Consider the following 115,343-nt stretch of genomic DNA (forward strand, 5'->3'; position numbering starts at 1 on the left):
TCGGACTCGAGCGGTTACGTGGTGGACAGCAATGGCATCGACCTCGAGCTGCTCAAGCAGGTCAAGGAGGTTGAGCGGGCCCGGATCAGCGAGTACGCCGAACGGCGCGGCTCGAGCGCCCGATTCGTCTCCGACGGTTCGGTGTGGGACGTCCCCGGCACGGTCGCGCTGCCGTGTGCCACGCAGAACGAGCTCAACGGCCGTCAGGCCAAGACCCTGCTCGAGAACGGGATCTTGGCCGTCGCCGAGGGTGCCAACATGCCGTGCACCACCGAGGCCGTGCGTCGGTTCCAGGAATCGGACGTGCTGTTCGCGCCGGGTAAGGCCGCCAACGCCGGCGGTGTGGCCACGTCCGCGCTCGAGATGCAGCAGAACGCGTCCCGCGACTCGTGGAGCTTCGACTACACGCAGCAACGCCTGCGGGAGATCATGCGCGGGATCCACGATCGCTGCGCGGAGACCGCCGAGGAGTTCGGGATGCCGGGCAACTACGTGGCCGGTGCGAACATCGCGGGGTTCCTCAAGGTCGCCCGGGCCATGGTGGCCCAGGGCATCATCTGAGCACGGCCGCGTCCGGAGAGCGGCGCGCCAGGCGCCCGACCGTGCCATACGGCGGTCGGGCGCCGTACGACGTTTAGGGTGGGATATATGGCAACGCATCGAGAGGTTCTGCAATGGCTCGAGAACGAGCTGTTCGACGCAAACCTGGTGCTGGGTCAACGACTGCCCACCGACAAGGACCTGGCCGCGATCTTCCGGGTGTCCCGCAACTCCATGCGTGAGACCCTCAAGATCCTGGAGGCCCAGGGCATCGTCAAACTCTTCGAGGGCCCGCACCGCAGCATTCTCCCCATCCTGGTGCGCGAACCGGCCGCGTCCGCGGGTCCCGCACTGCAGTTGCACATAGCGACATCGCAGCACCCGTTGCGTGACATCGTCCAGACTCGCGTGATGCTCGAGACCTCGGCCCTCGAGAACGCCGAGAAGCACAGCATCCCGCGCGAGGAACTGCACGCGATCATGGCGCAGATGGACGAGGACCTGGGGCTCAAGCAGTTCCACCACCTCTACGTGAGCTTCCACATCGCGCTGGTCAAGGCGGGCGGCAACGCGGTGAACGCGGCATTGTTCACCGCCCTGCGGGACTCGATCTACGAGTACACCCTGGCACTCGTGGGTCATGTGCCGCTGTGGAGCACCACGTCCAGCCGCATCCGCGCCGAACACCGGGCCATCGTGGGCGCCCTCGAAGCGGGGGACCACAACCTGGCCGCCCGCCTCGTGGCCGAACACATCACCTACCAGTACGAGGAAGCCGGCGTGGACCCGGACGACTCCCGCGCCTCGGTCGCGGAACCACGCTCGCTGGACCGTGTGGCGTCGTCCCGGGACAAGCGCACGGCCACGCCGCGGGGGCGTTCCGTCACGGAGCAGGACGGGCGGCCAGAGCAGGACGAGGAACTCGACGCCGATCGCCGCGCGAGCGCCTGAGTGCCCGTTTTCGGGCCCGGCGGGGTCGCACGGTAAGGTAGGCCAGTAGTTTGCCGTTAAACGTATGTTGCCCCCGCGCTAGCAGGGGCGGGGCGGTGTTCACCCGCGGCCTCCAGCAAATACCACTGTCCAGAGAACTGTGAGGGATCCTATGGGTTCGGTCATCAAGAAGCGCCGCAAGCGCATGTCCAAGAAGAAGCACCGCAAGCTGCTTCGCAAGACTCGTCACCAGCGCCGTAACAAGAAGTAAGCGCGCCCGTGATAGGCCCCGTTCCCGCTACGGGAACGGGGCCTTCATCGTGTGCGCAGTGTCCGCGTGCGTAGCATGGGCCGCATGACGCAGCAGCCCGTGAGCCCCGACCGTCTCGATCCCGCCCGTCCGGCCGAACCGGGCCCCGCCGTGCAGGCGGAACCCGCAGCGGCGACGACGCGCGGGACGACGATGGCTCCCGCAACGGCGACGGCGCGTGGAACCGGCGCGGGCGCCGGTGCCGCGGGGCGGCAGGACGGGCGCGAGCGACGTCGTACGCCCCTGCTCTCCGGCGCGGACTGGACCCGCCCGCGCCCGGCGCACACAGTGACGCTACTGACCAAACCGGGATGCCATCTGTGCGAGGACGCGCGCGAGGTCGTGACCGGGGTGTGCGAGCAGACGGGCAGCGAGTACCGCGAGCGGGACATCACGGGCGATCCGCAGCTGCTGCGCGACTACGCCGAGTACATCCCCGTGGTCTTCGTGGACGGAGCCCCGTGGGACCGGTTGCGCATCGACGCCGCCCGGTTGCGCGCCGTGCTGTCCTGACGCGCAGTGCTGTCCTGACGGGGTCAGTTCCGTGCCGACGGGACCGATTGGGGGCTGACAGCGGGGTTTGAGACACTGGGGGCATGCCTTCAGCAACCGTTCACCTCCTGCGCCACGGCGAGGTCCACAACCCCGCGCACGTGGTCTACGGGCGGCTCCCGGACTACCACCTGTCCGAGAAGGGCGCTCGGATGGCCGAGGCCGCCGCGGCGGACCTGGCCCGGCGGGTCCAGGATGGCGATCGGATCGTTCTGCTGGCGTGCTCGCCGCTGACCCGCACGCGGGAGACTGCCGCACCCGTGGCCCGCGAGCTGGGGCTCGAGGTACGCACGGACGAGCGGTTGATCGAACCGGCCAACCACTTCCAGGGTCTGCACGTGACCGGGCGTGAGCTCGCCAAGCCCAAGCACTGGCCCTACATGCTCAACCCCTTGCGGCCCTCGTGGGGTGAGCCCTACAAGGCGCAGGTCGAGCGCATGGCACAGGCCGTGCGGGAACTCGCCCGGGACGCGGTGCGCCGCGGTGGCGACGGCGCCCAGGCCGTAGCCGTGTCCCACCAGTTGCCGATCTGGCTCACGCGGTTGTCCGCGCAGGGCCGTCCGTTGCCGCACGACCCGCGGCGGCGTGAGTGCAACCTCGCCTCCCTGACGTCCTTAACGTTCGAGGACGTGGACGCCGCGCAGGTCCCGGAGGTCTCCTACCGGGAACCCGCCGCCCACCTCTATCCAGGCGTCAATCAGCTTCCCGGCTCATAATTGATCTCTCACCCCACGACCTCTTCCCAGGTGTTCTCCCCGTGACTTCTCCGCGTTGTTCATCCGCCCGTTCCCTGCCTGCCCGTGCCCGAGTGCGCACGGGAGCGGTCGCCGTGGTGGTGTGTCTTGGGCTCGCGCTCGCGGGGTGCTCGTCCTCGGGCAACGACAGCCTCGCCCAGCAGGCCAACGCCGGCGGCGATAAGGGCTACGTGGCCGGTGACGGTTCCGTGAGCGAGTACGCGCCGGAGCAGCGCGGGGAGCCCGTGCAGTTCGAGGCCGAGATGTTCGACGGCAGCACCGTGAGCGCCGAGAGCCTGCGCGGCAAGCCCGCCGTCGTGAACTTCTGGTACGCAGGGTGCGCGCCGTGCCGCGCGGAGGCCCCGGACCTCGTGGCCCTGCACCACGAGTACCAGGACCGCGCGCAGTTCCTGGGCGTGAACCTGCGCGACCAGCAGCCCACCGCGGAGGCGTTCGAACGCAACTACGGGGTGGACTACCCCTCCGCGTCCGATCTCAACGGGGCCGTGCTGCTCGCACTGAGCGACTACGTCCCGCCGCAGGCCGTCCCCACGACCCTCGTTCTGGACGAGCAGGGTCGCGTGGCCGCCCGCGTGCTGGGCAAAGCGGACAAATCCACCCTGGACGCCCTGATCAAGGACACGGTGGCTGAGTCCGCATGAACGGCAATCCCTTCGCCGAGGTCGTCCTCGACGGTTCACTGATTGCCGCGCTGCCCGTGGCGCTGCTCGCGGGATTCGTCTCCTTCGCCTCACCGTGCGTGCTGCCCCTAGTGCCCGGGTACCTGGGCTACATCACCGGGCTCACCGGGGTGGACCTGCGGGAACAACGGCGCGGGCGCATCCTCACGGGCGTGGTGCTGTTCGTCCTGGGGTTCTCCGTAGTGTTCGTGCTGATGTCCGTGGTGCTCGCGCAGCTCGGCGCGTTCGCCTGGTTGTTGGGCCAGCAGTGGATCATGGTGGTGCTCGGGATTCTGGTGATGCTCATGGGCGTGGTCTTCATGGGTGGTTTCTCGTGGTTCCAGCGTGACCGCAAGATCGAGCGCCGCCCGCCCCCGGGGCTGTGGGGTGCGCCCCTCCTGGGGATGGCCTTCGGTCTGGGGTGGGCCCCGTGCATCGGCCCGACTTTCGCCGCGGTGCAGGCGCTCGTCTACGTGGACGGCGCGTCCACCGGCAAGGCCGTGGTGCTCACCACCGCCTACTGCCTGGGACTGGGCGTCCCGTTCGTGCTGATCGCTCTGGCGTTGCGCCGGGGCATGGGGGCCATGTCCTTCTTCCGCAGGCACCGTCTCACGCTGCAGCGCGTGGGCGGTGCCGTGCTCGTGCTCATCGGGGCCGCCATGGCCACGGGCGTGTGGTCCGCACTGGTCTCGTGGGTCCAGTCCGAATTCGTAACCGATTGGGTGATGCCGATATGACCGAGACGCGCACGCCACGCCCGAAGAAGGCGCAGCGTTCCGACGTGGAGGTCCCCTCACTGGGTCCCCTCGGCATGGCCCGGTGGGCCTGGCGGCAACTGACCAAGATGTCCACGGCCCTCGTGCTGTTGTTGTTGCTCGCGATCGCCGCGGTCCCGGGATCCCTGTTCCCCCAGCGGGTCCAGGACCCGGACGCGGTGACCAGCTACATCGAGGCGAACCCCACCATGGGTCCGTGGCTGGACCGCCTGCAGCTGTTCGACGTCTTCTCCTCCTACTGGTTCTCCGCGATCTACCTCCTGCTCTTCATCTCGCTCGTGGGCTGCGTGCTCCCGCGCGCCGTCCAGCACTTCAAAGCGTGGCGTTCCAAGCCGCCGCGCACCCCGCGCCGGATCTCCCGGTTGCCGCAGTACCGCAAGGTCATGCTGGGCGGGCGCGACGGCGCTGCCGCACCTTCCCCGGACGACGCCGTCGAGCAGGCCGCCGCCGCCCTGAAGAAGCGCGGCTACCGGGTGCAGACACAGGACCTGGGCTCCGCGGCGCCGTCGGTCGCGGCCGAGCGCGGGATGCTCAAGGAAGTGGGCAACATCCTCTTCCACGTAGCGCTGCTGGGCGTGTTGGTCTCCGTGGCGATCGGTGCCCTGTTCGGGTACAAGGGGCAGAAGATCATCGTGGAGGGGGAGTCCTTCGTGAACACCCTCGTGGACTACGACTCCTTCAACCCAGGGACCAATTTCGACCCGGACTGGCTCAACCCCTTCTCGGTGCGGCTCAACAACTTCCAGGCCACGTTCAACCGGGACACCTCGGATCCCCGGCACTACGGTCAGCCCACCGACTTCAACGCGGACCTGACCGTCACAGACGAACCCGGGGCCACACCCCAGGACGTGAACCTCGCGGTCAACAAGCCCCTCAACGTCAACGGCACCAAGGTGTACCTGGTAGGCAACGGTTACGCGCCCGTGATCCGCGTGACGGACGGGGAGGGCAACGTGGCCTACGAGGGCCCCGTGGTCACGGTCCCCTCGGACTCCGTGTACACGTCCTCGCTGACCCTCAAGGTCCCGGACGCCCGCCCCGATCAGCTCGGGTTCGCGGGGTTGTTGTTGCCCACGGCCGTCTCGGAGCCGGGGGAGATCCCGCGCTCCGCGGACCCCGCGCTGAACAACCCCGCGCTGATCCTGTCCTCGTTCTACGGGGACCTGGGCCTGGACAGCGGGCAACCGCAGAACGTGTACGTGCTCAACACCGAGAACCTCACGGAACTGAACTCCATGACTTCGGCCAACGGCCCGATCCTGCTGGACGGTCAACACCGCGAGGTGCAGTTGCCCAACGGCAAGGGCAGCGTGGAATTCCTGGACGTGAAGCGCTACGTGGGTCTGGACGTGCACAGCGACCCCGGGCGGATCCCCGCGTTCATCTCCTTCGTGCTCGCGTTCATCGGGCTCATCATGAGCCTGTTCATCGCGCGACGGAGGGCGTGGGTGCGGGCCACCACCACGGAGGACGCCAACGGGGTGCGGTGTACTGTTCTGGAGTACGGACTGTTGGCGCGTGGCGAGGACCACCGCTTGGGCGCGGAAGCGGAAAAACTGACAGCTCTGTGGACGTCATTGTGGGAGGACCGCGGCGTGCGGGAGTTCCACCTGAATTCGAAGGCGTGAACTAATGGGTAGCAACATCAACGTGACCTTGGGCAACTGGAGCGAATGGTTCATGCTCCTGGCCGCCATGACCTACCTAGTGGTGTTCGTGGCCTTCGTGTGGGACATGGCCTCCCACTCCAAGACCCTCGGCCTGACTGAACGTGCCCGGCGTGACACCGCCGAGGGCGAGGCCAAGGAACTCGTGGGCGCCACGGCCGCGCATTCCGGGGCCCGGGCGGCGGGTTCCGCCACGGTCGGTTCCACGGTGTCGCGTTCCGCGTTCACTCGCTCTTCCGCCGGGGGTGCGTCCGGCGACGGCGCGGGGACCGGTGAGTCCGTCGCGGATGAGTTCCGGACCTCGGCGGACGGCGCCAAAGGCGTGAACGAGTTCGAGGCGCTGGACTACCAGCACAACAGCCGCCGCCCGGCTGCCCGCGTGGCCGTGACCCTCATGGTCATCGCGTTCCTGCTGCACGCGTTCGCGGTGGTCTCCCGCGGTGTCGCCGCGGACCGTGTGCCGTGGGCCAACATGTACGAGTTCTGCACCACGGGCGCCCTGGTGGTGGCCGGCGTGTACCTCGTGACGCTGTTCTTCAAGGACCTGCGCTTCGTGGGACCCATGGTCTCCGGCCTCGTGCTCATCATGCTGTGTCTGGCCACGATCGCGTTCCCGACCCCCGTGTCCCCCTTGCAGCCCGCACTGCAGTCCTACTGGCTCATCATCCACGTGTCCATCGCGGTCGCGGCCTCCGGGATCTTCACCATCACGTTCGCGATGGCCGTGCTGCAGTTGCTGCAGTCCCGCCGCGAGAAGAAGCTGGCCGCCGGCGAGGACGCCCGTCTGGGCTTCCTGCGGGCCGTGCCCACGTCCGTGACCCTCGAGAACTTCTCGTTCCGGCTCAACTCCGTGGGATTCGTGTTCTGGACCTTCACCCTGGCCGCCGGTGCCATCTGGGCGGATCAGGCCTGGGGTCGGTTCTGGGGCTGGGACACCAAGGAGGTCTGGACCTTCGTGGTGTGGACCGTCTACGCCGCCTACATGCACGCGCGCGTGACCCGCGGCTGGAACGGCAATCGTTCCGCGTGGCTGTCGATCGCGGGCTACCTGTGCGTGGTGTTCAACTTCACGGTGGTCAACACGCTGTTCCCGGGCCTGCACTCGTACTCGGGCCTGTGAGTCCTCCGCGGGCATGAGCCCGTGACATGAGTTCGCGAAACAGGTGAGCCCCGTCCCTCATGGGGCGGGGCTCACGTCATGTTCAGTGGGTATCTCGGGCTCGTTAGCGGGGAGTGGAACCACCGGGACGCGAGTCGTCGCCGCGCGGATCGTCGGGGTCCAGGCCGTCCGCGTCGGGATCGTCCCGGGGGGCGTCTGAGTCTTCCGAGTGGGAGCCGCTGCGGGGGGCGGCGTCGTCCGGGTCGTTCGCGCGGACATCATCCGCCGGGTGGTCGGGGGAGGGAGCAGCGAGGCGCGGGTCGGAGGGATCCAACACCGGTTCCTCGGCGTCGGGGCGTTCGCCCGGGGCGCGACCGGTGCGCTTGAGTTCGTTCTCCCATTCCTGGAGCTTGCGAGCGCGTTCCTGTTGCTTGCGCCGCTCCTCGAGGTTGCGCAGGAACTGGGGGTCGTCGTCCGGGCCGCGGCCGCGCTGGGGTTCGCGGGCGGCGTCGTCCTTGCGGGGGCGGCCGAAGAAGAGCCACAGCACCGCCCCGACCACCGGCAACAGCAGGATCACCAACAGCCAACCCCACTTGGGAATGGCCCGCACGGCGTACTTGTCCGACTGCGCGCACTCGATGAGCGCGTAAATGATGACGCCCACAGCGAGGGCGCCTGCTCCGATGATCAGGATCGCTCTGCCCATGCGGATCATCCTAGGGGAGTGGACTGGGCAGTTCCTCTTCGGGTCAACCTCGCGGGTGCGGGAGCACGTCCCGTCTGGATCGAGCCCGGGCAGGAAGGCGCCCTGACCAGGGCCGGGGCCTTGAGCGGGGAGGGCGTCCGAGGCAGATGCCCCGCACGGGCAACGTCCTGTCCAGATCGGGGCTTCTCGCAGGCAACCACGGTGCCCGGGAAGCACCCAGGGCGGGCCCGTAGAATGGTCGGGTGAACTTCGTGAAGTATTCCCTGCTGCGCCTGGGCATCCTGGTGGTGCTCCTCCTGCTGTGCATGTACCTGGGGCTGGGGTTGGTCTTCTCCGGGATCGCGGCTGTGGTGGCGGCCTTCGCGATCTGCTACATCTTCTTCCCCAAGCTGCATTACGCCGCGGGCCAGGACTTCCACCGATGGATCTCGCGCACCCCCAAGCCCACCAACCGGGTGGCCCTGGAGGACCAGGAGATCGAGGACTCCTACACGGACCGCGAGGCTCGCAAGGACGTCTGAGCGTCCGCTCGCGGGGTTCTGGCCCGGGGCACTTCAGCGGTCGCGATGGCGCACACCCGGAGCGCGACGCCATGATTCAAGCGGTGGGGAGTGTCAGCCCAGGTACTGGTGCACCAGCACTGCGATCGCGTAGAGCACGGTCACGCCCAGGTTGATGAAACCGCACTGCTTGAGCACGGGGATCAGCTCGCGCCGGTCGGTGGTCCTGAGCACGGTCACGGCCGCGCCGATGGCCAGTGGCGTCACGGCATAAATCAGGAGCACCCACGGGTTGTGGGGCACGAGCAGCAACGGCAGGACCATCCCCACGAACAGCTCCGTGGTGAACGTGAGCCGGGCCTTCGGATCGCCCAGACGCACGGCCAGGGTCTTCTTGCCCACGGCGCGGTCCCCGGGGATGTCCCGGACATTGTTGGCCATGAGCAGCGCGCACGCGAACAGCCCGGTGGAGATCGCCAGGACCCACGACTCCAGGTTGAGCCGCCCGGCCTGGGTGATCGTAGTACCCAGGGTGGCCACGAGGCCGAAGAAGATGAACACGAAGAGATCGCCGAGTCCCATGTACCCGTAGGGCTTCTTGCCACCCGTGTAGCCCCATGCCGCGAGGATCGCCAGGACACCCACCGCGGCGAGCCACCACTGGTGGGAGACCACCACGAGCGCGATGCCCGCGAGCGCGGCCAGCCCGAAGCACACGAACGCCGCGGTCTTGACCTCGCGGGGGGATGCCGCACCGGAGCCGGTCAGACGCAACGGGCCCACGCGATCGTCGTCCGTCCCGCGCACGCCGTCCGAGTAGTCGTTGGCGTAGTTCACCCCGATCTGCAGGAACAGCGCGACCAGCAGCGCGAGGACCGCGGGGCCCAACCGTGCGGCAGCCATCCACTGGGCGGCGGCGGTGCCGGCGATCACGGGGGCCGCGGCCATGGGAAGCGTACGCAGACGTGCTCCCTCGACCCACTGAGCTGGTGTGGCCACGGTGCAACCTTTCGAGAACGGGGACGGGTTCGTGTCATTGTTTCACGCGCTGTGCACGTGCACACGTTCCGGGGACACGATGAGCCCAGGCGGTCTCAGCGGCCCGGCCGTGGAGGCGGTCGCGGATTCCGGTCGGGCGCTGGGGCGCCTGAGTGCGTCAGACATGCGCGGTCTCGCCGAGCCCAAGGGATGACGACGGCGCGAACGCGGTAAGCCGCCCGGTCCGGTTCAGCCCACCACCATGGCGGTGACGCGCTGGTCGGGATCCCACCGTCGCAAGCCCGTGATCTCGACCGCGCGCGGTGCGGGCACGTCTGCGAGTACTTCCAAGGCCTTACCCACCTGAGACGCGGTGAGTCGCTTACCCAGGGTCAGGTGCGGAACCCACGGGCGCGCCGGGGGTCGGGACTCCGCCGCGATCCGTTCCAGCTCGCGGACGGCCTCCGTGACCCCGGGTGGCACAATCACCGACTCCGCGAGCACGAACGGCCCGTGCCCCACAGCGAGCAACCCAGGGATGTCCACGGAACACGGCAACAATGCGGAGAACACCTCCCGTGCTCGGGCCAGGACGTGTTCGGGCATCGAGGGCGCGGACAGTGCGGTGATGTGCGGGGCGTTGGACGCACCGCGATGCGTGGCGAGGCTCGGTAGACCGGCCCCGTGCAGTGCCGCCCACCGCGAGCGGATCAGATCATCTGAGGCGGGGGAGAGCACCAGGTCGAGGGAGTGCGCGGGCATGATGTCACCTCGTCCCGTCCGTGGGGTCGTCGCGAAGGACCGCCCGGCCTGTCGCGGTCGGCAGCCACACCCCGGCCCCGTGGAACGCCGGCGCGCTATACATCGGGGCTCGCGAACAACGCTTCGGCGGAACGGCGGTCGGGTTTCCCCGTGGCCAGCATGGGCAGTTGCGCCACGTGACGCCACAGCTTGGGCACCGCGGGGGCTCCGAGCCCGTCCCGGATCGCCGAGGACAGTTCATGCTCCACGGCCTTGAGGTCCGAGCCCTCCCGCAGCGCGATCAACGCCGCGACCGCCTGCCCCCACTCCGGGTGCGGCACAGCGAGCACGAGTGCCTGGCGGACCCGCTCATCACGCTGCAGTTCGGCCGCGACCAGTCCCGCGGAGACCTTCACACCGCCGGTGTTGATGACGTCGTCCGTGCGGCCCAGCACCCTGAGCGTCCCGTCCTCCCGCAGCACACCGAGGTCGTCCGTGCGGTACCAGCGCACGCCGCCGATCACACGGAAGTGGTCCGCGGTCTGGGCGGGATCGTCCAGGTAGCCGTCGGCCACGGCCGCCCCGCCCAGCCAGATCCGGCCCTCCCGGCGCTCGTTCGGGTCGGGTACGGCGCTGGATGGTGCACCGTCGGGGACGATCCCGGCGGTGACGGCGTCGAGCGCGGCGTCGTCGTACACGCAGCCCCCGCACGTCTCCGACATCCCGTATGTGCGCACCACGTGCACGCCCTCGTCCGCGGCGCGCGCGGCGAGGTCGGGGTACAGCGCGGAGCCGCCCACGAGGACGGCATCGAAGCGGGCGAGGGCGGCGACGGCGCGCGGGTCGGGTGCGCCGTCGCGCGGGTCCAGAATGCGCTGCAGCTGCGTAGGCACCACCGAGACGTAGCGCACCGGATGGGTGAGCCGCTGCGCGGCGTCCGCGAACGCGGCGGGGGTGAAATGCTCGGTGGGCATCGCGACCGGGCGCGTGCCCGCAAGCACCGAGCGCGCCAGCACCTGGATGCCCGCGACGTAGTGCGCCGGTAGGCACAGCAACCATTGACCGGGGCCTGCCGTGGCACGCTCGGTGGCGCGACCGGAGGCCGTGAGAGCTTGCGTGCTCAGCACGGTCTTCTTGGGGCGCCCGGTGGAGCCGGACGTCGCCACGACCACCGCAGGGCCCGGTCGGGACAGGGCTGCGGTCAGGCGCGGTACGAGCTCGAGTGGGTCCCCGGGGACGGGCCCGTCCAGGGTGACGACGTCGCTCGGCAGCGCACGCGCCTCGGGTGCCGGCACGGGCTCACCCGGCAACGCGGGATCATTCGGATAATCCGACATGCCGTGATGCTCAGAAGTAGTAGGGGAACGCGGACCAGTCGGGGTCGCGCTTCTGGAGGAAGGCGTCCCGGCCCTCGACGGCCTCGTCGGTCATGTAGCCCATGCGGGTGGCCTCGCCCGCGAAGACCTGCTGGCCCACCATGCCGTCGTCCGGGAGATTGAACGCGTACTTGAGCATCCGCACGGCCTGCGGGGACTGAGCGGTGATCTTACGGGCCCACTCGACGCTCGTCGTCTCGAGGTCCGCGTGCGGGACCACCCGGTTGACCGCGCCCATCAGGTGCATGTCTTCGGCGGAATATTCATCCGCGAGAAAGAAGATCTCTCGTGCGAACTTCTGGCCCACCTGGCGGGCCAGCAAGGCGGAACCGTAGCCGGCGTCGAACGAACCCACGGTCGCGTCCGTCTGCTTGAACTTGCCGTGCTCGCTCGACGCGATGGTGAGGTCGCACACCACGTGCAGCGAGTGGCCGCCGCCAGCGGCCCAACCGGAGACCGCGGCGATCACGACTTTGGGCATCGTGCGGATCAGGCGCTGGACCTCCAGGATGTGCAGGCGTCCGGCGCGGGCCGGGTCGATGGAGTCCGCGGTCTCACCCTCGGCGTAGTGGTAGCCGTCCCGGCCGCGGATGCGCTGATCGCCGCCCGAGCAGAACGCCCACCCGCCGTCCTTGGCGGAGGGGCCGTTGCCCGTGAGGATCACGGCGCCAACATCCGAGGACATCCGGGCGTGATCCAGGCTGCGGTACAGCTCGTCCACGGTCCCGGGACGGAATGCGTTGCGCACCTCGGGCCGGTCGAACGCGATCCGCACCCACGGCAGATCCCTGACCACGTCCCCGTCCCGTTCCACCCCGCGGTGGTAGGTGATGTCCTGCAGGTCCTCGAAGCCCTGCACCGGACGCCACTGCTGCGGGTCGAAGATCTCGGATACCTGCTCGGGAAGCTGCGCGTTGGTCATGGGTACCACTCTAGGCAGGTGGCCGGGGCGGTGCGTTGACGAGCGGGTTGGAACGACCAGGTAGCTCGCAGGGGGAATTTCTCCTAAAGGCCCTATTGACGACTGTCAATATGTACTTACAATGAGACAAACGAATCCGGGTTGCAGTGGGAGAGTCATGTCGTTTCCATCCACCATTTCCATCGATCGGAGCTCGCCCGTCCCTCTGTATCACCAGCTGGTACACGGGATCGAATCCGCCATCACGGAAGGTGAACTGCCGCCGGGGACGATGCTCGAGAACGAGTTGTCACTGGCGAAGAACCTGCATTTGTCGCGTCCTACTGTTCGTAAAGCAATGGACGAATTGGTCCGTTCCGGGCTCCTCGTACGTAAACGGGGCGTAGGCACACAGGTCGTTGCCTCTGAAGTGCGCCGGCCTGTGCGGCTTACTTCTCTCTATGACGATCTCGCTCAGGACGCGTCTCACCCCACTACCTCAGTGCTCTATTTGGAGGAGGTTCCCTCTCCAGCTGAAATTGCCCGAGCACTGAGCATTGATGTGTCAGCACCCGTTTATCGCTTGCGACGTCTCCGACATCGCAACGGCAAGCCGCTCGCGATCATGGAGAACTGGGTGCCTCCGGCGATTGCCACACTGGAACGCGAAGAACTCGAGCGGATGGGGCTGTACGAGATCCTGCGCCGTCAGGGTGTGAATTTCCGTGTGGCCACGCAGAAGATAGGCGCCGCCGTGGCCTCCGCCGAACAGGCCGGTCTACTGGGAACATCCGCGGGCGCTGCCCTTGTGACGATGTCCCGCACGGCCACGGATGACATCGGTCGTCGCGTTGAAACAGGCCGTCACCTCTATCGGGGCGACTCGTACTCGTTCGAATTGACTCTCTCGGCTTGACGCGGGCAGGCGTGCCTCGGCGTCTCTGTCAACCGCTGGCCGTGTTGCCCGTGATGCCTGCAGCACCAACTGAACTATGCCCGCCAAATGCAGTACTGATGAAGGTCCCCGCGATGAGGACCGCAGCAACGGAAGGAATGACCGATGACTGAATGGGTCTATCCCGCAGGGAGTGCGGCTCAGGCGCCGTGGGATCTTTCGATCGGCGGGCACGATTCGCAGCTGGTGATCGAGGGATGGGAACACACCGGGCTTCGAACTTTGACAGCCAGCGAGGTTCCTGTCCATCTGGAAGCTGCGGCCGAGGAACGCATCGTGATCCCTCTGACGGGGGATGTCACGGTGCTCGCGGATGGTGAGATGTACAACCTCAACGGCCGTGACTCGGTGTTTCACGGGCCCACGGATGTGCTGTACACCGGCGTGGGTAAGTCCGTGGAGCTGCGTGCTGAGCCCGGTACGCGCGTGGCGGTGGCGAGCGCGCCCGCCCGAAACGAATACCCCACACGACTGATCCGCAAGAACGAAGCACCACTCGAATTGCGAGGGGCGGGCAATTGCTCCCGCGAGGTTCGCAACTTCGGGACCCCTGCAACCCTCGAGGCGGACCGGTTCATCGTGTGCGAAGTCCTCACCCCTTCCGGTAACTGGTCCTCCTACCCTCCCCACAAGCACGACGAGGAGAAGGAAGGGCGGGAGACTAGACTCGAGGAGATCTACTACTTCGAGACCCGTGTGTCTCCCGAGGCCCCGGCGGAGGCGACTGATGCCGTTGGCTACCAGCGCGTTTACGCGTCTGACGAGCGGCCTATCGATATCACCGCCGAGGTGCGCACGGGTGATGTCGTCCTGGTGCCTTACGGCTGGCACGGCCCCGCAATGGCCCCTCCCGGCTACGACATGTATTACCTCAATGTGATGGCCGGCCCGGGTCCCGTGCGGGAGTGGCTGATCAGCGATGATCCCCATCACGGCTGGGTTCGGCAGCAATGGGACAAGGCCGAGGTGGACTCGCGGCTGCCTTTCGACGAATGATTCCCAGGTGCTTCCCGACCTGACGTGGCTCGCCTGGGTTGGGCTGTTGTGCGGCGCCTTTCTCGTAGGTTTTTCCAAAACGGCAATGCCCGGTATCAACACCCTGGCGGTGGCGCTGTTTGCTGCGACTCTCCCGGCCAGGGCTTCCACGGGGGTGCTGCTCGTGCTGCTGCTCGTGGGGGACTGTTTCGCCCTGTGGAGCTACCGACGATACGCGCACTGGCCCACTCTGGTCCGGATGATGCCGGCGGTGATCGTGGGGCTTGCGCTCGGCGGAGCATTCCTGGCGGTCGCGGGTGACTCTGCCGTGCGGTGCTCCATCGGTTTTCTCCTACTCGTGCTCATGGGGATCACTCTGTGGCAACGTCGCGGGCGCAAGAAAGAGGTGAGCGCTCCCAGTGGTGAAGAATCCCATGCCGCGACGAAGGTTGTGGCGGCGAGCTACGGCACACTGGGCGGGTTCACCACGATGGTTGCGAATGTGGGGGGTCCGGTTATGACTATGTACTTCTTGGCCGCCCGGTTTCCCAAGCGCGCTTTTCTGGGAACTGCGGCCTGGTTCTTCGTGACGATGAACGTTTTGAAGGTGCCTATCTCCGTGTGTCTGGGGCTCCTGACGGCCCATGCTTTGGCAATGGATGCCGTCCTCGTGCCAGGGGTGGTGCTCGGCGCATTGGTGGGGAAATGGGCCTTCGCACGAATCGCGCAGCACGCCTTTGACCGGGCGGTAGTTGCCGTCACCGTACTCGGGGCGTTGTACCTGATTCTTTGATAACCGAAGCGAGCATGTGCTGTCCCGCAGGCGGTGCCTTCGTGGGGGGGTGGTCATCCTCCTGCAACCAGTCCCACATCAGTTACGGTACGACATCCGCATTCCCCGGAGTCTTGACGTTGTCCACGCCAGCCAGGAAAATTGTTCGGACATACTGACAATACGATCAGCTAGAGAGGGAATCATGGGAACAGAAGAACTGTCCGTTGCGGTCATCGGGGCGGGTATGGCCGGCCGGGCCCATGCCTACGGGTATCGACAGGCGGGCAGTGTCTATGACGCCACATTCCCGCGCATCCGACTGGCCGCAATCGCCGACGCAAATGTCCCGCTCGGTGAGGACGCTACGCGTCGTTATGGATTCGAGAAGACTTACTCGGATTGGCGTCAGGTTGCGGAGGACCCGAGCATCGACGCCGTGAGCATCGTGGTGGGCAACGCCCTGCACCGTGAGATCGCCCAGGGGCTGCTGGAGTCCGGCAAGCACGTGCTGTGCGAGAAGCCGCTGGCGGGCAACCTCGAGGATGCGCAGGCCATGGTGGAGCTCGAACGCCAGTACGGTGCGAGCACGGACTCCTCCGGGCGTCCCCTCGTAACCGCCACGGGGTACACAGTGCGCCGAACGCCCGCGCTGAACGCCATCCGGGAACGGCTGGAGAGCGGGGACTTCGGCCCGGTGAGCAACTTCATCGCCACCTACCTGTGCGACTACTCGTGCGACCCCCGCGCACCCATGTCTTGGCGCTACAAGGGAGCACCCGGCTCGGGCGCGCTCGGAGATCTCGGTTCGCACGTGATCGACACGGGCGAGTTCCTCAACGGCCCGATCACTACGGTGCGGGGGGCATTCATGGACACGATCCACAAGGAGCGTCCCTTGCCCGTGGGCAACGTGGTGGGACATGCACACACGGAGGTTTCGGACGAGGTCGAGCCGGTGGAGAACGAAGACTTCTTGACCTTCACATGCACCTTCGCCAACGGTGCGATCGGAACTTACACGATCTCCCGCGTAGCGTTCGGATCCCCGAATGGTCAGAGCTACCAAGTGATCGGCCCTTGGGCCCAAGCAGCTTGGCGCATCGACAGGCCGGCGGAGTTCGAGTACGACGACGCGCAGGCCGGATACACGACGCGTGGCCCGAGGCGTGTGCTCATCAACCCGCAAACCCCGCTGTTCGCGAACTCCTGCGCGATGGACGCTCCCGGCAACGGATGGAACTACAACGAGAACTTCGTGATCCAGGCTCGTGCGTTCCTCGGCCAGGTGCTCGGGGACACTGGTGGGTTGCTGCCGTGCGCGTCCTTCGCGGACGGGCTGCACACGCTCGAGATCATCCAGGCTGTCGCGGCCTCTGCGGCGCAGGACGGCAGGGAAGTATCCATCGGCCGCTGATGCCCGCGTCCCATGGCAGAACGCCCGGCCCGCTGACAGCGGGCCGGGCGTTCTTCTGTGCTGGGGAGGGCGTTACTTCTTGTGGACGGTGAAGATCGCGCCCGTGGTGACGTCCTCCTCGACCGCCTCCAGCGTGCGTCCACGGGTCTCGGGAAGGAACTTCCACATCACCACGGCAGCCACGGCGTTGACAACGGCGAAGCTGAAGAACGAGCCGTTGATGCCGATGCCCGCGATCAGGGACGGGAACACCCAGCTCAGGGCGGCGTTGGCCATCCAGAGGCAGAAGACCGTGAAGCCCATGCCCACCGCGCGCATGTGCAGCGGGAAGATCTCCGAGAGCAGCACCCACGTGGCCACGTTCAGGAACGTCTGCATGGAACCCACGAAGCACACGATCAGCACCAGGATCACGAACGGACGGGCCGCGTTGCCCTCCGGGAAAAAAACCGCGGACAGCCCGATCAGCAGGTGGAAGATGGTCACCAGGACGTAGCCGGTGATGATCGTGGCGCGACGGTTGATCCGCTCCATCATCCAGAGGGCGATGAACCCGCCGACCACGGCGATCACGCCCGGTGCGATGTTGGCGATCAGGGCGGCGTCCGCGCCGAAGCCGGCATCGCGCAGGATGATCTGGCCGTAGTACATCACCGAGTTGATGCCGGTGAGCTGCTGGAAGACGGCCAGGGCCACGCCCACGAGCAAGATGCGCAGCAGCCACTTGTTCTTGAGTACCGAGGAGATGCCGGTCTCGTGCTTCTTGGCCTCGAGCTCGCTGACGCGCTCCACCTCGCCCATCTCTGCCTCCGCGCGTTCCTCCGAGCGGACGGTCTTGAGCACCTCGAGGGCCTCGTCGTAGCGGCCCTTGGAGATTAGCCAGCGGGGGGACTCCGGCATGCGCAGCATGCCGAAGAACAGGAAGATCGCAGGAATGGCGCACACTGCGAGCATGATGCGCCACACGCCGTCGAGGTGACCCAGCGTATTGCCGAGGATGGCGTTGACGGTGAACGCCGCGAGCTGACCGATGACGATCATCAGCTCGTTGCGACCCGAGAGGGATCCCCGGATTTCGTATGGGGCGAGCTCGGCCAGGAAGACCGGAACCACGGTGGAGGCGCCGCCCACGGCCAGACCCAGGAGGAAGCGACCCACCAGCAGCACGGCCAGGCCGGGGGCGAACACGCAGGCCAGCGTGCCGAGGAAGAACAGGACGGCCAGTAGCAGGATCGTCTTGCGGCGGCCCCAGCCGTCCGAAAAACGCCCGATCGACACGGCGCCGATTGCGGCGCCGACGAGCAGCGTGCTCGTCACCGTGCCCTCGGTCTTCTCATCCAGGCCCAGTTCCTCCGACATCGGCAGCAGCGCGCCGTTGATCACGCCGGTGTCGTAGCCAAAGAGCAGCCCGCCGAAGGTGGCCACGAGGGCCACCATGCCGAGACGTCTGGTGTGCGGGCCCTCTGTCAGAGGGGGAAGTTCCTTGGTCCCGGGTCTGTCGGCCGTGTGGCCTGCGGGTGGGTGCGACATGGTGGCTCCTTTGCCTGTCAGCCGGTCAGCGCTCGCTGGTGGCCTGGTTGATCTTCTTTTGCATGGTCTCCAACTGGTAGCGGGAGACCTCGGGGGCGTTCTCGTTCTCGGCGAAGACGCTGGAGACCATGACCGTGTCCGGGTTGTCCAGGAACCCGATCTCCGCGAGACCCGAGAAGAACTCGTCCCAGTTCACGTCCCCGTCACCGATCTTCAGGTGCTGGTGGACGCGCACGGGGTTGCCGGGAGGATTGGTGATGTAGCGCAACCCGTGGGAGCGGTGGTGATCCATGGTGTCCGCCACGTGAACCACGCGCAGCCGCGAGCCGACCGCCCGCATGATCTCCAGTGGGTCGTCCGCCATGTGGAAGGTGTGGCACGCCACGTACGTGAGGCCGATGTTCGGGGAGTTCAGGCCCCGGATCACCCGCCACGCGTCCAGTCCGCGCTCCACGAAGTCGTCCGGGTGCGGGTCGATCGCCACATTGAGACCCTCGCGTTCGATGATCGGCATCAGCTCCTCCATGGAGCGGTAGAAGCTGTTCTCCGACTCCTCGTAGAGTTCGGGTCGCCCTGAGAACTCGGTGTTCAGCTGCGTGACGCCCAGGTCCACGGCGATCTGGATCACGCGTTTCCACTTACGCACGGCTGCCTCGCGCTCCTCCTCCACAGGGGAGGACCAGCGCAGCACCGGGAGGATGGAGGCGATCTGCACGTCCGCTCCCTTGAGAGCCCGCGAGAAGTCTGCGAGCAGCTGGTCATCCGCCTTTGGGTGGGTGAAGAACGGAATGAAATCCTGGTGCGGGGTCATCTGCAGGTAGTCGTAGCCCAGGTCTTTGACCACGCGGGGGAACTCCAGCAGTGAGTGCGTGGAGTGGAACGGGGTGGGGTCGAGCGCGATTTTCACGATGGTCTCCTCAGTGCCAGTGCCAGTGCCAGTGCCAGTGCCAGTCTCGGTGTTGGTTCGGACCGCTCAGCGGTACAGCTCCGGCTTCTGCTTGAGCTCCACGGCCACGGTGGTCCCGGGTTCCGCGACCGCTCGAAGGCCGGCCTCGCAGCACGCCGCCGCGGCGTAGCCGTCCCAGGCGTCCGGACCCGCCACCTCGCCGCGTAGGCAGCCGTCGATCCAGTCCTGGACCTCGGTGTCGTACGCGTCCGCGAACCTCTCCTCGAAACCGGGGTGCACCTGGTCCACACCCTCGTTCAGGTGGGTCTCCTCAAAGGAAGCGCGAGTGGTCACGGCATAGCCGTACTGCGCGGTGACGTGGGTGTTCACCGAGATGCGCACCCCGGAGTCGGTGTCCATGAGGATCTGAGCGGGATCCTGCAGCCCCTCGGTGGTCGCGTGGCAAGAGTTTTTGCCCGTGCGCACCTGCACGGAGGCGATCTCCTCGCCGGTGAGGAAGCGCACTCCGTCGAACTCATGGACCACGGTGTCGTCGATGAGGTTGCTGCCCGTGTAGCCGGCGGGGACGTCCGGGTTGATGTGCTCGCAGTCCAAGGCGAGCAGCTCGCCATGCTCCCCGGAGGCCACGGCCTGCTGGATGCGCTGGTAGCCGGCGTCGAAGCGGCGCATGAACCCCACCTGGATGAGCTTGCGTCCGATCGCGGACTCGGCCTGCACCACGCGCCACGCGGAGGCGGAGTCCGGGGTCAAGGGCTTCTCGCACAGGATCGGCAGCCCCTGGGCCAGGGTGGGCAGCAGCACGTCCTCGTGCAGGAAGCCGGGGGTCGCCACGAGCACCGCGTCCACCTCGCCGGAGGTGATGGCCCTGGTGAAGTCGGTGTACACGCGGGCGCCGTCGATGCCGTCGATGGCGGCCTCGGCCCTGGTCTCGTCGATGTCCACGATGGCGGTGATCCGGGCGCGCTCCATGCGGTGGTGGATGCGCTCGATGTGGTCCGAGCCCATGCGGCCGGCTCCGACGACGGCGATTCTCAGGTCCTCGCTCATTGCTGCGGTGCTCCGTTCTGTCGAGAGTTTCTGGTGCGGCGACGTGGTGCCGCTCGCGGTCTGGTGCTGCGAGAGCAACTGGTGCGGCAACGTCGTGCCGCGGGAGGGGTGCGCGGGGCTCAGGCCACCGTGGTGCGCGAGCCGCACGAGAGCAGGTAGTTACACGTGCGGGATGCAATAGGTAGGGGGTCGTCGAAGTTGGCCACGGGGTACATGTCCTGCTCCACGATCCCGAACAGCGGCCGCCCGAGGTGCTCGGCATGCTCGATCACCTCGCGCAGGTCCGGCAATCCCTGCGGTGGCTCGCACATCACGCCCGCGGCTGTGGCGTCCTTGAAGGTCATGTCCTCGGCCCGGACCCGGGCGAGGACGTCAGGGTGGACCTGCTTCAGGTGCAGGTAGCCGATGCGCTCGGGGTGGTTGCGGATCAGCTCCACGGAGGAGGCCCCGCCGTACTCGGCGTGGCCGGTATCGAGGCACAGCGTGACCAGGGAGGGGTCCGTCATCGCTAGGAACTTCTCGATCTGGGGCATGGACTCCACGTGGGAGTCGGCATGGGAGTGGAACTGCTGGAACAGTCCGAACTCCTCCTGCAGCGTGCGGCCCAGGCGGTCGTGGCCCGCAGTGAGGTCCTCCCACTGCCGCTCGTTGAGGGTGCGGTCCTCCACGGCCTCACCGGTCTTGTCGTCCCGCCACAGGGCGGGGATCACGACGACGTGCTTCGCGTCCATCGCGGCCGTCAACTCGGCGACGCGGCGGGCGGGCTCCCAGGCCTCGTCCCACGTGCCCGCGCCGCGGTGGAACGCCGTGAAGACGGTGCCCGCACTGATCTTCAGGTCCCGGGCCTTCAGCTCCCGCGCGAGGGTCTCGGGATCGGTGGGCAGGTAGCCGTAGGGGCCCAGCTCGATCCACGAGTAGCCGGCCTCCGCGACCTCATCGAGGAAGCGCTGCCACGGCGTTTGCTTCTCGTCCTCCGGGAACCACACACCCCAGGAGTCTGGGGCGGTGCCAATGATCAGCTCGTTCTCGCTCATGCTGGAACCACGCTTTCGTCGTCGTCGATCGTGGGCCCTCGGTGCCCGGGACCGCTATTCATCCGTATGTTAGGACATAATATCAATCATTGGTGTGATGTGCGACACCCGGGGGAAGTTCTCTCCCGTGTGACTCACGGCCCCGGCCAGGGGAGGCCGAGGTGAGTCTCACGGCGGATGAAAAGGTGCCCCGGTGCCCCCCGCCGTGGCGGAGGGCACCGGGGCACCGTGCTTCAGGGGAGCGGACCGGTCAGTGGTCCCCGCTCGTGGGCATGCTGAAGGACGCCCCGGAGATGCTCTCGGGCTCGGGGAAGCGCTGCGTGACCACCTTGCCGCGCGTGTAGAAGCGGATTCCGTCCGGACCGTAGACGTGCAGGTCCCCGAACAGCGAGTTCTTCCAGCCGCCGAAGGAGTGCCACGCGACCGGCACGGGGATCGGCACGTTCACGCCGATCATCCCCACCGTGACCTTGCGCTGGAACGTGCGGGCGGCCGCACCGTTCTGCGTGAAGATCGCGGTGCCGTTGCCGTACGGGTTCGCGTTGATGACCTTGATGGCCTCCTCGAGGGAGTCCACCCGCAGCACCACGAGCACCGGACCGAAGATCTCCTCCTCGTACGCGGACATCTCGTGGCGGACCTTGTCGATGATCGTGGGCCCCATGAAGAAGCCCTCTTCGTGGCCGGGGACCACGAGATCGCGCCCGTCCAGGACGAGAGCCGCGCCGTCCTGCTCCGCCTCGGTGATGATGCGCGTGATGCGCTCCTTGGCCTGCGGGGTGATGACGGGGCCCATGTCCGAGCCCTTCTCCATGCCGTTGCCCACAGTGACGCCCTCGCCCAGGGCCTTGACCTTGGCAATCACCTGGTCAGCGGCGTTGCCGACCGCCACGGCCACGGAGATGGCCATGCAGCGCTCGCCCGCGGAGCCGAACGCGGCCGCGTTGAGGTGCTCGGCGGCGCTGTCCATGTCAGCGTCCGGCATGATGACCGCGTGGTTCTTGGCGCCGCCCAGGGCCTGCACGCGCTTGCCGTTCTGCGTACCGGTCTCGTAGACGTACTTGGCGATCGGGGTGGAGCCCACGAACGAGATCGCGTCCACGTCCTCGTGGGTCAGCAGGCCGTCCACCATCTCCTTGCCACCGTGCAGCACGTTGAACACGCCGTCCGGCAGTCCGGCCTCCTTCCACAGTCGCGCCATAAAAAGGGCGGCGGAGGGGTCACGCTCGGAGGGCTTGAGGATGAAGGTGTTGCCTGCGGCGATCGCGACGGGAGCCATCCACAGGGGGACCATCACCGGAAAGTTGAACGGCGTGATCCCCGCGACCACGCCGAGCGGCTGGCGGAACGAGTAGACGTCGATGCCCGTGGAGGCCTGCTCGGAGAACTCGCCCTTGAGGTGCTCGGAGATGCCGCACGCGAACTCCACGACCTCCAGGCCGCGGCCCACCTCTCCCTTGGCGTCCGAGAAGACCTTGCCGTGCTCGGAGGTGATGATCTCCGCGAGCTCGTCCGTGTGCGCGTGGATCAGCTCGCGGAACGCGAAGAGCACGGCCGTGCGCTTGGCGATCGAAACGTCGTTCCAGGACTCGGCGGCCTTCCGCGCGGACGCGACGGCGGCCTTCAACTCGTCCTGCTCGCCGATGTGCAGGCTGCCGGTTACCTTCCCGGTGGCGGGGTTGTAGACGTCCTGGCGGGCGCCGCCGGCGCTGGGGACCTCGCGGCCGTCGATGAAGTGCAGGATCTCAGTGGTCATGTGCTTCTCCTAACCGAGCAGCGGACGCTGCGTGGACTTCTGGGCTTGGTACGTCTGGTAGGCCTCCTGGGTGGAGGCGAGTTCGGAGACTCCCGTGACGGGGACGTCCCACCAGGACTCGGAGGACGGCGCGTCCGCCTCCAGGAGGGTGTCCACGTGGATCAGCACGGGACCGGAGCCCTCGGGCAGGGTCTTGGCTCGGGCCACGGCCTCGGAGAGGTCCGTCCCCACGTTCTCCCCGGGGTTCACGCGGATAACGCGCACGCCCAGGGACTCGGCGTTGGTCGCGAGGTCGATGGGCAGGGTGTCCCCGTGGTCGAAGCTGTGCTCCGCCTCGTCCAGGTAGCGGTACTTGGTGCCGAAGCGCTGCGAGCCCAGGGACTCGGACAGCGCGCCGATCGAGGCGTAGCCGTGGTTCTGCAGCAGCACCACGATGAGCTTGAGGCCCTCGGCCACCGCGGTGACCAGTTCCGTGTGCATCATCAGGTACGAACCGTCGCCTACGGTCACGACGACGTCGCGATCCTCGCCGTGGTCGAGCACGGCGCGCTTGACGCCCAGCCCGCCGGGGATCTCGTATCCCATGCAGGAGTACGCGTACTCCACGTGGTAACCGTACGGGTCCTTGACGCGCCACAGCTTGTGCAGGTCACCGGGAAGCGAGCCGGCCGCGCAGATCACGACGTCGCGCTCGTCCATGGCCTTGTTGACCCGGCCGATGACCTCGTTCTGGGACATCACGGGCCGGAAGCGCTCGGCGAAGGCCTCGTCCGCGATCCCGTCCCAGCGCTGCTTCTCGCGGGCGACCTCGGCGCTCAGCGCCTTGCTCACGCGGATGCCCTCCGTGGCGGAGTTCAGCGCGACGAGCGCCTTGCGGCCGTCCGCCACCATCGGCACGGTTGAGCCGTGCTTGAATGCGTCGAAGCTCGCCACGTTGATGTTCACGAAGGAGACGTCCGGGTTCTGGAACGCGGTGCGCGAGGCAGTCGTGAAGTCCTCGTAGCGCGTGCCGATGCCGATCACGAGGTCCGCGTCCCGCACGATCGCGTTCGCCGCGGTGGACCCGGTGGAGCCCACGGCTCCCAGGCACAGCGGGTGGTCCCAGTCCATGACGCCCACACCGGCCTGCGTGTATGCCACCGGGATGCCCGTGGCCTCGGCGAAGCGACGCAGCTCGTCCTGCGCGAACGCGTAGGCCACACCGCCGCCCGCGATGACCACGGGCTGGCGGGCGGCACGGATGCGCTCGACGGCGGCGCGCACGTCCACGTCCTCGGGCTCCGGGCGGCGGATGCGCCACTCGCGCGGCGCCAGGAACTCGTCCGGGACCTCCACGGCCTCAGCCTGCACGTCCTGCGGAAGCGAGATCACCACGGCACCCGTCTCCACGGGGTCCGTCAGCACGCGCATGCCGTTGAGCAGCGCGGAGAACACCTGCTCGGGGCGCCACACACGGTCGAAGTAGCGGCTGACCGGGCGGAATGAGTCGTTGACCGTGACGTCGTACGCGTCCGGGCGCTCCAGCTGCTGCAGCACGGGGTCCGTGGCGCGGGTCGCGAACACGTCCGAGGGCAGCAGCAGCGCGGGCAGCCGGTTGGTGGTCGCGAGCGCCGCGCCGGTGACCATGTTCGTGGAACCCGGCCCGACCGACGTCGTCACCGCGAAGGTCTGACGACGCCGCGTGTGCCGCGCGTAGCCCACGGCCTGGTGCACCTGGGCCTGCTCGTTACGGCCCTGGTAGTAGGGCATCAGCTCCGGCTCGAGCTCCTGGAATTGGCGCAGCGCCTGCCCCACACCGGCCACATTGCCGTGCCCGAAGATGCCGAACGTGCCCGGGATCGTGCGCTCGCAGAACCGCTCGCCCGCGATCTCGTCCACCGTGTACTGGTTGCCCAGGAACTTCACCACGGCCTGGGCGACCGAGAGCTTCTGTGTCATGTGTCGACTCGTTTCCTTCACTTGCGTAGCAGGGAGGCCGCGGTGGCCACGGCGCCGGCGACGTCGCCGTCCTCCGGGTAGAGCAGGGTGCGGCCCACGGTGAGGCCCTGGACGCCAGGCAGTGCGAGGGCCTCGGACCAGGTCTGGAAGATTTCCTCCGGGGCGCCGCTGGGGTCACCGCCCAGCAGCACGGTGGGCAGGGTGGTCGAGGCGAGGACGCGCTCCATCTCCGGGACCACGGGCAGCTTCATCCACGTGTGCGCGCTCGTGGCACCGAGGCTGGACGCGATCGCCGCGGAGGTGATGACGGCGTCGGGGGAGAGGTCGTTGCGGATCTTTCCATCGACGGTCTCCGAGATGAACGGCTCGACCATCGCGTAGAGCCCCTGCTCGGCGAGCGCGTCCACGGCGTGGGCGGTGCTCTCCAGGGCCTGCGCGGTGGCGGTGTCCCCGTAGTGGATGCGGGTGAGCATCTTCCCCCCGTCCGCGCCCAGGCGCTTGAGGTGACGGGCGGTGTGGCCCGTGAAGCGGTCGTCGATCTCGTTGACCAGCCCTGCGAGCCCGCCGCGGTTCATGGAGCCGAAGACCAGCTTGCCCTCGAGGGCGCCCAGCAGCAGGAGGTCGTCAAGGATGTCCGGGGAGGCCAGCACGCCGTCGACGTCCGGGTTCGCCAGGGCGGTGCGCAACCGGTCCAGCAGGTCCCGGCGGTCGGCCATGGCACCGGGCACACCGCGCACCGACAGCGCGCCGCGTGCCGGGTGGTCCGCGGCGACGATGAAGTTCTGCGTGCCATAGACAGGGCGGGCGTGGCGCACGCGGGCATCCGCAGTGCGCTGCACCGCGTCGGGGTCCTCGAGGCGGATCCGAGTGAGGTCTGCGTAGCGTGCGGGATCCGTGGAGCCGAGCTCCGGCGGGGTCACGGGCGCGGAGGTGGTGGGCGGGGTGCTCATGCCTGGAACCCCCGACCGCGCTCGTCGAGTAGCGCCATGACGTCCTGCTCGAGCGGCATGTCCTCGGAGCATGCGATCCGCGAGGCCACGATGGCGCCGGCCGCGTTCGCGAAGTCCAGCACGTTCTGCAGCGGCCACCCGGAGAGCAGTCCGTGCACGAACGCCCCGCCGAAGGAGTCTCCGGCGCCCAGGCCGTTCACGGTTTCCACGGGCATGGGTGCGGAGACCACGGTCTCGGTGGCGGTCCGGGCCATCACGCCTTGTGCCCCCATCTTCACGACGGCGGTGCTTACGCCGGCTTCCAGCAGCCGGTCCGCCTGCTCCTCGGGGGAGCCGTCACCCACGGCGACGGCGCACTCCTCGCGGTTGCCGATGGCGATGCTCGCGTACGCCAGGTTCTTGCGGACCTGCTCGGTGGCCTCGGTCGCGGAGTCCCAGAACATGGGGCGGTAGTCCAGGTCCAGGACGGTGTACTGGCCCTTGTCGAGCTCATCCCGGGGCCGGGCGGCGTGGGCGTGCAGCTGGGCCTCGCGGGCGGGGGACTGGGCGAGGCCCGTGACTGTGGACCAGAAGACGGCGGCGTCCCGCACGGCGGCGGTGTCGATCTCCTCGGGGGTGATCTTCCAGTCCGGTGCAGTGGGGAAGCGGCCGTAGAAGTAGAGGGGGAAGTCCTCCGGCGGCATGATCGCGCAGAACGTGGCCGGCGTCTGCAACCCGGCCACGGGGGAGACCATCGAGTCGTCCACGCCGTAGCGGCGCAGCTCGGTGTGCAGGTACTCCCCGAACGGGTCGTCACCGGTGCGGGTGAGCACGGCGGTGCGGCGGCCGTACTTCGCGGCGGCCACCGCCACGTTGGACGGTGAGCCGCCCAGGTACTTCCCGAACGAGGTCACCTCCGACAGTGGCACCCCGATGTCGTTGGGGTAGATGTCCACGCTGATGCGCCCCATGGTCAGCAGGTCATGGCTCACGGGCCGGTCCTTCCGTCGAATGGTGCGGGGTGATCCGCGGTGTGTGACCAGTCTGACCCGAGGGCATATGTCCTGTCAAACTTTTGTACAGACAAAGTGCGAAAAGTGTTCTAGCCTGGACCGCACTGGCCACGACCGTCCCGGTCGCGCCGGCACCCGTACGAGCCCCGGACGGCGCCACGGCGCCATTTTTGGGCCGAGAGGAGCACAGCCGTGAAGTTCGGTGTCTACAACGCGATCCTGCACCACCTTTCCCTCGACGACGCCCTGGACCAGGTGGCCGCTCTCGGCCTGGACGGCATGGAAGTCAATTCCGGGGGCTTCCTGCCGCCCGTTCATCTTCCCGTGGACGAGATCCTGCGCAGCGACGCCGCCGCGGACGCCTACCGTCGGCGCTTCGAGGACCGCGGGCTGGAGATCCTGGGGTTGAACTGCAACGGCAACCCGCTGAACCCGGATCCCGCGATCGGCTCGGAGGACGCCGAGGACATCAAGCGGTCCATCCGTGCAGCGGCCGCCCTCGGGCAGACCCGCGTGGTGACCATGTCCGGGCTGCCCGCCTCGGACCCCGGTGGGAAGTACCCGGCGTGGAACGTGAACACATGGGGCTCCCACGCCCTGGACTCGCTGGAGTGGCAGTGGGACCGGCTCGCGGAGTTCTGGGAGCCGGTGGACGCCCTGGCTCGCGAGAACGGCGTGAAGGTGGCTCTTGAGCTGCACCCGCAGAACCTCGTGTTCAACCCGCCCACGATCAAGCGCCTAGTGGACCGCATCGGTGCCACGAACATCGGCGTGGAGCTGGACGCCTCCCACCTGTTCTGGCAGCTCATGGACCCGGTGGCGTGCGTACGCTGGCTCGGGGGACTCACGTTCCACGCCGCCGCCAAGGATATCCGCATTAACCGGGAGAACTGCGAGATCGCGGGCGTGCTGGACGAGCGCTTTCGCCGTCTCTCCCCGGAGGAGAAGCGCACGAACATGGGCGGGGACGAGTACGTCAACGAGTGGCCGCAGGACTCCTCGTGGGACTTTGTCACCGTCGGCGTGGGGCACGGCGCCAGCTACTGGGCCGAGTTCCTCCGCGCACTTTCCGAGGTGGAGTGCTCCACGGGCGAGACCTTGTGCGTAAACATCGAGCACGAGGACACGTCCATGTCCGTGCAGGATGGGCTGCGCCTGGCCACCAACACCCTGCACGAGGCTGCGGAGCTGGCCGGGCTGCGCTGAGCTGAACGCGTCGGGGCCCTCCGTGATACTGGGACCATGCCCTTCTTCAACCTGGACCGAATCGGCAGGGACCTGCCCTTTGCGCGGGCCGCCCCGCGGTTGCGCGAAGCCTTGCGCGGCGGCGTGGCCGTGGTCCAGGCCCCGCCGGGCACGGGCAAGACCACTGTGGTGCCGCCCGTCTTGGTGAACCTCGTTCTCGGGGGGAGCGTCTTCACGGAACCGCCCCCGGACACGGGGGCCGCCGGTCGATCGCGCACTTCTATGGACACGGCCGGCCCCGCGCTCGATCCCGTCACCGGCCGCGTCGTCGTCGTCCAGCCCCGCCGGGTGGCCGCTCGGGCCGCCGCGCGCCGGCTGGCCGCGCTCACGATGACGGAGCCGGGCGGCGTCATCGGCTGGAGCGTGCGGGGCGAGCGCAGGACGTCGAAGGCCACTCGGGTGGAGTTCGTGACCCCCGGCATCCTGCTGCGCCGACTGCTGCAGAACCCGGAACTGGCCGGGACCGCGGCCGTGGTGCTGGACGAGGTGCACGAGCGGGGCGTGGAGTCGGACCTGCTCGTGGGGATGCTCGCGGAGCTGCGGCAGCTGCGGGAGGACCTCGTGCTCGTGGCCATGTCCGCCACGGTGGAGGCGAAACGGTTTGCAGCCCTGCTGGGAGGGGACGCGCCCGCTCCGGTGGTGGACTGCCCGTCCGCGCTGCATCCGCTCACAGTGGAGTGGGCGCCGGGCCCGCAGCGCCTCGACGAACGGGGTGTCACCCCCGCGTTCCTGGCTCATGTGGCCCGCACCGCCGCGGCGGCTCATGCCCGCGCCGTGGCCACCGACCCGACCGTGGACGCCCTCGTGTTTCTCCCCGGCGCCCGGGAGGTCTCCCGTGTGGCGGCCCAGCTGCGGGGCCTTACCGACGCCGAGGTCTTGGAACTGCACGGTCAGCTCAGCCCGCGCGAGCAGGACCGCGCCGTCGCGGGCCGCGCGCCGGGGGAGCGCCCGCGCATCGTGGTCACCACGTCCCTCGCAGAGTCCTCGCTCACCGTCAACGGCGTGCGCCTCGTGATGGACTCTGGTCTGGCCCGCCAGCCCCGCCGGGACGCCGGGCGCGGGATCTCCGGGCTCGTCACGGTCTCGGCGTCCAAGGCGTCGGCCGAGCAGCGCGCCGGCCGCGCCGCTCGCCAGGGCCCGGGCACGGTGGTGCGCTGCTACGACGACGCCGCCTGGGGCGCCATGCCCGCCCACTCCGTTCCCGAGGTGCGCACAGCGGACCTCACCGCCGCGTGCCTCGCGCTCGCCGTGTGGGGCTCACCGGGAGGTGAGGGGATGGCCCTGCCGGACCCGCTGCCGCCCCGTGCCCGCGCGGACGCCGAAGCCAAGCTGACGCGCCTTGGCGCGGTAGCCGAGGACGGCCGCGCCACCGGCCTCGGACGCCTGCTGGTCTCCCTGCCGGTGGAACCCCGCTGGGGTCGCGCCCTGTTGGACGGAGCGGACCTCGTGGGTGCTAGAACGGCGGCGGAGGTCATCGCCGCCGTCTCCGACGGCGTCCGCGTGCCCGCCGCGGACGTCCCCGCGCTGGTGCGCGGGCTGCGTTCCTCCCGCGGTGGCGAGTCCGCTCGGTGGCGCCGCGAGGCGCAGCGGTTGGAACGGATGGCGGCGCACCCCGCGCTGGCGGGCGACGGTGCGGCGGAGGGAGCCGAGGAGAACACGGAAGCGCCGCCCCGCGGGCCGGAATCGGACGTGCCCGCCGACGTCCGGGAGGGTGTCGTCGTGGCCCTGGCGCGGCCCGAGTGGATTGCCCGGCGGATGGACGCCCACGGGGACCAGTGGCTGCTCGCCTCCGGAACACGCGCGGGGCTGGAGACCAGGAGCCCGCTGCGTCACCACGAGTGGTTGGCCGTCGCCGAACTGACGCGCGCCGCGGGCAGGGTTGCCGCGGGCACCGGCGCGGTGATCCGTGCGGCGGCACCCCTGGACCTGGCGCACGCGCAGCTCGCCGCCGGTCCGCTTGCCCGCACTGAGACGCGCGCGAGCTTCTCGAACGGTCGCGTGAGCACCCGCGAGGTGCGTGCGGTGGGCGCGATCGAGCTCTCCGCCACGCCCGTCCGCGCGGATCCGGACACGGCCGTGCCCGCTATCCGCGCCGCGCTCGCCGCCGAGGGCCTGGACCTGCTGCCGTGGGACGACGCCGCCCGCGGCCTGCGCGCCCGGCTTGCGCTGCTGCGTCGTCACCTGGGGGAGCCGTGGCCCGCGGTCGACGACGCCGCCCTGGTCGAGCGCGTGACCGAATGGCTCGCCCCCGAACTGCGGGACGTGGCGCGTGGCGGGTCGCTGCGGTCGATCCGCGTGGTCGATGCGCTGCGCAGGCTGCTGCCCTGGCCGGAGGCGGCGCGCTTGGAAGAGCTGGTCCCCCAGCGGCTCATGGTTCCCAGCGGGAACACCGCCCGGATCGACTACCCGGCGGTCTTCTCGGAGGACGAACCCGCCCGTCCGGCGGTGGTCGCGGTGAAACTGCAGGAGTGCTTCGGGTGGGCGCAGACGCCGCGCGTCGTGGACGGGCGTGTGCCCGTGCAGTTCCACCTGCTCTCCCCGGGGCGGGCCACGCTGGCCATCACGGAGGACCTCGCGTCCTTCTGGTCGGGGCCCTACGCCCAGGTGCGCGCGGAGATGCGTGGCCGCTACCCCAAACACCCCTGGCCCGAGGACCCGTGGAACGCGGTGGCCACAGCCAAGACCTCCCGCGCGCTGCGGCGGGACGGCTGAGCGGGGGCCCGTGCGCGGGCGGACAGCGCGGGCCCGGTGTGCGAGCGCGGCCCGGGCGGTGGGGTCTGGACGGTTGCGCCGGGCCGGGCCGGGGCGGTGCAGGTGGGTGGAGGCTGCTGAAGCCTGACCACGGAGGTGGTGCGGTGCGGACGGGACGGCCGTGGACACCCCGTTTGAGATCCGCTGTGAGCTGCGTTACGGTGAAGTTTCGCCCCACCCCGGAGTGCATCACCACGTGCGCCCTGGGTCCGACCGTTCACCTCACGGCGCGGAAGCACCGGGCAGCACGACTGGCAGACGACCCGCACCGGCCCCTCATCGTCCAGGCCGGTCCGTGTGATCGGCTTGCCCGCGCTACCCCACCTCACCCGTCACGCCGCACGGGAGGGCCGGAGAGCACCCGCGCAGCCGCGGCTCACCGCCCGCACGTGCCCGGACACCGAGGTCAGAGGGGGCGTGTCCGTTCTCAGACACAGATCGCGAAGTGACTCTCATGACCACCACCACTGCGGAAACCACCATGACCATCGATCCCACCGAGACCCCCGCCGTGGGCCCGGAGCTGGCCCGTTCGTGGCTGCTTGTCAACGGCTCTCACACGTCCCGTTTCGACCAGGCCGCGCAGAGTGCCGCGGACGCCGTGGTGCTGGACGTCGAGGACTCCGTGGCACCCGCGGACAAGGCCCAGGCCCGCGAGAACGTGATCGCGTGGCTCGGCTCCCGCAACCAGGAGGGTCAGGTCAACCGCGCGTGGGTGCGCGTCAACGGCTTCGGCACCGCCTGGTGGGAGGACGACCTCCTGGCGCTGAGGGACGTCCCCGGCCTGGACGGCGTGATGCTGGCCATGACCGAGTCCCCCGAGCACGTGACCCGCACCGCAGAGATACTGCGCGGCACCCGCATCGTGGCCCTGGTGGAGACCGCCCGCGGGGTGCAGAACCTGCAGGACATCGCCACCGCGCGCTCCACGTATCGCTTGGCGTTCGGGATCGGCGATTACCGCCGTGACACGGGCTTCGGCGAGAACCCAATGGCGCTGGCGTACACGCGCTCGCAGTTCACCATCGCCTCCCGCGCCGCGAACCTCCCGGGTCCCATCGACGGCCCGGCGGTGGGCGCGCTGGGTGCCAAGCTCGCCGAGGCCACCGGCGTCACGGACGAGTTCGGCATGACCGGCAAGCTGTGCCTCATGCCCGAGCAGACCGCCACTGTCAACGAGGGCCTGTCCCCGTCCCTGAGCGAGCTGTCCTGGGCCACCGAGTTCCTGGGGGAGTTCGAGGCCGAGGGCGGTCAGATCCGCAACGGTTCCGACCTGCCCCGACTGGCCCGGGCCCGCAAGGTGTTGGGGCTGGCGTCGGCATTCGGGATGCGCTTGCCGGAGGGCTACGACATGCACTTCGAGGCCCCCACCGACACCTACCACTGCTGACCTGGGCAGGGCGTGTGGCCCGGACCCGGGAGCGCCTTCAAACGTGGCCGTGGCTTGGGAGTGTCTGGAAAGTCGGCCGTGGCCTCCGCGTTGAAGCACACTCGAAGAGCGCAGCCCACAACGGCGCGGGACACCACCGCCCCGACGTGGGCTGCTCATTGCCAGGCATTGCCGTCGTGGCCGAAAATGGGGTGGGGACCGCGCGGTGCCCACCGCGCGGGACGCCACCGAACGGCGTCGCCGTCCCCGTCAGCCGATCCGGGTTCGCGGGTCCCCCGCGGGCGCGGTCGGACCGAGCGCGTCGAATGGAGAATGAGCCGTGAGCCCGTCAAACGAAACTACCGTGCGCCGCACCAAGATCGGGATCGTGGGGGCAGGATCCGTGGGGACATCCCTGGCCTACGCCGCGATGATCCGGGGCACGGCCACGGACATCGCCCTTTACGACCTGCAGACCGCCAAGGTGGAGGCCGAGGCACTTGACCTCTCCCACGGCCAGATGTTCGCCCCGGGCGTCCGGGTGGAGGGCTCGGACGACGTCGCCGTGCTCAAGGACGCGGACATCGTCTTCGTGACCGCCGGCGCCAAGCAGCGCCCCGGGCAGACCCGCCTGGATTTGGCCGGTGCGAACACCGCGATCCTCAAGTCGCTCATGCCGCAACTGGTGGAGCAGGCGCCGCAGGCGGTCTTCGTGCTGGTGACCAACCCGTGCGACGTGCTCACCGTGGTGGCCCAGCAGATCACCGGGCTTCCCCACCAGCGGATCATGAGCTCCGGCACCGTGCTGGACACCTCCCGGCTGCGCTGGTTGATCGGCAGCGAGGCGCAGGTGAACACCAGCAGCGTGCACGCCTACATCATCGGTGAGCACGGGGACAGCGAGTTCCCCGTGTGGTCCTCCGCGAGCATCGGTCAGGTGCCGCTCAGCGAGTGGGAGGTGGACGGGCGCCGGCCCTTCACCACCGAGCGCCTGGACGAGCTCAAGGACCAGGTGGTCAACGCCGCCTACCGCGTGATCGAGGGCAAGGGCGCCACCAACTACGCGATCGGCCTGGCCGGGGTGCGTATCGCGGAGGCCGTGCTCAAGGACCAGCAGTCGGTGCTGTCCGTGTCCACCGTGCTGGAGGACTACTACGGCGTGAGCGGCGTGGCCCTGTCCGTGCCATCCGTGGTGGGGGGCGCCGGTGTGGGCCAGCAGCTGCGCATTCCCATGGGCGAGCCCGAGAAGCAGCAGCTGCGCGCGTCAGCGGGGACCATGCGGTCCTCGCTGCACGACCTCGGCTTCTGAGCCCGCGCGCCCCGGCGGAACGGGTTTCGCAGGAATGAACGACGCCCTCGCACCGTGCGGTGCGAGGGCGTCGTCCGTCTGCGCCGCGGCGCAGGCCGTGGAACTCAGACGGTCCCGGGGGTGGTGCCACCGGCGGCCGCCTTGGCCGCGGCGGTGGGATCGGCTTGCTCGGGGTGGTGGACCAGGCGGAGAGTCTCGTCGAACTCGCGCTGGATCTCGGGGTTCTCCCGGTGGGTGGCCAGCGAGACGATGATGCCCACCAGACCACCCAGGATGAAGCCCGGGATGATCTCGTAGAGGTCACTCCACGGGGTGTACTGCCACAGGAACACGGTCGCGGCACCCACGACCATGGCGCTGATGGCGCCCGCGTTGGTGAGCTTGCGCCAGAACAGGCTCATGAGCACCACGGGGCCGAAGGCGGCACCGAAGCCGGCCCACGCGAAGCCCACGAGGTCCAGGATGGTGGAGTTCTGTTCCCACGCGAGAGCGGCCGCCACGAGGGCCACGAGCAGCACGCCACCGCGGCCCAGCCACACCTGCGCCCTGGGGGACGGGGTGCGCTTGGCGGCCAGGTTGTAGAGGTCCTCAACCAGCGCGGAGGAGGAGACGATCAGCTGCGAGGAGATCGTGGACATCACGGCCGCCAGGACGGCGGCGAGCACGAGGCCCGCGATCAGCGGGTGGAAGAGCACCTGGGACATGTCCAGGAAGATGGCCTCCGGGTCCGTGGGCTCCTGGCCCGGGCGGTTGCCGTAGTAGGCCATGCCCACCAGGGCGGTGCCGATGGCACCCAGCACCGTGAGGATCATCCAGCCGATGCCGATCCGGCGCCCGGACTTGGCGTCCGCGGGGGTGCGCAGCGCCATGAAGCGCACGATGATGTGGGGCTGGCCGAAGTAACCCAGGCCCCACGCGAGCGAGGAAATGATGCCCACCGCAGTGCCGCCCGCGAACAGGGACAGCGCGTCGGGGTTCACGTTCTCGATCCGGGTGGCCATCTCACCGGGCCCGCCCACCAGGAAGATGCCCACGATCGGCACGAGCAGCAGCGCGCCCAGCATCAGCAGACCCTGGAACAGGTCCGTGTAGGACGCCCCCAGGAAGCCTCCGAAGAATGTGTAGAGCACGGTCACCCCGGCCACCAGGAGCATGCCCGTGAGGTAGCTGGTGCCGAACGAGGACTGGAAGAACACACCGCCGGCCACCATGCCGGAGGAGACGTAGAACGTGAAGAACACCAGGATGATCACACCGGAGATCACGCGCAGGATCCGGGTGTTGCCCTTGAGGCGGTTGTCCAGGAAGGACGGGATGGTGATCGAGTTGTGGGAGACCTCGGTGTAGGCCCTCAACCGGGGAGCCACGATCTTCCAGTTGATCCACGCACCGATGGTCAGCCCGATCGCGAGCCACGCCTCCACGAGACCCGAGAGGTACACGGCACCGGGCAGACCCATGAGCAGCCATCCGGACATGTCCGACGCGCCGGCCGACAGCGCAGCCACGCCGGGCTTGAGGTTGCGCCCGCCCAGCATGTAGTCGTCGAGGTTCTTGGTCTTGCTGTTGGCCCACAGGCCAATGCAGATCATGGCGATGAAATACGCCAGGATTGCCATGAGTTGGTACGCCTGATCGGACATACTCGTGCCTTCCGGTACGGGGTCGTTGGACTGCGCCCACTGTATAGGGGAGGTGACGCAGATCCCATGTGAGCCGTGTGAGACGGTTCACAACCCTACCGCTCCGGAGGCCCTACGGACGCGTCACCGGCCACGGTGTGAAGGTCGCGGGTTCGCGCCGCCATGAGCTCGGGTCCCAGGAGTCCAGCACGTCCGCGGCGGTGCGCACGGGGTGGACGATCCCCAGAGAGCCGGCGAGCCACGCGAGCACGTCCTGCGCCGTGTACCCGATGTCCTCGAGCTCCCCGAGCGTGACGGCGCCGTCCCGCTTGGCGAGCCGCGCCCCGGCGGGACCGAGCACCAGCGGCACGTGGGCGTACTCGGGAACCCGGTGCCCCAGCAGCCCCGCGAGATACGCCTGTCGCGGAGCGGACGGCAATAGGTCGTCCCCGCGCACCACCTGGTCCACACCCTGTTCGGCGTCGTCCACGACCACGGCCAGGTTGTACGCCGGCGTCCCGTCGTTGCGCACGAGCACCATGTCGTCCACGGCTCCCGTGTACTCGCCCACGAAGTGGTCGTGCACCGTGAACTCCCGCGTCTGCGCCCTCAGCCGGATGGCGGGGGGTCGCTGGGTACGACGTCGCGCGCGCTCGGCCGCGCTCAGGTTCCGGCACGTTCCGGGGTACGCGCCCGGGATGCCGTGGGGAGCGGAGGCCGCCGCGTGGATCTCTTTGCGCGTGCAGAAGCACTCGTACGTGAGGCCCGCCTCGGTGAGGTCCTGTACGCGGTCCAGGAATCGGGGAATGCGTTCGGACTGGTGGTCCACGGGGCCGTCCCAGTCGAGGCCGATCGCCCGCAGATCCGCCACGTTGCGCTGTGCTGCCCCCTTCTTGACCCGGTCCAGGTCCTCCACGCGCAACAGGAAGCGGCGCCCCGTGGCCCGCGCGAATCCCCACGCGGCCAGGGCCGTGCGCAGGTTTCCCAGGTGCAGGTCCCCCGACGGCGACGGCGCGAAGCGGCCCGCCGGGGTCACGGGGGTGTCGGGGTTGGTCGAAAACACGCGGCACACAGTAGCACCGCCCCGCCGCGGGTTCCCGTCGCGCGGGGCGGCCGGAGCGGCGTCGTGCCCCATGCCCCGGTGGCTTGCGGCGATACGTAGAGGGTGCGGGGTTGCCGATAGAGTGAGCCCCATGGCACGCACCCAGGAGTTGCGCCCCGGCGTCTATGTGATCGGCACCGAGAACTGGAGATTGAACTCCGGTCTGGTGCTGGGCACTCAGCGCGCCCTGGTGATCGACACGGGTGCGGGGCCTCGCCAGGGCCGGGAGATCCTGACCGCGGTGCGTGAGCTCACGGAGCTGCCGCTCACCGTGGTGAACACGCACGCGCACTACGACCACTACATGGGTAACGCGGTGTTCACGCGCGCCGGGGCCACCGAGTTCTGGGCGCACAAGGCGTGCGCGGCCGCGATGGCGGAGGTCGGCGAGTACCAGCGCAGTTTCGTGAGCACGCAGGAACCCGAGATGGGTGAGGGCCAGGGCATGGACACCCAGCTCGTCATGCCCACCAACACTCTTCCGGGGGACGGTCGCAGGCCTTCCCTGACCCGGATCGACCTGGGGGAACGCCCCGTCACCCTGTTCTTCCTGGGCCCCGGTCACACGGACAACGACGTGTGCGTGGGCGTGGACGACGTCGTCTTCTGCGGTGATCTCGTGGAGGAGGGGGCGGACCCCAACTTCGAGGACGCCTACCCCCAGCGCTGGGTGGAGTCCTTGCGCGCGCTCGCGACTCTGGAACGCTACCGGGTGTTCGTGCCGGGCCACGGCTCGCCCGTGACCGGCAACTTCGTGTCCCAGCAGGCGGACACCATGGAGCTGGCCATCCGGCGCGCTCGGGACGTGGGCCTCTCCGGTGAGGGCCCGTCCACCGCCTCGATGTACCGCTTGCCGTACCAGGCCGGCGTGGCCAGGGTTTTCCTGGACCGATTGGCGGCGATCTAGCCGGTCGTCACTCCCGGACGTCCGATAGCAGTTGCGTTCGTAGTCACCGGGCCGCCGTCACCGGGTCGTGTCGCGCACTCGCCGCGCCACGAGCGACCACCCCAGGGCCGCGGCCGCCGCGATGCCCACGTACCCCGCGGTGAGCGTGACCCGCCCGGCGAGCGTGCCCGCCACGGTCGGGGAGGGCCACCAGATTGCTGCCGCGAGCAATGCCGCGGCCAACACGGTCAGGGTGATCGCGGTGCCCAACCGGGGTCGCGCGGGGAATCGCGGGCGGTACACGGGCGCTCCGTAGGGGGCGGGCTGCGACCACGTCGGCTGGGGCTGCTGGTGCCCGTACTGCGCGTGCGGGTACCCCTGCTGAGCCTGCGGGTACGATGCCGCCCGCTCCTGCTCACCACGCTGCTGTTCCGCGAACTGCCGCTCGGCGCGCTCGTGGGCCGGCGGAAGATAGGCACTCTCGCCCCGGTCCTCGCTCCATTCGATGTCCTGGCGTCTACGCGAACGGTTCTTCCGGAACTGCCGGTAGAACTGGAGCGATGCCGCTCCGGGGTGGGCGTCGGTACGGGAGAGAGCGGCGTCGACGGCGCGTGCCACGAGGGTTGCCACGACGCCCCACCCGCCCACGATGAGCAGCGCGGCCGCGGCGTCCGTGGGACGGTGCCAACCGTTGAGGATGGTGAGCATGCCAGTGACCGCCGCTATCAGAGCTCCCCAGCGCCCCGCCCTGGCCCGCAGGTGGGGAGGCGCCACGAGCAGCACGGCCATGAGCGCGGAGGCCGCCGCGGTCGTGTGACCGGACGGGAACGAGTTGGACGCGATCTGCTGGATCCCCAAATCGGGTTTGTCGAGCACCCCGTGCTTGAGGAACTGGGTGGTCACGTTTGCAGCGAACGCCGCCCCCGCGGCACATACGGCGGCCGTCCAACGGCGGTAGCGCACGGCCCACACGAGCGCGAGGACGCCGGCGGCCACCGCCCCGAGCTCCGGGACGTACTGCGCGAGGACGAGGGCCGCGCCGGGGAAGTAGACATTGCGGTCGGCCTTGGCCTGGGCCAGGGCGACCTCGTCGAGTGCCTGACCCGTGACCGTGTGCAGACTGCCGTACGCGATGAGCATGACCAGACCCCACAGCACCGCGAGCGCCAGGAAGGCACCGACCACGGTCCGGGTGGTCACCGAGCGGGCGGAGGTCCCGGCCGGTGGGCCGGCGAACTGCGGGTAGGGGGCCTCGGGGCCGCGGGGGGAGGGGGCGTGGGACACGGAAGACTTACCTCACCGATAGAAGGACGGGTGGGCCCACCCGGGTGTGGCGGGCCCGTCCCCATGGTGACACGTTCCGCCCGGACGGTGCTGTGAGTTCCGGGGTGGGCCGCCCGGGCCGAGGGCGCCACCAGGGTGGTCCTCAGTGAGCGAACGAGTTCTGGGGCGACATCCGGACCTAGCGTGCTCATTGGGGCGAGTTCCGACGGCGAGATCTGCCAGATATCAAAAGCGTTCGGTAACTAATCAATATGGATTTCGTCCGAGTGGTCGAATTGCGTAGTCCTACCCTTACGACAACGCCAATTTCATGCTAGCCGATCCAGTTTTTGAGGCGGATGTTGTCTGTAGCGGCTGAACTGCTTGTGAGTTACTGAGTGAGATCCATATCGTGTGAGACAAAACACAGAATGTCATTCCATTCCTCCCAGGAGATATCATGCAGTTTCATGTAGATGGCTATCAAACCGGTGATCCCATGACTATGCCCGCTCAGGGCTCGGGGGTGGATCGTCCCGCCGAGTTGCCCGACACCATGGACGTGCTGATCGTGGGGTGCGGTCCCGCCGGGTCGATCACCGCAGCACAGCTGTCCCGGTTCCCAGAGGTCAACACCAGGTTGATCGAACGCCGGGGACACCGATTGCCGTTGGCCAATGCGGATGGCGTGCACTCCCGGACCATGGAGACGTTCCAGGCGTTCGGTTTCGCCCACGAGATCTACGAGGAAGCGCACACCATCACGGACATGGCGTTCTGGAAGCCTGATCCCCAGGACCCGGAACGTATCATCCGCGAGATGAGCACCCGCGAATTGCCGGAAGAATTCAGTGAATGGCCCATGATGCTGATCACCCAGGTGCGCATCATCGACCATTTCAATCGGTTCCTGAAGAACGCGCCCACTCGGATGGAACCGGATTACGGCTACGAATTCGTGGACATGGAAGTCGCCCCCGAGGAAGAGAACCGCGAATACCCGATTACGGTGACCCTGCGCCGCACGGCCGGACCCGACGAGGGCCAAGAGCTTCAGGTGCGTACCAAGTATGTGGTGGGGGCGGACGGCGCTCGGAGCAATGTGCGCAAGTCCCTGGGGTATCGACTGCATGGCAAGCAGGCCAACCATGCGTGGGGCGTGATGGACATCTACGCGGACACCAACTTCCCGGACGTTCGCAAGAAGTGCACCATCAAGTCCTCGACCGGTCGCACCATCCTGCTCATCCCGCGCGAGGGCGGGTTCCTCTTCCGGCTCTACGTGGATCTGGGTGAAGTGGCGGAGGGTGATCGTTCCGTGCGTGAGACTCCACTCGAGGACGTGATCGCCACTGCTCAGCAGATCATGAGCCCGTACAAGCTGGATGTGAAGAACGTGGTTTGGCACTCGATCTACGAGGTGGGTCACCGCGTTTCCGACCATTTCGATGACCGCGCCTCGGAGAAGACCTCCAGCCAGGACCCCCGCGTGTTCATCACCGGGGATGCGTGCCACACGCACTCGGCCAAGGCGGGGCAGGGTATGAACGTGTCCATGCAGGACGGGTTCAACCTGGGGTGGAAACTGGGCCACGTGCTCTCCGGAAACAGCCCCCTGGAACTGCTGCGCACCTACGCGGAGGAGCGCAAGGACATCGCCCATCGTCTGATCGAGTTCGACAAGGCATGGTCCACCCTCATGGCGCAGCCGAGTGACCAGTTCGAGAACCCCAACGAACTGGAGGATTTCTACACGAAGAACGCCGAGTTCAACGCGGGCTACCTCACCGAGTACGAGCCATCGATGATCACGGCGGACACCAAGCACCAGGAACTTGCTGAGGGATACCCGCTCGGTAGGCGTTTCAAGTCCGCCATGGCGGGCCGTGTGTGCGATCTGGTGCCCATGCACATCGGGCACGATCACTTCGCGGACGGTCGGTGGCGTGTCTACGTTTTCGCTGACGACGCAGCTCCGGGAGTTTCCCAGACCCTCCAGGATTGGGCCCACTGGGCTGAAGGATCGCTGTCTCCCGATCTGTTCGACACCAAGTTGATCCACCGCCAGCGGCACACCGAATTCGATGTCTCGGACGTGCCGGAGGCGTTCAAGCCCAAAACCGGCACGTTCCGACTGACGGACATGGAGAAGGTGTTTGGCACATTGGAGGGACACGACATCTTCGAAGAGCGCGGTATCAGCGCGGACGGTGCGGTGGTAGTGGTCCGCCCCGACCAGTACGTGGCCGGCATCTTCCCGCTGGGGGACACGGCGGAGATCGAGGAGTTCCTCTCAGGCGTATTTCCTTCGGTGCGCTCCGCGGCAATGATCAACGTCTGAGTCCCAGCCGCACCAGCGTTTCTTCACGCGCTGACCGGCTGACACTGGCGCCTCGGACCTCTCGATCCGGGGCGCCAGTGCATCTCGTGCTTCGCGCCTTACATTCCTCGTCTGCCGTCGACCCACGATGCGATGTGCATGCGGGTCGTGACGTCCAACTTGGTGAGGATGCGACCCACGTGGCCGTCCACGGTGCGCGGCGAGACCACCAGTTCTTCGGCCACCTGTCTGTTGGTCAGCCCCCGAGCCACCAGTTGAGCGACCTGCCATTCCTTGCGGGTCAGCGGTTGGATGTCCGTCTCCTGATCGGCATCCTGCGGTTCGGCGAGTGCCACCGCGATCGCTTCCTCCTTGGTCAAACGCTTGTGCTCGAAGGGTGAGGAATCCGACGTTCCCGGTTCGAGTCCTTGTCCGACACGCTTGGCGGAGGCCCGGGAAATCTCGTCGATGTGGGGCCCGAACGCCCGGATCGTGGTTCCCAGACTGCGCCACACGGAGGCCGCGGCGCCAGAGAGTTCCACGGCGCGCGGGAAATCACGGGTGGAAGCGGCAACCCACGAGAGCAGTTCGGTCGTCAGGGCTGTGCAGATCGCGTCGTGGAAGTTCTTCTGGATGGTGAGGGCGTCGGTGGCGGCCGCTCGAGCTGCCGAATGATCCCCCATCATCCAGAGGCCGATCCCGCTGATCCAGAGAGAATACGCGCGTGTCCAGAGCTCGCCGTGCTCCGCGGCGGATTTAATGGCACGGTCGCACGTGGCCAGGGCGATCCGGGGATCGCCGTGGAAAACCTGCGCCATGCCAAGTTGAAATTGTGCCGTGAGCCTCGCACTCAGATCGCCCACGCGGTCGTGGGCGGCTACTGCGCGTTCATAGTGAACTATCGCGGAGGAGAGGTCCCCTGTGAAGATGCCGTACAAACCGCTCCAGTGCTCCGTGTGAGCAAGCAGGCCGTCGTCCCCGAGGGCCGTGGCTACCCGTCGGCATTCGGCGAGGTATTCCGCGCCAGCTTCGTGATCGCCTTGCAACAGGCTGACCCAGGCGACCACCCACAACGCGGATCCTCGTTCGTGTCGTTCCGGGGCGTCGTCGTACTCGCCCAGCACACGGTCGAGCCAGAAACGTCCTTCGCTGAGGTAACCGTCCGACACCCAGTGGTGACGCAACGCCACCGCCAGGCGTGCAGCAGCGTTGATCTCACCGGGGGTGGCTACGGACCACTGCAATGCCGCCATGGAATTGGGGCGTTCCGTGCGAGCGCGCAGGATGAACTCACCCTGGCGCGGAGTAGACCACTGTTCGACCATGGTTTCCGCCCGGCGAAGAAAGCAATCCCGGTGACGACGGCGCAGCTCAGTGGCCGCGCCGTCGTTCAGCCGGTCGGCGCCGTATTCACGCACGGTCATGAGCTGGCGGTAGCGCACTGCCTCCCCGTTGCGTTCGGTGAGCAGGATGGACTTGGCCACGAGGCAATCCAACAAGTCCAGAACGAGATCCGGGACGAGACCATCGAAACTGCAGATCTCCTCGGCGGCTTCCAGATCGAAACTGCTGGGAAAGACTGACAGCCGTTGCCACAGCACCTGCTCCTCCGGGGTGCAGAGCTCGTAACTCCAGTCGATCAACGCTTGGAGTGTCCGGTGCCGGGGTTGAGCAGTGCGAGACCCGCGGCTCAACAATCGGAAGCGCTGGTCCAGGCGATCGAGCAACTGGGTCACGGACATGCTCTGCAACCGCGCAACGGCGAATTCGATGGCCAGTGGCATGCCGTCGAGGCGCGTGCACAACTCGATCACGGCCCTCTGGTTCTCGGGAGTGATCGCGAAGTCACCCACCACGTTCCGTGCACGGTCCACGAACAAGGCAATCGATTCGAAGCGTTCAAGGTCCTGAACCGCATGGTCGTCCTCCACGGAGGGTGTCGCCAAGGGAGGCACGGGATAGATCGCCTCGCCGGCCATGCTCAGGGGCTCACGGCTGGTGGTGAGGATCCTCACCCCCGGGGCCGTGGCCAGGACACGGTCCACCAACTCCCCGGCCCCGGACAGCACGTGTTCACAGTTGTCGAGGAACAGCAACAACTCCTTGTCCTGCAGGTAGTCCGTCACTCGTTCCAGCGCCCCGCGATTCGACTGGTCTTGAATGGCCAGGGCGGAGGCGACTATCGGGCTGATGGGGGCACCGGGGTTGAGGGATCCCAGATCCACCATCCACGCACCGTCGCGAAAATGGGCCTGCAAGCGCTGACCGACTTCCATCCCCAGGCGGGTTTTGCCCACGCCTCCGGGACCCGTGAGGGTCGTCAACCGCGAGCGGGACACCGTGGCCCGCGCTTCCTTCAGTTCCCTGCGACGTCCCACGAATGAGGTCGAAGCGGTACTGCTCGTCGCAAAGGACTGACTACCTACGCGGTTGACCATGCCCATCATCTTCTCGCGGCGAGGCCCGGAACAGAACTCACGAACCCTTACGGCGTACCCACCAGCCCGGACCCGTCAGCTGCGCGTGCGCGTGAAGGACGAGATCCGGGTGATCTCCCGGCCCACGATGAGCGCCTGCATCGAGTCGGTGCCCTCGTACGTGGAGACCACTTCCATGTCGGTGAGGTGACGGCCGATGTGGTACTCCAGCAACAGCCCGTTGCCGCCCAGCATGTCCCGGGCGGTGCGGCACATGGCCAGGGCTTTGCGGGAAGTGGTCATCTTGACCATGGAGGCCATGGCGTCCGTGAGTTGGTCGCGCTCCTGCAACTGCGCCATGCGGGTGCACAGCAGCTGCATGGAGGTCAGGTCCGAGAGCATGGTGGCCAGCCGCTCCTGCACCAGCTGGTAGCTGGCGATCGGCATCCCGAACTGTTCACGCTCCAGGGCGTAGTTCGCGGCGATCTCGAACGCCGCCATGCCGTGCCCCACGGCCTCCCACGAGGCGCCGCCGCGGGTGGCCTTGAGCACCTTGTTGACGTCCTTGAAGCTGTGGCAGTTCTCCAGCCGGTTCTCCTCGGGGATCCGCAGGTCCTCGATCACGATGTCCGCCTGGTTGATGGCGCGTTTGCCGATCTTGCCGTCGATCACGGTGGGGAGGTAGCCCTGCGGGTACTCGCCGTCCTCCTGTTTCTCCACCACGAAGCATTTGACCTGTCCGTCCGCCTCGTCCCGGGCATAGAGCACGATCACGTCCGCGGCGTGACCGTTGCCGATCCACCGCTTGTGCCCGTTGAGCACCCAGTGGTCCCCGTCCCGGCGCGCGGAGGTCTCCAGGGACACCGAGTCCGAGCCGTGGGTGGGCTCGGTGAGCGCGAACGCACCGGTCGTCTCGATCTTCGCCATGGTGGGCAGCCACCGCTGGCGCTGCTCCTCATTGCCCAGCATGTAGATGCTGCCCATGCACAGGTTGGAGTGCACGCCGAAGAACGTGTTCACGGAGCCGTCGATCCGGCCCATCTCACGGGCCACCAGCCCGGCGGCCTGGCGGGAGAGTCCGGGGCAGCCGTAGCCCTCGATGAACGTTCCCACGACCCCCAGGTCGGCGAGGCCCTTGAACGCGGGGAGGGGGTGCTCGCCGCGCTCCCAGAACGCGTTGATCGCGGGCAGCACGTGCTCCTGGCCGTAGGCGCGCACGCGGTCGCGCAGGGCGATCTCCTCGGCGGAGAGTTCCTGGTCCAGCAGGAAGAAGTCGGGGTTCTCGAGCAGTTCGCTCATCACGGGTCCTTTCGGTGGCCGGGAGGCGGGGCTCCGCCTCGCTGCGGCGAGAGATTCTGGTGTGGGGAGGGGCTACGCGCGGTTCGGGGCCGCGCCCGGGGAACCGGCGGCGCCGTCGTGCGCGGCGGCGGGCACTGCACCGACGGCCGCGCGGTCCGGTGCGGGGGTGTCGTCGTGGGCGGCGCGACGGGAACGCAGCCAGGCCATGACATCGGTGCCGTCCGCACCGAGGGCGGGCGGGGCCTTGTCGTAGCGCACCGGGGTGCGACTGAAGGTCACGGGGTTCTTGATCAGGGGCACGGCCTCGTCGCCCTCGCCCACCTGCACCACGGGGTCCAGGCCCAGGGAGGCCGCGTACTCCACGCCCTCGGGGATGGTGAGGATGGGGGCGCACGGCAGGCCCTCCGCCTGCAACCGGGACGCCCACACCTCGGCGGTGTCCGAGGACAGCGCCTTGTTGAGCAGCGGGCGCAGCTCCTCACGGTGTTGGTTGCGGTTCTCCACGGTGTCGAAGCGCGGGTCCTCCGCGAGCTCGGGCAGGCCCAGCACCGTGACGAAACGCCGGAACTGGGGGTTGTTGCCCACCGTGATGATGAGGTCCTTGTCCGCGGTGGGGAACGGTCCGTACGGGAACAGACTGGGGTGGTCGTTGCCCATGCGCTGGGGGTCGTTGCCGCACGCCGCGTAGCCCGTGGTCTGGTTGACCAGGGAGGACAGCGCGCAGGAGAGCAGATCCAGGTGGATGTGCTGGCCCCTGCCGGAGACGTCCCGCTCGTGCAGGGCGCCCAGGATGGCCACTGCGGCGTGCAGCCCGGTGAGGACGTCGAACATCGCCACGCCCGCCCGCTGGGGTGGGCCGTCCGCGGAGCCGGTCACGGACATGAAGCCCGAGACGCCCTGGACCAGCAGGTCGTAGCCCGGCAGGTGTGCGCCGCGGTCCGTGCCGAATCCGGTGATGCTCGTGTGGATGAGCCCGGGCCACCGCTCGGCCACGGCCTCGGGATCCAACCCGTAGCGGGCCAGCCCGCCGGGCTTGAAGTTCTCTATGAACACGTCCGCGGCGTCGATGATCTCGTAGGCGGTCTCCAGGTCCGCCGGATCGCGCAGGTCCAGCACGACGGAGTGCTTGTTGCGGTTCACGGAGAGGTAGTAGGTGCCCACCCCGTCCCGGCTAGGCGGCTTGTACCCGCGGGTGTCGTCCCCGGTGGGGCTCTCCACCTTGACCACGGTGGCGCCCATGTCCGCGAGCAGCATGGTGCAGTAAGGCCCCGCGAGCACGCGGGAGAAGTCCGCGACGACCACTCCGTTGAGCGGCCCGGAGGTCGCAGGATCCTGGGTGAGGGACATGAACGCTCCACTGGGACGGGGAATGTGTTTCATCCCACACAATCACCGTCATTAGGTTCTGTCCAATACAAGAAGAGCGGTGGACTGATGCGCGTGTGGCAACAATCACGTAGGCTCCGCCCATGGAAGTCCACGAAGCCAAGGCGTTCCTGGCGGTTGCCGAGGAACTGCACTTCGGGCGCGCCGCCGCCAACCTGCGGATCGCGCAGCCACCCCTGAGCCGGCTCATCAAGAGCATCGAGAAGTCCCTGGGTGCTCAGCTGTTCGAGCGCAGCACTCGGCAGGTCTCGCTCACCCCGGCCGGGGCGGCCCTCCTGGAGCCCGCGCGCGAGCTGGTGGCGGCCTCGGAACAGGCCCGCACCGCGGTGGCCAAGTCCATGACCGGAGAGACCGGGCGCGTGCGCCTCGGGTTCGCGGGAGCGTCCATCAACCGGCAGGTGGGGGAGCTGGCCCGCCACGTGCGCACCCACCGCCCCGGGGTACACCTGGAGCTGCACGGCTCGCAGTTCTCCCACACCGCCATGCAGAAGGTGCTGGGCGGCTCCCTGGACGTGGCCATCGGGCGGTGGGACTTCATCCCCTCGGAGCTGCGCTCGTCCGTGCTGGGCCACGAGGAGGTCATGGTGGTGCTGCCCAGCAACCACCCGCTGGCGGACGCACCCCGGGTGGAGATGTCACAGCTGGCCGAGGAGTCCTGGGTGATCCTGCCCTCGGGTCCGGGGGCCGCACTGCAGAACCGGCTGACCTCCCTCGCCACAGCGGCGGGCTTCGTGCCACGCGTGGCCCAGGTGGCGCCGGACTCGTGGACCCTGGTGGTGCTCGTGGCCGCCCAGATCGGCTGCGCCCTGAGCCTCGACACCGTGCGGGACAACGTCGCCTCGGACGGCGTGGTGTTCCGGCCCCTCGCCCAGCCGCAGCGCCCTCTGGACGTGCAGCTCATGTGGCGCGCGGCGGACCCCAACCCCGCGCTGTGTGCCGTGGTGCGCCTGGCCCAGAACCTCTACGGGGACCCCCGCGGCCAGGCCGCAGAGGTCCCCGGAACCTAGCGGGTCCTACTCGTAGTCGTACCAGCCGTGGCCGGTCTTTCGGCCGTAGTCACCGGCCTCGTACTTCGCCTTGATGGACTCGGCCGGCAGGGACGCGGGGTCACCGGTCTGCTCGTACTCGGCCAGCCGGATCAGGTAGACCACGTCGATGCCCACCATGTCCATGAGCTCGAAGGGGCCCATGGGGTGGTTCAGGGCGGTCTTGGCGGCCACGTCGATGTCCTTGTAGTCCGCCACCCCGTCCTCGTAGAGCTTCAGCGCCTCCGTGCGCAGGGCGCCGAGCAGGCGGTTGGCCACGAAGCCCGGAACCTCCTTCTTGAGCTCCACGGGGGCCTTGCCGATCGAGCGGGCCAGCTCCATGGCGGTCTCCACGGTCTCACGGGAGATGCCCTCGTGGGGGACCACCTCCACGCACTTCATCACCAGCGCGGGGTTGAAGAAGTGCACGTTGCACACCTTCTCCGGGCGGTGGGTGGCGTCCGCCACACGCGAGGACACGATGTTCGAGGAGTTGGTGGCCAGGATGGTGTGCTCGGGGCACACCGCGTCCAGCTCCGCGAAGACCTGACGCTTGATGGTCAGGTCCTCCACGGCGGCCTCGATCACGAAGTCCGCCTGCGCGGCGCACGCGTCCCGGTCCGTGGAGAACGTCAGGCGCCCGAACGCGGCGTCCACGTCCTGCTGGGTGCGCCGGCCCTTGCTGACGTCACGGTCCATGCGGGAGTGCAGCTGCTCGGAGGCCTTGTCCACGGCCTCCTGCTTGATGTCCACCACGTCCGTGTCGTACCCGGCGAGGGCGCAGACCATGGCGATCTGGGAGCCCATGGCCCCGGCACCGATCACGGTGATGTGCTGGATCTCCTTCAGGGGGTTCTCGCTCACTTGCTCACGTCCTTCTGTGCTGCACTGTGGAAATCGGGGGTCCGCTTCTCCAGGAACGCGGTGGTTCCCTCGGCCTTCTCGGCGCTGCTGTAGAGCACGGACTGGGCCAGGCGCTCCAGCAGGATCCCGGTCTGGTGGTCCACGTCGAAGCCGTGGCGGATCACGGTCTTGGCCAGCTGGATGGCCAGCGGGCCCTTGGCCATGATGGCCTGCGCCGTCTCGCGGGCGGTAACCAGCAGCTCGTCCGGCTCCACCACCTCGGTCACCAGCCCCATGTCCAGGGCCTCGTCCGCCTTCACACGTCGCCCGGTGAGCACGATCTCGGTGGCCCGGCCCAGGCCCACGAGCTTGGCCAGGCGCTGGGTGCCGCCCGCGGCGGGCATGATGCCCAGCCCGGTCTCGGGCAGCGCGAACTGCGCGTTCGTGGAGGCCACGCGGATGTCGCATGCCAGGGCGAGCTCGTGCCCGCCGCCGAACGCGTAGCCGTTCACGGCCGCGATGGTGGGCTTGGGGAACTGCTCCACCTTCTCGTACACGCCCTGCATGGTGGCCTTCAGCCCGTCCTTGGGGGTGCGCACGGCGAGCTCGTTGATGTCCGCGCCCGCCACGAACGCCTTGTCCCCGGCGCCGGTGAAGACCAGCACCTGCACGTCATCGTTCTCGGCCAGCTCCGCGAGGGTCTCGGTGATGGCCCGCAGCACGGTCGCGTTGATCGCGTTGCGCACCTCCGGCCGGTTCACGGTGACCAGGGCGATCCCGTCCGTGACGTCCACGGTCAGGACGTCGGTGTTCTCTGCGCTCATGATGCGTTCTCCTTCGTGTTCTCGTGCGGGGCGTGCGCACCCGCGGTGGCACCACCGGTGTCGTGCGCGCCGCGGGCGGCGTCGGGAACCTTGGCTCCCTCCGGCACCCGGGTGATTTGCCCGGTCTCGGGGTCGACGACGGCGCGCGGCCGGCTCAGGCGCGCAACCACCGCGGCCGCGACCACCAGCGCCAGACCGATGAGCGTGACCGGGGCCCCAGGCAAGAACATCATGAATCCGCCCACCGCGAGAACCACCCGCAGGTACAGGGGCAGCTGGCGTTCCACGAACGTGAGCCAGCCGCCCATGGCCGCGGCGATCGCGTAGACCGCCACGAGGCTGGAGAGGAAGGCCAGCACGATGTGCAACGGCTCCCCCTGGGCCACCAGCGCGGGGTTGAGCGCGAAGCCGAACGGCACCACGTACTTCACCGCGCCGAGCTTCATGGCGGAGAAGCACGTGGCCATGGGGGAGGCCTTGGAGATGCCCGCCGCCGCGAAGGCCGCGAGCCCCACGGGCGGGGTGATGTAGGAGACCGAGGCCCAGTAGATGACGAACAGGTGCGCGGCGATCGGGTCCACGCCCAGGGCCGTGACGGCCGGGACCATCACGATGGCCAGGAACACGTACGCGGCGGAGATGGTCAGGCCCATGCCCAGGATGAAGCACACCACGGCGCCGGCGATCAGGATGAGCACCACGTTGTCGCCCACCAGGGCCACCAGGTCACGCGAGAGGGACAGGGCCACGCCCGTGGCGGTCAGCCCACCGAGGATCAGGCCCACTCCCGCGATGATGCCCACGATCTGCGCCAGCGTCTTGCCCACGTCCACGCCCATGTCCACCCACTGGCGGGGGCCGAACGTGACGCTGGGCTTGACCAGGGCGATCAGCAGCAGGATGGCCACCACCCAGTACGGCACCCGGGCCTCGGAGTCCGTGGTGAACAGCAGCGCCGTGAGCACGGCCAGGGCGCCGAGGTAGGGCCAGCCCATGGCCAGGGCGTGGCGGGCGCGCGGCAGCAGGTTCTTGGGCGTGCCGCGCAGTCCGCGCTGGGCGGCGTAGCCGTCGATCTGCAGGAAGATGCCCAGGTAGTAGAGGATCGCGGGGATGGTGGCCGCCACCAGGATGCTCGTGTACGGCACGCCCACGAAGGAGACCATGAGGAACGCCGCGGTGCCCATGATGGGCGGAGTGATGGAGCCGCCGGAGGACGCGGTGGCCTCCACGGCCCCGGCCACCCGGGCGCTGAACCCGGAGCGCTTCATGGCCGGGATGGTCATGGGTCCCGTGGTCAGCACGTTGGACACCGCCGAGCCACTCATCATGCCCATGGCCGCGGAGCTCGCCACGGCCACCTTGGCGGAGCCGCCGCGGTAGCGGCCGAACACGGCCATGGACAGCTCGTGGAAGAAGTCCGCACCGCCGGTGTGCTGCAGCACCACGCCGAACAGCAGGAAGCCCACCAGGATGGTGCCCGCGGTCTGCAGGGGCAGGCCCAGCACGCTGTCCACGCCCATGGTGTGCACCTGGGCCAGGGTGGGGAGGTCGTAGGAGATGCCCTGCAGGAAGGACAGCGGGATGATCCCCGCGAACAGCGGGTACACGGAGAACAGGAACGCGATCACGAGCACCACCAGACCGGCGGCCCGGCGCAGGGTCTCCAGGATCAGGGCCCAGAACACGAAGCTCAGCACGGTGGCCAGGGTGGGGGCCATGTACTGCCAGCCGTACTCCTGGATCTCGATGCCATGCACCGCGAAGTACGCGCTGGTGCCCACCACGGCCAGCAGCAGCAGCACGTCGTACCACGGCACGCCCCGCCGCTGCCGAGCCGCGGCCCCGTGCTTGCGGATGGGCGTCACGATGAACACGATCGGCACGAACACCGCGATCAGCAGGTACAGGAACGAGTTGGTGGGGATGGTCACCCCGCCCACGTTCCAGAAGAACACCTGGTTCATGGTCAGCAGCACGCCCACCACGGTCAGCACGATCACCAGGCTGCGCCAGAACGGCGTCAGCCGCGGGCTCGCGTCGTGCAGGGAGACGTCCGAGGGCATGGTGGGCTGGGCGGCGTCGTCGCCCCCGTGCGGGTGCGTGGCGGTGATCTCAGTGCCGGTGCGGGGGTCGATGGCCGGTCCGGGGGTGGTGATGGGGCCAGCGGTGCCAGCGGAACCCGAGGCACAGGCGGGGCCGGCGGCGTCGTCGGTCTGGTACGGGGTGCTCATGCGTGGCCTCCGGAGGGTGCGGTGGTGGACGAGGCGCCGGGCAGGGTGCCGGGGGTGTCCGGGAGCTCGGGAAGGTTGGCCTTCTTCCAGTCCACCCACTCCTTGCGCGCGGACTTGGGGTCCTCACGGTCCTTGTGGTCCTGCCAGAACGCGGGCCAGGCCTCGTGCATGCGGCGCTCGCGCTCCAGCAGGGCGTCCTGGCGGGTCTGCAGGTCCTTGCTCCAGCGGCCCTTGCTGGTGAGGAACTCCACCATGGCGTCGTGGAACGGGATCACCAGGGGCGTGAGCTGGATCTGGTCCGTGCCGAAGCGGTGGGCGTCTGGGGTGGTGTCCTTGTAGTCCGGGTAGTAGCGGTCCATGTCCGCGACCAGTGCGGCGACCTCGTCCGCGGGGCGGTCCGCGCGGGCGACCACCGGGATGGTGTACTGCATGTTCACCGCCGTCTCCCCCTTGGCCAGGCCCGCACCCTTGGAGAACTCGCCGGGTTTGACCATCGGCGCCAGCTCCTTCCACGTGGCGTACTGGGAGGGCGTGCCGCCGCCCAGGTTCAGCCAGCGGATGGGGTACTGGGAGGCCAGCTCGGAGACGTTGGCGCCCACCACGTTCTGGTAGAGGGTGTCGATCTGACCGGTCTTCAGCGCCTCGATCTGGCCGCTGTAGGTGACGTCCACCATCTGGACGTCCTTGCCGGTGAGGCCGCCGTAGTTAAGGATCGCCTCCATCTTGCGGTTGATGGACGTGCTCGCGATCAGCTTGGGGAACTTGCGGCCCTTGAGGTCCGCCACGGTCTCGATGCCACTGTCCTTGCGCACCAGCACCCCGTAGTTGCCCGGGGGAGTCCACACGAGGCGCAGCGCCTGCGGGCCCCACTGCTCGGAGCAGTACTCGTCATTGCCCTCGAACGCGTAGTAGTACTCGTCCCCGGTGCGCGAGTACTGGGCCGTGCCGTTGATCAGCGGGGCCAGGCGCCCGATGCCGGTGTCCGAGGTCATCAACCGGATCTGCCGTCCCGTGCGCTGGGTCAGGGTGTTCGCGACCGCCGCGAGGTCGTTGTACGTCCCGGTGCCCACGCCGTAGGTGGACCACACCAGCTGATGCGTGCGGTCGGTCGCGCGCGGGCCTCCCGCGCAGGCCGACAGGCCCCCGATCACGGGCAACGACGCCGCTGCGGCTAGCAACGATCGTCGGCTGAGGGTTCGTGTCATGGTGCCTCCACGGGAGTGATGCGATGGACCCACCGGCCCAACGTCGCCGCAGGGTGCGCGGGGGCCGGTTCGGCCGGTGGGTACATTCATACCGTCAATTGCGTGACCCACGACACTTTCCGGTCGATTGATGCCTAACCAGTATCGCCGAGGGTCAGGTGGGGCAATGCGTCACGGTGACGGCGGCGGGTCCCTGCCAGTCCTCGAACTCTGGAGCACGTTTGGGCCAACGTGCGCATTTTGAGGCACGTTCTGGCCAGCCCTCGGACTGTGAGGCACGTTGAAGCCACGAACAGCGGGTATTCCTGGCCTCGACGCGCCTGAAAGTGCACCCGGTGGCTCGAGAGTGCCTCAGATGTCAGGCAGTGGGCGGGGTGTCGCTCTCGCGACGTCGCATCGCGGCCTGGTGGACACGCAGGTCCGCCAGGAGACGACGCCGCTGCAGCTCCACCGTGCGACCGTCACCTCGGTCGGTCCGAGGGTTCGATCGTCCGCCGGGCCGGCGTCGGAACGTGGTCGCACCGCGGGCAACTCTGGCCGACTGGCCAATCGACCCGTGCGGCGCGCTCCCCGATAGGCTCCGGCCATGGACACTTCCGCTCTGGACTACGTCGTGACCGAGTGCAAGGCACTACTCGAAACCCGGTTTCCGGACGGGTCGGAGCACGGTGCGGCGGCCATGCTGCTCGAGGACGGCACCGTGGTCACCGGAACCGCCCCGGACATGCCGAATGCCGCGGTCGAGGTGTGCCACGAGATCGAACCGTACTGTGCCGCCCGCCCCGGCTGGCTGCGGTGACGGGATGCCCCGCGGGGAAGTGGGTCCGGCATAGGGTTCCCTCATGAGCACCCGAGGAATGAGCGTGGGGGAGCGAGCGGCGTCGTCGTCGGCGGTGGCGCCCGAGGAGGACATCGACCGTTTCGACGCGGAGGCCCGGCGTTGGTGCGCCGAGGCCGTGGCGAAGGTGCGGGCGGAGGGCAACCGGTCGTCGGACACGCACCTGCTATCGGTGCCGCTGCCCGAGGAGTGGGGCGTGGACCTGTACCTCAAGGACGAGTCCACGCACCCCACGGGCTCGCTCAAGCACCGCCTGGCGCGCTCGCTGTTCCTGCACGCGCTGTGCAACGGGTGGGTGCGCAAGGGGCGGCCGGTGATCGAGGCGTCGAGCGGGTCTACGGCGGTATCCGAGGCGTACTTTGCACGGCTGATCGGGGTGCCGTTCATCGCCGTCATGGCCCAGGGGACCAGCCGTGACAAGATCCGCCTGATCGAGCTGCACGGCGGTCGCTGCCATTTCGTGGAGCGCCCGGACCAGGTGTACGACGTCGCTGCGGGCCTCGCGCGCGAGACCGGCGGTCACTACATGGACCAGTTCGCGTTCGCCGAACGGGCCACGGATTGGCGCGGGAACAACAACATCGCGGAGTCGCTGTTCGCGCAGATGTCCCAGGAGCGCTATCCGGATCCCGCGTGGATCGTGGCCACGGCAGGCACCGGCGGGACCTCCGCGACGATCGCCCGCTACGTGCGCTACACCGGCCGGCAGACGGGGGTGTGCGTGGCGGACCCGGAGAACTCGGCCTTCCTCCCGGCCTGGCGCGAGCAGGACCCCTCGGTGACGACGCCGCTCGGGTCCCGGATCGAGGGCATCGGCCGGCAGCGCGTGGAGCCGAGCTTCATGGGCTCGGCGATCGACCGGATGATCCGCGTTCCCGACGCCGCCGCGGTCGCCGCGATCCGCCACCTGGACACCCTGATCGGTCGCAAGGCCGGGGCTTCCACGGGCACGGGGCTGTGGGCGGCGTTCCGCATCATCTCCGATATGGTCCGGGCGGGGGAGCGGGGCAGCGTGATCGCGCTGCTGTGCGACCCCGGGGACCGCTATCTGGACAAGTACTACTCGGACGAGTGGCTCGCGGGGGAGGGGCTGGACATCGCTGGGCTGACCCCGTTTGGTAGGTCCGGTGGTTGTGTGAGTCGTCCTGTTGCCCGGGGGTCCGGGCAGTGAGACTGGTCAGATCATGACGAACAGCAGGAAGCGTCACACCTCGGAGCAGGTCGTCCGTAAGCTCGGGCAGGCCGACAGGATGCTCGCGGGCGGTAGCGACATCGCCGGGGTGTGTCGAGAGCTCGGAGTGTCCGAGCAGACGTACTACCGGTGGCGGAACCAGTACGGCGGGCTGAAGGCCGACGACGCGAAGCGGCTGAAGGAGCTCGAGAAGCAGAACGCCACGCTCAAGCGGCTGCTCGCCGAGGCAGAGCTCGAGAAGGCCGCGCTCAAGGAGCTGGCTGAGGGAAACTTCTATGCCCGGGCAGGCGCCGCGCCGCCGTCGACCACCTCAAGCGCAAGCTGCGGGTGAGCGAACGAATGGCGTGCCGTCTGGCCGGGCTGAGCAGGTCCGCATACCGTCGCCCGCTCCAGGGTGAGACGACAGCCGACCCGGACCTGGCGTTGCGGGACTGGCTGCGGGCGTATGCGAAGAAGCACCCGCGGTGGGGATACCGCAGGGCCTACCACGATGCCCGCGGCGAGGGGTGGGTCGTGAACCACAAGAAGATCCAACGGCTCTGGTGCGAGGAAGGGCTGCGCGTCCCGCAGCGGCGTCGCCGCAAACGCGTTGGGTCTTCGACCGTCGACGCCCCGGCAGCGGTCGCACCGAACCTCGTGTGGGCGGTGGACTTCCAGTTCGACGCGGACGAGCAGGGCCGTCCGATCAAGATCTGCTCCATCGTCGACGAGCACACCCGCGAGTGCATCGGCGGGCTCGTCGAACGGTCGATCACCGCGGACCGGCTCACCGCCCACCTCGAGGACCTCGTCGCCGTCCGCGGCGCCCCCGCGGTGCTCCGATCCGACAACGGCCCCGAGTTCATCAGCGACGCGATGGCCGACTGGGCCGGCACCCGCACCGGCCTGTTCTACATCCCGCCCGGCTCGCCCTGGCACAACGGGTACGTCGAGTCGTTCAACAGCAGGCTCCGCGACGAGTGCCTGAACATCAACAGCTTCTACTCGCTGCTCCACGCCCAGGTCGTGATCGGCGACTGGAAGACCGAATACAACCACGACCGCCGGCATTCATCGCTCGGCTACCTCGCACCCGTCGACTACGCTCGGCAATGCACCCATCAATCGGAAACCGACGACTCGCACAGCGACCGGACCGAATGAAGGGGGCGGCCCAGCCTCCCCCGGCATCTCGGGGAACGTTCACAGTGTTCTCGCGCGAAGGGACGCTGCTGCACGACGCGGAGAAGAGGTGCCAGGCCGCCCCGCAACACCGCGCGGGTCCCAGGATCACCGAGAGGCTGCCGCCGAAATCGATGGCCGGGCCGAGTGATTCGACCCATGAGGGCGCCGGTCCCGGACTCACCCCCGAGGGGCGGAGCCGACATGCGGCGACGGCGCCACCCTCGCAAGGGTGACGCGTCGCTCGGCCGGGCTCGGCGATGCAGGCCCGCCACAGGTGGGCGTGGTGGTGATGGCCACGCCCACCTGTGGTCGCTCAGGAGCGGGCGAAGAACATCTGGTTGACGGACTTGTTCGCACCCCAGGCGGAGGTGGGGCGGGCGCCCTTGCCGAGCTCCCACGCGATCGTCACCGAGCGACCACGCGTGATGGAACGCAGGCGCGAACCGGTGTGCACGTCACCCACACGCGAGGACGTCTTGGCGTTGATCACGGCCATGACCTGCGCCTTGCTCGCGTCGGCGGGCACCCGCACCGTCACGAACTGCCAGTTGTTCGCGCCCCAGAGGGCGCGGTCCTCGCGGTAACGCAGCACGCCGTCGTCGTCGAGGCGCGCCACGACCCGGGCTTGAGCCGCGGTCTTGGGCATGTACCGGTCCACCTGGAAGGTGCGCTGCACCGCCTTCACTGCGGGGACGCTCGGACGGGTCGTCGGGCGCGTGGTGGGCGTGGTCGTGGGGCGCGTCGTCGGCGCGGGCACCGTAGTCGCGGGCGACGTGGGCCGCGGCGTGATCGCCGGGACCGAGGTCGTCGGCGCCGGGCTCGTCGGCCGGGGGGCCGTCGTCGGGTACACGCAGCACCGGAGCGGGGACGCCGTTTCTCCATGTGATGTCCCGTGTCGCCTGTCTGATCGACCCCGGCCTCACCTTCCTTAGCCGCGATGCCGAGGCCTGGTCCACGTTCTGCGGGCCGTCCGGGCGTGGACGGGCATGCCCGGCGCCGGCACAGAGCGTCCGAAGTGCCACGGGGCGGGCCGGCAGGCATGATCCGGGCGGGACGCGGCCCCCCCACCGGGGGTGACCCTGCCGGGCCGCCGGGTCCGGACCCGGTCACGCGGCTCTCGGGACGGGCTGGGCGCGTACCTGCCGCTCTCAGCGCCCGCGACAGGGAGTTCCGCGAGTGGGCGACGGAGGTCGGGGGCCGGACATCCCGTTGTCGGCAGGTACGGTAGGGTCATACCGTCGAGCTCCCCGCCCGAGGGGCATGACGAGGAGGTCAGCATGGCTCTGCGCGAACTCGAGTTCACGTCGCACAACGGCACCGACACCATCCAGGCCTGGGTGTACGAACCGGCGGTCACGCCGGTGGCGGTGGTCCAGCTCATCCACGGTCTCGGCGAGCACTCCCGCCGGTACCTGCACATGACGGCCACGCTGGTGGATGCGGGGTTCGTCGTGGTCGCGGACGATCACGCGGGTCACGGTCGGACGGCGATGCAGTCGGGGACGTGGGGTGACGCCGGTGACGAGTCGGCGACGGTCATCGTGCAGGACGAGGTGACGCTGTACCGGAAGGCCAAGGAGCTGTTCCCCGACCTGCCGTACGTGGTGTTCGGCCACAGCCTGGGGTCGATGATCGCGCGGGCGCTGGTGCTGCAGCCGGGTGTCGAGGTCGACGGGCTCGCGCTGGGCGGTATCGCCGTGGGCATGCGCGGTGTCGAGTCGACGCTGGATCGCGAGGCCCTGAAGGCTGCCGTGGCGGCCGACGGTTCCGCCCCCGCTGCGGATGCGTTGGTGGGCCAGCTGTTCGACGGCTTCTACGACCGCCTCGGCCCGGACTTCGGCCCGACGGACTGGGTGGCGCGCAACGCGGACGTCGTCCGTGATCACGGCCGCGACCCCTTCAACAACTTCGGCGCCCCCTTGAGCAACCGGTTCCTGCAGGGCTTCGTCGACGTGTACGACCAGGCCAACGGCGACGACTTCTTCGACCGCCTTCCGCAGGTTCCCGTCGCGATCTTCGCGGGCGCGGAGGACCCGGTGACCAACTACGGCGAGGGTGCGCGCGAGGTCGCCCGGCGCCTGGAGGAGAAGGGCCACGACGTCGAACTCCACATCTACCCCGACGTCCGCCACGAGGTTCACAACGAGCCCGAGACCCGCGCCGAGATGGAGAACTCCCTCATCGAGTTCGTCCACCGCGCCGCCGGGCGGGACGACGCCTGACCCCCGAGGCGCACCCGGCCGCTCGCGCCCAAGCACCGTGACGGGGCCCTGCCGTGAGGATCGTCTCTCGGCAGGGCCCCGTCGGTGATGTGAGGTCTCAGGCCATGACGGGACGCACGCGTCGCCCAGCGAGGGGCTCGTCCATGGTGACCTCGCGAAGCGGAGGATGTCGCCGGTGGCGCAGCGAGGGCGAGAGGCCTGGCCACGGGTGACCTCGCCGAAGTGAAGGCGAGGATGCCGAGAGCAGGCTCCGCGACGAGTGCCTGAACATCAACAGCTTCTACTCGCTGCTCCACGCCCAGGTCGTGATCGGCGACTGGAAGACCGAATACAACCACGACCGCCGGCATTCATCGCTCGGCTACCTCGCACCCGTCGACTACGCTCGGCAATGCACCCATCAATCGGAAACCGACGACTCGCACAGCGACCGGACCGAATGAAGGGGGCGGCCCAGCTTGAGGGCGGTCGTCGGGAAGTCCTTCTGGTTGGATGTCACGATGAGCTCGGCTCTTGAACGGACCGCTGCCGCCAGCACATGTCTGTCCTTGGGGTCATTGGTCATGGCGGGCACGAGGCTCTCGTAGTTCTCGACCAGAGCGGCCTGAATTGCTTGGCCGTGGCCAGACGCAGTAGTAGATCTGCGGTAGGCATGGGAATCAATACGCATGCATCGAGAACCACCGGGAACGACATGGGGATTTACCGGGTGGCCGGGTCTGCCGGGATGTCGAAGTACGTGCCGTGGTTCGCTGCCTCGTGAGTTGCCTGTCGGAGACCTTCGCGGCGTGTCTTCTCGAGACGTTCTTCATAGGCAATGAGATCAGTCAGCAGGACTCTGCGGTGCCTTCCGACCTTGGTAAACGGGATATCACCTTGCTCCAGCAGCTTGACCAGTGTTGGCCGGGAAATTCCCAGATGATCAGCAGCTTGCTGGGTGGTCAGCCTCGCGTTGGTAGGTACCACGGAAACGCCATGATTGTTGGCAAGCGCGTCCACGACGTGTGTGAGCAGGGAGTAGACCTCAGCGGGGATCTGCTGTGTGGCTCCGGTCGGAGACACCAGATAGGGGATCCCGCGGCCCCGTGCCGAGGGCGTGGCCTCGAGGAAGGCCGCGAGGGCTTTCAGTTCTTCCTCATGAGCCGGGGTGGGTGCGACAGTTGAGCGATCCAGCGGGGCGGTTGTCATGTTTCTACCCTACTGGCTATTCGAAATATTCAAAATGTCGTCACTTTACCTCACCCTGCCCGCAGCCGCTCCCATAGGTCGAACGCCAGAGCGGGTACCGCGGGATGAGGTTGACGCCAGTTAGGAGTTGCGGGTCCTTCCAGGATTGGCATTGCCGCCCCGCCCGGCGACGAGGCGGCGCGTCCCCTTCGCGCAGTAGGCGACCACCCGCTCGAGCGGTCCCTGCCCAAGAGTCCGCTGCCAGATGACCGCGAAGGCAGCGGCCACCAGCAGGTGCACGACGTACCAGAGGTAGGGGGAGTCGTAATGCAGCTCGAGGGACAGCGCCAGCAGGTGCGCCGAGTAGAGCGTAAGGGTCATCGATCCCATCGCGGACAACGGCACGAGCCAGTCCCCGATCTTCTGACTGATCAGCAGAAACACACCCAGCACCGCCAGGCTCAGCCCGAGGCTGGTCGCAATGGCCAGCGGCGTGTTGGAATGCGGGGTCGTGATGGCCAGCCACCACCCGGTGTCGGTTGGTAGCGAGTCGGTACCCCACACCAGGATCTCGTCGAGCGTGGACTCGCTCAAGCGCGATGCCTCTTGCAATACGGAGTAGCCCCCGAGGCCGTAGAGGAGCACGGCGGACACGAGCTGGGCCAACACGGTGAGCGCGACGCCCACGATCACCAAGCGGACCTGGGTGCGCACTGCTCGCAGATCCAAGCGGCCCAGCCCCATCCCGACTAGCAGATACGTCATGTACGGCAGCGCCGGGTAGTTGCCGGTCAGCAGAAGCTGAGACAGCGTGCCCGCGGGGTTGCTGAGGACATTGGGCAGGGTGGGGTTGTAGTACCACCACTCCGGCAGGACATCCAGCATGCGCTGCATCAGCAGGGGCGAGAGGATCCCGAACGCGGCGGCCCAGATGAACAGCGTCTTGGGGCGGGCATGCAGGAACGGGATGGCCAGGATGAAGAACATGCCGTAGTAGAACAGGATGTTGTAGGCGGGAGGATCCTCCGGCATCGCGGCGTTGACGGTCATGCCCACCGTGACGATCAGCAGGGCGCGGACCAGGACACTCACCCGGTCAGCGGTCAGGGCTCGCCCCTCGCGTGGTTGCCGGGCGCCGGAGCCCAACGCCAGGCCCACTCCGGCCAACAGCGCGAACAGGGCGGCCGAGTGCCCGGAGAACAACCGCCAGGACCAGCTGGCCTCCCCGGTCTGCTCGTTCCACGCGGGCAGCAGGTGGATGGCCATGAGCCCGATCAGTGCCAGCCCCCGGGCGGCATCGATCCCCACCAGTCGCCGCTTGCGCGGCGCCCCGTCCGTTGCGGTTGCCACGTCCCCCGTGCCACCGCGTCGTGTCGTATTCACTCGTACTCCTGAGTTCTCCCCGGCCTCGCGGCCCCCCAAACACGTGCTTTCAGGGATAAGCCCTACCCTGCCCGCGACCGTTCCCACAAATCGAACACCATGGCCAGTTCCACCAGATCGGTGGGTGGGAGCTCCTGGAGTCGCTTGGCGATCGCCTCGGACTGGCGGTTCTGATTCCACACGGAATCCTCCAGCACAAGACGCACCTGCGGGGAATGCGAGAAGTCCGCCCTGGTATTGTTGCGCGCCTGTTGCTGCAGGTCAGTGTTCTCGGCGGCCTCGCGGACCAGTAGTTCCACCGCGCTCACCTTGTGCTCGTCGCTGGCATCCAGCCCCCCGAGGAACCTGTTGACCTTCTCCACCAGCTCGGCCTTGGCCGCGCGTTCGCGTTCCTGCTGGCGGGCCATGCCGGCTTCGGTAATGCCCTGCAGCCCTCGGGCCTCGCCGTCCTCCAATTGCAGGTCCTCGTCCCGCTGCTTCTCGAGCCGGTAGTGAGTGAGGACGACGTCGTCCGCGGTCACTGTCTCGCGCTCGCCGTCGTCCAGCTGCTCGCGCAGCAGTCGCGCCAACAGGTCCGCGAACACCGAGAGCTTGAGGTAGTACGTGTCCCCGAAGTTGAGGATCTGGGAGAAGAACGCATAGGACTTCGTGTACTGGCCCAGCAGGGAACGGAACCCGTCGAGCTCGTCGCGCGCTGCGGCGTCGTCGTCGTACACGGCGCGGGACCAGCGGTTGGTGAACCGCTCGACCGCCGGCACCAGCGCCGAGGTCAGCGCGCCGCGCTTGCCGTTCCTGTCCGACCACGCCGCCCACACCTGGTCGACCTCCGCGCGCGTGTAGATGTTGGCGGCATCCAGCTTGGTCATCTGTTTGGCCACGAGGTCCGGGTCCGAATCGGTTTCGATGTGCCGTGGAGCACCCGGACAGGTAGTACGGCCGCCCGCAGTTCGTCGCCGCGGAGGCCGCGGGCGGCGTCGTCGATGGCCCGCGCGAACTGACACGCCGCTGGACAGCGGGTGGGAACATCTGTGGTGCAGAACGACCAGAAAACAAGGAAAAACCGTGCAGATCGCGGCATGGACGTAGTGGAGAGCGTTTGCCGCGGCGCCAGAGGGTGAGGAGGGGAAAGCCCCCTCCCCGAGGGTTCACCCTCCCGTCACCCCTACGTCGTCCGGCACACCCCGCAACCTTTTGATGAGTAACTCAAAACATGACATAGTGAAGCTATGACCTCGACCACTCTCACCGATCAGCCCGGGGAACGGGAGAACGGCGGCGGCGCCGTCGTGCCCGTGCTGTGGACCGATCGGATCCGGGCGGCCGGACTGCGGGTCACCAAGCCCCGACTGGCGGTGTTGGACGCGCTCGAGCGCCACCAGCACGCCACCGCGGACGAGGTGCTCGCGGACGTGCGCACGGCATTGCCGGAGATCACGGTGCAGTCCATCTACGTGGTGCTGCACTCGCTCACGGACGCCGGACTGTTGCGCCAGCTGGACCTGGCGAACTCCCCGGCACGGTACGAAACCCGGGTCGACGACAACCACCACCATGCCGTGTGCACGGTGTGTGGACGCATCGAGGACGTGGCCTGTGCCGTGGGGCATGCACCGTGCTTGACTCCCAGCGAGACCCACGGGATGAGCATCCACGTGGCCGATGTCGTCTACCAAGGCGTGTGTTCCGACTGCTCGGCCCAGCGGGCCGGTGCGACCGCGGTGCCTGTCTAGACCCCTGAGCTCCGGGAACCCATCTGGGCCACCGGTTCACCCACCCATCCCAACCCCATCAAGGAGTACGCGATGACGGAACCCACCCCGCACGCCACCGGGTCCACGACCCAGGCCGGCATTCCCGCTGTCAGCGACCGCAACTCGCTGACCACCGGCCCCAACGGTTCGATCGTGCTGCATGACCACCAGCTGGTGGAGACCCTGCAGCACTTCAACCGGATGAACATCCCCGAGCGTCGTCCGCACGCCAAGGGCGCCGGCGCGTTCGGCACCTTCGAGGTCACCGAGGACGTCTCGCAGTGGACCAAGGCGGACTTCCTGCAGCCGGGCAAGAAGACCGAGATGCTGGCCCGCTTCTCCACCGTGGCCGGCGAGCTGGGCTCCCCGGACACCTGGCGTGACGTCCGTGGCTTCGCCCTGAAGTTCTACACCGAAGAAGGCAACTTCGACATGGTCGGGAACAACACCCCGATCTTCTTCGTGCGCGACTCCATGAAGTTCCCGCACTTCATCCGCTCGCAGAAGCGCCTGCCGGACTCCGGGCTGCGTGACGGCACCATGCAGTGGGACTTCTGGACCAACAACCCCGAGTCCGCCCACCAGGTCACCTACCTGATGGGTGAGCGCGGCCTGCCCAAGACTTGGCGCCACATGAACGGCTACGGCTCGCACACCTACATGCTGGTCAATGCCGAGGGCGAGAAGTTCTGGGTCAAGTGGCACTTCGAGTCGCGGCAGGGCGTGGAGAGCCTCAGCAACGAAGAGGCCGAGCGCCTGGCCGGAGCCGATGGCGACGTCCACCGTCGCGACTTGTTCGAGGCGATCGAGCGGGGCGAGTACCCGAAGTGGGACCTGTACTTCCAGATCATGCCGTACGAGGAGGCCAAGACCTACCGGTTCAACCCCTTCGACCTGACCAAGACCTGGTCCAAGAAGGACTACCCGCGGCACAAGGTGGGCACCATGACCCTGAACCGCAACCCGGAGAATTTCTTCGCCCAGATCGAGCAGGCGGCCTTCTCCCCGGCGAACATGGTCCCGGGCACCGGCAACTCCCCGGACAAGATGCTACTGGGGCGCACTTTCGCCTACGCGGACGCCCAGCTCTACCGCGTCGGCACCAACTTCCAGCAGCTGCCGGTGAACCGCCCGATCAACGAAGTGCACACCTACAACTTCGAGGGCAGCATGACGTATCACCACAGCGGTGCCCGGCGGGTGTACGCCCCGAACTCCTTCGGTGACTCCTGGTCGGACGAGACCGGCCCCGTGGACAACGGCTGGGAGGACGACGGCGCTCTGGTCCGCGAGGCCTACACCTTGCGTCAGGACGACGACGACTTCGGTCAGCCGGGCACCCTGATCCGCGAGGTCTTCAACGACGCGCAGCGCGCGCGGTTCGTCGAAACCGTCGCCGGCGCCCTCGAGGGTGTCGCGGAGCCGGTGCTCTCCAACGCCTTCCAGTACTGGAAGAACGTGGACGAGAACATCGGTCAGCGCATCGAGGAGGCCGTCAAGTCCAACGCCGCCAACCCCGAGGTTCCGGGCATGGGCGTGGACGAGGACCCCACGAGCAACTCCGAGATCAGCGAGTAACGCTCCGGGGGTGAACGGACCCCGGTGAGTTCGGTGGGCGCGGTTGCGGTGGGATGACCGCCGTGCGGGGCTCCCGGCCGCCGAAGGCCGCCCACTCCTGACGTTCACACGCGTGCGAACACCCGGTCAGCGATCCTGGCCGGGTGTTCGCGCGTTCTGGGTCCAGGGTGCCCGCCCGGGGGCGCGGACCCGGACGCTACTTCAGCTCCGTGACCGGTCGGAACTCGTACCCCAGCTTCTTGATGCCGGTGACCGTCTTCTTGAGGTACTCGATGTCCAGGTACGGGTGGAAGAAGAAGCTCGCGGTGGATTCGCGCACGGTCAGGTTCGCATTGGCCCGTGCGACCAGGAACTCAGGGGTGCGGGCGGCATGGTTGTTCTGCTCGCCCTCGGTGATGTTGCCCAGGTTCTCCGGATACACGGCGCCGCCGTAGATGTCGCTCACCGTGAACGGGAACTGCTGGCTGTAGGACTTACCGGCTTCGGAGGGTTGCCCCGTGAGGATGCTCGCGTAGTAGTCGCCCTGTTCGTAGCGCGCGTCGTACTCCTGGGCCATGGCCACGTACGAGTTCACGGAACCGCCGTAGTGCGGTGTCTCGAAGATCGTGGGCTCACCCAGACCGGCGTCCTCCATCACGGAGCGTCCAGCGTCCAGGCGGTCCTTCCACTCGTCCACGTCGTCCTGGGCCACGCGGCGCAGGTCCTTCGGGTCGGAATCCGGGCCCACGTCCTCCAGGCGCACCGCGGCCTGCTTCACCGCGGGGGCGTCCGAACCCACGAGGTCGTAGAAAAAATCCGTGTAGACCAGGTACACGTCGTTCGCGTCGATGTAGTCCAGGGGCACCTCGGCCAAATACGTGAGGTTCGCGGAGCGGATGGCCCAGGGGGCCTCCGGGGAACCGTTCGCCGTGCACGAGGTGGGCTTACCGCGCTCGGTGCACTGCGACGTCGCCAGGACCTCCACCTTGTCGTTCGTGCCCGTGAACGGGACCACGATCTCAGGGGCACCCTGGGTCTCCCGGTGCACCTTCTCGCCCTCGTACTCGACCGAGGTGACCTTGGAACTGTCCACCGTGGTCGCGGCGCGGGGGTCCCAGCCGTACTTGTCCCGGAACTGGGCGTTCTGCGCGTCGTCGGGACCCGCGAGGGCCTCGATGTTGCGGCCCAACCACATCACGGGCTTGTCGGTAGAGCGGACGTCGTCCAGGAAGGCCTGGGGGAGCGGGACGCGGTGGTCTGCGCCGATGTACACCGCGGCGTCGTAGTTCTCGACCATGGCGTCCGTGTAGTCGGCCACCGGCTTGAGTTCGGTCTTCCCGAAGTGTGTGAGCAGGTTGCCCGTGGCGATCGCGTACATGGCGTTGGTGTCCGCGGCGGCACCGGTGTTGTCGTAGAGCACGCCGTGCGCACCCCGCAATCGTCCGCGCCAGCCCGGCGCGGACGATCCCGTCAGCCCTGCCCCATAATCTCGAAATCGTGGAACAGGACCTTGGCGTCCTCCGTGTACAACCCGATCGCGCCCCCTCGGTAGGGAGTCTCCTCGTCCGTGACGGTGGCCAGTTCGGTCCCGTCCACCGTGACCGTCATCCTGGGCCAGTCCTGCATGATCTCCACCCGGTAGTCCCTGCCCACCGGGAAGGTCCGGTCCCCACCGGAGGCGATGAACCGCTGCGCCCCCGGATAGGCCGGGTCCTGCTTGGAGATCTCCCAGCCGTTGGGTTTGAGCGCCACCGCGTAGAAGTGGTCGTTGTCGCGCAGGTTCCACTGCACCCAGCCCACTTCCCACGCATTGGGTTCGTCATTGCGGCGCAGTTGCTCCTCGGTGCGCACCGTGACGGCGAAGTCGGCGTCGTCGTAGTTCTCCACCGTGTGCACGAGCGCCCCGTGGGTCACGATGGCGGCCTCGGCCGTGTGGGGTTCCAGCAGCACCTGCCGGTCGTTGCCCTTCACGGTGCCGTAGCCCGTGTACATGACCTGCCAGCGCCCGTGCACCTCCCCGTCCGCCCACGGCTGCACGCGCCACAGGTTATTCATGACGGCCACCACCGCGAGCACCAGCACGATCGTCGCGACGAGTACGACGACGCCGCGCTTCCTCATGCATGGGCCTCCACCGTGAGCTCTCGGGCCGAGGAGTCCACCTGCTCCTGGTTCTCGACCACGCGTTCCGTCTTGGCCCAGCCGTTGTGGCCGCGCACCGCGCGCCACGCGGCCTTCCAGCCGGCCACGTACCACAGCACGGCGTAGAGCACGTAGAGGTGGACCAGGCCCACGGCCTTGACCGGGTTCAGACCGCTGTGACGTTCCTGCGACCAGTACACCAGCCCGTAGAGCAGCGCGGGTCCGAACGCGATCAGGTAGGACGAGAGCCACCACCCGGAGACCACAGCATGACCCGTGACGATCCCGACCGCGAGGTCCAGCACCCAGAAGGCGAACGCCAGGGACAGGAAGGACGTAAGCAGCAATAGGAACGGGCTCGTCAGGTGGTACAAGAGATCCGCCCGGCGGCTGCCGGTGAGGTCCCGCAGCACCCACGGCACCAGGTTCCAGGACTGCAGGTGGCCCTGGAACCACCGGGTGCGCTGCTTGACCCAGCGCTTGACGTCCACGAGTCCCTGCTGGTGCACGGACGCGGTGGAGACGAACTCGGTCTGCCACCCGTCCATGAGCAGTCGCACGCCCAAATCCAGGTCCTCGGTGAGGCTGCGCGACCACGGGGACACACCCAGCCCGTCGAGCGCGGAGAGCCGGACGAACTGGCCGTTGCCGCCGAGTCCCACGCTGCCCAGGTGTCGGCGGCCCCGCTGGAACACGTGGGTGTAGAGCACGAACTCGAGGTCCTGCATCCGGGCCAGGAGGTTCTGCTGGCGGTTGTTGATCCGCACGCCGATCTGCACCGCGCCCAGGCGGTTGTCCTTGAACAGGGGCATGACGTCGTCCAGGGCGTGCGGGTCCAGACGTCCGTCCGCGTCCATGACGCACACGACCACGTCAGAATGAGACGTCCCGGCGATCAGATCGCTCGTGCGCAGGTACTGGATGGCGGCGTTGAGCGCCTCGCCCTTCCCCTCGCGGGCGTGGGGCAGGGTGCGCTGGAACAGGTGCACGCGCGGGTCCGGGAACGAGCGCACGATCTCGGCCGTGCCGTCGTCGGAACCGTCGTCGATCACCATGATCTGGACGTCCGGGTGGTCCAATCCGACGAGCCGCTCGAGGCTGGGCCGCAGGACGCGTTCCTCGTTGAGGCACGGGATCACGAAGACCACCTTGTGGTGGCCGGGGACGGTGGCGATCTTCACCCTACGGTGCTGAGAGCGCTGCGGTTCGAAGCGGGAGAGCACCAGGATGAACATGCCGTACAGGACGCTCAGGGCCACGAGGACCACGGCGAGCACCAGGATGAGGTCGATACGATGACCGAAGACCAGGATCACGGTTCAGCCCTTCACCTTCAGCGCGTGCCGACCGTGCGCGGGCAGCTCCTGGTACGGCTGGTCCTCGGCGGCGGTCACGGGCGCCATCTCGCGCGGGTGCGCGGCCTGACGGGGCCTGCGCCGAATCTGGTGCCACGTGGTGATGGCGCTCGCGATGGACACCGTGCTGAGGAAGAACAGCAGGTACGCCAGGAACAGCACCATGGCGATCATCAACAGCACGCGGCTGCCGCCCTGCAGGAACGCCTGCAACGTTTCCCCCACAGACGCGATTTCGGACAGCGCAAAGACATGCAACACGAATCCCCCGATTCCCCCTGTGGTGTCGCGATCATCCCCCGGACTCACGACACTTGTGACCCGGCGTTGCGATCAAGGCGGACACGTACCCTAGGGCCATGCTCTCTTCGGTGACGCCCATACCCCCACTGTCCGATCTGCTCGATACCGCTCGGGTGGTTTCCCTGCCCATGCGCGTGCGGTTCCGGGGGGTCACCGCCCGGGAAACGGTGGTCTTCCACGGCCCGGCGGGTTGGGGTGAATTCGGTCCCTTCACCGAGTACGAGGACGCCGAAGCGGCGTCGTGGTTGCGCGCGGGCATCGAGGTGGCATGGACCGGGTTCCCCGACCCCGTGCGCACCCGGGTGCCCGTCAACGCCACGGTCCCGGCCGTCCCCGCCGAGCGCGTCCCGGAGGTCCTTGCGGGGTACGGCGGCGCGGTGCACGCCGTGAAGATCAAGGTCGCCGAACGCGGACAGAGCCTCGCGGACGACGTCGCTCGCGTCGCCGCCGTGCGCGCCGCCCTCCCGGACGCGCAACTGCGCGTGGACGCGAACATGGGCTGGAGCGAGGACGACGCCGTATGCGCACTCACCACCCTGAGCGAGTTCGAGCTCGCGTACGCCGAGCAACCCGTGGCCACCGTGCCGGGGCTGGCCAACGTGCGCCGTCGGCTGCGGGACGCGGGGAACAAATTGTTGATCGCCGCGGACGAATCCGTGCGCAAGGCGCAGGACCCGCTGGCCGTGGCTCGGGCCGACGCGGCGGATCTGATCGTGGTCAAGGTCGCACCCCTGGGCGGGGTACGCCGGGCGCTGGAGATCGTGGCGCAGGCCGGGCTGCCCGCCGTCGTCAGCTCCGCGATCGACAGCTCGGTGGGGATCCGGGCGGGCGTGGCACTCGCCGCGGCGTTACCGGAGTTGCCGTACGCGTGCGGGCTCGGGACGCTGTCCCTGATGACCGCGGACGTCACCGCCGAGCCCCTGCGCCCGGTGGACGGCTACCTCCCGGTGCGGGACGTGGCGGTCTCCGAGGATCTGCTGACGGAACACGCGGTCACGGGCCCGCGCCGTGACTGGTGGCTCGAGCGGATCTCCCGCACGTACGAGGTGCTGCGGGGCGGGGACGTTGAGACGGCGGAAGGGGCCGACACTACGCATGGGTAGGATCGGCCCCTTCTTGGCAAGTCCGGTTCAGCGACGGGCAGCCGGAGTGGGCTCCTCGGTGGCGGATTCAACCAAAGGAGTATCGATATGGGGCTTCAAGCGCGAGGCCGCGAAGGCAGCTAGAGCTACCACGACCGCAACCCCGATGTAGAGCTGGGTCGGTGACCAGCCGCCGTCGAGGAGGGTGCCCACCAGAATGGGTGCCAGAATGGCTCCCACCCGGCCAATTCCGAGACCCCATCCGACACCGGTTGCTCGCACCTCCGGCGCATACGTCTGAGGCGCCACGGTGTAGAGTCCCGCAACACAGCCGTTGATGAGCATTCCCACGACCACACCACTTAGGAATGCGAGAGTCGGAATTGATGTAGTAGTAATGAATACCACCAATAGCACGGCCGCAAGAATAGTGAACACCACGAGCGTGTTGCGCGCGTTACGCCGAATGGTCAGAACACCGTAGATCAGTGAACCGAAGGTTCCACCCATGGTCAGCATCAGCCCCCCCACAATGCCTTGTTGCTCCGTCATCCCGGATTCAACCAGAAGTCTCGGCGTCCACGAATTCGCGAAGTAGAAGCCGAACATGATGACGAAGAACGATACCCATAGCAGGATGGTTGAAACCCGGTACCGGCCACCAAGCAGCTGAGTTACGCTACCCTGTGACGAATTGGTTGTGGTGGGTGCATCCCCCAGGAAAACGTCCCCCTTGAGCCCGATCCGTCGGGCAATTCCAACCAACTTCTCTTCGGCATTCTTGGGGCGTCGGACACGGTAGTAATCAACAGATTCTGGCAGGATCACCAGGATCAAAACGGCTGCGAACAATGTCACAAGGCCGCCGACAAGGAACACGGAGCGCCATCCGAAAGCGGGAATCAGCTGGGTGGCGCCCATTCCACCCAGTGTGGCACCCACCCCGTAGCCAGCGGTGTAGATACTGATGGCCATGCCGCGATTCTTCACATTGGAGTACTCGCTGGTGATGACCGTAACCGTTGCGAGGATGCCGCCCACACCCAGCCCGGTGATGACTCGCCATGCGCCCAGCTCAAGGGCGGAGTTCGCCGTGGCGGAAAGGAACAAACCTACGGCATTGATGCCAACCGCGACCAACAAGATCTTGCGACGTCCGAAGCGATCAGCGAACGGGCCCAGCAAGAGTGATCCAGCAGCCATGCCGATCAGACCGGAACTCAGGAGCCAGCCCAGCTGGGCTCCTGTGAGTTCGAACTCCTTGGAGACGGAGGTCGCGGTGAAGGCCATTGCCAACACGTCGTACCCGTCGAGGGCGTTGAGAAACGCGGCTAGTGCAACAATGACCCATTGATATGCCGACATCTTGGAAATGTCGATCTTACGGCGAATGTCCAAAACATGCCTTTCAGGGAACGTCGATGGTTACGAGGGCTGACTGTGCGGGGTTTCCCGGAGTTGAATCCGGTCGAGTTGCTACTGCGCGGGAGACGCAGCAGCACATTGTGGCGTTCGGGGCCTTCTGGCGGTCGGAATAGAAGACGTCTCGATGATCAACTTCCCCGGAAAGCTCCAGAATCTTCACTTGACAGAGACCACACTCTCCCCGGCGACAATCCGACATGGTGTCCACACCTCCGCGTTCCAGCGCTTCGAGCATCGACTCATCCGAATTCACGGTGGTCCTGAAGTTCAATCGGGGAATATGGACTTCGAAGGGCTCGGCCTCGTACCATCCACTGTTCCCGAACGTCTCGTACCTTAAATTGGTAGGGTCCAGGCCGTTATCGGACCACGCCCTGCGGACAGCATCCATCAAGCGAATGGGTCCGCACATGTACAGCTCGGTGCCATCGGCAACGCTGCTCACGAGATCAGCGACATCCAGAGTTCTCCCCCGATCATCCAGGTGAACCTCGATACGGTCGCCGTGCAGCGCCTTCAAATCCTCCATGTAGGCATGGGCACTGCTGCACGGTGAGGTGACAGTTGTAGTGTCAAGCCGCGAGGTCCACGGCTGGGTTCATGATGGTCTCGCATTCCATCGGGGTCAAACGGCCCAGGCGAACCTGTCGACGGCGCCAGTGGTAGGCCTGTTCGATCCAGGTGATAATCGCGATCCGCAGCTCGTCACGGGTCCGCCAGCGACGGCGATCGAGGACGTTCTTCTGCAGCAACGCGAAGAAAGATTCCCGCGCCGCGTGGCCGCATTGACCAGTGCGTTCACCGCGAGGCGGGCCTTCATCCGGGAATCCATGGAGTAGCCCACGATCCGCCCGCAGAACGCGTCCTTACGAACGACGTCTTCGCGGAACTCTCGGGGATATGCAGCGGGCATGGTGCATATCCTTCCAGGCCGCCCGACGGGCAAGCCAGATCAGATGTCACCTCCCCCGTACAGCAGTTCCGATCCATGATGAGGGGCCGAGGTGGCTCGAACTTGCCCCAGCACGTCAACGGGGGTTGAAACCCGCCCCTGTATGCAGCCCGGGACCCAAAGTCGCCACAATGCGGCACGCGGCGTGCGGGGCCCCGAAGGTGGTCCGTGACAGACGTGCAATTAACCCGTCGTTCGCCCGGTGGTTGCGTGGCGATCACGCCGTGATGGTGGGCTGAGCAGCGGAACCACTCGCTGACATGCATCAACGCATGTCCCACCCAGGGAGCCACGCCATGACCCAAGCACCCGAACGCCGTCGCCTGTTGCCCATGCTGGGCCACGTCAACGGCAAGCGAAGCCCGCTCACGTGTGAACTCAAGTGCGGTAGCCAGTGCATGACCCCGGACGCGAACACATCCGGCAACGAGTACGTGCACGACGTCATCTCCGCAGCTGTCAGCCGCCGTGCCGCCCTGGGTCTGGGGATGGCCGGGGCCGTGACCGTGGGTGTGGTCGCCGTGACCGCCCAGCCGGCCGAGGCCACCTACGCCTACTGGGGTCAGGGCCGTGCCCGCCTGGACTTCACGCCCATCAAGCCCGTGGACATGACCGTGGACGACCTCTCGGTGCCCAAGGGCTACGACTGGTCGCCCATCATCCGCTGGGGTGACCCCCTGTTCTACGACTCCCCGGAGTTCGACCCCAAGAACCAGACCCCCGAAGCGCAAGCCAAGCAGTTCGGGTTCAACTCGGACTATCTGGACATCATCCCGGACCCGAACGGGCTCACGGGCGTGCTGGTGAACAACCACGAGTACACCAACGAGAACACCATGTTCCCGGCGGGCTACGACAAGACCAACCTGACCAACATGGTCAAGACCGCGATCCAGGCGCACGGCATGTCGGTCGTGGAGATCTCCCGCACCAAGGTGGGGGAGCCGTGGACCTATGTGCGCGGTGGCGCTCGCAACCGTCGCATCACGCTGACCACCACGTTCGTGATGGACGGGCCCGCCGCGGGGTCCGATCTGCTCAAGACGCAGGACGACCCCACCGGCAAGCGCGTGCTGGGCACCCAGAACAATTGCTCGGGCGGTGTGACACCGTGGGGCACGGTGCTCTCCGGTGAGGAGAACGTGCACCAGTACTTCATCACCTCCGGCACCGCCGAGGAGAAGCGCTACGGCTTCCCCACGACCATGCCGTCCCGCCGCTGGCCCGAGGTGGAGAAGCGCTTCGACGCCCGGATCGAGGGGTACAAGAACGAGCCCAACCGCTTCGGTTGGATCGTGGAGATCGACCCGCAGAACCCCAACTCCGCGCCCATCAAGCACACCGCGCTGGGCCGCTTCAAGCACGAGGGCGCGAACGTGCGCGTGGGTGACGACGGCACGGTGGTCGCGTACTCCGGTGACGACGAGAAGTTCGAGTACATCTACAAGTTCGTCTCGTCCCGCAAATACCGCAAGGGCGACAAGGCCCACAATATGAAGTTGCTCTCCGAGGGCGACCTCTACGTGGCCCGGCTGCGCGGCAACTCCCAGGCCCCCGAGATCACTGGGACGGGCCAGCTGCCCCGCGACGGCGAGTTCGACGGCACCGGCGAGTGGCTGCCCCTGCTCAAGGGTGGAAAGTCCATGGTCCGCGGCATGTCCGTGGAGGAGGTCCTGGTTTACACCCGCCTCGCCGCGGACAAGGCTGGCGCCACCAAGATGGACCGCCCGGAGGATGTGGAGCCCAACCCCCACACCGGCAAGGTGTACGCGGCGCTGACCAACAACTCCGATCGCGGCAAGCCCGGTAAGGCGGACGTGGACGAGGCCAATCCCCGCACCGGCAACCGTGACGGGTACATCCTGGAACTGACCGAGCGCAATAACCGGCCCCAGGCCACGCGCTTCGACTGGAACCTGTTGCTCGTGTGCGGTGACCCCACCAAGGATTCGGGGACGTACTTCGGCGGGTTCCCCAAGGAGAAGGTCTCCCCGATCTCGTGCCCCGACAACGTGGCCTTCGACAAGGCGGGCAACCTGTGGATCTCCACGGACGGTGCGCCCTCCAAGATCGGCTACAACGACGGTCTGTTCAAGGTGGACCTCCAGGGTGCCAATCGCGGTCGCGTGCAGCAGTTCCTGGCCGTGCCGCAGGACGCGGAGACGTGCGGTCCCGTGATCCACGACATCGAGGGCATGGTCTACGTGGCCGTGCAGCATCCCGGTGAGGACGGCACGTTCGAGCAGCCCCGCTCGTACTTCCCCGACTACGTGCTGCCCACGCGCGCCGGGGCCGGCGAGTTCTCCATGCCGCGCCCCGCGGTGGTCCAGGTCTTCCACAAGAACCGCGAGGACCAGCCCGAGTTCCCCGGTGGCGTGAGCGACAAGCCGGGTAAGGGCCGCAACCAGGACAAGCGCCGCAAGAACGGCAAGAACGGCCCCAAGTACCGCGGGTACCAGGGCAAGAGCAATGCCGAGCTCAAGCGCCGCGCTCGCCAGGCGCCCAAGTCCTTCGAGGGCTGAGCTCGTAGCACCACCGCACGCGCGGGCGGGATCGCGGGGGACCGCGGTTCCGCCCGCGTCGTCGTGCCCGGGAACAGCGGGCGACGACGCCGCGGTGTCGGCCGAGCGACGTCGGCCTGTACCCGCGGGTGACCAGGGGGAATGCCGGCTATGTGACGTGTTTGTGACGGTGAATCGCTGCACTGAGGGCTCGCTCGGTACGTTGGAGCGACTTGCCTCCCCCTCACCCAAGGAGCACCCATGACACCCTCCGCCGACACCCAGGACCAGGCCCCCGCCGCGGCGTCCGGCCGCGTGCGCGGACCCCGCAAGGGCACCGATCTGGGCCAGTGGAAGGTCAGCGGCCGCACGCCGCTGAACCACAACGAGGAGTTCAAAGCGGAGGAGAACTCGCTCAACGTCCGGCAGCGGATCATCGACACGTACTCCAAGACGGGGTACGCCTCGATCCCCGCGGACGACGTCCACGGGCGGTTCCGCTGGTTGGGCCTGTACACGCAGCGCAAGCAGGGCGTGGACGGTGCGTCGACCTCCAAGCTGGACGCCGAATCGCTCTCGGACGAGTACTTCATGCAGCGCATCCGCCTAGACGGCGGACAGCTGACCACGGAGCAGACGCGCGTGCTGGGTGGTATCTCCCGGGATTTCGCGCGCGGCACCGCGGACGTATCCGACCGGCAGAACATCCAGCTGCACTGGCTGCGCATCCAGGACGTCCCCGAGATGTGGGAACGCCTGGACTCGGTGGGGCTCACGACCCTCGAGGCGTGCGGTGACACCCCCCGCGTGTTCCTGGGCAGCCCCGTGGCGGGCGTCGAGGCGGATCCGATCATCGATCCCACGTCCGAGCTCGAGGCGCTGCGCACAGAGTTCGTGGGCAACCCGGACTACGTGAACCTGCCGCGCAAGTTCAAGACCGCGATCACCGGCAGCCGCACCCTGGACGTGGTGCACGAGATCAACGACGTCAGCTTCGTGGGGGTCAACCACCCGGAACTCGGTCCCGGTTACGACCTGTGGGTGGGCGGTGCACTGTCCGTGTCCCCGCGGTTGGGGGAGCGCCTGGGTGCGTTCGTGGCGCCGGAGGACGTCGTGCCCGTGTGGGCCGGGGTCACTGCGATCTTCCGTGACTACGGCTACCGCAAGCAGCGCACCAAGGCCCGGTTGAAGTTCCTGCTCGCCGAGTGGGGCCCGGAGAAGTTCCGCCAGGTGCTCCAGGACGAGTACCTGGGTCGCGAGCTGCCCGACGGTCCCGCCCCCGAGCGCGCCGTGGGTCACGCGGATCACGTGGGGGTCCACGAGCAGAACGACGGCAAGAAGTACGTGGGCTTCGCGCTGACCGCGGGTCGCCTGAGCGGTGACGCCCTCGTGGCGCTCGCCGACGCCGCCGAGGCCGCCGGTTCCGGCCGGATCCGGTTGACCCCGCACCAGAAGGTCCTGGTGCTGGACGTGGCCCCGGAGAACGTGGATCCCCTGATCGAGGCGCTGCGCCCGTGGGGGATGCACGCCAAGCCCAGCCCGTTCCGCCGGTCCACGATCGCGTGCACCGGGATCGAGTTCTGCAAGCTCGCGTTCGTGGAGACCAAGGGTCTTGCCGCGCGGGTGATCGACGACATGGAGCAGCGCCTCCAGGATGTGGAGATCCCCACCCCCATTTCCCTGCACATCAACGGGTGCCCCAACTCGTGCGCGCGTATCCAGACCGCGGACATCGGCCTCAAGGGCCAGTACATCGGTGAGGAGTACGTGTTCCAGGTGCACCTGGGCGGCGGCCTGGCCTCCCCGGACCGCGAGGAGGGCGGTTTGGGTCGCACCGTGCGCGGGCTGAAGATCACCGCAGATGACCTGTCCGACTACGTGGAGCGCGTCACCCGCACGTTCCTCGACGAGCGCGAGGCCCACCAGAGCTTCGCCGAGTGGGCCCTGAACGCCCAGGAGGATTCACTGAAATGACCAGGACCGACACCGCAGGCAACAGCGGCACGGCGGACGCGTCGTCGTCCGCTCACACCACGACCATCGAGCAGGACCCCGCGGCCGCTTCCCCCGGACGCACCCGCTCCGTCGAGGAGCTCAAGGCGCTCGTCGAGGAGGCGCAGCAGCGCTTCGGACTGCGGGATGCGGACCCGGACGAGGTGCTCGCGTGGGCCGCCGAGACCTTCGGGAAGAAGCTCGCGGTCGCGTGTTCCATGGCCTCCGACACCGTGGTCCCCGCCCTGGTGAGCAATCACGTCAAGGACGTGGACGTGCTCTTCCTGGAGACGGGCTACCACTTCCCGGAGACCCTCGAGACCCGCGATCGCTTCGCCTCGGACTGGCCAGTGAACGTGCGGACCCTGCTGCCCGAGCTGACCGTGCCCGAGCAGGACGCCAAGTACGGTCCCAAGCTCCATGACCGTGACCCGGGCCTGTGCTGCGGGATGCGCAAGGTTGCGCCGCTGGACAAGGCCCTGGCCGGCTATGAGGCCTGGGTGACCGGGCTGCGGCGCGAGGAGACACCCCACCGCGCGAACGCCGCGCCTGTGGAGTGGGACGAGCACCACCAGATGGTCAAGCTCAACCCCGTGGTGGATTGGAGCTTCGACCACGTGGTCGATTACGCCGAGCAGAACCTCGTGGTGGTCAACCCGTTGCTGGGCCAGGGCTACCCGTCCATCGGGTGTGCACCATGCACGCGCAAGGTCGCGCCCGGAGAAGACCCCCGCGCCGGTCGTTGGTCCGGTGTGGGCAAGACAGAATGCGGGATCCATCTATGACCACGACCACCTCCGAATCCGTGACACTCTCCCAGCTGCAGCGCCTCGAGGCCGAGTCCATCCACATCTTCCGCGAGACCGCGTCCGAGGGCGAGCGCCCCGTGCTGTTGTTTTCCGGCGGCAAGGACTCGGTGGTCATGCTTCACCTGGCCGCCAAGGCCTTCTGGCCGGCCCCCATCCCGTTCCCCGTGCTGCACGTGGACACCGGGCACAACTTCCCGGAGGTCCTGGAGTTCCGGGACCGCACCGTGGAGCGGTTGAAGATCCGCCTGGAGGTCGCCACGGTCCAGGACTACATTGACGACGGCCGCCTGGCCGAGCGCCCGGACGGCACCCGCAACCAGTTGCAGACCGTTCCCCTGCTGGACGCGATCGCGGAGGGCAAGCACGACGTCGTCTACGGCGGCGCCCGGCGTGACGAGGAGAAAGCCCGCGCCAAGGAACGCATCATCAGCCTGCGCGATGAGTTCGGCCAGTGGGATCCGCGTAACCAGCGCCCTGAACTGTGGAGCCTGTACAACACGCGCCACCGCCCCGGTGAGCACGTGCGGGTGTTCCCGCTGTCCAACTGGACCGAGTTGGACATCTGGTCCTACATCACCGAGCAGGGCATCGACCTGCCCCCGCTGTACTACGCCCACGAGCGGGACGTGATCAGCCGCGACGGGATGTGGCTCGCCGTGGGTGAGTACGTGAGCCCGCGGGAGAACGAGACCGTGGAGCAGCGCACCGTGCGCTACCGCACCGTGGGTGACATGAGCTGCACGGGTGCCGTGGAGTCCCCGGCCACGACCGCGGAGGAGGTGCTGGCTGAGGTCATGACCAGCACCCTCACCGAACGCGGGGCCACCCGCGCGGACGACCGCGTGTCCGAGGCCGCCATGGAGGACCGCAAACGAGAGGGCTACTTCTAGAGATGAGCACCGAGAACCGAGCAAGCCTGCTGCGGATCGCCACGGCCGGCAGCGTGGACGACGGCAAGTCCACGCTCGTGGGCCGCTTGCTGCACGACACCAAGAACATCCTGGTGGACCAGCTCGACGCGATCGAACGGGTCAGCCAGTCCCGCGGCCTGGACGCCGCGGACCTCGCGCTGCTCACGGACGGGCTGCGGGCCGAACGCGAGCAGGGCATCACGATCGACGTGGCCTACCGCTATTTCGCGACGCCCGCGCGCAGCTTCATCCTCGCGGACTGCCCGGGGCACGTGCAGTACACGCGCAACACCGTCACGGGTGCCTCCACCGCGGACGCGCTGATCGTGCTCGTGGACATCACCCACGGGATCATGGAGCAGACCCGGCGCCACCTGGCTGTCGGAGCCCTGCTGGGGGTGCCGCACCTGATCGTCGCGGTCAACAAGATCGACCTGTTGCCCGATGCGGAAGAAGCGTTCCGGAAACTGAGCGGACAGTTGCACGAACTCGCGGACGAACTGGGTGTGCTGGACCTGCGGATCATCCCGGTCTCCGCGCTGCGCGGCGACAACGTGGTCGAGGCCTCCCAGGACACCCCGTGGTACGACGGTCCGTCCCTGCTGAGCTGGCTCGAGAACCTCCCGGACTCGTCCGAGCTCACCCAGGCGGAACGGTTCGCGCTGCCCGTGCAGTGCGTCATCCGCCCGCAGTCCGCCGCACTGTCCCCGGAGTTCGTGGACTACCGCGGCTACGCGGGCCAGATTGCCTCCGGTTCGGTGGCCGTGGGGGACAAGGTCGCCGTGCAACCGGCCGGGCGCACCACCACGGTTGAGCGCATCGACGTGGCCGGGGCTCCCGCCGAGTACGCCGTGGCCGGGCAGTCCGTCACCCTCACGCTCGCGGACCAGATCGACATCACGCGCGGTGACCTGATCGCGGAACCGGCCGGGGCGCCGTCGGGCACTAAGTCGGTGGAGGCCGTGGTGTGCTGGCTCGACGACGAGAAGCCCCTGCGCGAGGGCCAGCGCGTGCTGCTCAAGCACACCACGCGCGTGGTGCGCGGGATCGTGGGTTCGCTCGACGGGCGGCTGAACCTCGAGAGCCTCGCCGCGGAATCGGTGGAGTCGTTCGAGCTCAATGATATCGGCCGGGTGACCGTACGCGTGGCCGAACCGCTGTTCACCACTGCGTACACGCAGTCGCACGCGCTGGGCTCGTTCCTGCTCATCGACCCACAGTCCGGTCGCACGCAGGCCGCGGGCATGGTGCAGGACGACAGCGTCAACACCCCGGGTGTGCTGGGTAACCTCCGCGCGGACGCGGGGGAGTGGGCCATCTGAGCCATCCCTGAGTGACCTTTGCGGCCCCGGTCCACGTCGTCGACGACGGCGCGGCACCGGGGCCGCTGTGCGTGTCGGTGCCGGTCGATACGCTCTGGAGCGTGATTAGCCCCAGCCTCGTCTCGGCCACCGCCGTCCTGCGCGCCCTCGCGATGCGCGGGATGGAACACCTCGTGGTGTCCCCGGGGTCGCGTTCCGCGCCGCTGGCATATGCCGCGGCCGCAGCGCAGGCCAGCGGTGCACTGTCGGTACACGTGCGGATCGACGAGCGCGACGCCGCCTTCACCGCCCTCGGCATCGCCCGCTCCACGGGCCTGCCGTGCGCCGTGGTGACCACGAGCGGGACGGCCGTGGGTGAGCTGCTCCCGGCGGTCATGGAGGCCTCCCACGCGGGGGTCCCCCTGGTGGTGCTCAGCGCGGACCGCCCGCCCGAACTGCGCGGGACCGGCGCGAACCAGACCACGCGGCAACCCGGGATGTTCGCCAACTTCGTGCGCGCGGCCGTGGACCTGCTACCCCCGGACGATCCGCAGTTGTCATGGCCGCAGCAGTGCGAGGACGTGGAATCGTTGCTCGATCACATCCTGGCCGCCCTTCCCGGCGATGAGCAGGATCCGCCCGGACCCGTGCATGTGAACGTGGCCCTGCGCGATCCGCTGTACCCCGTGTGCGACGACGACCACCGTCACCTGCGCAGCTGGGCCCGCGACCTCGCGAGTGAGGTGCGGCCCGTGCGTTCCGGGGGTGCCGCGCGGATCCGGGTGCACCCGTGGTCGGTGCTCCTGGAGCCGTTCCTCCCGCCCGCCGAGTCGGTGCGAATCACGGAGTCGGCGCCATGGAACGAGCCCGTGCGTGTGACTTCCGAGGCCGACGGCGCGGATATGCGTTCCAATGCCGCGCGGCGGGTGTCTTCCGACTCTGAGTCTTCGGCGCCCCCGGCACCCTCGGCGACCGCGGGCACCGCACATCCCCTCATCTTTGCCGGCGACGGCGCGGGGCCTACCACCGAGCGTTTCGCGCTGGAGCATTCGTTGCCCCTGCTCGCCGAACCCTCGTCCCAGGCGCGCGCGGGAGAGGCCGCCATCGCGTCCTACGAGAGCGTGCTGGACTCACCCCTCGGTGAGCGCGTGGACTCGGTGATCCTCGTGGGCCGCCCGACCCTGAGTCGCCGTGTCTCGGCGCTGCTCAAGCGCCCCGACGTGCGGGTGATCGCCGTGCGACCCGATCCCGCCCCGTGGTTCGAGCACGGCAGGCGCCCCGAGGACGCGGTGGGCTCGTTCGAGGAGGCAGCGAGCGCCGTCGGACCCGCGGAACCCGGGTGGCTCGAGGCGTGGCGCGAGGCGGGAGCCGCCGCCGACGCCGCGGTGCTGCGGTTCGTGGACGACCAACCCTCGCTGACGCGCCTGCACGTAGCGCGGGCGGTGTGGGACGCAGCGTGCGCGGACGGGTCGGTACTCCTGGCGGGGTCCTCTAACATCGTTCGGGACCTGGATCTCGTGGCCCGCGCCCGGGGGCCCTTGGCGGTGATCGCCAACCGCGGGCTCGCGGGGATCGACGGGACCGTGGCTACCGCGCACGGCGTGGGATTGGGGACGGGGCGGCCCGTGCGTGCCGTCATGGGGGACCTGACGTTCCTGCACGACGCCGGGGGACTGCTCCTGGGACCCGGCGAACGCGTTCCGGACCTGCACATGATCGTGGTCAACGACTCCGGCGGCGGGATCTTCCAGACCCTGGAACACGGGGAGCTGGGCCGGGACCCGCGTTACACCGCGACCGTGGAGCGCTTCTTCGGAACCCCCCACACGGTGGGGATCGCGGAGCTGTGTGCGGCGTACGGGGTCCAATACGTGAGCGCGGACACCGCGATCGAACTCGCCGCCGCACTCGCCGCACCCGTGGCCGGCCGGCGGGTCATCGAGGTCACACTGGACCGGCAGAGCCTGCGGGACTTCAACGTGGCCGCCAGGGACGCCGGTACGCGAGCGGTGCGGGAGTACCTTGAGGGCGAGCCCTCCGAACGGGAGCATCGCGCGGGGGAGTGAATGCCACTCGGCGCTCACATGTTTTTCACCGTGCGCCGTGCGTACCGTCCCGGGCCGGCCGCGGCCGTATGCGCCGCCCATGGTGTCCGGGGCGCTCGTTAGCATGGCGTCATGACTGAGCAGAGCACTCACACGACCACCGTCCGCACCGCGCTCGTCACGGGCGCCACCCGTGGCATCGGCCGGGCCATCGTGCAGGACCTCGCACGGGACCACATCGTCTTCGTGGGCGGACGTTCCGCCGCCGACGTCCAGCGGGTCCGCGACGAACTCGCCGGGCTGGGTCCGGGGACCCGGGCGTTCACCGCGGACGTGAGCTCGGACGAGGAGGTCGCCGAGGCGTGGGAACCCCTGCGGGACGAGTTCGAGGGGCTCAACGTGCTGGTCCACTCGGCCGGGATCGCACCGCAAGCGCGGGTGGAGGAGGCCACGCGGGAGCAGTGGGAGCGGATCTTCGACGTCAACGTGATCTCCGTGGCCCAGCTGACCCGGTTGACCCTGCCCCAGCTGCGCGTGGCCGGCGGTGACGTCGTGGCCATCAACTCGGGCTCGGGGTTCACCTCGGGCCCGTCGGCGGCGCTGTACTCCGGGACCAAGTTCGCCCTGCGCGCCCTGACCGACGCGCTGCGTGAGGAGGAACGCGAGAACGGCGTGCGCGTGAGCTCGGTGCACCCGGGGCGCGTGGCCACGGACATGCAGGAGGAACTGCAGGCGTACATGGGCAACGAGTACCACCCCGAGGACTGGATCCGCCCCGAGCAGATTGCCGCGGCGGTGCGCACGGCAGTGGACGCCACGCGGGATTCTCAGGTCGAGGTGATCTCGGTGCGGCCCTCCGGGATGGTGAACCGGGGCTGACCGCGGTTCATCGCCTCCCGCAGGGGCCGCTCATGACGTCGTGATCGGGTGGGCGCGCTGCATCGGCGCGGGATGCACGCCCCGAGGGATGCCGGCCGACCCCGCCGTGAACGCCGGTGAATAGGCGTCCTCACCATAGGGTGCGTGTTTCAATCACGTCGATTCATTCATGATTCGGGAAAGAGGCACCCCTGGTAAAACCCAGGGGTTGCTCCCGGTGCCATGGGTCACACTCTCGGTCAGGATCGAGGTCGAGTAATGAGCGCCACGTCGGTGCTCAACTCGGGCGCGGTGATCGGCGGCATGCTCGCCTCCAAGCTCGCGGACCGTTCGGGCCCGCAGCACATCGTGGCCACCACGTTCGTGCTCCCGGCCATCACCCTGACGCTTATGACCTTCGCGTTCCCGCTGCCGGTGCTGTTCATCGTCATCGCGATCGCCGGTGTGGGCACCCTGGGTACCCAGGTGCTGATCTACGGCTTCACGTCCAACTACTACACGACCAACGCACGTGCCGCCGGCGTGGCCTGGGGCTCCGGCCGCCTGGGCGGGATCTTCGGCCCGCTCATCGGCGGGTGGCTCCTGGCCGCCAACCTGGGAGGCGCCACCGCGTTCTACATCTTCGGTGCCGTGGCCCTGTTCGGTGCGCTCGTGACCATCCTCGTGCCGCGTCAGCGCACGGTGGAACAGGCCAAGGCCACGGCCGAGGAGATCCTCGAGACCCAGGACATCCGGGGGTCCGCCACCGACATCCCTGTCACGGATCGCGTCTGATCCACCGATCCGGTCGGGCACCCGCTCGGCACCCGTGTTCCACCACGACGGCGCTGCTGTTCTTCCCGAACAGCGGCGTCGTCATCGTGTGCTTCCACGCGGCATCGAGCGCCCCGCCCATTGCTGCAGGATCACGGGGGCGGGGCCCCCGTTTCATGGGAGTCGGCGGGCGGATTACTCCGGGGTGTCCACCGTGGTGGGGTTGAGGACCCGGGAGAGGAACGTGCGGGTGCGCTCGTGCTGGGGTGAGCCGATGACCTCGCGGGCGGGGCCCTGTTCCACGACCACGCCGCCGTCCATGAACACCACGCGGTCGGCGACGTCGCGTGCGAAGGACATCTCGTGGGTCACCACGAGCATGGTCATCCCGTCATCCGCGAGTTGGCGCATGATCGCGAGGACGTCGCCCACGGTCTCGGGATCGAGAGCGGAGGTGGGCTCGTCGAACAACATCAGATCGGGGTCCATGGACAGCGCCCGGGCGATCGCCACGCGCTGCTGCTGACCGCCGGAGAGCTGGGTGGGCCGCTGGCCGGCCTTTGCCTCCAGACCCACGCGTTCCAGGTTCGCCAGGGCGATGCGCTTGGCCTCCTCCTTGGAGCGCTTGAGCACCTTGACCTGGGACACCGTGCAGTTCTCGAGCACGCTCAGGTGGGGGAACAGGTTGAACTGCTGGAACACCATGCCCACGCGGCGGCGCATGGCGTCCACGTCCAGATCTGGGTCCGTGACCGTGAACCCGCCCACGGAAATGGTCCCGGACTGCGGGGACTCCAGGAGGTTGAGGCAGCGCAACAGGGTGGACTTGCCGGAACCGGAGGGCCCGATCAGACACACGACCTCACCTGTGGCCACGTTCAGATCGATCCCGCGCAGCACCTCGAGGTCCCCGTAGGACTTGTGCAGCTCGCGCACGTGCACCGCGGCGGAACCGGAGTGGCCCCGGTCGGACGCGGCAGCGGCGTCGTCGGAGGACGCGCGAGATACACCCGGGGACCGGGCAGCGGAACGGCCCGGACCGGTCGCGGCAGAGCTGGGACCTGCAGTAGAGGCGGCGTCGTGCTGGGAACCCCGGGCGGGATCCGCCCCGGGGGTCGCCGACGGGTCGGAGGATGCGGGATCGGGGGAGGCTGCGGAAGTGGACACTGGGAGCTCCTAGGACTTCTTGACCCGGTCGGTCTTGGTTTCGAAGTGGCGGGACAGAAGCCCCAGCGGCACGGTGATGATCAGGTAGCAGATGCCGGCCACGACGAGCGGGGTCAGCCCGGCGCCGGCGTCGGAGATGCCTTCGCGGCCGAACTTGGTGAGTTCGTACTGCTGCACGCCCATGCCCAGCAGGTAGACCAGGGAGGAGTCCTTGGTCAGCAGGATGACCTCGTTGGTCAGCGGCGGCAGGACGATGCGCAGGGCCTGGGGGATCACGATCGTGACCATGGCGCGGGTGTGGGACATGCCCAGGGAGCGGGCAGCCTCGTACTGCCCCGGGGGCACGGCCTGCAGACCTGCGCGGAGGGACTCGGCGATGTACGCGGCGGCGACCACGCCGAGCGCGATCATCACGGTCACGTAGTGGTTGAAGCGGAAGCCGAAGGCCAGGGGGATGCCGTAGCCCAGGGCCAGGAACACGAGCAGCGCGGGCACGCCGCGGAAGAACTCGATGTAGAGGGTCGCGATCCACCGGTAGGGCGCCACGGAGGAGAGCTTCATGAGCGCGAGGACCACACCCAGGGTCAGGCCCACCACGAAGCCCAGGACCGTGTAGATCAGGGTGTTCTTCAGCGCCACGGTGATGATCCCGGGGAACTGGTTCAGTGCGACCTCGGGGTTGAACACGCGCTGGTAGAGCACGTTCCAGTCCGCGAGGAACACGAGTGCTACCAGTACGACGACGAGTGCGGCGTACTGGATGCCCCGCGACAGCTTGGCGCGCTGCCGGGTGGTCATGGCCATGGATGTCTCCCTGTCCGTGGATTACCCACATGTGCGTGCCGGGCGGTGTCACACCGCCCGGCACGGATGTCCTGCTCTCGGGGAGTGGAGCCTACAGGCCCATCCACTCCTTCTTCATCTTGTCCATGGTGCCGTCGCTCGTGATGCGGTCCAGGGTCTTGTTCACGGAGTCGAGGATCTCGGTGTTGCCCTTCTTCACGGCCACGCCCAGGTTCTCGTTGGTGTCCACGGTCTGCACGACCTCGAGGTCCGGGTTGTCCTTCGCGCGCTTGGACAGCGTGGAGATGTTCCCGGACACGGCCTGCACGCCACCGGACTCGAGGGACTGGAACATGAGCTCCACGTCCTCGAACTGCTGGGTCTTCAGGTGCTTGTCCTTGGCGAACTGCTCACCGGAGGTGGCCTGCTGTACGCCCACGGTCTTGTCCCCCACGGAGTCGAAGTCGCGGATCCCGGAATCCTTGGTGGTCAGCAGGGCGATCTGATCGTTGAAGTACGGCTTGGAGAAGTCCACGGACTGCTTGCGGGCGTCCGTGATGGTGATCCCGGAAATGGCGGCGTCGCACTGGTCGGTGTCCAGCGCCGCTCCGGACTCGAGGGTCTCGAAGTTCGCCTGCACGACGTTCTTCTCCCGGCCCAGGTCCTTGGCGATCTCGTCCCCCAGGGACATGTCGAAGCCCACGATCTTGCCGTCCTTCTCGAACTCGAACGGCGGGTACGGAGAGTTGGTGCACACGGTGAACGTGTCGGAGCCACCGGCCTGGGAGCCGCCCCCGGAGGTCGATTCACAACCGGTCAGTGCCAAGCCTGCGGCGGAGAGGACGGCGAGCGCGGGAACGAGTCGGCGCAGGGTTGACATGTGTGCTCCTCGGGGAGATGTGGGGTTCCGGGTGAAACTCGTGGCGATTTTACTACGGGGTGCCCGGATCGGCCCGGAATCCCTTTACTCCCGGTCCCACCGTGCGGGCAGGGACTCGAGCATGGGGCGCAGTTTCGCCCAGGTCTCGGCGAGCTCGGCACGCGGATCGGATTCGGCCACGATCCCGCAGCCGGCGCTCACGCGCGCCCGGTGCGCGTCCAGCTGCACGGCCCCGCGCAGGGCGATGCCCCACTCGCCGTTACCTGCGCCGTCGAGCCAGCCCACAGGGCCGGCGTAGAGCCCACGGTCCATGCGTTCGAGGTCCTCGATCACGGCCCCGGCGGTCTCGGTGGGCGTCCCGCACACCGCGGCGGTCGGGTGGACGGCCTCCGCGAGTTCGAGGGCCGAGGGCAGGGTCCCGTCCACGCCCGCACGCAATTGCGCGGTGACGTCCGACGCGAGATGCCACACGTTCGGCAGCGCCAGGATGAAGGGGTGCTCGCCGCCGGAGACCTCATCCGCGTACGGGGACAGCCCCGTGATCAGAGAGTCCACGGCGAAGCGGTGTTCGCGCTGTTGCTTCTCGGACCCGCCCAGCTCGGTACCAGCGAAGTCCTCGGGGTTGGCGCCGTCCGGCAGGTCCTGGCGGTCCAGGGTCCCGGCGAGCACACGGGCCGTGGCGGTGCCGCGATGCACCCGGATGAGCATCTCGGGGGTCGCGCCGAGCAACCGGCCCGCACCCTCCCCGTCGTCCGGGCCCTCCTGCTCGGAACCTTCCTGCTCCGGGCCCAGGCGCACGCAGTACGTCCAGCACGTGGCGAAGCGTTCGCTCAACCGCCCCAGCACCGCACCGAGTTCGATGGGCCGCCCGGTGTCCACGACCACGTCCCGCGCGAGCACGAGCTTGTCGAGCTCCCCCGCGCGGATCATCCCCACGCCGTCCGCGACGGCCTCCATCCAGTGCTGTTCGTCCAGGGTCCCGGGCACGGCCGTGGGGTACGACGACGCCGCTGCGTCCGGTTCCTCAGGCCGCGCCACCGCGGGTGCGGCGCGCACGAGGCGACGCCACGCGGCGTCGACGTCCTCGACCGTGGGTTCGGACGGTCCGGTGGAGATCAGGGTGAGCCACGCGCCGTGGGCGTCGGTGCCGATCACGAGCTCGGGGACCATGAGCCCGGAGTCCACCGTGGAGGACGGGGCGAACGCGAACGCCCCGAAGGCCAGCAAACCGGTGCCGGGGCGCTGCACGGAGTCATGCACGGTCGCGTCCTGGCGAAGCTCGTCCCACCACACGCGCGCGGAGGTGAACCGGGTCCCGCCCCGCACGCGGTAGGCCGCCACGCGACCGAGGCCGACGATTCCCTTGCCGCGCATGATCCACGTGGCCGGGTCCGCGCTGCCCAGCAACCGCCGGACGTCCGGGTTGCGGGCGAACTCTGCTGCCGCGGGAACCTCGGACAGGGGAAGGGTGAGCGCACTCAGGCGGGGTGCGGGGAACTCGGGTGTCATCGTCCTCAAGCATAGGACGCGCGCGTGGGCGCGGCGGTGTCGGTCGGGTGGGACCGGGACCGGCCCGGCTTCCTGCCGAGTCCGTGGGCGGAGCGACGACGGCGGGCACGGTGTACATGGCGAGGCCCGCGCCACCGCATGGATGGCGGCGGCCGCGACGACGGCGGGGACAGCGGCGTCGGCGGGCGATGACACAATGGGCGGGTGGTCCGTCCAGCACGCGGGCGCGCCGACATCACAAGGAAGAACACAGGAAGCGGAGGGCCGCGGCGCAGTGAAGGTCTTGATCAGCGGGGGAGGCCCCGCCGGTGCCACGGCGGCGTACTGGTTGGCGAGCCAGGGGATCGCGGTGACCGTGCTCGAGAAGAGCGGCTACCCGCGGGAGAAGGTGTGCGGGGACGGGCTCACGCCGCGGGCCGTGCGCCAGATGCAGCTCATGGGCTTGCCGCACGGCGCCGCGGAGGGTTATAAGGCCAACAAGGGACTGCGACTCGTGGCGTCCGGGCGCACCGTGGAGGTCCCGTGGCCCGAACTGACCGATTTCCCGTCCTACGGACTCGTGCGCACGCGCGCGGGTTTCGACGAGGACCTCGTGCGGCACGCCCGGCGTGCCGGTGCGCACGTGATCGAGCACCGCACGGTGCGGGACGTGCTGCGTGATGACACCGGGCGGATCGTGGGCGTGCAGGCAGCCGTGATGGACCCGGCGACCGGGCGACGCACCTCCGAGACGGAGGAGCACCGCGCGGACCTCGTGCTCGCCGCGGACGGCAACTCGACCCGCACCGCCGTGGCCGCGGGTCTGCACCGGCGCACGGATCGGCCCCTGGGCGTGGCCGTGCGCACGTACTACCGTTCCCCGCGCTCGGAGCTCGACTGGATGGAGGGGTGGCTCGAACTCGCGGACGGCACGGACCCCGAGCGCTCCCTGCTGCCCGGTTACGGCTGGGTCTTCGGCGTGGGGGACGGCACCGCGAACGTGGGCCTGGGCATCCTGGACACCTCGTCCGCGTTCGGCAAGCTCGATTACCGCGCGGTGCTGCGTGACTGGGCCGCGTCCATGCCCGCCGAGTGGACCTTCGACCCGGAGCACCAGGTGGGCCGGGTGGGTTCGGCCGCGCTGCCCATGGCCGGCAACCGCACCCCGCACTACGTTCCCGGGCTCATGCTGCTCGGGGACTCCGCGGGGCTCGTCTCCCCGTTCAACGGGGAGGGGATCTCCAACGCCATGGAGTCCGCGCTGTTCGCGGCGTCGTGCATCGTGGACGCCGCCGAGGCCAACGGGCCCCAGCAACGGGAGAACGCGCTCGCCCGCTACCCGCAGCTCGTGCGCGCCGAATGGGGGGCCCATTTCACGCAGGGCCGGGCGCTTGCCGAGCTCATCGGCCACCCGGCGATCCTCACCGCGGCCCTACGGGCGGGGATGAGCGTCCCGGCCATGATGCGCTTCGCGGTGCGGGTCATGACGGAACTGTCGGACCGGCCCGCCCGGACTGTGACCGATCGCGCGATCGCGGTACTGGACGCACTGACCCCCGCGAGCTGAATTGTCGATAGAGTGGTGGATCGTGACTGACCCCAGCCGCCCGAATGACTCCCTGCGCTTGCCCGAAGGGTTCGAGCTCATCGCCCAGGACTCCCACCTGGGCCCGCTCATGCTGCGCAGCCTCGATCGGATCGAGCAGCGGCTGGCAGAGTCCGTGCACTCCGCGGACCGGATCGCGGACGTCACGGCCCGGCACCTGCTCGACGCCGGCGGTAAACGGGTGCGGCCCCTCCTCACGCTGCTCGCGGCGGAAGTGGCCGGTGAGGTCACGGACGAGGTCATCGAGGCCGCCGCGGTCGTGGAACTGACCCACCTGGCCTCCCTCTACCACGACGACGTCATGGACTCCGCCCCCATGCGCCGGGGCGTGCAGACCGCGCACACGGTGTGGGGCAACACCGTGGCCATCCTCACCGGGGACATGATCTTCGCGCGTGCCTCCGCCATGGTCTCCGCCCTGGGCCAGGAACCCCTCATGATCCAGGCGACCACGTTCGAGCGCCTGGTGATCGGGCAGCTGCAGGAGACCACCGGTCCCGCTCCGGACGAGGATCCCGTGGCCCACTACATCAAGGTGCTCTCCGGTAAGACCGGTTCGTTGATCGCCGCGAGCGGTCAGTACGGCGCCCTGCTGGGCGGGGGGGCCCGCTCCGTGGTGGATCTCATGGTCGTCTACGGCGAGAAGGTGGGACTCGCGTTCCAGCTCGCGGACGACATCATCGACCTCACCGGCCACCCGGACGTCTCCGGCAAGATACGCGGTACGGATCTGCGCGAGGGCGTGGACACCCTCCCGGTCCTGCTGTTGCGCCGCGACGCCGCCGGCTCCGACCCGGCCGCCGCGGCCTCCGCGCGCGAGCTGCTCGAGCTCGTGGACGGGGACCTGTCCGACGACGCCGCCCTGGCCCGCGCCGTCGAGGCCGTGTCCGAGCACCCCGCGGCTGCGGAGGCGTGGCAGATCGCCAACGACTGGGCGGACGAGGCCATCGCGGCCCTCGAACCGCTCGACGATTCCGTGGCCAAAGCGGCACTGATCGAATTCGCGCACGGCGTGGTGCATCGCAGGGGCTGAGTTCTCAGTAAGCTTGGCGCATCCGTAATCCACTTGCGCGCCATGAGGGCTTCCGCGTGCGCGCCGATGGGATTCGTCCCGCGTGAGGTTCATCCATGTCCACAGACACGACACGTGGTCGCGCCGCGAAGGAAGCATTTTCCGGGCGCACCATGTTCATCTTCGCCGCCATCGGCTCCGCCGTGGGGCTCGGCAACATCTGGCGGTTCCCGTACGTCGCGTTCGACAACGGCGGCGGCGCCTTCATCATCCCCTACCTGGTGGCCCTGCTGACCGCCGGTATCCCGCTGCTCATGCTCGACTACGCGGTGGGTCACCGCTACCGCGGGTCCGCCCCGCTGTCCTTCCGGCGGCTGCACCCCAAACTCGAGACCATCGGGTGGTGGCAGCTGGCCATCTGCGTGGTGATCGCCGTGTACTACGCCCTGATCATCGGATGGGCCATGCAGTACACCGTGTTCTCGTTCAGCAAGGCGTGGGGGGACGATCCCGCGACCTTCTTCATGAGCGACTACATGCGGGTCTCGGACGAGGTCACGATCGGCTTCGACTTCATCTGGCCGGTGTTCATCGCCACGGCCATTGCGTGGCTCGTGCTGCTGATCGTGCTGATGATGGGCGTGCAGAACGGGATCGGGAAGATCAACGTGGTGTTGATCCCGCTGCTCGTGGTCATGTTCTTGATCATGGTGGGCATGGCCCTGACGCTGCCGGGTGCCGCCGCGGGTCTGGATGCCCTGTTCACCCCGTCCTGGTCCGCACTGGGTGATTCCTCCGTGTGGGTCGCGGCCTACGGGCAGATCTTCTTCTCCCTCTCGGTGGGTTTCGGCATCATGGTCACCTACGCGTCCTACCTCAAGCCCCGCTCGGACCTCTCCGGCTCCGCACTCGTGGTCGGTTTCGCGAACTCGTCCTTCGAGATCCTCGCCGGTATCGGCGTGTTCGCAGCACTCGGCTTCATGGCCTCGGCCTCCGGGACGGAAGTCGCCGACGTCGCGACGTCCGGGATCGGTCTCGCGTTCATCGCCTTCCCGGCCATCATCTCCCAGGCCCCGTTCGGCACGCTGATCGGTGTGCTGTTCTTCGGTGCCCTGTCGTTCGCCGGGTTCACGTCCCTGATCTCCATCGTGGAGGTCATCGTGGCCGGTTTCCGCGACAAGCTCGGGCTCTCGCGCCCCGCGGCCGTGGCCCTCGTGGTCATCCCGCTCGCCGCGATCTCCCTGCTGTTCTTCCCCACGACCACGGGGCTGAACTTGTTGGACGTCGTGGACGCGTTCGTGAACAACTTCGGCATTGTGGCCGCGGCCCTGGTGTCCGTGCTGTTGCTCACCGCGGGCTTCTCGGCGCTGCCCACGCTGCGTGACCACATCAACTCGGTCTCGTCCTTCAAGCTCGGGCGCACGTGGATGATCATGGTGGGCGGTGTGACCCCGGTGATCCTGGGCTACATCCTCATCGACCAGCTCACCGAGACCGTGTCCCAGGGTTACAACGACATGCCGCAGTGGTTCGTGAACACGTTCGGGTGGGGGATGGCCGTGGCCCTGATCGTCTTTGCCTACCTGCTGTCCCGACTGCCCTGGTCCCGGCGCACCGCGGAGGCCCTCACGAGCCCCGCCCCCGCCATCCAGGACGCCTACGTGGACCGCGGCACCCTCGCGCGCCACAAGCCGCTGTCCCACTACCAGGACACCGCGACCCGCACCCCCGCACTGGGCCAGGACTTCTCCCTGCGCGCCATCGAGGACGGGACCGTGGTGCAGCGTCAGGCCCCGTGGGCGCACGCCGGATCGGGTCACACCGACCCTGCTGGCGACGCCGCGGGCCGGTCGTCCGCCCAGGTCCAGCCCCGCCGCTCGGAAGGAGAACTCTCATGAGCACCATGTCCGTCGTCATGATGATCGTGGCCATGGTCACCGTGTGGGGTGGGCTGTTGCTCGCCCTGATCAACATCAAGCGCTCGCCCGAGGAGGTCGACGAGCTCGACACCCCGTCGGAGGGCTCCCGTGAGGACGCCGCGCACCGCGCGGCCACCGACGGTGACCCGGGATCCCGGGTGAACGCCGGCGCGGCTCCCGAGTCGCGGATCTGATTCACACGGTCCCATGAGACAAGGCCACCCCTGGTCAGGGGTGGCCTTTTCTCGTTCCGGGCCCCGGGTGCGCGCAGCGGCGGGGGATCGGGTGCTGTCAGTGGCGGTGAGACCTGGTGCGCTCAGCGGCGGGGGAGACGGGGCGCGCGAGGTGCGCGGACGGCGTCGAGCACGAGCAGCACCACGGCGAGCCACACGAGGCCGAAACCGACCCAGCGCTCCGGGGGCATCTCCTCGTGGAAGACCAGGACGGCCAGGATGAACTGGCCGATCGGTGCGATGTACTGCAGCATGCCCACGGTGCTCAGGGGCAGCCGGGCGGCGGCGGCGCCGAACAGCAGGAGCGGAACAGCGGTGATCACGCCGGAGGACAGCAGCAACAGGAAATGCCCGGTGCCCTCGGAGGTCAGGGTGATCTGTCCCTGGGCGCCCAGCAGCGCGACCGCCACGAGCGCGAGCGGCGTGATCATGGCGGTCTCCCCGGTGAGGGTGATCAGCGCGGGATAGCGCGAGCCCACGCGGGACTTGACCAGGCCGTAGAAGCCGAACGTGAAGGCGAGGCCCAGTGAGAGCCACGGCACCGCGCCGTAGAACACGGCCATGATCACCACGGCCAGCGCACCCACGGCGATCGCGGTCCACTGCAGGGGGCGCAGCTTCTCGTGCAGCACCAGGACACCCAGCAGGATGGCCACGAGCGGGTTGATGAAGTACCCCAGGGACGCCTCGAGGGTGTGCCCCGTGGTCGTGGCGACCGTGTACAGCAACCAGTTCCCGGCGATCAGCACACCGGCCACCGTGAGCGCGAGCACCGCCGAGCCGTCCCGGAACAACCGGATGAACCGGCCCACGGAGCGGGTCACGGCCAGCATCAGCAGACAGACCACCAGGGAGAAGACGATGCGCAGGGCCACGATCTCGTACGCCGTGGCCGGGGCCAGGACCACGAAGTACAGGGGTAGCAACCCCCAGATCCCGTACGCGGCGAACCCGTAGCCGAAACCGGCCCGGGCCCTCTTCTGCGGGTGAGGGCCCGGGCCGGAAGTCGCGTTGTCAGTCACCGTCCGATCCTATCCCCCGTGACCGCCGCGTCGGTTCGCGATCAGAGGTCGAAGAAACGGCTCAGGAAACCGCGCTTCTTCTTGCCCTTCTTCTCCGCCTGCTCGTTGGTCTCGACCTCCTGGCCGTCCACCACGGCGGGGGCGGAGATGTCGTCCTCAGCAGCGCCGGGGCCGGCGACGGTCTCGCGGGCGACCACCGTCTCCCGCTCGGCCCGCTCACGGGCCACGGTGTCCTCGGAAACGTCCCGCAGGACTGGCTGCTCCGTCGCGGGTTCGCTCGGTTCCGGCGCAGTGGGTTCGCGCGTGTCCCGCGCCGCGTCCTCGTCCTGCATCCCCGGCTGGGCCGCGGCGAACTCGGGGTCCGGGATCCGGGACATGGCCGTGGTGTTGGGGTGCGGGGAGGCCTGTGGGCCGGCGGTGGCCGCGTCCCCGGAGGGACCGGGCAGCACCGTGGTCTCCACGCGACCCGGCTCGGCGGGTCCGGAGGTGGGTTCCTGGTCGAACGGGCGGTCCGGGTCCCGCACCTCGCTCGCGGGGACGGCCACGTCCCCCTCGGGCTGCTCGGGCTCGGGCGCCTCGATCTCCTCGCGGGACAGCTCGCTGGGCAGCGGCTCCTCCTGCTCGGACGCGGACGAAGCCGCTGCGGCGGCTTCTTCACGCTCGCGCCGCTTGCGTTCGGCGGACTCCACGCGCTGCTGCTCACCGAGCTGCTCGGCCTGGGCCACCGCGGCACGGCGGTCCTCGAGCAGGGCCTCGCGGTGGGTCTGCGCCTGGTGTTCGAGCTCGCGCAGTTCGTTCTCGCCCACGGAGGGCTCAGCGGGTTCCACGCCCGTGATCTGGTGGTCGTCGAACCAGAAGCGCTGAGCGCCGTCGTGCACGGTGACCACACAGGTGGCGTCCGTGTCCCACTCCACGTGGGCGCCGCGCAGCTTGGCGTAGCTGGCTACGGCGAGGTTGTGGTCCACGGCGGTGTCCGTGGTCAGGGACTCCCCGATGACCTGCATCATGCGCTGCTCCGTGAGTCGGGGCAGCTCGAACTCGGGGCCGTCCAGCAGCAACCACGCCGTGATGTTGCCACCGGCGCGCGCGGGATAGTGGGCGTAGAGACCCGTGACGGCCTTGGCGGCCAGGGTCAGCCGGCGGGCCAGACCGTCCTCGAGGGGCAGCTCGTCCGTGGTCAGCTCGGAGACCTCGTGACGCTCACCGGCCTGCTTGGCCTGCACGGCGGCGGAGACCACGCGCGGGTTGAAGTGCCCGAGCTCCTGCCACGACCACACGAAGGACCCGCGGGACGCAGATTCGGTGCCCAACAGGTAGGGGGTCAGGGTGACGGGAGGCGTGGTTTGCAGGGTGAACGACGGCGCGGAAAAGTCCACGTCCCACTCCGCGCCCTGGGACAGTTCCGCCAGCACTGCCTGGTATTCGGTGGAAAGGAAGATCGACGCGTCGATCAACTCCTGCAAAGTTTTCGTCATGGGTCCAGGCTAACAACTGGCGCGGACGCCAGCGCGCGCCGGACGGCCCGTCGGTGCCTGTGGGGCCCCTGTATCCGCCCGCGGCACGTACCCCACGACGACGCCGCGGCCGCACCGAGCGACGTCGCGCCCCGCGGCCGTGTTGGGACCTCGCACGCGAGCGGTTCGTTAGGCTGGGGGCGCGCGGCGCCCGGCAGCGACCGGGGGAGATCGCGCGAACTTACAGCGAGCGGACCCGTGGCTCACGGGTCGAAGGGACACCACACCATGACCTCTGAGCCTCGGCCCGAATCGACGACCCCCGCACCCAGTGAGCGTGAACTCGTGGCACGGGTGGGCGAATGGGTGATGTCCGTCCTGCGCACGGAACCGGGCTGGGACACCATGCTCGTGGAGTTCAAGCCCCAGGGCGGGCGGGTCCATCTGCGGGTGGTCGAGAACAGGGACGGCTCCGTGATCCCCGGGGCGGCAGGGCCCATCAAGCAGGACAGCCCGGTGCTGGAGACGATCGCGCAACTGCAGCGCAGCTGCGCGGTGCCCGGGCGGGGAAGCTGGTTCACCGCGTCCGTGAGCATCGCCGCGAGCGGGTGGCCCGAGCCCACGCTGCACACGAGCGCGTCCTACAATTTCCGGGAGCTGCCCCGCCCCTACGCGGACGAGGGCGCCTACACGGGCCGGGACGTGCTGGCTCAGCTGACTGAGTTCCCGCGTACCCAGGAGCGCACGCCGCTGTGGGCCTTGGAACTGGCCGATGAGGCCGGGGTCGAGCTGCCGTTCGCACCGACCTCCGAGGACGACTCCCACGGGGACGTGCACCCCCGGTTACGCGCGGCGGCCGAGGCGTTCACTCGCGAACCCGGGGAGCGGACCCTGGCCGGGGCCCTGCGCGAGGCGCTGGCCGGGACCGTGCTGCTGGACATCTCCGGATCGGACCTGGTCCCGGGGGAGGACGGTCAGCCCGTGGGGCCGCAGTCCCACATCCGGGTCCAGGCGGTCGCCCAGCCCGACGGTGGTCGCGCACTGGCCGTGTATACGACCGCCGAGCAGGCCCGCGAGATGTTCACCCGCAGCAACAAGAACCCGGATCTGGCCGAACCCGTCCTGCTGCGCCAGCGCGCGAGCGCGATGATCGAGATGGTCGCGCAGGACACCCAGTACGACGAGATCGTGGTGGACCCGGCGTCCGAACACGCCCTGCGGATCCCCCGCCAGCAGATCGAGTGGGTGGGCCGCTCACCCCACAACGAGGCACTCAAGCAAGCGCTGCTGGACAATGCCATGGCGGACGTCCTGGGGGCTCTGCTCAACCCGAACGGTTACCTCATGCTCGGCACCCGGGACGAGGGGGAGAACGCGATCCCGGTCATGGTCCAACCCTCCGAGGAGGGCGCCGCACCGGATACCCTGCTGGTCTTCACGTCCGCGGCGGAGGTGGCCGCCCTGGACCCGGCGCTCACGGTGCGCTCGGCCCCGTCCCGGAAGATCCTGGAGTTCGCGCTCGAATCGGGTGCGGCGGCCATCTGCCTCAATGCCATGGCCCCCGTGGCCACCCTGCCCACGGCGCAGCTACGGGAGATGCTGGAGCTCGTCACGCAGCGCGAACAGGGCGGTACCTCGCAGCCTCGCGACTGAGAGGTCGGTGGGTCGGAATTGCGGCGCATCTCGTCCGCAGTTTCCACACCCGCGGGGCGTGTCCGGGGGTGCGCCAGGGCTCTATGCCAGGGCCGCGCGTCAGGGAGCCGGTGTCAGCGTGGCTCAGCGGGCCTCGGTCGCGCTCGCCGCGAGCTCTTCCTGGCAGCGGGGGCACACACCCCGGTAGACGACCTCCGCGGCTAGCAGCTCGAAGCCGTGGTCCTGGGACGGCGTGAGGCACGGGGCATGGCCCACGGCGCACGGCACGTCCTGGACCACTCCGCAGCGCACGCAGTACGCATGGTGGTGGTTGTCCCCGGTGCTGATCTCGTAGCGCGCGGGGGATCCGGGCGGCTCGAACTTGGACACCATCCCGATCGCCGCGAGGTCCGCGAGGACCACGTAGACGGACTGGACGGACATATTGGGCAGCACGGAGCGGACCTGCTGCACGGTGTCCTCGGCGGTAGCGTGCGGAACCGCGGACACGGCGTCCAACACGGCAAGACGTTGTTTGGTGACCCTGCGCCCGTGCGAGCGCAGATGCGAGGTCCACGCATCCCGCGACGGGTGCGGCGCGGCCTGAACGGTGGTCTCCATGGGATGATTCTATTCTTATTCTGAGCCACTCACAATAGTCGCGGTTACGGCGCTCCCACGCTGCCGACGCCGCCGTCCCCGTCGACATGTCCGTCCCCGCCCGCGGCCCCGGGGCACCGCCGTGGTCCACTCGCGGCCCGCCCGCCGCGTGGGGCCGTCGCGGTCCGGGACGGGCGCGCGGAAGGCCGCGCGCAGCGGCGTCGTCATCCGTGACGGGACCCGCGAAAAAAGTTTTCGGATCTCGCGTCATGATTTCCGATCCCGTGCGTCTACGTAGTGGATCCCGCGCGGGCTGCGCGGGATCCCGGACGGTCCGATCGCTCTGGGACCGGCGAACCGGTGCCGCGATCACCACGGGGACACATCGCGCGGCACGCGGCGGGTGAGAGCGTCTCTTTGCCGGACGGGCTGTCCGGCGCGGGGGAGGGAGATGGCACTAGGAGACGGGGGCGGGACCGGCGTGGGGGCGCCGGTCCCGCCCCCGGCCATGACTGGGCCGGCGCGGTGACAGCGGGAACGCGGGGGGAGGGGCGGGGTCGCGGAGTGCCGCGCAGCGCCCGCGGCTGTCACAATGGAGGTACCGAGTTACTTCCAGTGGGCAGAGAGCGCCATGTCACACAGAGCAGTTCCCGGCACCGGGGACCACCCGGGCCAGGGCGGCCAACGCATCAGCGACGAACACCTGTTACGCGCGGTCCGCGAAGGTGACTCGCATGCCTTCGCCACGCTCTACGAACGGCACCGCGGGGCGGCGCTGGCCGTGGCCCGCATGCATTCCCGCAACGAGCCGGAAGCGGAGGACCTCGTCTCCGAGGCGTTCACGCGCGTGTTCGCGCTGCTCAAGGAGGGCAAGGGCCCCCGGGAGTTCCTGCGCGCCTACCTCGTTACGGCCGTGTCCCGGCTCGCTGCGGACCGCGCCAACGAGCTGAGCCGCACGCGTCCCGTGGACCCCCAGCCGGACGGGCCGCTGGACCGTGTGCAACTGTTCGAGGACACCGTAGTGCGCCAGGTGGACTCCGTGGTGGTGGCCCGCGCGTTCGCGTCCCTGCCAGAGCGCTGGCAGGAAGTGCTGTGGTACCTCGAGATCGAGGGGCGCAAGCCGCGTCAGGTGGCCTCCGCCGTGGGCATTCAACCCAACGCGGTCTCCGCGCTGGGCACACGCGCACGGGAGGGACTCCGCACCGCCTACATGCAGGAACACGTCTCGGTGCGAGCACTCGAGGACTGCGGCGAGTACTCACGACAGCTCGGTGCGTTCGCGCGCGGTTCCCTGACCCCGTCACGCACCAAGGTCGTGCAGGAACACCTGGACCGGTGTCCCCGCTGCACCGCCGAGTACCTGCAGCTCCAGGACCTCGGGATCGGGATGCGCGGTTGGCTCCTGCCCGTCCTAGCCGGACTTCCGTTGTGGGCCGGCGCGGGCGGTCGGCTCGTGGACGCGCTCGCCGGCACGTCCCTGGCGGGCTTCGGGGCTGCCGCGTCCCAGGCTCCGGGAGTCGCGGGGACCCCGGCTTTCGATGGCGCGGCGGGGAGCGCCATCGCAACCTCCGGGGGTCCGGGTGCCGGCGGCTCCGGGGCCGGCGCGGGCGCCTCGTCCGGGGCTGCAGCCGCAGGGCAGTCCACGGGGATTGCTGCGTTCGCATCGTCCGGTATGGGCCTGGCGATCGCCGCGGTCGGCGTCCTGGTTGCGGCCGCCGCGGCCGTGGGGATCGTGGCCGTGTCCAACTCGCCGGGCGATCCCTCGGGCGGTGCGCCCGCCGTCGCCGCCTCCCCGGATGTGAACTCTTCCGACGGCGACGCCGCTGCGTCCGGCGCCCGCGGTTCTTCCGAGACACCCGCAGCCGGTCGCGACGACGATGCGGACGGCAGTGATTCCCGCGAAGGGGATTCCGCCGGTCGGGACTCGGACGGCGGTGCCGCCGATGGTGGAGATTCCGCATCCGTGGCTCAGGGGGACTCGGGCGGTTCCGACGGTGGAGGGTCCGTGGCCCTCGGCGATTCCGACGCGTCCCGCCCCGAGCAGGCCCGCGAGGACGTCCCCCAGGGACAAGGCCCGGACGGCCAGGCCGGCCGCAATCAGGGTGACTCGCAAGGTCGCTGGCCGGGCGGTGCGCCACTGCCCGGGGACCCGGGTGCGCCGGGCAACGGAGCGGGCGGTGCGACGTCGTCCTCTGCCCCCGACCTCGGCACCGATCCGGACGTCCCGCCCACGCCGTCGCCGAGCCCGTTCCCGGGTGACGCGGACCCGGGAGGGAACCCCGCGGACCCGGGCGAGGGAACCTCCCCCGCGCCGTCGGACGCTACGCAAACACCGGTCCCGTCCCCCTCGACGGGGGTGGCACCACCGCCCCCGACGACCACGGACCCCGGCTGCGAGGTGTCGCTCGGACTGGGAGGGTGGGAGATCATCTGCCTCGACGGGCTGCCCCCGCTGCCCACATTTCCCCCACTGCCCGCGCCGCCGTTGCCGCCGTCCGCATTGGTACCGTCGGTATCCCTCAACATTTTCTTGCCCCGCTAGACCCCACAGGAGAACACTGAATGCACCGCCATTACAACGGACTGAAGACCGTGCTGCTGTTGGGCGGTATGTGGGTGGTGTTGCTGGCGATCGGCTGGATCATCGCCGGGGCCACGCGCAGCTCGTTCTTCATCATTTTGTTCGCAGTGATCGGGCTGATCGGTACCGCATACAGCTACTGGAACTCGGACAAGCTCGCCATCCGGTCCATGCGGGCGGTGCCCGTGAGCCCGCAACAGGCACCGGCCATGTACCGGATCGTGGAGGAGCTCTCCCGCCGGGCGGAGCAGCCCATGCCGCGGCTGTACATCGCGCCCACCATGAGCCCCAATGCGTTCGCCACCGGACGCAACCCGGACAACGCCGCGGTGTGCTGCACCGAGGGGATCCTGCAGATGCTCGACGAACGCGAGCTGCGCGCGGTGCTCGGCCACGAACTCATGCACGTGTACAACAGGGACATCCTGACCTCGTCCGTGGCGGCCGCGGTGGCGGGACTCATCACGTCCGCCGCGCAGGTGCTGCAGTTCGCGGCCATCTTCGGCGGCGGGCGCGGTGACGACAACCGCGGTGGCAACATGCTCGTGGGGTTGCTCATGGCGTTCCTCGCACCCGTCGCGGCCACCGTGATCCAGCTCGCCATCTCCCGCACGCGCGAGTACGACGCCGACGAGGACGGCGCCAAGCTCACCGGCGATCCCCTTGCGCTCGCCTCGGCACTGCGCAAGATCGAGGGCGGCGCGTCCCAGCGGCCCATGAACCCGGAGGACCAGAAGGTGGTCAACACGTCCCACCTGATGATCGCCAACCCGTTCCGCGGCGGTGCGGTCTCCGGCCTGTTCCGCACCCACCCCTCCACCGACGACCGCGTGCAGCGGCTGCAGAACATGGCACGCAACGGCGGGTTCTACGGCCGCTGACGCGGCGTTCGGGTTTCGACGTCGCGGTGGGCGTCGCGTGCGACCGGCCCGTCGCGTTGTCCCACGACTGCGGCCCGCGTGTCCGCCGTCGTGCCCGGGGGGGCGAACCCCGTACGGAAGAAGCCGTGATCCCCGCTCGGGGCTCACGGCTTCCTGGTCTGCGGATGCCGACCGGCGTGTGACGGGCGTGGGGCCGACGCGGTGCTGGCGCAGCGCCGGGGCCGGGTCACGTCAGCGGTAGTTCACGAACTGCAGGTCGACCTCCACGTCCGATCCCTTGAGCAGCGCGATCACGTCCTGCAGGTCGTCACGGGACTTGGACGAGACGCGCAGTTCATCACCCTGGATGGTGGCCTTGACACCCTTGGGGCCCTCGTCACGGATGAGCTTGGTGATCTTCTTGGCCTGGTCCTGGGCGATGCCCTCCTTGATAGAGCACTCGATGCGGTACTCCTTGCCGGAGGCGTAGGGCTCGCCGTCGTCCAGGGACTTCAGGGAGATCCCGCGCTTGACCAGCTTGGACTGGAAGACGTCCAGGACGGCCTGGGCACGCTCCTCCGAATTGGCCTTGATCAGGATCTTCTCGCCGGAGAAGTCGATATCCGCGCCCACCCCGCGGAAGTCGTAGCGCTGGGCCACTTCCTTCTGGGCCTGGTTCAGGGCGTTGGACACTTCCTGCTTGTCGACCTTGCTGACCACGTCGAATGATGATTCCGAAGCCACGGTTGTCCTCCTGGGTGTGTTGGGTGCGTGATGTCACCCACCAGCCTAATTGCCCGCGATGAGCGCATTCGTGCCGGAACCGGGCGGATCGGTGGTGATCGGGCTCCCCGCGCAGTTCGCGGTCACCCGCGTGGGGGCACCGATGTCACGCTCCCGGCCGTTCAGGGGTTGTGGGGGCACCCGCGCTGATTTGGGGGACGGGGGGTGTGCTGTGTAATGTTGAGGTGCTCCCGCATGGCGGGGGTGAAATGCGCTCTGTGCGCTCTTGGCAGGTTACCCGAGCGGCCAAAGGGGGCTGACTGTAAATCAGCTGGCACTGCCTACGGGGGTTCGAATCCCTCACCTGCCACCCACGGGGATGAGCGATCATCCCGAAGGGGCTCCCCGGATGACATGATCCGGGGAGCCCCTTCTTTCGTCCCAGGGCCCTGCTGCAGTCGCGACTTTCCTGCCAAGCTCTGCCGCGCCCTGCTCCGCGGCTCACCCGCCCTCTGTGCCGACCGCATCGAATTCCTAGTGGAGCACAAGCAGCTGAGGGCGCCCGTTTCTGCTTTACCTCAGTAAAAGCCGCAGGATGGGGCGTGATGTGGCGGGGCGGAGCCCATGGATGTGGGAAGCGGGGTGGGTGGCAGGTGCGGGAGTTCCGAGCAGCGCGGGTGGGCTCAGCGCAGCGCCGAGAGGACCTCTCGACCGAGCAGTTCCACGGTCCGCAGCGCCGCGTCGTGGGGCAGGCCGTTCACGTCCACGCGCACGAGCACCCGATCCAGCTCCAACGTCTCGCGCATGGCCCGCAGTTTGGTGACGACGTCGCTCACACCGCCCACGAGCAGCGCACCCTCCGGCCCGCACTGTTCGCGGAACTCCTCCGGTGTCCACGCGGGTTCGTCGGCGCTTGCGGCGCCGAAGGTTCTCGTGCTGGCGGCGAAGTGGGGATAGGCGAGGGTGAGGGCGTCGGGGGAGCGGGCGTCGTCGTCGTCGGACACCACGAGGCCCGGCAGCAGCAGGCCCACCGCGCCGCGCGTGGAGTGCCTGAAGCCGCGCAGCGCCTCCCGGTACGCCTTGACGTACGGCACGAGCTGGTCCCAGCGGCCTTCCATGACGTTGAGCATCACGCCGATCCCGTGTCCCGCGGCCAGCAGCTGCAACGGATCCGGGTTGACGTGCTCCGCCCCGTGGCCCTCACCGACGGCCACGATGTCCAGGCCCACCCGGTCCGCGGTGCGGGCCAACTCGGTGAGCTGCAGGAACCCCTCCCGCGGACTGGGAAGCTCACCCGTGTCGGGGTGGGGAGCGCGTTCCCCCCGCGTGGCGATACCGAGTCTGAAGGTCACGGGTGGCTCCTCACGGGTGATTCCTGGGAATGCCGACGGCGCGGCGCCCAGGGCCTTCCTTGTGCCCGCAGTGAACGTTCTGGAGCCCGGCGGAACGGAGTCCTACGCTAGTTTCATGGCTACTGTAGACATCACCCAGGACACCCTGGGCCAGACCATTTCTGACAACGACATCGTGTTGCTGGACTGGTGGGCGGACTGGTGCGGACCGTGCAAGCAGTTCGCACCCACCTACGAGGCCGCCTCCGAGAACAACCCCGAGATCGTATTCGGCAAGGTGGACACCGAGGCCGAGCAGGGCCTGGCCGCCGCCGCCCAGATCTCCTCGATCCCCACGCTCATGGCGTTCCGCGAGGGCATCATGGTGTTCTCGCAGCCCGGCGCGCTTCCCGCATCCTCCCTCGAGCAGGTCATCGACGCCGTCAAGAACCTGGACATGAACGAGGTCCGCGCGGAGGTCGAGAAGCAGGCCGCCGAGGCGGAGACCGGCGCCGCGGGGGATCAGCAGAACTGATCCTGAGTTCCACGGCGTATGTAGACCCGGTAGTGGCGCGCACTTCTCGTCATACACAGATGATGTGATGCCCGCGCCACACGGCACACGCCCATGAAACACGGAGGGCGGCTCCCGAAGGAGCCGCCCTCTCCGTATATCCGGTCTGAATGCCCGGGCCGCTTGTCCGGCGGGATGTGGGACCCCGCCGCCCGTCAGTCGTTCTTCACGCGGCCCGTCACGCCGCGGAAACCCCCAGCAGGGAACCGATGAGGAAGGTCGCACCCAGAGCCAGCGCACCGCCCGTCACTACACGGGTCGCGGCGCGGGCCACGTGCGGGGTGTCACCCAACCGGGCACCGAGCGTCCCTGTGAGCGCGAGCGCCACGAGCACGGCCACGAACGTGACGGGGATCCGCCATGGGGCGGGCGGGAGCAGGATGGCCAGCAGCGGCAACAATGAACCCAGCAGGAACGCCGCCGCGGAGGAGATCGCGGCACCCCACGGGCTGGGAATGTCATCCGGGTCAATCCCGAGTTCGGCATCCAGGTGGGCACGCAACACGTCCTTCTCGGACAGTTCCACCGCGACCTGTCGGGCCGTGGTCTCGCTCAACCCGCGATCCCGGTAGATCTGCGTGAGTTCGTCGAGCTCGGCCTCCGGCATGGCCTGTAGCTCCCACTTCTCCTTCTCGATGAGAGCTTCCTGCGAATCCTTCTGACTCGACACGGACACGTACTCGCCCAGCGCCATGGACAGTGCGCCGCCGATCACCGCGGCCGAACCGGCCACGAGCACGGGCGTCGTAGCCGCGGTGGCCCCGGCCACGCCGACGACGGTCGCGGCCACGGACACGATGCCGTCGTTCGCGCCCAGGACCCCGGCGCGCAGCTTGTTCATTTTCTCCCCGGACTTGGTCGCGTGCGGTTCCACCGCGGTGTGCTGTGCCATGCAGATAGTTTGCGTCGCACATGGAAACCCCGCCAGGCAGGCAAGCCAAACCTCAGTCGGGCTGTCATCCGCGGGAGAGCAGCACGCGCGGCACGCGACATCATGCCCCGCCCGCTCTTTGGGGCGACTCCGCTCTGGAGTAGCCCGTTCGCCGCGGCGGCGCCGATCCAGGGGCGGGCCCATCAAACCCCGTCAGTGGTGACGATGATCCTGGGGTGTGAGGCGGGGTCCGAACGCGGGTTTGCGGTGCCCACTGGCCTTGATGAGCCGCACGACCCGCTGCCGGTGACCTCGCCACGGTTCGAGCAGTTCGAGCATGCGCTCGTCCGATCCGGGGGCGCCGTCGAAGAACCAGCACACGTAGTCGGCCAGGTGGAAGTCCCGCACGCTCACGCCGTCCGGGTCTGCGTGGGTGCACTGGGTGATCTCCGCGGCCGTCCACACACCGATCCCGCTGATCGATTGCACTGCGGCCCGCACCCGCGCCGGATCCGGCTCCCGGCCAAGGCGCTCCAGGGCCGACGCCCGCTGCACCGTGCGCATGACCGTCGCGGAACGGGCGGGGTCCACGCCCGCCCGGTGCCACTGCCAGGACGGCACCCTGCGCCACTGCTCGGCCGTGGGCGGCACCCGCATCCCGCGCGGAGCGGGTCCGGGTGCCTCCTCACCGATCCAGCGCAGCAGCGCCCGGTACGCCCGCACGGCCTCGATCGCCGTGACGCGCTGTTCCAGGATGGAGACGACGGCGCGGTCCAGGACGGTGCCCGTGGCCGGCAAGCGCATCCCCGGGTGGTCGTGGCGCGCCCTGACGAGCCGGTGCGGCAACTGCGCAAAACCCGCCGAGGACTCGAACTCCTCCCACGAATCGTCGTGGCCCACCCACCGGGGCGCGGACGGCAACCACTGCTGCGCGCCCGGACCCCACGCGTCCACGACGACGTCCCGGTCCAGGGGGTTCTCACCCGCGACGCGAGGTGGGCGGGAGAACCGCGCACTCACCGGCAACCCGCTCGAGCGCGTGGTGATCCACACGCAGTCCTCGTTCAGGATGCGCACCGTGGGATCGTCCGCACCGCGCCCGAGCACCCGCAGGGTCTGGCCCAGGTGCACGGGCCCGGGTGGCGTCCAGCGCAACCGGGCGGGGGAGTCCCCCGAACCGGTGACTCGCGCTGTCCGCACCGTGGTGGTCATGCGCAGATGATGCCACGGGTCTCCGACACCCTCGCGCGCACCCGGCTGGCATACTGGGTCCGACAACCCCGCCGCCCGGCACAGGCACCCCGGAGGGAGGACCGTGGCCCGTTCCCCCGCATCGGCCGACCCCGGGCAGACTCGTCCCGCATGGTTGCTACCCGTCCTCGTGGGAGCGTTCACGACCGCGGTGTACTGCGCGTTCTCCTGGAGCCAGTGGATCCGCTGGGACGTCCCCTCGTGGGACAACGCGATCTTCACGCAGCTGCTCTCCGCGTACGCCTCCGGACACGCACCGATCGTGGACATCAAGGGCCACGGGTTCAATCTCCTGGGGGATCACTTCCACCCGCTGCTGATCGTCCTGGCACCGATCTACGCCGTGCTCCCCTCCGCGCTCACCCTCATGATCCTGCAGGACGTCCTCTTCGGGAGCTCCGCCGCCGTCGTCACGCGGTGTGCCCTGCATGTCCTGCGCCCCGCCCCGGCCGTCGCGATCGGCGTGGCGTACGCGGCGAGCTTCGGACTGCAGAACGCGGTCGCGGTGCAGTTTCACGAGATCGCGCTCGCCGTGCCGCTGCTCGCGCTCGGTTTGTGCGCATTGCGGGAACGGCGGTGGCGCGCGGCCGCCCTGTGGAGCGTGCCCGTGGCCCTCGTCAAGGAAGACCTGGGGGTTACGGTCGCGGTGATCGGGGCGCTCATGCTCGGTCACGCGCTGGTCCCGTTCGCGCGTGGGTGGAGCCGTGCGGTACGACGCCGCTGGGCCGAGTTCCGCGCCTACACCCACCGCGGCGCAGGGCGCAGTGCCGTGCACGGGACTGAGGATGGTGTCACCGCGGATGCCCGCCAGGATGGGGACCGCGGCGCCGCACAGACATCGGCGGATCCCGCGAGAGCGGTCCTGCGGGATCCGGCCGCGCGGTGGGGCGCAGCACTCATGGTGTGGGGCATCCTGGCCTCCGCGCTCGCGGTGGGGGTGATCCTGCCCGCGCTCAACCCCGCGGGGGAGTTCGCGTACTCGGACAAGATCGACCTGGCACTTCTGCTGCGCGATCCCACCTCCGTGGTCGTGTTGCAGGTCGTCCCGGTTGAGAAGCTTGTCACGTGGCTGCTCCTGCTGCTGATCGGCGCCGTGGTGGCGGTGCGCTCACCCCTCGCGCTGGTGGCGCTGCCCACGCTCGCGTGGCGCATGCTGTCCCCCAACCACGGCTACTGGGGGCCGGGGTGGCACTACAGCGCGGTGTTGATGCCCGTGGTCTTCGTGGCGCTCGTGGACGCCATCGATCGGCTCCGCAACGATGCGGATCGCGCGCGGAAGGCGGGGAGCGACGTCGTCGTCCCAGACGGCCCGGCGCGCCGAGGAACCGCGGGGGATCATGCCGGGAGCGGGGTTACGAACGGACGCCTCACCCGTGACCGCTTACCGTTCCTCCCCGGCGAGGGTGCGGTGCTGCGCACCATGGCGCGCGCGGCCCCGTGGGCGGCGCTGGTCGTCGCGCTCGCGGTGGGCACCCAGCAACCGCTCGCGCAACTGGCCACCGCCGAGGCATGGCAACCCGATCCGCGTCAGGACGCCAAGGCCGCCGCGGTGGAGCGCATCCCGCACGGGGCGAGCGTGGCCACGGACCTCTCGCTCATGAACGGGCTCGTGAGCACCACCCGCGTGCACTGGATCGGCAACGGGGACGATCCCGCCCCCGAGTACGTGGTCGTGGACCGGCTCGGCGGGACGTGGAGCGGCGAGCCACCAGCGGACGTCACGGGCTACGCGCGGGACATGTACGGGGTCGACTACACGGTCGTGAGTGACGAGGCGAACATCGTGGTGGCCCGCAGATCGGCCTAACATGGCCCGGCCGTGCGGTAGGCTAGTGGTTTATCATCCCGGTTTCTTGTCTGTCGTAACCGTTTCGCCGTAGCGGGCATGTCGGTCCAGGACTTCAGCGGTAGTACCGCGCGCACCGGTGACAATCACTCCATTCCACCGAAGCGAGGTTCTTCCGTGTCCACTGACTCCCTGTCCCAGAACGAAAATCCCCACAACGAGACCCCCGAGCACGACGCCGCTCCCGCCGTGACCGACGCCCCCGACAACCACGACGTCGTCGTCGACGCGCAGCGCACCGACAGCGGCGAGGCAACCGAGCCCGCCGACCAGCCTTCCGAAGCCGAGCAGACCGCCCGGGACGACGACGCCGCCGAGCCGGCCGAGCAGCCCGTCGAGAACGACTCTGCCGAGAAGCGCGCCGAGAACGGCTCCACGGAGAAGTCCGCCGACGCCGAGAAGTCCGAACCGAACCCGCCCACGTTCGCCGAACTGGGCGTGGACGCGCGCGTGCTGGCGGCACTGGACGAGGTGGGCTACGAGTACCCCTCGCCCATCCAGGCCGCGACGATTCCCGCGCTGCTGAGCGGCCGCGACGTCGTCGGGCTCGCGCAGACCGGTACGGGCAAGACCGCCGCGTTCGCCGTGCCCGCACTGTCCAAGCTCGCGGAGCTGTCCGACCTGCACGGCCCGCAGCGCAGCACGCGCGTGCTGGTGCTCGCGCCGACCCGCGAACTCGCGCTGCAGGTCGCCGAGGCCTTCGGCTCCTACGCGACCCACCTGGACGACTTCACCGTGCTGCCCGTGTACGGCGGCTCCTCGTACGGTCCGCAGCTCGCGGGCCTCAAGCGCGGCGCGCAGGTGGTCGTGGGAACCCCGGGGCGCGTGATCGACCACCTGGCCAAGGGCTCGCTCAACCTGGACGACATCGCGTACGTGGTGTTGGACGAGGCGGACGAGATGCTGCGCATGGGCTTCTCCGAGGACGTCGAGAAGATCCTGGCGCAGACCCCCAAGGAGAAGCAGGTGGCTCTGTTCTCCGCCACTATGCCCAAGGCCATCCGCCGGATCGCGCAGCAGTACCTGCACGACCCCCAGGAGATCACGGTCAAGGCCAAGACCACTACGGGCAGCAACACCCGGCAGCGGTACATGCAGGTCATGGGCCCGCACAAGCTGGACGCCATGACCCGCGTGCTCGAGGTCGAGGACTACGACGGCGTGATCGTCTTCGTGCGTACCAAGGCCGCCACGGAGGAGATCGCGGACAAGCTCAAGGCCCGCGGCTACACCGCCGCCGCGATCAACGGTGACATCCCACAGAACCTGCGCGAGCGCACCGTGGACTCGCTGCGCGACGGCAAGATCGACATCCTCGTGGCCACGGACGTTGCAGCCCGCGGTTTGGACGTCGAGCGGATCTCCCTGGTGGTCAACTACGACATCCCCCACGACACCGAGTCCTACGTGCACCGCATCGGCCGCACCGGCCGCGCGGGGCGTAAGGGTGAGGCCATCCTGTTCATGACCCCGCGCGAGAAGTACCTGCTGCGCGCGATCGAGAAGGCCACCCGCCAGCCCGTCGAACAGATGCGCGTGCCCTCCACGGACGAGGTCAACCAGACCCGCAAGGAGAACTTCGCGCAGCAGATCGAGGAGACCATCGACTCCGAGGACCTCTCGCTGTTCCGTGAGCTCGTGAAGCAATACGAGTCCGAGCACGACGTCGACGCCGTCGAGGTCGCCGCTGCGCTCGCCGTGATCGCCCAGAACGGCCGCCCGTTCCTCCTGGAGGACCTGCCCGAGCTGCCGCAGCGCAAGCGGGACCGCGAGCGCCGTGACGGCGACGGCCCCCGCAATCGCCGTTCCCCGGGGGACGAGGCCGGGATGAAGACCTACAAGCTGGCCGTGGGGCACCGCGATCGGGTAGTCCCCGGCGCCGTGGTGGGTGCCCTCACGCACGAGGGCGGTCTCAACGGTTCGCAGATCGGTGCGATCGACATCCGCCCCACGTTCACGCTCGTGGGTCTGCCCGAGAACCTCCCCGCGGGAACCCTCGACAAGCTGGCCAACACCCAGATCAACGGTTCGCCCATCCGGATCCAGGAGGATCGCGGACCCGGTGGCGCGCGCGGGGGCAAGCCCTTCCGCGGCGGTGACCGTGACCGTGGACCCCGCAACGACCGGGGCGGGTACCGCGAGGATCGGGGCCCGCGCAACGACCGCGGGGGCTACCGCGGCGACCGTGGTGACCGCGGGGGATACCGTGAGGACCGGGGCGGCTACCAGGATCGCGGTGGGTACCGCGAGGATCGTGGCGGTTACCGCGATGATCGCGGCGGCGGCCGTTCCCGTGGCGGGTCCTACCAGCAGGACCGGCCACGTCGGAAGAACCGCCCGGACAACGGCGGCTACTCGGGTCGCTGATTCGTCGGTTCACTGTGAGCCACTGAGCCGGCCGACTGAGGAGGACCTGCTCAGCCGGGACGGTCGCTGACGTGGTCGGTCATCGGCGCGGCCGGTGAGTGACAGCACAAAGGGCCGTGGCCGGGACGATCGTCCCGGCCACGGCCCTTTTCTGCTTCTCATGTTCCCGTGAGGTGTGAGGTGCGCTGACGCGTGCGGCTCAGGCCACCGTGATGATCTGCAGGCCCTGCCCCACGGTCACCGCGCCGTCGTAGCCGCGGCTGGCCAGCCGGTGCCACTCCACGGGATCGATGGTGCCGCCCGTGTTCTCGATGTGCGAGAGCACCAGGTGGTCCACATGGGAAGCCTGCGCCACGGGTCCCACGTCCTCAACCATCACGTGGGCGGAGTGCGGGGGCATGATCTCGTTGACGGCCACGAGCGAGTCGTAGTCCCGGACGTCCTCGTCCCGCATGAAGATGTTGTTCGTGTAGGCGAACGCCCGCAGCAGGTGCGCGGTCATGGACGTGGTGCCCGGTGTGGGTTCCTCCGGGCTCGCGATCCCCACCGGCCGACCCCCGAACGGTTCCGGCAGACCGCCCGCGGGCCCGGGACCGTACACCGCGAGCTGGCCGGGGATAACGTCCCCGTTCTTTCGGCCCGTCGTGGACGCCATCATGAAGTAGTTGAAGTAGTCGGCCACGGGATCGGCATGCAGATGGGTCAGGCAGATCCCCCGCAGGGACGCGAAGCTCAGCCCCGCCTTGTGGAACTGGGTCACGCAGGCGCGTCCGCAATCGACCAGGTACGTGTGCCCGTCCACGATCGGTGCGGACGAGATCCCGGCGCGGTCCGCAGCCATGGGCGGGCCCGCCTTGGTCCCCACTTCTCGGGGTCACTCGTGACGCGGTGCGCGAGCTCCGCCTCGGTGATGCTGCAGTGGTGGTCCTCGTGCACCAGCCGAAGAGCAACAGCCCCAGGGCCGGGCGCAGGACCAACAGTCCCAGGGCCATGATCAGGCTCCTTCCGTGAGCAGTTCGCCCCGGGCGGGGGCGTTCTGCGCGTCGGGTACATCCCTTGCGGGGGTGCCCAGGATGCTGTGCAGCGCGGCACGCAGTTCGGCGGTGGGATCCGCGAGGTCCTGTCCCGCACCGATGCCGTGAACGGCGATCTGCAGACCCAGTTCCTCGCCGACGACGCGAACGGCCTCGCGCCACGGCGCCCCGCCGATCCCGGTCAGCAGGGTGAACCCGCCCGCGGCCCACCAGATCAATCGTGGAGACCCGGCGGCCGTCCTGGGTCAGTTCGAGCAGTTCGGTGCCGAACCGGATGCTCGCCCCGTGGCGCTCGCCGGCGGCCGCAGGATGGGTTCCAGATCGTGCTGGCCGATGTTGCACATGGACGTGGGGCTCGCGTTGTCGTACTCGACCCGCAGGTCGTCGCGCCCGCCCCACGCCTTGCGGCGCGCGATCTCGGTGCCCGCGAAGGACGTGGCGCACATGTTGTTGGCCATGAGCTCGTGGGAGGCCCCGGACCCGGTGGCCTTCGTGCGCTCCAACTAGCAGTTGCACGCGAGCATCGCCCGGATCAGTCCCAACGAGCTGCTGCGTTCCATCTACCTGAGCCTGTTGGACGTCGTGGAGGTGCGCACCGTCTCGGTGCAACCATCCCTGGAGATGCCCCCCTGGATGAGTGCATCCGTTCCCGCCTGGACCTGCACAGGGACCTCGTGGAAGCGGTCGGTCGGGCGGACGCCCCCGAGGCCCGCTGGCTCATCAACGAGCACACCGGGGCGGGTGAATCGGCGCGGCTTGTGGGGTGAGGTGCTCGTTTTTGCGACCCGCTCATCTCCTGTTAGAGTATTCCGCGTTGCCCCGATAGCTCAGTGGTAGAGCGCCATCTTGGTAAGATGGAGGTCCCGGGATCGATTCCCGGTCGGGGCTCTCATGATGAGAACCTGCGGCTCTTTGTGAACCGTGGGTTTCATCTATGATGTGGCGGTGTAGCTCAGCTGGTTAGAGCGCACGACTCATAATCGTGAGGTCGACGGATCGAGCCCGTCCACCGCTACCGTTCAGGCGCCGTTCCCCTCGGGGAGCGGCGCCTTCGTCGTCCCCGGGCACAATTGGTCCGGGGCAGCCAGTCCCGCACCACCCGCTCCTGAGCAGTCCGGGAACGGGCGACCTCCTCGCCGATTGCTGAGCCACCCGTCCGTCAGGTCGACTCGCGGAGGAGCCCGATTCATCTCGCGGCCGTTTGGCCCTGTTCCACTCGAGGAACAGGGCGCCGCACTCCGGGGCGGGCGGGCACAATCGGACGTCGGAGGGGCGAGGCACCATATCGGGTAGCGGATCAATGCTGGCACAGCGACCCACCGAGAAGGGCGCGGCTGGACGAGCGCGTGCACGGCCCCGGTAGTTCGTGCGGGCCCGCTCGCCCAGTACTCTGGGAGAAATTCTTCCCAGCGATCGAGGAGAGTCATGGCCATATCCGCCGACGTGGTGGGCAGGACCTACCCGTCCATCCCCCCGTACCTCGTGGGCCGCGAGAAGATCCGCGAGTTCGCGAGCGCCGTCCACGCCACGGATGCCGCCCACCACGACGTCGCCGCGGCGCGCGCTGCCGGGTACGCGGACCTCGTGGCCCCGCCCACCTTCGCGATCATTGTGTCCCAGCGGGCCGACGCCGCCCTGGTCAACGATCCCGAGGCCGGGATCGACTTCTCGCGCGTAGTACACGCGGACCAGCGGTTCACGCATCACCGCCCCGTGGTCGCCGGGGACGAGCTGACCGCCGCGGTCACGGTGGACAACGTGCGTCCCCTGGGATCCGGGGCCATGGTGACCTCTCGCGTGGAGATCACCACGGTGTCGGGGGAGAAGGTGGCGACCACCGTGTCGTCGTTGTTGGTACGCGGGGAGGACCAGTGAACATCACGTTCGACGAGCTCGAGAAGGGTCAGTCCATCGGGGAGCGCCGCGTGGAGGTCTCGCGCGCGGACCTGGTGCGTTATGCGGGCGCGTCTGGTGACTTCAACCCGATCCACTGGAACCAGGATTTCGCGCAGGGCGTGGGCTTGCCCAACGTGATCGCCCACGGGATGTTCACCATGGGTGCGGCCGTGGCGCTGGTGACCGAGTGGGCCGGCGATCCCGGCGCCGTGGTGGACTACCAGACCCGGTTCAGCAAGCCCGTGGTGGTCCCCAACGCGTTCGAGGACCGCGTGGTCCCGGGCACCGCGCTGACCGTGAGCGGGGTGATCGGAGTCGTGGATCCCGAGGCGCGTACGGTGCGCGTGGACCTCACCGTGACCGCTCCGGACCTTTCCGAACCGGACACGGATCCGGCCGAAGCCAAGGAGCTCAAGGTGCTCGTCAAGGCTCAGGCGGTTGTGCAGTTCCCGCACTAGAGTGGTGCCTCATGAACGCAGCACGCCTGTCCCACCTCACGACCACGGCCGTGGGGGGCCCCGCCGAGAAGGTCGTGGAGGTGACCACGGAAGCGGAACTCGTCGACGCGGTCTCCCACGCCGATGACGCCGGTGAGCGCGTGTTGATCGTGGGCGGCGGCTCCAACATCCTCGCCTCCGATCAGCCGTTCGCAGGAACCGTGGTGCACGTGGCCACGCGCGGGATCACGGTCACGGACGAGGACGGCTCGGCCGACCGCGACTCGGAGACGGCGCTCGTGGACGTCGCCGCGGGAGAGCCGTGGGAGGACACTGTTCGGGAGACGGTACAGCGCGGGCTGGCCGGTCTGGAGACCCTGGCCGGGATCCCGGGCACCACGGGTGCCACGCCCGTGCAGAACGTGGGCGCGTACGGCGCGGAGGTCTCCCAGTGCATCGTGCGGGTGCGGGTGTGGGACCGGGAAGCCCGGAGGGAGCTCACGTTCGGTTTCGCGGACCTGGAATTCTCCTACCGTGACTCCCTGCTCAAGCGCAGCATGACTCACGGTTCACCGCGCTACGTGGTGTTGTCCGTGACGTTCCGCCTGCGCAGGCAGGAGCAGTCGATGCCCGTGCGCTACGCCCAGTTGGCCGCCGCTCTCGGGGTCGAGACGGGCCAGAGCGCACCGCTCGCGACCGTGAGGGACACCGTGCTGCGACTGCGAGCGGGCAAGGGCATGGTCCTGGACCCCGAGGACAGGGACACGTTCAGCACTGGGTCCTTCTTCACCAATCCGGTGGTCCCGGAGAACGAACTCACGGATCGGATCCCCGCGGACGCCCCCCGCTACCCGGTCCTGGACGCCACGGGACAGGAGGTTCCCGGCGCGGTGAAATTCTCCGCGGCATGGTTGATCGACCACGCCGGTTTCGGCAAGGGATTCGGGCTGCTGGGCACCCGAAACGAGCTGTTGGACCTGGACGGCGGGGAGGTCGCCGGAGGACGCGCGGCGCTGTCCGGCAAGCACACGCTGGCCATGACGAACCGGGGCACCGCTTCCGGGGAGGACATCGCCGCCGTCGCGAGCACGGTACAGCGCGGCGTGGAACAGGTCTTCGGCGTACGACTGGCCCCCGAGCCTGTGCTGATCGGGCTGTCGCTCTGACGAGCGCGACCCATGGGACGAACGGAACGGTCGTGATGATCGGGGCGAGATGCGTCGGCACGGCGCACCGCATGTGCGGGACGCGCGAGCTGAGCTGGGCCGGCAGTGCGCCCCGCACGAACGGGACACGCGGGACAGGTTGCGTCGGCGCATCGCACCACCTGAGTGGGACGCGCGCATGAGTTCCGAGTTGCAGGAGGAGATCGAGCGCGGCGAACGCGGGGGCCGGGTGCACCGGGCGGTGCTGCGGCTGCGCGCGTGGTCCGAGCGCCACCCCGTGCTGCGGGTCCTGCACAAGGCCACCGTGATCGTGCTCGGCGGGGTGTTCGTGCTCGCGGGGATCGTGATGCTCGTGACGCCCGGGCCCGGGTGGCTTGCGATCTTCCTGGGGCTGGGGATCTGGAGCACCGAGTTCGAATGGGCCCACCGGCTGAATCAGCGGATCAAGCAAGTCGCGCTGCGTGCGTGGCGGTGGTGGGCCAACATCATGGCGCAGTGGCGCTACCGGCGTGCCCGGGATAGGCCCCACACCATGGTGCAGGGGCCGCGGCACATGCGGGCCACGACCCCTGATGATCCTCGCTAGGTCCGGGAACCCCACCGAACGCGCGGATCAACGCGCGCACCGAAACGCCCGGATCAGACCCTCATGATCAGAGGGTTCCCGTGGCGATCCTGAGCATGCGCCGCACGGGCTCCGCCGCGCCCCACAGCAACTGGTCGCCCACGGTGAACGCGGAGATGTACTGCGGACCCATGGACATGGTGCGGATACGACCCACCGGGATCTGCAGGGACCCGGAGGCGGCCACCGGCGTGAGGTCCCGCATGGAGTCCTCCTTGGTGTTGGGCACCACGGTGGCCCATTCGTTGTCCGCGTCCAGCAAGCGCTCGATCTCCGCGACGGGGACCTCCTCGCGCAGCTTGACGGTCAGCGCCTGGGAGTGGGAACGCATCGCGGCGATCCGCACGCACAACCCGTCCACCGGGATGGTCCGGTCCCCGGAGCGGCCCAGGATCTTGTTGGTCTCCGCCTCGGCCTTCCACTCCTCGCGGGACTGGCCGTTACCCAGATCGGCGTCGATCCAGGGGATCAGGGACCCGGACAGCGGGACCCCGAACTGGGTGGTGTCCAGCTCACCGCCGCGCTGCTTGGCGAGCACGGCGCGGTCGATCTCCAGGATTGCGGAGGCGGGATCCGCCAACGGGTCGGCGACGCTCGCGTGGATGTCCCCGAACTGCTGGATGACCTCGCGCATGTGGCGCGCACCGCCGCCGGAAGCGGCCTGGTACGTCATGGACGTGGCCCATTCCACGAGCTCGTTGCGGAACAGCCCGCCCAGCCCCATGAGCATGCACGAGACGGTGCAGTTGCCTCCCACGAAGTCCTTGACGCCGCGGTCCAGGGCGGCGTCAATGACGTCCCGGTTGACGGGGTCCAGCACGATCACGGCGTCGTCGTTCATGCGCAGCGTGGAGGCGGCGTCGATCCAGATGCCGTCCCAGCCGTTCTTGCGCAGCTCACTGTGCACGGCCTTGGTGTAGTCCCCGCCCTGGGCCGTGACCAGGATGGGCAACTTGGAGAGTGCCTCGAGATCGTGGGCGTCCTGCAGCACACCAGGATCCCCGGCGCTCCCGACCGAGGGGGCCGGACCCCCCGCATTGGAGGTGGAGAAGAACACGGGATCGAGCTGGGCGAAATCGTTCTCGGCGCGCAGGCGGTCCATGAGCACGGAGCCCACCATGCCGCGCCATCCGATAAAACCTACGGCGGCGGGTTGTGAAGTCATGCGCCCCAGTCTAACGAGGCACCGTGTTCAGCCCCGAGTCCGCGGGTCCGGGGTGGTGGCCAGCAGCTCCCGGTAGGACGGGAAGCGACGCATGTAGTCCTGGATGTAACTGCACGTGACCCGGACCTTGAGGCCGCGCTGCCGGTAGTCGTCCAGCACGCGCGTGACCAGTGTCCGCGCGTATCCGCGGCGGCCGAAGGCCTCCGAGATGATCGTGTGCTGCAGGTCCACGGTGCCGTCCTCGAGCACCTCCACGCCCAGGAACCCGATGTACTGCTCCCCGTCCCACAATTCGTAACGTGAAGCGTCGTGGTTGGGGACCACCTTCAGGTCCGGGCTGTTGTTGATCTGCGGTGTGGGTTCAGTCGTCACGGCGGGGACCTCCATCTCGAGCTGTGTGTCCCATCACGCTATCCCATCGCCCCTGGTCACGGTCCCGGTCGCGGCACCGCGCGTGTATTCGTCGATCCGGTAACGGACCCCCTGGGCGGACTCGGCCCAGCCCGCGACCTCGCGCCGCGCCCACTCGTCGTCGAGGTGTGGGGCGTGGGTGTCGCCGGTGACGTCCAGCTCGATGGTGGTCACGAGCGCCCGGGTCAGGGGCAGCGGAGCATACGTGGCGGCCTCGCGCCACACCCCCGGGCCGCCGATCACCCAGATCTCGCGCGCGGTCCCCGGCACGAGCGATGGCCCGTCCGAGGAGGCAGCGTCGGTGCGCGACGAGGTCCCGGCGGGCGCGGCGTCGTCGGCGCCGGGGGCCGGGGGCAGCAGGCGCAGCGCGAGGGCCACGGCGGCGTCGTACGAGTCCACGGCCCACACCCGCGAACCGTCCGCGGGCACCGAGTCCGGACGGGAGGTGATCACGATGTTGGGCCGGCCCGGCAGGGGCCGGAAACGCTCAGGGAAGGATTCCCACGTGCGCCGACCCATGATCACCGGGTGCCCCACGGTGGTGCGGGAGAAGAACCTCAGGTCCTCGGGCACGTGCCACGGGATGCTGCCGTCCGCCCCGATCACGCCGTCCGGGGACTGCGCCCAGATCCCGCCCACGGCGACGTTGCTCCCGCCGTTCGGGCGCCGCTCACCCTTTGCGGGAGCCACGATCGTGGCGAGTGCGTCCGAGCCTTGCCCGTTCACGACGTCCCCGTTCATACCGCCACCGGGGCCTTGATACCGGGGTGGTGCTGGTAGTCGAGCACCTCGAAGTCCTCGAACTCGTAGTCGAAGATCGAC

General features: G+C 68.5%; 101 protein-coding genes, 3 tRNA genes and 3 pseudogenes (2 of these 107 running past the window's edge). 54 read left to right on the plus strand and 53 right to left on the minus strand.

Annotated elements, in window-relative coordinates:
* The 9 genes from gdhA to ccsB all read left to right on the plus strand — a co-directional run.
* Positions 1–561 carry the 3' portion of an NADP-specific glutamate dehydrogenase gene (gene gdhA / locus HBK84_RS02590; RefSeq protein WP_085106230.1) on the plus strand. It extends 780 nt beyond the left edge of the window, so the window shows 561 of its 1,341 coding nt (coding positions 781–1,341); the start codon falls outside the window, past its left edge; its stop codon occupies positions 559–561.
* A gap of 87 nt (positions 562–648) precedes the next feature.
* The gene (locus HBK84_RS02595) at positions 649–1,491 is read left to right on the plus strand and encodes a FadR/GntR family transcriptional regulator (RefSeq protein WP_085106231.1); all 843 of its coding nucleotides are present in this window, start codon (positions 649–651) and stop codon (positions 1,489–1,491) included.
* 151 nt (positions 1,492–1,642) lie between these two features.
* Entirely contained in the window at positions 1,643–1,741 is a 99-nt protein-coding gene (locus HBK84_RS02600; RefSeq protein WP_005504750.1) for a 30S ribosomal protein bS22, read from the plus strand.
* Positions 1,742–1,825: 84 nt separating this feature from the next.
* Complete coding sequence (locus HBK84_RS02605) at positions 1,826–2,293, plus strand: glutaredoxin family protein (RefSeq protein ID WP_240919070.1); 468 nt, start codon at positions 1,826–1,828, stop codon at positions 2,291–2,293.
* 83 nt (positions 2,294–2,376) lie between these two features.
* Positions 2,377–3,048, plus strand: a complete 672-nt coding sequence (locus HBK84_RS02610) for a histidine phosphatase family protein (RefSeq protein ID WP_085106233.1) — start codon at positions 2,377–2,379, stop codon at positions 3,046–3,048.
* 41 nt (positions 3,049–3,089) lie between these two features.
* Positions 3,090–3,728 carry a TlpA family protein disulfide reductase gene (locus tag HBK84_RS02615; protein ID WP_370520575.1) on the plus strand — a complete coding sequence of 213 codons (639 nt, stop codon included), beginning with the start codon at positions 3,090–3,092 and terminating at the stop codon, positions 3,726–3,728.
* Complete coding sequence (locus HBK84_RS02620) at positions 3,725–4,483, plus strand: cytochrome c biogenesis CcdA family protein (RefSeq protein ID WP_167318112.1); 759 nt, start codon at positions 3,725–3,727, stop codon at positions 4,481–4,483. Before HBK84_RS02615 ends, HBK84_RS02620 begins: the two co-directional genes overlap by 4 nt.
* Positions 4,480–6,153 (plus strand): cytochrome c biogenesis protein ResB, encoded by a 1,674-nt coding sequence (locus tag HBK84_RS02625; RefSeq protein WP_085106235.1) that lies wholly within the window; start codon positions 4,480–4,482, stop codon positions 6,151–6,153. Before HBK84_RS02620 ends, HBK84_RS02625 begins: the two co-directional genes overlap by 4 nt.
* Before the next feature lie 4 nt (positions 6,154–6,157).
* Entirely contained in the window at positions 6,158–7,312 is a 1,155-nt protein-coding gene (gene ccsB / locus HBK84_RS02630) for a c-type cytochrome biogenesis protein CcsB (protein ID WP_240505566.1), read from the plus strand.
* A 103-nt stretch (positions 7,313–7,415) separates the two neighbouring features.
* Here the strand turns inward: ccsB and HBK84_RS12795 are convergent, their stop codons facing one another.
* The gene (locus HBK84_RS12795) at positions 7,416–7,997 is read right to left on the minus strand and encodes a PLDc N-terminal domain-containing protein (RefSeq protein ID WP_240919071.1); all 582 of its coding nucleotides are present in this window, start codon (positions 7,995–7,997) and stop codon (positions 7,416–7,418) included.
* Between the two features lie 242 nt (positions 7,998–8,239).
* Here HBK84_RS12795 and HBK84_RS02640 point away from each other — a divergent pair, with 242 nt between their 5' ends.
* Entirely contained in the window at positions 8,240–8,518 is a 279-nt protein-coding gene (locus tag HBK84_RS02640) for a DUF4229 domain-containing protein (RefSeq protein ID WP_167318113.1), read from the plus strand.
* A 93-nt stretch (positions 8,519–8,611) separates the two neighbouring features.
* Here the strand turns inward: HBK84_RS02640 and HBK84_RS02645 are convergent, their stop codons facing one another.
* From HBK84_RS02645 to HBK84_RS02660, 4 genes are all read right to left on the minus strand, one after another.
* Complete coding sequence (locus HBK84_RS02645) at positions 8,612–9,496, minus strand: 1,4-dihydroxy-2-naphthoate polyprenyltransferase (RefSeq protein ID WP_144997352.1); 885 nt, start codon at positions 9,494–9,496, stop codon at positions 8,612–8,614.
* Between the two features lie 228 nt (positions 9,497–9,724).
* Positions 9,725–10,237: a 2'-5' RNA ligase family protein gene (locus HBK84_RS02650; RefSeq protein WP_144997354.1), complete on the minus strand. Its 513-nt coding sequence runs from the start codon at positions 10,235–10,237 to the stop codon at positions 9,725–9,727.
* A 95-nt stretch (positions 10,238–10,332) separates the two neighbouring features.
* On the minus strand, positions 10,333–11,553 hold the full coding sequence (locus tag HBK84_RS02655; RefSeq protein ID WP_167318114.1) for an AMP-binding protein: 1,221 nt from the start codon (positions 11,551–11,553) through the stop codon (positions 10,333–10,335).
* Between the two features lie 10 nt (positions 11,554–11,563).
* Positions 11,564–12,514 carry a 1,4-dihydroxy-2-naphthoyl-CoA synthase gene (locus tag HBK84_RS02660; protein ID WP_167318115.1) on the minus strand — a complete coding sequence of 317 codons (951 nt, stop codon included), beginning with the start codon at positions 12,512–12,514 and terminating at the stop codon, positions 11,564–11,566.
* A gap of 157 nt (positions 12,515–12,671) precedes the next feature.
* On the opposite strand from HBK84_RS02660, the gene HBK84_RS02665 reads away from it, so the two are divergent.
* The 4 genes from HBK84_RS02665 to HBK84_RS02680 all read left to right on the plus strand — a co-directional run bounded on the left by HBK84_RS02665 (position 12,672) and on the right by HBK84_RS02680 (position 16,612).
* Positions 12,672–13,409, plus strand: coding sequence for a GntR family transcriptional regulator (locus HBK84_RS02665; RefSeq protein WP_167318116.1), 738 nt, complete (start codon positions 12,672–12,674; stop codon positions 13,407–13,409).
* 144 nt (positions 13,410–13,553) lie between these two features.
* A complete protein-coding gene (gene iolB, locus HBK84_RS02670) occupies positions 13,554–14,444 on the plus strand; it encodes a 5-deoxy-glucuronate isomerase (RefSeq protein WP_167318117.1) in 891 nt (296 codons plus the stop codon).
* Positions 14,445–14,451: 7 nt separating this feature from the next.
* Positions 14,452–15,216, plus strand: coding sequence for a sulfite exporter TauE/SafE family protein (locus HBK84_RS02675; RefSeq protein ID WP_240919072.1), 765 nt, complete (start codon positions 14,452–14,454; stop codon positions 15,214–15,216).
* A 184-nt stretch (positions 15,217–15,400) separates the two neighbouring features.
* Positions 15,401–16,612: a Gfo/Idh/MocA family protein gene (locus HBK84_RS02680; protein ID WP_167318119.1), complete on the plus strand. Its 1,212-nt coding sequence runs from the start codon at positions 15,401–15,403 to the stop codon at positions 16,610–16,612.
* Positions 16,613–16,684: 72 nt separating this feature from the next.
* On the opposite strand, the gene HBK84_RS02685 is transcribed toward HBK84_RS02680, so the two are convergent.
* From HBK84_RS02685 to iolC, 8 genes are all read right to left on the minus strand, one after another.
* Positions 16,685–18,142: a sugar porter family MFS transporter gene (locus HBK84_RS02685; protein WP_167318120.1), complete on the minus strand. Its 1,458-nt coding sequence runs from the start codon at positions 18,140–18,142 to the stop codon at positions 16,685–16,687.
* A 25-nt stretch (positions 18,143–18,167) separates the two neighbouring features.
* Entirely contained in the window at positions 18,168–19,049 is an 882-nt protein-coding gene (locus HBK84_RS02690; RefSeq protein WP_167318121.1) for a sugar phosphate isomerase/epimerase family protein, read from the minus strand.
* 66 nt (positions 19,050–19,115) lie between these two features.
* Positions 19,116–20,096: a Gfo/Idh/MocA family protein gene (locus HBK84_RS02695; protein ID WP_167318122.1), complete on the minus strand. Its 981-nt coding sequence runs from the start codon at positions 20,094–20,096 to the stop codon at positions 19,116–19,118.
* Positions 20,097–20,215: 119 nt separating this feature from the next.
* Entirely contained in the window at positions 20,216–21,130 is a 915-nt protein-coding gene (locus HBK84_RS02700) for a sugar phosphate isomerase/epimerase (protein ID WP_167318123.1), read from the minus strand.
* Between the two features lie 250 nt (positions 21,131–21,380).
* Positions 21,381–22,886 (minus strand): CoA-acylating methylmalonate-semialdehyde dehydrogenase, encoded by a 1,506-nt coding sequence (locus HBK84_RS02705; protein ID WP_167318124.1) that lies wholly within the window; start codon positions 22,884–22,886, stop codon positions 21,381–21,383.
* 9 nt (positions 22,887–22,895) lie between these two features.
* Complete coding sequence (gene iolD, locus HBK84_RS02710) at positions 22,896–24,824, minus strand: 3D-(3,5/4)-trihydroxycyclohexane-1,2-dione acylhydrolase (decyclizing) (protein ID WP_167318125.1); 1,929 nt, start codon at positions 24,822–24,824, stop codon at positions 22,896–22,898.
* Between the two features lie 17 nt (positions 24,825–24,841).
* The gene (locus HBK84_RS02715; protein WP_167318126.1) at positions 24,842–25,774 is read right to left on the minus strand and encodes a deoxyribose-phosphate aldolase; all 933 of its coding nucleotides are present in this window, start codon (positions 25,772–25,774) and stop codon (positions 24,842–24,844) included.
* Positions 25,771–26,745: a 5-dehydro-2-deoxygluconokinase gene (gene iolC / locus HBK84_RS02720; protein ID WP_167318127.1), complete on the minus strand. Its 975-nt coding sequence runs from the start codon at positions 26,743–26,745 to the stop codon at positions 25,771–25,773. The genes HBK84_RS02715 and iolC overlap by 4 nt, the downstream gene beginning before the upstream one ends.
* Positions 26,746–26,958: 213 nt before the next feature.
* Here iolC and HBK84_RS02725 point away from each other — a divergent pair, with 213 nt between their 5' ends.
* The 4 genes from HBK84_RS02725 (at position 26,959) to HBK84_RS02740 (ending at position 33,440) form a co-directional block, all read left to right on the plus strand.
* Complete coding sequence (locus HBK84_RS02725) at positions 26,959–27,972, plus strand: sugar phosphate isomerase/epimerase (RefSeq protein ID WP_167318128.1); 1,014 nt, start codon at positions 26,959–26,961, stop codon at positions 27,970–27,972.
* 36 nt (positions 27,973–28,008) lie between these two features.
* Positions 28,009–30,723, plus strand: a complete 2,715-nt coding sequence (gene hrpB / locus HBK84_RS02730) for an ATP-dependent helicase HrpB (protein ID WP_167318129.1) — start codon at positions 28,009–28,011, stop codon at positions 30,721–30,723.
* A 493-nt stretch (positions 30,724–31,216) separates the two neighbouring features.
* On the plus strand, positions 31,217–32,152 hold the full coding sequence (locus tag HBK84_RS02735) for a CoA ester lyase (RefSeq protein ID WP_064846664.1): 936 nt from the start codon (positions 31,217–31,219) through the stop codon (positions 32,150–32,152).
* Positions 32,153–32,471: 319 nt separating this feature from the next.
* Positions 32,472–33,440: an L-lactate dehydrogenase gene (locus HBK84_RS02740; protein WP_098054861.1), complete on the plus strand. Its 969-nt coding sequence runs from the start codon at positions 32,472–32,474 to the stop codon at positions 33,438–33,440.
* Between the two features lie 104 nt (positions 33,441–33,544).
* On the opposite strand, the gene putP is transcribed toward HBK84_RS02740, so the two are convergent.
* Together putP and gluQRS are read right to left on the minus strand one after the other, a co-directional pair.
* On the minus strand, positions 33,545–35,083 hold the full coding sequence (gene putP, locus HBK84_RS02745; RefSeq protein WP_085106244.1) for a sodium/proline symporter PutP: 1,539 nt from the start codon (positions 35,081–35,083) through the stop codon (positions 33,545–33,547).
* Between the two features lie 112 nt (positions 35,084–35,195).
* Entirely contained in the window at positions 35,196–36,125 is a 930-nt protein-coding gene (gene gluQRS / locus HBK84_RS02750; RefSeq protein WP_240505567.1) for a tRNA glutamyl-Q(34) synthetase GluQRS, read from the minus strand.
* A 130-nt stretch (positions 36,126–36,255) separates the two neighbouring features.
* Here gluQRS and HBK84_RS02755 point away from each other — a divergent pair, with 130 nt between their 5' ends.
* Positions 36,256–37,071, plus strand: a complete 816-nt coding sequence (locus HBK84_RS02755; protein WP_035965106.1) for an MBL fold metallo-hydrolase — start codon at positions 36,256–36,258, stop codon at positions 37,069–37,071.
* A 57-nt stretch (positions 37,072–37,128) separates the two neighbouring features.
* Here HBK84_RS02755 and HBK84_RS02760 read toward each other — a convergent pair whose 3' ends face one another.
* Positions 37,129–38,334, minus strand: coding sequence for a phosphatase PAP2 family protein (locus HBK84_RS02760; RefSeq protein ID WP_240919073.1), 1,206 nt, complete (start codon positions 38,332–38,334; stop codon positions 37,129–37,131).
* Between the two features lie 439 nt (positions 38,335–38,773).
* Between HBK84_RS02760 and HBK84_RS02765 the strand changes: the two genes are divergently transcribed.
* Positions 38,774–40,654 (plus strand): FAD-dependent monooxygenase, encoded by a 1,881-nt coding sequence (locus HBK84_RS02765; protein ID WP_167318130.1) that lies wholly within the window; start codon positions 38,774–38,776, stop codon positions 40,652–40,654.
* A gap of 98 nt (positions 40,655–40,752) precedes the next feature.
* Here the strand turns inward: HBK84_RS02765 and HBK84_RS02770 are convergent, their stop codons facing one another.
* The 3 genes from HBK84_RS02770 to HBK84_RS02780 all read right to left on the minus strand — a co-directional run bounded on the left by HBK84_RS02770 (position 40,753) and on the right by HBK84_RS02780 (position 45,696).
* Positions 40,753–43,011, minus strand: coding sequence for a LuxR C-terminal-related transcriptional regulator (locus HBK84_RS02770; protein ID WP_167318131.1), 2,259 nt, complete (start codon positions 43,009–43,011; stop codon positions 40,753–40,755).
* Positions 43,012–43,146: 135 nt separating this feature from the next.
* Complete coding sequence (locus HBK84_RS02775) at positions 43,147–44,349, minus strand: acyl-CoA dehydrogenase family protein (protein ID WP_085106248.1); 1,203 nt, start codon at positions 44,347–44,349, stop codon at positions 43,147–43,149.
* A 72-nt stretch (positions 44,350–44,421) separates the two neighbouring features.
* On the minus strand, positions 44,422–45,696 hold the full coding sequence (locus tag HBK84_RS02780; protein WP_167318132.1) for a CaiB/BaiF CoA-transferase family protein: 1,275 nt from the start codon (positions 45,694–45,696) through the stop codon (positions 44,422–44,424).
* Between the two features lie 122 nt (positions 45,697–45,818).
* Here HBK84_RS02780 and HBK84_RS02785 point away from each other — a divergent pair, with 122 nt between their 5' ends.
* Positions 45,819–46,742, plus strand: a complete 924-nt coding sequence (locus HBK84_RS02785; RefSeq protein ID WP_064846670.1) for a LysR family transcriptional regulator — start codon at positions 45,819–45,821, stop codon at positions 46,740–46,742.
* A 6-nt stretch (positions 46,743–46,748) separates the two neighbouring features.
* Here the strand turns inward: HBK84_RS02785 and HBK84_RS02790 are convergent, their stop codons facing one another.
* Genes HBK84_RS02790 through HBK84_RS02805 form a run of 4 tightly spaced genes read right to left on the minus strand, consistent with a single transcriptional unit; the run spans position 46,749 to position 51,863 of the window.
* On the minus strand, positions 46,749–47,624 hold the full coding sequence (locus HBK84_RS02790) for a 3-hydroxyacyl-CoA dehydrogenase family protein (protein WP_167318133.1): 876 nt from the start codon (positions 47,622–47,624) through the stop codon (positions 46,749–46,751).
* Positions 47,621–48,427 (minus strand): enoyl-CoA hydratase/isomerase family protein, encoded by an 807-nt coding sequence (locus tag HBK84_RS02795; protein ID WP_167318134.1) that lies wholly within the window; start codon positions 48,425–48,427, stop codon positions 47,621–47,623. Before HBK84_RS02795 ends, HBK84_RS02790 begins: the two co-directional genes overlap by 4 nt.
* A complete protein-coding gene (locus HBK84_RS02800) occupies positions 48,424–50,658 on the minus strand; it encodes a TRAP transporter permease (RefSeq protein WP_167318135.1) in 2,235 nt (744 codons plus the stop codon). Before HBK84_RS02800 ends, HBK84_RS02795 begins: the two co-directional genes overlap by 4 nt.
* On the minus strand, positions 50,655–51,863 hold the full coding sequence (locus HBK84_RS02805; RefSeq protein ID WP_167318136.1) for a TAXI family TRAP transporter solute-binding subunit: 1,209 nt from the start codon (positions 51,861–51,863) through the stop codon (positions 50,655–50,657). Before HBK84_RS02805 ends, HBK84_RS02800 begins: the two co-directional genes overlap by 4 nt.
* A 586-nt stretch (positions 51,864–52,449) precedes the next feature.
* Between HBK84_RS02805 and HBK84_RS02810 the strand changes: the two genes are divergently transcribed.
* The 3 genes from HBK84_RS02810 (at position 52,450) to HBK84_RS02820 (ending at position 55,036) form a co-directional block, all read left to right on the plus strand.
* Positions 52,450–52,662 carry a hypothetical protein gene (locus HBK84_RS02810; protein ID WP_240919075.1) on the plus strand — a complete coding sequence of 71 codons (213 nt, stop codon included), beginning with the start codon at positions 52,450–52,452 and terminating at the stop codon, positions 52,660–52,662.
* Between the two features lie 43 nt (positions 52,663–52,705).
* Positions 52,706–53,872 (plus strand): PLP-dependent cysteine synthase family protein, encoded by a 1,167-nt coding sequence (locus HBK84_RS02815; protein ID WP_167318137.1) that lies wholly within the window; start codon positions 52,706–52,708, stop codon positions 53,870–53,872.
* Between the two features lie 13 nt (positions 53,873–53,885).
* A protein-coding gene (locus HBK84_RS02820) for an IS3-like element ISAar43 family transposase (protein WP_167318138.1) occupies positions 53,886–55,036 on the plus strand; the annotation gives its coding sequence in 2 pieces (ribosomal slippage) (positions 53,886–54,156 and positions 54,156–55,036; 1,152 coding nt in all).
* Positions 55,037–55,370: 334 nt separating this feature from the next.
* On the opposite strand, the gene HBK84_RS02825 is transcribed toward HBK84_RS02820, so the two are convergent.
* Positions 55,371–55,742, minus strand: a complete 372-nt coding sequence (locus HBK84_RS02825) for a hypothetical protein (RefSeq protein ID WP_013350234.1) — start codon at positions 55,740–55,742, stop codon at positions 55,371–55,373.
* Positions 55,743–56,334: 592 nt separating this feature from the next.
* On the opposite strand from HBK84_RS02825, the gene HBK84_RS02830 reads away from it, so the two are divergent.
* Entirely contained in the window at positions 56,335–57,279 is a 945-nt protein-coding gene (locus HBK84_RS02830) for an alpha/beta fold hydrolase (RefSeq protein ID WP_167318139.1), read from the plus strand.
* A gap of 230 nt (positions 57,280–57,509) precedes the next feature.
* Positions 57,510–57,722, plus strand: a pseudogene (locus tag HBK84_RS02835) (integrase core domain-containing protein); the annotation flags it as partial.
* Here the strand turns inward: HBK84_RS02835 and HBK84_RS02840 are convergent.
* From HBK84_RS02840 to HBK84_RS02855, 4 genes are all read right to left on the minus strand, one after another.
* Positions 57,680–57,949 carry a PIN domain-containing protein gene (locus HBK84_RS02840; RefSeq protein ID WP_206069184.1) on the minus strand — a complete coding sequence of 90 codons (270 nt, stop codon included), beginning with the start codon at positions 57,947–57,949 and terminating at the stop codon, positions 57,680–57,682. The pseudogene HBK84_RS02835 and the gene HBK84_RS02840 sit on opposite strands and share 43 nt — an antisense overlap.
* Before the next feature lie 32 nt (positions 57,950–57,981).
* A complete protein-coding gene (locus HBK84_RS02845) occupies positions 57,982–58,467 on the minus strand; it encodes a helix-turn-helix domain-containing protein (RefSeq protein WP_167318140.1) in 486 nt (161 codons plus the stop codon).
* 120 nt (positions 58,468–58,587) lie between these two features.
* Positions 58,588–59,829 (minus strand): heparan-alpha-glucosaminide N-acetyltransferase domain-containing protein, encoded by a 1,242-nt coding sequence (locus HBK84_RS02850; RefSeq protein WP_240919076.1) that lies wholly within the window; start codon positions 59,827–59,829, stop codon positions 58,588–58,590.
* A 62-nt stretch (positions 59,830–59,891) separates the two neighbouring features.
* Positions 59,892–60,707, minus strand: a complete 816-nt coding sequence (locus HBK84_RS02855; RefSeq protein WP_167318141.1) for a hypothetical protein — start codon at positions 60,705–60,707, stop codon at positions 59,892–59,894.
* 348 nt (positions 60,708–61,055) lie between these two features.
* Between HBK84_RS02855 and HBK84_RS02860 the strand changes: the two genes are divergently transcribed.
* Positions 61,056–61,559, plus strand: a complete 504-nt coding sequence (locus tag HBK84_RS02860) for a Fur family transcriptional regulator (protein WP_240919077.1) — start codon at positions 61,056–61,058, stop codon at positions 61,557–61,559.
* Between the two features lie 72 nt (positions 61,560–61,631).
* A complete protein-coding gene (locus HBK84_RS02865; RefSeq protein ID WP_167318142.1) occupies positions 61,632–63,158 on the plus strand; it encodes a catalase in 1,527 nt (508 codons plus the stop codon).
* 196 nt (positions 63,159–63,354) lie between these two features.
* On the opposite strand, the gene HBK84_RS02870 is transcribed toward HBK84_RS02865, so the two are convergent.
* Genes HBK84_RS02870 through HBK84_RS02885 form a run of 4 tightly spaced genes read right to left on the minus strand, consistent with a single transcriptional unit; the run spans position 63,355 to position 66,859 of the window.
* Positions 63,355–64,557 (minus strand): DUF2334 domain-containing protein, encoded by a 1,203-nt coding sequence (locus HBK84_RS02870; protein WP_167318143.1) that lies wholly within the window; start codon positions 64,555–64,557, stop codon positions 63,355–63,357.
* 50 nt (positions 64,558–64,607) lie between these two features.
* Positions 64,608–65,258, minus strand: a complete 651-nt coding sequence (locus HBK84_RS02875) for a calcium-binding protein (RefSeq protein ID WP_167318144.1) — start codon at positions 65,256–65,258, stop codon at positions 64,608–64,610.
* Positions 65,255–66,595: a glycosyltransferase family 2 protein gene (locus HBK84_RS02880; protein ID WP_206069185.1), complete on the minus strand. Its 1,341-nt coding sequence runs from the start codon at positions 66,593–66,595 to the stop codon at positions 65,255–65,257. Before HBK84_RS02880 ends, HBK84_RS02875 begins: the two co-directional genes overlap by 4 nt.
* Before the next feature lie 3 nt (positions 66,596–66,598).
* A complete protein-coding gene (locus tag HBK84_RS02885) occupies positions 66,599–66,859 on the minus strand; it encodes a hypothetical protein (protein ID WP_143467430.1) in 261 nt (86 codons plus the stop codon).
* A gap of 134 nt (positions 66,860–66,993) precedes the next feature.
* Here HBK84_RS02885 and HBK84_RS02890 point away from each other — a divergent pair, with 134 nt between their 5' ends.
* Complete coding sequence (locus HBK84_RS02890) at positions 66,994–68,040, plus strand: o-succinylbenzoate synthase (protein WP_206069186.1); 1,047 nt, start codon at positions 66,994–66,996, stop codon at positions 68,038–68,040.
* A 27-nt stretch (positions 68,041–68,067) separates the two neighbouring features.
* On the opposite strand, the gene HBK84_RS02895 is transcribed toward HBK84_RS02890, so the two are convergent.
* The 3 genes and pseudogenes from HBK84_RS02895 to HBK84_RS02905 all read right to left on the minus strand — a co-directional run.
* Positions 68,068–69,417 carry an MFS transporter gene (locus tag HBK84_RS02895; RefSeq protein WP_167318145.1) on the minus strand — a complete coding sequence of 450 codons (1,350 nt, stop codon included), beginning with the start codon at positions 69,415–69,417 and terminating at the stop codon, positions 68,068–68,070.
* 10 nt (positions 69,418–69,427) lie between these two features.
* Entirely contained in the window at positions 69,428–69,973 is a 546-nt protein-coding gene (locus HBK84_RS02900) for a flavin reductase family protein (RefSeq protein WP_085108609.1), read from the minus strand.
* A gap of 43 nt (positions 69,974–70,016) precedes the next feature.
* Positions 70,017–70,312: pseudogene (locus tag HBK84_RS02905) on the minus strand (IS3 family transposase); the annotation flags it as partial.
* Between the two features lie 380 nt (positions 70,313–70,692).
* Here HBK84_RS02905 and HBK84_RS02910 point away from each other — a divergent pair.
* The 8 genes and pseudogenes from HBK84_RS02910 to HBK84_RS02945 form a co-directional block, all read left to right on the plus strand.
* Positions 70,693–72,918, plus strand: coding sequence for a PhoX family phosphatase (locus HBK84_RS02910; RefSeq protein ID WP_167318146.1), 2,226 nt, complete (start codon positions 70,693–70,695; stop codon positions 72,916–72,918).
* Positions 72,919–73,158: 240 nt separating this feature from the next.
* On the plus strand, positions 73,159–74,871 hold the full coding sequence (locus tag HBK84_RS02915; RefSeq protein ID WP_240919078.1) for a nitrite/sulfite reductase: 1,713 nt from the start codon (positions 73,159–73,161) through the stop codon (positions 74,869–74,871).
* Positions 74,868–75,674, plus strand: a complete 807-nt coding sequence (locus HBK84_RS02920; protein ID WP_240919079.1) for a phosphoadenylyl-sulfate reductase — start codon at positions 74,868–74,870, stop codon at positions 75,672–75,674. Before HBK84_RS02915 ends, HBK84_RS02920 begins: the two co-directional genes overlap by 4 nt.
* Positions 75,656–76,588, plus strand: a complete 933-nt coding sequence (gene cysD / locus HBK84_RS02925; RefSeq protein ID WP_144998250.1) for a sulfate adenylyltransferase subunit CysD — start codon at positions 75,656–75,658, stop codon at positions 76,586–76,588. Before HBK84_RS02920 ends, cysD begins: the two co-directional genes overlap by 19 nt.
* Positions 76,589–76,590: 2 nt before the next feature.
* The gene (locus tag HBK84_RS02930; protein WP_167318147.1) at positions 76,591–77,931 is read left to right on the plus strand and encodes a sulfate adenylyltransferase subunit 1; all 1,341 of its coding nucleotides are present in this window, start codon (positions 76,591–76,593) and stop codon (positions 77,929–77,931) included.
* A 101-nt stretch (positions 77,932–78,032) separates the two neighbouring features.
* A complete protein-coding gene (gene menD, locus HBK84_RS02935; RefSeq protein ID WP_167318148.1) occupies positions 78,033–79,976 on the plus strand; it encodes a 2-succinyl-5-enolpyruvyl-6-hydroxy-3-cyclohexene-1-carboxylic-acid synthase in 1,944 nt (647 codons plus the stop codon).
* Positions 79,977–80,087: 111 nt separating this feature from the next.
* On the plus strand, positions 80,088–80,834 hold the full coding sequence (locus HBK84_RS02940) for an SDR family oxidoreductase (RefSeq protein WP_167318149.1): 747 nt from the start codon (positions 80,088–80,090) through the stop codon (positions 80,832–80,834).
* 219 nt (positions 80,835–81,053) lie between these two features.
* Positions 81,054–81,608 (plus strand): annotated as a pseudogene (locus HBK84_RS02945) (MFS transporter); the annotation flags it as partial.
* A 174-nt stretch (positions 81,609–81,782) separates the two neighbouring features.
* Here the strand turns inward: HBK84_RS02945 and HBK84_RS02950 are convergent.
* The 4 genes from HBK84_RS02950 to HBK84_RS02965 all read right to left on the minus strand — a co-directional run bounded on the left by HBK84_RS02950 (position 81,783) and on the right by HBK84_RS02965 (position 85,926).
* Positions 81,783–82,529: an amino acid ABC transporter ATP-binding protein gene (locus HBK84_RS02950; protein WP_167319109.1), complete on the minus strand. Its 747-nt coding sequence runs from the start codon at positions 82,527–82,529 to the stop codon at positions 81,783–81,785.
* A gap of 234 nt (positions 82,530–82,763) precedes the next feature.
* Positions 82,764–83,558, minus strand: coding sequence for an amino acid ABC transporter permease (locus tag HBK84_RS02955; protein ID WP_167318151.1), 795 nt, complete (start codon positions 83,556–83,558; stop codon positions 82,764–82,766).
* Positions 83,559–83,649: 91 nt separating this feature from the next.
* Positions 83,650–84,417: an ABC transporter substrate-binding protein gene (locus tag HBK84_RS02960; RefSeq protein WP_064846690.1), complete on the minus strand. Its 768-nt coding sequence runs from the start codon at positions 84,415–84,417 to the stop codon at positions 83,650–83,652.
* An 84-nt stretch (positions 84,418–84,501) separates the two neighbouring features.
* The gene (locus HBK84_RS02965) at positions 84,502–85,926 is read right to left on the minus strand and encodes an isochorismate synthase MenF (protein ID WP_167318152.1); all 1,425 of its coding nucleotides are present in this window, start codon (positions 85,924–85,926) and stop codon (positions 84,502–84,504) included.
* Positions 85,927–86,200: 274 nt separating this feature from the next.
* Between HBK84_RS02965 and HBK84_RS02970 the strand changes: the two genes are divergently transcribed.
* The 4 genes from HBK84_RS02970 (at position 86,201) to HBK84_RS02985 (ending at position 90,636) form a co-directional block, all read left to right on the plus strand.
* On the plus strand, positions 86,201–87,472 hold the full coding sequence (locus HBK84_RS02970; RefSeq protein WP_167318153.1) for a geranylgeranyl reductase family protein: 1,272 nt from the start codon (positions 86,201–86,203) through the stop codon (positions 87,470–87,472).
* A gap of 109 nt (positions 87,473–87,581) precedes the next feature.
* Positions 87,582–88,544: a polyprenyl synthetase family protein gene (locus tag HBK84_RS02975; RefSeq protein ID WP_167319110.1), complete on the plus strand. Its 963-nt coding sequence runs from the start codon at positions 87,582–87,584 to the stop codon at positions 88,542–88,544.
* Between the two features lie 95 nt (positions 88,545–88,639).
* Positions 88,640–90,421: a sodium-dependent transporter gene (locus tag HBK84_RS02980; RefSeq protein ID WP_167318154.1), complete on the plus strand. Its 1,782-nt coding sequence runs from the start codon at positions 88,640–88,642 to the stop codon at positions 90,419–90,421.
* Entirely contained in the window at positions 90,418–90,636 is a 219-nt protein-coding gene (locus tag HBK84_RS02985) for a methionine/alanine import family NSS transporter small subunit (protein ID WP_064846695.1), read from the plus strand. The genes HBK84_RS02980 and HBK84_RS02985 overlap by 4 nt, the downstream gene beginning before the upstream one ends.
* Positions 90,637–90,758: 122 nt before the next feature.
* Here HBK84_RS02985 and rarD read toward each other — a convergent pair whose 3' ends face one another.
* Positions 90,759–91,697, minus strand: coding sequence for an EamA family transporter RarD (gene rarD / locus HBK84_RS02990; RefSeq protein WP_167318155.1), 939 nt, complete (start codon positions 91,695–91,697; stop codon positions 90,759–90,761).
* Between the two features lie 41 nt (positions 91,698–91,738).
* Positions 91,739–93,172 (minus strand): DUF6882 domain-containing protein, encoded by a 1,434-nt coding sequence (locus tag HBK84_RS02995; protein WP_167318156.1) that lies wholly within the window; start codon positions 93,170–93,172, stop codon positions 91,739–91,741.
* Between the two features lie 267 nt (positions 93,173–93,439).
* Between HBK84_RS02995 and HBK84_RS03000 the strand changes: the two genes are divergently transcribed.
* Positions 93,440–94,804, plus strand: coding sequence for an SseB family protein (locus tag HBK84_RS03000; protein WP_167318157.1), 1,365 nt, complete (start codon positions 93,440–93,442; stop codon positions 94,802–94,804).
* Between the two features lie 123 nt (positions 94,805–94,927).
* Here the strand turns inward: HBK84_RS03000 and HBK84_RS03005 are convergent, their stop codons facing one another.
* Positions 94,928–95,404 (minus strand): Fur family transcriptional regulator, encoded by a 477-nt coding sequence (locus HBK84_RS03005; RefSeq protein ID WP_144931517.1) that lies wholly within the window; start codon positions 95,402–95,404, stop codon positions 94,928–94,930.
* 610 nt (positions 95,405–96,014) lie between these two features.
* Here HBK84_RS03005 and HBK84_RS03010 point away from each other — a divergent pair.
* Together HBK84_RS03010 and htpX are read left to right on the plus strand one after the other, a co-directional pair.
* Positions 96,015–97,925 carry a sigma-70 family RNA polymerase sigma factor gene (locus HBK84_RS03010; protein ID WP_167318158.1) on the plus strand — a complete coding sequence of 637 codons (1,911 nt, stop codon included), beginning with the start codon at positions 96,015–96,017 and terminating at the stop codon, positions 97,923–97,925.
* Between the two features lie 20 nt (positions 97,926–97,945).
* The gene (gene htpX, locus HBK84_RS03015; RefSeq protein ID WP_035960103.1) at positions 97,946–98,845 is read left to right on the plus strand and encodes a zinc metalloprotease HtpX; all 900 of its coding nucleotides are present in this window, start codon (positions 97,946–97,948) and stop codon (positions 98,843–98,845) included.
* Positions 98,846–99,076: 231 nt separating this feature from the next.
* Here htpX and HBK84_RS03020 read toward each other — a convergent pair whose 3' ends face one another.
* On the minus strand, positions 99,077–99,568 hold the full coding sequence (locus HBK84_RS03020) for a YajQ family cyclic di-GMP-binding protein (protein WP_035960096.1): 492 nt from the start codon (positions 99,566–99,568) through the stop codon (positions 99,077–99,079).
* 267 nt (positions 99,569–99,835) lie between these two features.
* On the opposite strand from HBK84_RS03020, the gene HBK84_RS03025 reads away from it, so the two are divergent.
* A tRNA-Tyr gene (locus tag HBK84_RS03025) sits at positions 99,836–99,917 on the plus strand.
* A gap of 313 nt (positions 99,918–100,230) precedes the next feature.
* On the opposite strand, the gene HBK84_RS03030 is transcribed toward HBK84_RS03025, so the two are convergent.
* Positions 100,231–100,899: an LLM class flavin-dependent oxidoreductase gene (locus HBK84_RS03030; protein ID WP_167318159.1), complete on the minus strand. Its 669-nt coding sequence runs from the start codon at positions 100,897–100,899 to the stop codon at positions 100,231–100,233.
* Positions 100,900–101,014: 115 nt separating this feature from the next.
* Here HBK84_RS03030 and HBK84_RS03035 point away from each other — a divergent pair, with 115 nt between their 5' ends.
* Complete coding sequence (locus HBK84_RS03035) at positions 101,015–101,413, plus strand: co-chaperone YbbN (RefSeq protein ID WP_064846723.1); 399 nt, start codon at positions 101,015–101,017, stop codon at positions 101,411–101,413.
* 217 nt (positions 101,414–101,630) lie between these two features.
* Here the strand turns inward: HBK84_RS03035 and HBK84_RS03040 are convergent, their stop codons facing one another.
* Entirely contained in the window at positions 101,631–102,344 is a 714-nt protein-coding gene (locus HBK84_RS03040) for a VIT family protein (RefSeq protein ID WP_167318160.1), read from the minus strand.
* 192 nt (positions 102,345–102,536) lie between these two features.
* Entirely contained in the window at positions 102,537–103,535 is a 999-nt protein-coding gene (locus HBK84_RS03045) for a DNA-3-methyladenine glycosylase (protein ID WP_144931511.1), read from the minus strand.
* Positions 103,536–103,638: 103 nt separating this feature from the next.
* Between HBK84_RS03045 and HBK84_RS03050 the strand changes: the two genes are divergently transcribed.
* Together HBK84_RS03050 and HBK84_RS03055 are read left to right on the plus strand one after the other, a co-directional pair.
* Positions 103,639–105,381 carry a DUF2079 domain-containing protein gene (locus tag HBK84_RS03050; RefSeq protein ID WP_167318161.1) on the plus strand — a complete coding sequence of 581 codons (1,743 nt, stop codon included), beginning with the start codon at positions 103,639–103,641 and terminating at the stop codon, positions 105,379–105,381.
* A 156-nt stretch (positions 105,382–105,537) separates the two neighbouring features.
* A complete protein-coding gene (locus tag HBK84_RS03055) occupies positions 105,538–107,787 on the plus strand; it encodes a DEAD/DEAH box helicase (protein ID WP_370520580.1) in 2,250 nt (749 codons plus the stop codon).
* A gap of 199 nt (positions 107,788–107,986) precedes the next feature.
* Here HBK84_RS03055 and HBK84_RS03060 read toward each other — a convergent pair whose 3' ends face one another.
* The 3 genes from HBK84_RS03060 to HBK84_RS03070 form a co-directional block, all read right to left on the minus strand.
* A complete protein-coding gene (locus tag HBK84_RS03060; RefSeq protein WP_167318162.1) occupies positions 107,987–108,628 on the minus strand; it encodes a hypothetical protein in 642 nt (213 codons plus the stop codon).
* Positions 108,629–108,781: 153 nt separating this feature from the next.
* Complete coding sequence (locus HBK84_RS03065) at positions 108,782–109,039, minus strand: hypothetical protein (protein ID WP_144998274.1); 258 nt, start codon at positions 109,037–109,039, stop codon at positions 108,782–108,784.
* Positions 109,040–109,066: 27 nt separating this feature from the next.
* Positions 109,067–109,324, minus strand: coding sequence for a hypothetical protein (locus HBK84_RS03070; RefSeq protein ID WP_167318163.1), 258 nt, complete (start codon positions 109,322–109,324; stop codon positions 109,067–109,069).
* Positions 109,325–109,637: 313 nt separating this feature from the next.
* On the opposite strand from HBK84_RS03070, the gene HBK84_RS03075 reads away from it, so the two are divergent.
* The 6 genes from HBK84_RS03075 to HBK84_RS03100 all read left to right on the plus strand — a co-directional run bounded on the left by HBK84_RS03075 (position 109,638) and on the right by HBK84_RS03100 (position 112,906).
* Positions 109,638–109,709 (plus strand) — tRNA-Thr (locus tag HBK84_RS03075).
* Positions 109,710–109,762: 53 nt separating this feature from the next.
* A tRNA-Met gene (locus HBK84_RS03080) sits at positions 109,763–109,836 on the plus strand.
* 410 nt (positions 109,837–110,246) lie between these two features.
* Complete coding sequence (locus tag HBK84_RS03085) at positions 110,247–110,696, plus strand: MaoC family dehydratase N-terminal domain-containing protein (protein WP_064845251.1); 450 nt, start codon at positions 110,247–110,249, stop codon at positions 110,694–110,696.
* On the plus strand, positions 110,693–111,175 hold the full coding sequence (locus tag HBK84_RS03090; RefSeq protein ID WP_098055971.1) for a MaoC family dehydratase: 483 nt from the start codon (positions 110,693–110,695) through the stop codon (positions 111,173–111,175). Before HBK84_RS03085 ends, HBK84_RS03090 begins: the two co-directional genes overlap by 4 nt.
* Before the next feature lie 11 nt (positions 111,176–111,186).
* Positions 111,187–112,320, plus strand: coding sequence for a UDP-N-acetylmuramate dehydrogenase (locus HBK84_RS03095; protein WP_167318164.1), 1,134 nt, complete (start codon positions 111,187–111,189; stop codon positions 112,318–112,320).
* A gap of 178 nt (positions 112,321–112,498) precedes the next feature.
* Complete coding sequence (locus tag HBK84_RS03100; protein ID WP_167318165.1) at positions 112,499–112,906, plus strand: PGPGW domain-containing protein; 408 nt, start codon at positions 112,499–112,501, stop codon at positions 112,904–112,906.
* A gap of 67 nt (positions 112,907–112,973) precedes the next feature.
* Here the strand turns inward: HBK84_RS03100 and asd are convergent, their stop codons facing one another.
* The 4 genes in view from asd to HBK84_RS03120 are tightly spaced (at most 33 nt apart) and all read right to left on the minus strand, a layout consistent with a single transcriptional unit that may run on beyond the window.
* Positions 112,974–114,110, minus strand: coding sequence for an aspartate-semialdehyde dehydrogenase (asd, locus tag HBK84_RS03105; RefSeq protein ID WP_167318166.1), 1,137 nt, complete (start codon positions 114,108–114,110; stop codon positions 112,974–112,976).
* Positions 114,111–114,137: 27 nt separating this feature from the next.
* The gene (locus HBK84_RS03110; protein WP_082943131.1) at positions 114,138–114,482 is read right to left on the minus strand and encodes a GNAT family N-acetyltransferase; all 345 of its coding nucleotides are present in this window, start codon (positions 114,480–114,482) and stop codon (positions 114,138–114,140) included.
* Between the two features lie 33 nt (positions 114,483–114,515).
* Entirely contained in the window at positions 114,516–115,262 is a 747-nt protein-coding gene (locus HBK84_RS03115; protein ID WP_167318167.1) for a dihydrofolate reductase, read from the minus strand.
* Positions 115,259–115,343: the 3' end of a thymidylate synthase gene (locus HBK84_RS03120; RefSeq protein WP_098055932.1), read on the minus strand. It continues 734 nt past the right edge of the window; the window shows 85 of its 819 coding nt (coding positions 735–819); its start codon lies off the right edge, out of view — the gene reads right to left on this strand; its stop codon occupies positions 115,259–115,261. Before HBK84_RS03120 ends, HBK84_RS03115 begins: the two co-directional genes overlap by 4 nt.

Origin of the sequence: Kocuria sp. KD4, from assembly GCF_011769905.1 — a bacterium.
Taxonomy (GTDB): domain Bacteria; phylum Actinomycetota; class Actinomycetes; order Actinomycetales; family Micrococcaceae; genus Kocuria; species Kocuria marina.

Coding starts and splice junctions, on each gene's coding strand:
- HBK84_RS02595 (WP_085106231.1), top strand. CDS start 649: ATGGCAACGCATCGAGAGGTTCTGCAATGGCTCGAGAACGAGCTGTTC.
- HBK84_RS02600 (WP_005504750.1), top strand. CDS start 1,643: ATGGGTTCGGTCATCAAGAAGCGCCGCAAGCGCATGTCCAAGAAGAAG.
- HBK84_RS02605 (WP_240919070.1), top strand. CDS start 1,826: ATGACGCAGCAGCCCGTGAGCCCCGACCGTCTCGATCCCGCCCGTCCG.
- HBK84_RS02610 (WP_085106233.1), top strand. CDS start 2,377: ATGCCTTCAGCAACCGTTCACCTCCTGCGCCACGGCGAGGTCCACAAC.
- HBK84_RS02620 (WP_167318112.1), top strand. CDS start 3,725: ATGAACGGCAATCCCTTCGCCGAGGTCGTCCTCGACGGTTCACTGATT.
- HBK84_RS02625 (WP_085106235.1), top strand. CDS start 4,480: ATGACCGAGACGCGCACGCCACGCCCGAAGAAGGCGCAGCGTTCCGAC.
- ccsB (WP_240505566.1), top strand. CDS start 6,158: ATGGGTAGCAACATCAACGTGACCTTGGGCAACTGGAGCGAATGGTTC.
- HBK84_RS12795 (WP_240919071.1), bottom strand. CDS start 7,997: ATGGGCAGAGCGATCCTGATCATCGGAGCAGGCGCCCTCGCTGTGGGC.
- HBK84_RS02650 (WP_144997354.1), bottom strand. CDS start 10,237: ATGCCCGCGCACTCCCTCGACCTGGTGCTCTCCCCCGCCTCAGATGAT.
- HBK84_RS02655 (WP_167318114.1), bottom strand. CDS start 11,553: ATGTCGGATTATCCGAATGATCCCGCGTTGCCGGGTGAGCCCGTGCCG.
- HBK84_RS02660 (WP_167318115.1), bottom strand. CDS start 12,514: ATGACCAACGCGCAGCTTCCCGAGCAGGTATCCGAGATCTTCGACCCG.
- HBK84_RS02665 (WP_167318116.1), top strand. CDS start 12,672: ATGTCGTTTCCATCCACCATTTCCATCGATCGGAGCTCGCCCGTCCCT.
- iolB (WP_167318117.1), top strand. CDS start 13,554: ATGACTGAATGGGTCTATCCCGCAGGGAGTGCGGCTCAGGCGCCGTGG.
- HBK84_RS02680 (WP_167318119.1), top strand. CDS start 15,401: ATGGGAACAGAAGAACTGTCCGTTGCGGTCATCGGGGCGGGTATGGCC.
- HBK84_RS02685 (WP_167318120.1), bottom strand. CDS start 18,142: ATGTCGCACCCACCCGCAGGCCACACGGCCGACAGACCCGGGACCAAG.
- HBK84_RS02695 (WP_167318122.1), bottom strand. CDS start 20,096: ATGAGCGAGGACCTGAGAATCGCCGTCGTCGGAGCCGGCCGCATGGGC.
- HBK84_RS02700 (WP_167318123.1), bottom strand. CDS start 21,130: ATGAGCGAGAACGAGCTGATCATTGGCACCGCCCCAGACTCCTGGGGT.
- HBK84_RS02705 (WP_167318124.1), bottom strand. CDS start 22,886: ATGACCACTGAGATCCTGCACTTCATCGACGGCCGCGAGGTCCCCAGC.
- iolD (WP_167318125.1), bottom strand. CDS start 24,824: ATGACACAGAAGCTCTCGGTCGCCCAGGCCGTGGTGAAGTTCCTGGGC.
- HBK84_RS02715 (WP_167318126.1), bottom strand. CDS start 25,774: ATGAGCACCCCGCCCACCACCTCCGCGCCCGTGACCCCGCCGGAGCTC.
- hrpB (WP_167318129.1), top strand. CDS start 28,009: ATGCCCTTCTTCAACCTGGACCGAATCGGCAGGGACCTGCCCTTTGCG.
- HBK84_RS02735 (WP_064846664.1), top strand. CDS start 31,217: ATGACCACCACCACTGCGGAAACCACCATGACCATCGATCCCACCGAG.
- putP (WP_085106244.1), bottom strand. CDS start 35,083: ATGTCCGATCAGGCGTACCAACTCATGGCAATCCTGGCGTATTTCATC.
- HBK84_RS02755 (WP_035965106.1), top strand. CDS start 36,256: ATGGCACGCACCCAGGAGTTGCGCCCCGGCGTCTATGTGATCGGCACC.
- HBK84_RS02765 (WP_167318130.1), top strand. CDS start 38,774: ATGCAGTTTCATGTAGATGGCTATCAAACCGGTGATCCCATGACTATG.
- HBK84_RS02775 (WP_085106248.1), bottom strand. CDS start 44,349: ATGAGCGAACTGCTCGAGAACCCCGACTTCTTCCTGCTGGACCAGGAA.
- HBK84_RS02780 (WP_167318132.1), bottom strand. CDS start 45,696: ATGTCCCTCACCCAGGATCCTGCGACCTCCGGGCCGCTCAACGGAGTG.
- HBK84_RS02785 (WP_064846670.1), top strand. CDS start 45,819: ATGGAAGTCCACGAAGCCAAGGCGTTCCTGGCGGTTGCCGAGGAACTG.
- HBK84_RS02795 (WP_167318134.1), bottom strand. CDS start 48,427: ATGAGCGCAGAGAACACCGACGTCCTGACCGTGGACGTCACGGACGGG.
- HBK84_RS02800 (WP_167318135.1), bottom strand. CDS start 50,658: ATGAGCACCCCGTACCAGACCGACGACGCCGCCGGCCCCGCCTGTGCC.
- HBK84_RS02805 (WP_167318136.1), bottom strand. CDS start 51,863: ATGACACGAACCCTCAGCCGACGATCGTTGCTAGCCGCAGCGGCGTCG.
- HBK84_RS02810 (WP_240919075.1), top strand. CDS start 52,450: ATGGACACTTCCGCTCTGGACTACGTCGTGACCGAGTGCAAGGCACTA.
- HBK84_RS02815 (WP_167318137.1), top strand. CDS start 52,706: ATGAGCACCCGAGGAATGAGCGTGGGGGAGCGAGCGGCGTCGTCGTCG.
- HBK84_RS02830 (WP_167318139.1), top strand. CDS start 56,335: ATGGCTCTGCGCGAACTCGAGTTCACGTCGCACAACGGCACCGACACC.
- HBK84_RS02840 (WP_206069184.1), bottom strand. CDS start 57,949: ATGCGTATTGATTCCCATGCCTACCGCAGATCTACTACTGCGTCTGGC.
- HBK84_RS02845 (WP_167318140.1), bottom strand. CDS start 58,467: ATGACAACCGCCCCGCTGGATCGCTCAACTGTCGCACCCACCCCGGCT.
- HBK84_RS02860 (WP_240919077.1), top strand. CDS start 61,056: ATGACCTCGACCACTCTCACCGATCAGCCCGGGGAACGGGAGAACGGC.
- HBK84_RS02865 (WP_167318142.1), top strand. CDS start 61,632: ATGACGGAACCCACCCCGCACGCCACCGGGTCCACGACCCAGGCCGGC.
- HBK84_RS02875 (WP_167318144.1), bottom strand. CDS start 65,258: ATGAGGAAGCGCGGCGTCGTCGTACTCGTCGCGACGATCGTGCTGGTG.
- HBK84_RS02890 (WP_206069186.1), top strand. CDS start 66,994: ATGCTCTCTTCGGTGACGCCCATACCCCCACTGTCCGATCTGCTCGAT.
- HBK84_RS02900 (WP_085108609.1), bottom strand. CDS start 69,973: ATGGAGGATTTGAAGGCGCTGCACGGCGACCGTATCGAGGTTCACCTG.
- HBK84_RS02910 (WP_167318146.1), top strand. CDS start 70,693: ATGACCCAAGCACCCGAACGCCGTCGCCTGTTGCCCATGCTGGGCCAC.
- HBK84_RS02915 (WP_240919078.1), top strand. CDS start 73,159: ATGACACCCTCCGCCGACACCCAGGACCAGGCCCCCGCCGCGGCGTCC.
- HBK84_RS02920 (WP_240919079.1), top strand. CDS start 74,868: ATGACCAGGACCGACACCGCAGGCAACAGCGGCACGGCGGACGCGTCG.
- cysD (WP_144998250.1), top strand. CDS start 75,656: ATGCGGGATCCATCTATGACCACGACCACCTCCGAATCCGTGACACTC.
- HBK84_RS02930 (WP_167318147.1), top strand. CDS start 76,591: ATGAGCACCGAGAACCGAGCAAGCCTGCTGCGGATCGCCACGGCCGGC.
- HBK84_RS02940 (WP_167318149.1), top strand. CDS start 80,088: ATGACTGAGCAGAGCACTCACACGACCACCGTCCGCACCGCGCTCGTC.
- HBK84_RS02955 (WP_167318151.1), bottom strand. CDS start 83,558: ATGGCCATGACCACCCGGCAGCGCGCCAAGCTGTCGCGGGGCATCCAG.
- HBK84_RS02960 (WP_064846690.1), bottom strand. CDS start 84,417: ATGTCAACCCTGCGCCGACTCGTTCCCGCGCTCGCCGTCCTCTCCGCC.
- HBK84_RS02965 (WP_167318152.1), bottom strand. CDS start 85,926: ATGACACCCGAGTTCCCCGCACCCCGCCTGAGTGCGCTCACCCTTCCC.
- HBK84_RS02975 (WP_167319110.1), top strand. CDS start 87,582: ATGCTGCGCAGCCTCGATCGGATCGAGCAGCGGCTGGCAGAGTCCGTG.
- HBK84_RS02980 (WP_167318154.1), top strand. CDS start 88,640: ATGTCCACAGACACGACACGTGGTCGCGCCGCGAAGGAAGCATTTTCC.
- HBK84_RS02985 (WP_064846695.1), top strand. CDS start 90,418: ATGAGCACCATGTCCGTCGTCATGATGATCGTGGCCATGGTCACCGTG.
- HBK84_RS02995 (WP_167318156.1), bottom strand. CDS start 93,172: ATGACGAAAACTTTGCAGGAGTTGATCGACGCGTCGATCTTCCTTTCC.
- HBK84_RS03000 (WP_167318157.1), top strand. CDS start 93,440: ATGACCTCTGAGCCTCGGCCCGAATCGACGACCCCCGCACCCAGTGAG.
- HBK84_RS03005 (WP_144931517.1), bottom strand. CDS start 95,404: ATGGAGACCACCGTTCAGGCCGCGCCGCACCCGTCGCGGGATGCGTGG.
- HBK84_RS03010 (WP_167318158.1), top strand. CDS start 96,015: ATGTCACACAGAGCAGTTCCCGGCACCGGGGACCACCCGGGCCAGGGC.
- htpX (WP_035960103.1), top strand. CDS start 97,946: ATGCACCGCCATTACAACGGACTGAAGACCGTGCTGCTGTTGGGCGGT.
- HBK84_RS03035 (WP_064846723.1), top strand. CDS start 101,015: ATGGCTACTGTAGACATCACCCAGGACACCCTGGGCCAGACCATTTCT.
- HBK84_RS03040 (WP_167318160.1), bottom strand. CDS start 102,344: ATGGCACAGCACACCGCGGTGGAACCGCACGCGACCAAGTCCGGGGAG.
- HBK84_RS03045 (WP_144931511.1), bottom strand. CDS start 103,535: ATGACCACCACGGTGCGGACAGCGCGAGTCACCGGTTCGGGGGACTCC.
- HBK84_RS03060 (WP_167318162.1), bottom strand. CDS start 108,628: ATGGCTGCGGACCGCGCCGGGATCTCGTCCGCACCGATCGTGGACGGG.
- HBK84_RS03085 (WP_064845251.1), top strand. CDS start 110,247: ATGGCCATATCCGCCGACGTGGTGGGCAGGACCTACCCGTCCATCCCC.
- HBK84_RS03095 (WP_167318164.1), top strand. CDS start 111,187: ATGAACGCAGCACGCCTGTCCCACCTCACGACCACGGCCGTGGGGGGC.
- HBK84_RS03100 (WP_167318165.1), top strand. CDS start 112,499: ATGAGTTCCGAGTTGCAGGAGGAGATCGAGCGCGGCGAACGCGGGGGC.
- asd (WP_167318166.1), bottom strand. CDS start 114,110: ATGACTTCACAACCCGCCGCCGTAGGTTTTATCGGATGGCGCGGCATG.
- HBK84_RS03115 (WP_167318167.1), bottom strand. CDS start 115,262: ATGAACGGGGACGTCGTGAACGGGCAAGGCTCGGACGCACTCGCCACG.